The following is a 111,550-nucleotide window of genomic DNA, read 5'->3' as shown; positions in this document are numbered from 1 at the left end:
ATCTCTATCTTCCCGTGCTCCTGCTCGTCCGTACTCAGGTGTGTGGGCTCGCCTTCGCGTCACGCCCGGCGGGGCCGGGGCGCGGGCAGCCGGTCTCCGTGCTGACGGGGAGGGTGTCCGCGGCACAGCCGCACAGGGCGTTGCGCAACGCCAAAGGTCGAGTGTAGTCGCAGCGCGTAGCGCGGCTGCCGTCAAGCCCGTCCGGACCCCGACTCCAGCGCGTCCACAGCGTGCTGTGTCAGTCGCTCATGCTCCTTCAGAGCATGAAGTCGGGCACCCCGGCGGGCAGGATAAATCGGAACCGGGCCCCGCCGCCGGGCGCGCGGTCGACCCGGATGGAACCGCCGTGGGCCTCCACGATGCCCTTGACGATGTAGAGCCCGAGGCCGGTGCCACCGCGCTTGGAGCCCCGCCAGAAGCGGGTGAAGACGCGCGGCATCGACTCCTCGGGGATGCCGCTGCCTTCGTCGCTCACGGTGACCGCTGTGCCTTCCACGATGCGGGGCGGGGTGCCGGAGCGCTCCCAGACGGGCGCCTCGACGACCTCCTTGGCCGGTGCCACCTCGATGGTGACAGTTCCCTCGCCGTGCCGCACCGCGTTTTCCAGCAGGTTGGCGAGCACCTGGTCGACCTTGTCCGGGTCCGCCCACAGCACGGTGAGCGGCTCGGTGATCCGGATGTCGAAGCGCTCCTCGGGGATGCCGGTGGCCACCTTGCGCTCGACGTGCCGGCGCACCGCGGCCGCCAGGTCGACCACCTGCTTGCGCAGCTCCAGCCGTCCGGCGTCGATCCGGGAGATGTCCAGCAGCTCGGCGATCAGCCGGGTGACCCGGTCGGCGTCGGCGTCCACCGTCTCCAGCATCAGCCGCTTCTGCCCGTCGGTGAACCGCTCCCACTTGGCCAGCAGCGTCGCCGTGAAGCCCTTGACGCTGGTCAGCGGGGAGCGCAGCTCGTGCGCGACGGTGGCGATCAGCTCGGCGTGGCTGCGCTCGGTGCGGCGCCGGGCCTCGGTGCCGCGCACGGCGACCACCAGGCGCTCCAGCTGCCCCTGCGGCACCGCCCGGACGTACCGGGCGGAGACCAGCACCTCACGCCCGCCGGGCAGCAGCAGATTGCGCTCGGGCTGGCCGGTGCGGATCGCCAGGCCGCCGTACGGGTCGGTCAGCTGCCACCAGCGGCGGCCGTCCAGGTCCTCCAGCGGCAGGACGTCCTCCAGCGCGAGACCGAGCGCGGCCGCCGGGAGCACGCCGGTGAGCCGGGCCGCGGCCCGGTTGAAGCAGACCACCCGGCCCAGCGCGTCGGCGACCACCAAGCCGTCCGGCAGGTCGTCCGGGTCGAGCTCGGGTCCGCTGCCGACCATGGGTTGCCTCCCCGATTACCCACCGTGCCGTTCCCCCCACCGAGGCAGACCCTAGCGCCTCGCAGGCCCCCGCAGTAGGGCTTGCAGCGTGAGAACGCGGCGCGCCCGGGGCGTGTCCTGCGGGTTCTCGCCGGATCAGGGCCCCGGCGTCAGCCGTTCGAGCGGCAGCCGCCGGGCGAACGCTGGGCCCGGGCGGAGGCGTACAGGCAGACGGCCGCGGCGGTGGCCAGGTTGAGGCTCTCCGCGTGGCCGTGGATCGGTACCCGCACGACCTCGTCGGTGAGCGCGCGGGTCTCCTCCGGGAGCCCCCAGGCCTCGTTGCCGAACAGCCATGCGCCGGGCGCACCGAGGGTGCCCTCGTCGAGCTCCCGGTCCAGGTCGCGCTCCCCCGCCCCGTCCGCGGCGAGCACCCGGATGCCGGCCGCGCGCAGCTGACCGACCGCCTCCTCGACCGGCACGCCGACCGCCACCGGCAGGTGGAACAGGCTGCCCACGGAGGCCCGGACGGCCTTCGGGTTGTACAGGTCCACCGAGGCGTCGGTGAGCACCACGGCGTCCGCGCCGGCGGCGTCGGCGGTGCGCAGCACGGTGCCGGCGTTGCCGGGGTCGCGCACGTGGGCGAGGATCGCCACCAGCTTGGGCCGGGCCGCGAGCACCTCGGCGAACGGGGTGTCGATGAAGCGGCAGAGCGCCACGATGCCCTGCGGGGTCACGGTGTCGCAGATGTCGGCGATCACCTCGTCGGTGGCGGTCAGCACCGGCAGCCCCTCGGCCAGGGCGGCCTCGACGATGTCCGCGTGCCGCTCGGCGGCCTCCAGGCCCACGTACACCTCGACCACGGCGTGCTCGGCCGTCCCCGGCAGCTTGCCGAACCCGATGGCCTCCCGGACGGCCTGCGGGCCCTCGGCCAGGAAGCGGCGCTCCTTGGTGCGCTGGTTCCGCTTGGCGAGCCGGCGGGCGGCGACGACGCGCGGCGAGCGCAGGGAGGTGAGCAGGGGGGTCTCGGTGCTCGGCATGGTCTCGTTCTCTGGAGGCACTGGGAGGGCACGGGGGACGGAAAGCAGAACCGGACCCGCAGGAGAGCCTGCGGGTCCGGTCAGAGCTCAACCGATCTCGGAAGATCAGGCGGCGTCGGCGGCGGCCTTCGGGGCGTTCACGTCGGCCGGCAGCGCCTTCTGGGCCACCTCGACCAGGGAGGCGAACGCACCCGGGTCGTTGACGGCCAGGTCGGCCAGCATCTTGCGGTCGATCTCGACGCTGGCGGCCTTCAGGCCCTGCACGAAGCGGTTGTAGGTGATGCCGTTGGCACGGGCCGCAGCGTTGATGCGCTGGATCCACAGCTGACGGAAGTCGCCCTTGCGCTTCTTGCGGTCGTTGAAGTTGTAGACCAGCGAGTGGGTGACCTGCTCCTTGGCCTTGCGGTACAGGCGCGAGCGCTGGCCACGGTAGCCGCTGGCGCGCTCCAGGATGACCCGGCGCTTCTTGTGGGCGTTGACTGCCCGCTTGACGCGTGCCACTTGATTACTCCTTGGGTTGGACCACGGACTACTTCACGTGGTCCGTCATTCGAATGGGTCGGGAAGGATCAGCTGCCCCGCACGGCTCGCGCCGGGCGGGAGGGCGATCACTTGCCGAGAAGCTTCTTGATCTTCTTGGCGTCAGCGGGGGCCAGCTCGACGGTCCCGGCCAGCTTGCGGGTCAGCGTCGAGGGCTTGTGCTCCAGGAGGTGGCGGCGGCCGGCGCGCTCGCGCAGCACCTTGCCAGAGCCACTGATCTTGAAGCGCTTGCTGGCGCCACTGTGCGTCTTCTGCTTCGGCATTTCGCCGTATCTCCTCGTCAGTCCCGTCCACGCCCGCGCGACCTGCGCCGCGCGGGCGTGAACTGGATGGATCTGTGGTGACCGGGCGGGGCGCCCCGTCACCCTGGGGGCCGACCCCCGGACTGCCGTGAGCCTTGCGGCTCAGGCGCCCTGGGAAGCGGCCGGCTGCTCGACCGGGGCCTCGGCCTCGGCGGCCGGCGCCTCGACCGGGGCGTCCTGCGCCTCGGTCTCGGCGTCGTCGGCCACCAGGTCCTCGTCCTCGGTGACCAGGTCCTCGTCCACCGCGTCGTCATCCGCGAGGTCGGCGTCGGAGCCGGGGGTCCGGCCCAGTCGCTCGGCCTTGCGGGCGTCCGCGAGGGCGCGGGCCTCGGCCATCGCCTCGGTCTTCTTCTTGTGCGGGCCAAGAACCATGATCATGTTTCGGCCGTCCTGCTTCGGCGAGGACTCGACGAAGCCCAGGTCCTGGACGTCGTCGGCGAGCCGCTGCAGCAGACGGAAGCCCAGCTCGGGGCGGGACTGCTCACGACCGCGGAACATGATCGTGATCTTGACCTTGTCGCCCTGCTTGAGGAACCGAACGACGTGACCCTTCTTGGTGTCATAGTCGTGCGGGTCGATCTTCGGCCGGAGCTTCATCTCCTTGATGACCGTGTGCGCCTGGTTCTTGCGCGCCTCACGGGCCTTCATGGCCGACTCGTACTTGAACTTGCCGTAGTCCATGAGCTTGCACACCGGCGGCCGGGCGGTCGCCGCGACCTCGACCAGGTCGAGGTCGTACTCCTGTGCGAGCTCCAGCGCCTTGGCAAGCGGCACGATGCCGACCTGCTCGCCGCTGGGACCGACAAGTCGCACCTCAGGGACGCGAATCCGGTCGTTGATGCGGGGCTCGGTGCTGATGGGGCCTCCTCGGTTGCACCTTCTGCGATGCGGCCGTCGGACGGCGGTCGCACGTAGTGGACTCGACCACTGGGCGGGGCTTCATTCGTGCTGCGCTGCCCGATGCCTCTCGGCACCGCGTGCACCGCGACACGAAAAAAGCCCCGCTCGGTACAAGCGGGGCTCCACACAACCGGGGGCGGCATCCGGTGAGGGACGCTGCGGGCGACTCGGCGCCTCGGCGCCCGTCGCGGACCGGGACCCGTCGACCGTGAAGTCGATCAGGTGGGAGACTTTCGCGGTTGCCCTCTCGGGCCTCCTCGCAGTGGAGCCTCCACTTGCTGGCCAGGTGCCCATGAGGGATCCCGGCCGGTCAGTCTCGAAGCTTACAGCGTCGCGCTGTCGAACGCTATTCCGCCCCGGCGCACTGCCTTCCCGGCGGCTTCCGGGCCCCTTGTACGCTCCAACCTGTACCCACACCGCACGACGGAACGAGCCCCTCTTGAGCAGCGAGCCCACCCAGACCCCCGGCACGGACGACGACGCGATCGGCTTCGACGACCTCACCCGCGACATCGCCGAGGTCCCGGCCGTCGAGGTGATCACCACCGTCGCGGTGCACCTGATGAGCGCCGCCGCGGTCAAGTGCGGCCTGGCCGAGGGCGGCGAGAAGGACAAGGACCTGGACGAGGCCCGCAAGCTGATCACCGCGCTCGCCGGACTGGTCACGGCCGGCGCCCCGGAGATCAGCAACTTCCACGCGGCCCCGCTGCGCGACGGGCTGCGCTCACTGCAGCTGGCCTTCCGCGAGGCCTCCCTGGTGCCGGACGCGCCGGGCACCGGGCCGGGCGAGAAGTTCACCGGGCCGGTCTACAGCTGAGACCGATCCGACCGGGGCCCGCAGGTACGAGATTTCGTACCTGCGGGCCCCTTCGTCGTTCCTACCGCCGGTACAGCGGCTCCCCCGGCAGCTGGGCACTCTCCGGCAGCACCGCGAGGTCCAGCCCCCGGTCCAGCCGCACCCGCAGCACCGGGTCCCCGGCCACCGCCCGGCCGACCCGCTGCGCGGCCTCCTGCAGCCCCGACTGGTCCAGCGCCGGGTCGAAGACCACGGCGAGCACCCCGTCCGAGTCCTCCGACGGCGCCAGCAGCCCGCTGAGCACCTGCGGCTCGGCCGCCAGCAGCACCCGGACCGCCTCCCGCACCTCCGGGTCCCGCACCGGCGGCAGGTAGGGGCGGTTCTCCGCCAGGGCCCGCAGCCGGGCGCCGCTCAGCAGGAACGGCACCGGCCCGGCCGGGTCGATCAGCAGCGTGTCGGCGCGCTCGGAGAAGGCGACCATCGCGGCCTGCGGGGCCGCCGTCGGCGCCGGGCGGGCGTCGGCCCGCCAGCGGGTGAGCGCCTCCAGGGACGTGAAGGCCGGCAGCGCGCGGCGCCCGTCCGGGGCCTCCAGCACCGGCACGGCCATGTCGCTGCTCTTGTCGTGCCGGTGCCCGTGCTCGTCCACCTCGACCTCGCCGAGGATCGCCACGATCGGGACCATCAGCCGGGTCGGGGTCAGCGCCGCCAGCACCTCGGGCTCCACCGCACGGTCCTGCGACCAGCGGGCGAGGGCCTCGGCGAGCGCCCGGTCCGCCGTGCCGTCGTCGTCGGAGAAGCCGGGGTTCGGGATGCTCTTGCCGACGAACGCCGGGTTGGGGAAGTCTTCGCGGTCCACCCGGCCGACCCTATGCCACCGGTCGGCGCCGGCCGCATTTCCCCGCACGACTACCCGCACGACCTCTACCCACCGGTAGCGCGCTGTGGCAGCCTGCGCGCATGGTCATCCTCGTTGCGCGCACCCCTGTCACGGACCGGCACCGGTACGACCGGGCCACCGCCCACCTGGACGGGCCGGTGGCCGTCGTGGACCTCGACGCCTTCGACGCCAACGCCGCCGACCTGGTGCGCCGGGCGGGCGGCAAGCCGATCCGGGTGGCCAGCAAGTCGCTGCGCTGCCGGGCCCTGCTGGACCGGGCGCTGGCCATGGACGGCTTCCTCGGGGTGATGAGCTTCACCCTGGACGAGTCGCTCTGGCTGGCCCGTACGGGCGTGCGCGACGTCCTGCTCGCCTACCCCTCCACCGACCGCGCCGGATACGCCGAACTGACCGGGGACCAGGAGCTCGCCGCCCGGGTCACCGTCGTGCTGGACGACCCGGCCCAGCTGGACCTGATCGACAAGGCCCGCACCGGTGACGCCGAGGTGCGGGTCTGCCTGGAACTGGACACCGCGCTGCACCTGTTCGGCGGGAAGGTCCGGGTCGGCGCCCGGCGCTCGCCGCTGCGCACCCCGGAGGAGCTCGGCGCCTTCGCCGAACTCGTCCAGCGCCGCCGGGGCTTCCGGGTGGTCGGCCTGATGGCGTACGAGGGGCACGTCGCCGGGGTGGGCGACCGGGTGCCCGGGCGACCGCTGCGCTCCCAGCTGGTCCGGCTGATGCAGAACAAGGCCCGGACCGAACTGGCCGAGCGACGCGCCGCGGTGGTGCGGCGGCTGCGGCAGGTGGCCGAGCTGGAGTTCGTCAACGGCGGCGGCACCGGCAGCGTGGAGTCCACCGCGGCCGAGCGGGCCGTCACCGAGGTCGCGGCCGGATCCGGGCTGTACCAGCCGCAGCTGTTCGACAACTACCGGGTGTTCCGCGGCCGTCCGGCCGCACTGTTCGGCCAGCCGGTGGTGCGCCGCCCCGGCGTCGGGGTGGTCACCGTGCTCGGCGGCGGCTACCCGGCCTCCGGCCCGGTCGGACCGGACCGCTCGCCGATGCCGTACCTGCCGCCGGGGCTGCAGTACGACCCGATGGAGGGCGCGGGCGAGGTGCAGACCCCGCTGCTCGGCCCGGCCGCCGACGACCTGCTGATCGGCGACCGGGTCTGGTTCCGGCACGCCAAGGCGGGCGAGCTGTGCGAGCGCTTCGCCGAACTGCACCTGATCGAGGGGGACCGGATCGTCCGAACCGTCCCCACCTACCGGGGTGAGGGGAAGACGTTCCTCTGACGATTCGTCCGGCTCTGCCCTACCGTGGTGCCGGGCACGACCAACCACGAGGGGGCGCCATGGAAGCGGAGATCGTACAGCAGATGGTGACGTCGGGGGCCTCGTCGCTGGCCGGGCTGATGGCCACCGCGGCCTGGGAGCAGGTCAGTTCACGCGTCGCCCGGATGTTCGGCCGCGGCGAGGAGGACGAGGCGACGAGCGCCGATCTGGAGGTGATCCGGGCCGAGGTGGTGGAGGCCGGCGACGACGAGGACGCGCTGGCCGACCAGACGGCCGTACTGCGCACCCGTCTGCGCCGACTGTTCCGCGAGCACCCGGAGGCGGCGAACGAACTCCGGGAGATCCTGGCCGAGTTCATGCCGAACGCACCCGCCCAGACGTCCACCGTGATCCGCAACAGCTTCAAGGACAACACAGTCCACGGCAACGTCGTCCAGAGCGGCACGATCACCGGCGACGTGAACTTCTGAGTCCGACCTTTCCGGAGCCTTAAGCGGGCCCGATGGAACACCTAACCACGGTGTCCCGTCGGGCCTTTGCGCTGCTCGGAAGGCTACAGTCCGTCAACAACCGCACCACTCCCGGCTATTGCCTTCTGGTCCAGACCAATCCTACGCTCTGGCCGGGGCCCGCGATCCGGGCCGGCGGCCCCGAACGGGCAGGCGTGTCCGCTCCCCCCACACCCGCCCGGAACGACGGTCAAGGAGTCCCCACCCCATGTCCATCAAGCGAACTGCCCTGTCCGTCGGCGTGGTCGGCGCCGCCGTCCTCGCGATGGCCGCGACCACCGCCGGCACCGCCAGTGCCCACGGCACCATGACCGGCCCGGTCAGCCGGATCGCCGCCTGCTACGCCGAGGGCCCCGAGCACCCGGTGTCCCAGGTGTGCAAGGACCTCGTCGCCGCGAGCGGCACCCAGCCGCTGTACGACTGGAACGAGGTCAACATCGCCAACGCCAACGGCAACCACCAGGCGCTGATCCCGGACGGCAAGCTCTGCTCGGCCAACCGCGACAAGTACGCGGCCCTGGACTGGCCGCGCACCGACTGGCCGGCCACCCCGGTCAGCGCGGGCAGCTTCACCTTCCAGTTCCGCACCACCGCGCCGCACGTCGGCACCCAGACCGTCTACATCACCAAGCCGAGCTACGACCCCACCAAGCCGCTGAAGTGGTCGGACCTCGACCCGACCCCGGTCGCCCAGGTGCAGGTCGACCGCACCGCCGTCAACGGGTACTACACCTACCCGGGCACCCTGCCGCAGCGCACCGGCCGCCAGCTGCTCTACATGATCTGGCAGCGCAGCGACAGCCCGGAGGCGTTCTACAGCTGCTCCGACGTCGACTTCGGCAAGGCCACCACGGCCGGCGCCCCGGCGGTCTCCTCGCTCGCCGCCCCGGCCGCGCCCAGCGACGCCCAGATCGCGGCCGACGCCCCCAGGTCCACGGTCGCCCACCACGGGCACGGCGGGGATCCGAACGCCCCGGCCGGCCAGCCGATCCCGACCACCTCCGCCGCCGTGGCCGGCACCTCCGCCACCGGTCCGCTGCTGCTCGCCGGCGCCGCCGCGCTCGGCGTCGGCTGGGCGGGCATGGTGCTCCGGCGCCGTCGTGTCGAGGCTGTTCGACGCGACTCCTGACGCCGGACGACGCGGGGCCGGGCCGGCCCACCCCCGTCCGGTCCGGTTCCGCGCCTCCCGGGGCCCGGGACGGACCCGGGCCCTGACGGCGACGGCCCACCCGGGAGGATTTCCTCCCGGGTGGGCCGTCCTGCTGTGAGGAGCGCGGGGCTCAGGTGGTGGCCGTACCGGAGCCGTCGGGGCCGCCGGAGGAGCCGCTGCCGGAGCCGCCGGATCCACCGCCGGAGCCGGAGCTGCCGGAGTCACCGCCGGAGCCCGGCAGGCCGGGCATCCCGGGCAGGCCCGGGATCTTGCCCTTGAAGTCGGCGATGCCCTTCACGATGGTGTCCATCACCGAGACGTCCGGCGCCTTGTCCGCGATGTCGAAGCCGAAGTGCACCGAGACCAGCGCCTTGCCGTCGGCGGTCGGGAAGACCACCGTCTGCACGTAGCCGCTGTTGCCCTTGGCCGCGTCCACCTTCCAGCGGACCAGGTAGCCGTCCTGGCCGTTGACCTTCACGGCCTCGGACTTGAGCTCCTGGTGCCCGGTGACGTCGTTGTAGGAGTCCTTGACCGCCTTGTCGATGTCGGCCTTCGCCGCCGCCTGGGCGTCCGTGCCGCCGCCGGTGATCCGGCCGGTGTTCACGCCGCCGAGGGTGCAGCTGTCGGTGCCGTCCGGGCACGTGTAGGCGCCGATGGTCAGTGCGGCGTAGCCGTCTTTGGTGGTGCCGGCCTGCCAGCCGGAGGGGGTGGGCAGGGTGAGCCCGTTCACCAGGTCGATCGCCTTGTTGGCGCCCGGCTTGGACTTCCCGCTGCCGTTGCCGTTCCCGCCACCCTTGCCGTTGCCGCTGCCGCCACCGCTGCCGTTGCCGCCACCGCCGTTGCCACCGTTGCCGTCACCGAGGCCGGGGAAGCCGAACAGCCCCCCGTCGCCGTTCGGGGCCGGCTGGGCGCGGGCGGCGCTGCGCTGCGCCCGGTTGTCGCCGTGGCCGTCCATCGCCAGATAGGTGATCCCCGAGCCCGCGCCCAGGCCGAGCACGGCGGCGACCACGGTGGCCACGACCAGCTTGGACGGCTTGCGCCGGGCCTTGCCGGGCGGCTCGGCGGGGGCGCCGTAGGCGGTGCCGAAGGGCGGCGGCTCCGGGTAGCGGACCGTCGGCCCGCTCTCCAGCACCTCGCCCTCCAGCACGGTGGGCCGGTCCGCCGCTCCCGGCCCCGGAGCCGCGGCGGCCGGGGACTCCGGCTGCGGGGCGTCCGAGGGTGCGGGCCGGGTGTCGGCCGTCCAGCCCTTGCCGTCCCACCAGCGCTGCGGTCTCGGGTCGCTGGTGGTGTCCTTCGGGTCCGGGTACCACCCGGCGGGAATCTGCTCACTCACAGCAAAGAATCTAAAGGTAGCCGGATAAACGCGAAATCAGCGCAGCCGGGAATTCCGGAGGTTTTCGATGAGATTACGGTGAGAAGCCCCGGCGGACCGGGCTCCGGGCCCCACGGACCGGTGCTCCGGACCCCACGGACCGGGCCCCGGGCCCTACAGCGGGGTGACGTACGCCCCGGAGATGCCGCCGTCCACCAGGAACTCGCTCGCGGTGATGAACGAGGAGTCGTCACTGGCCAGGAAGGCCACCGCGGCGGCGATCTCCTCGGCCCGGGCGAACCGGCCGAGCGGGATGTGCACCAGCCGGCGGGCCGCCCGCTCCGGGTCCGCGGCGAACAGCTCGCGCAGCAGCGGGGTGTCCACCGGCCCGGGCGACAGCGCGTTCACCCGGATCCCCTCCCGGGCGAACTGCACGCCCAGCTCCCGGGACATCGCCAGCACCCCGCCCTTGGAGGCGGTGTACGAGATCTGCGAGGTGGCGGCGCCCATCCGGGCCACGAAGCTGGCGGTGTTGATGATCGAGCCGCGCCCGTGCCGGCGCATGTACGGCAGCGCGGCCTTGCAGCACAGGTAGACCGAGGTCAGGTTGACCTCCTGGACCTTGCGCCAGGCGTCCAGCCCGGTGGTCAGGATGGAGTCGTCCTCCGGCGGCGAGATGCCGGCGTTGTTGAAGGCGACGTCCACGCTGCCGTAGGTCTCGTACGCCTCGTCGAACAGCGCCTCGACCATGTACGGGTCGGTGACGTCGGTGTGCACGAACAGCCCGCCGACCTCCTTGGCGGCCGCCCGCCCGGTCCGCTCGTCCAGGTCCGCGCAGACCACCTCGGCGCCCTCGGAGGCGAGCCGGCGGGCGGCGGCCAGGCCGATCCCGCTGCCCGCGCCGGTGACCACGGCGGTACGGCCGACCAGCCGGCGGCAGACGGTGGCGTCCTGCTCGGTCATGGACTGTCACTCCTCGCTGTGGATGAAGACGTTCTTGGTCTCGGTGAAGTGGCGCAGCGCGTCCGGCCCCAGCTCGCGGCCCACCCCCGACTCGCCGAAGCCGCCGAACGGCGTCCAGTAGCGCACCGAGGAGTGCGAGTTGACGGACAGGCTGCCCGCCCGCACGCCCCGGGCCAGGCGCAGCGCGTCGGTCTCGTCGGTGAACGGCAGGACGGCGGCGACCGGGCCGAAGATCTCCTCGGTGACCGCCGGGACCTCCGGGTCGGCGGGCGCCAGCGCCGCCCAGCCCGACTGGGCCTTCAGCGCCCGCTGGACCGCCGCGTCCAACTGCTCGGCGGTGGTGTCCGGGACGGTGGCGAGCAGCTCGCCGGTGGCGGGGTTGCGGACGGTGCTCGTACTGGGCTCGGTCACGGCTCACATCCGTTCGAAGGATCGGTAGCGCTCCCAGTCGGTGACGGCGCCGTCGTAGGCGGCCTGCTCGACCCGGGCCATGTTCAGGTAGTGCTCGACCACGTCGTCCCCGAAGGCCGTCCGGGCCAGTTCGCTCTCCGCCCACAACCCGGCCGCCTCGCGCAGCGATCCGGGCACCCGGGCGTACTCCTCCACCGCGTAGGCGTTGCCCAGACAGGGCGTCGGCAGGTCCAGCTTGCGCTGGATCCCGTGCAGGCCGGCCGCGATCATCCCGGCCACCGCGAGGTACGGGTTGACGTCCCCGCCGGGCACCCGGTTCTCCATCCGCAGCCCCGGGCCGTGGCCCACCACCCGGTAGGCGCAGGTGCGGTTGTCCCGGCCCCAGGCGACGGCCGTCGGGGCGAAGGAGCCCGGGCGGTAGCGCTTGTAGGAGTTGATGTTCGGCGCGTACAGCACGCTGAACTCGCGCAGCGCGACGAGCTGCCCGGCCAGGAAGTGCCGCATGGTGTCGGTCATCCGGCCGTCCCGGTCGGCGAAGGCGGGCGCGCCGACCGCGTCGCGCAGCGACAGGTGGATGTGGCAGCTGTTGCCCTCGCGCTCGTCGTACTTGGCCATGAAGGTGAGCGCGCAGCCCTGTTGGGCGGCGATCTCCTTGGCGCCGGTCTTGTAGACGCTGTGCTGGTCGCAGGTGGTGAGGGCGTCCGCGTAGCGGAACGCGATCTCGTGCTGGCCCAGGTTGCACTCGCCCTTGGCGGACTCCACGGTCAGCCCGGCGCCCGCCATCTCGTTGCGGATCCGGGAGAGCAGCGGCTCGACCCGGGCGGTGCCCAGCATCGAGTAGTCCACGTTGTAGAGGTTCGCCGGGGTCAGCCCGCGGTAACCGCCCAGCCAGGCCTGCTCGTAGGTGTCGCGGAAGACCAGGAACTCCAGCTCGGTGCCGATGTCCGCGGTCAGCCCGTACTCGGCGAGCCGGGCGATCTGGCGGCGCAGCAACTGGCGCGGGGCCGCGTCCACCGGGTGGCCGCCGTGCCGGGCCAGGTCGGCGGTGACCTGGGCGGTGCCGGGCTGCCAGGGGGTGAGCCGCAGGGTGGCGAGGTCGGGGCACATCGCGAAGTCGCCGTAGCCGGTGGCCCAGGAGGAGAAGGCGTAGCCGTCCACCGTGTTCAGGTCGACGTCCACGGCCAGCAGGTAGTCGCAGGCCTCGGCGCCGTGCTCCGCCACCTCGTCGAGGAAGAAGCGGGCGGCGAACCGTTTGCCCTGCAGCCTGCCCTGCATGTCGGTGAAGGAGAGCGCGACGGTGTGCACCTCGCCCGCGTCCACCAGGACGCGCAGCTCGTCCAGGGTCAGTGGCGGCCGGGGCCGCGAACCCGCCGGGGCGTTCTCGGGCCTGGTGTTCTCGGGCCTGGTGTTCTCGGGCCTGGTGTTCTCGGGCCTGGTGTTCTCGGGCCTGGCGTTCTCGGGCATGGCGTTCTCGGGCATGGCGTTCTCGGGCATGCCGGAACCCTTCTCCTCGATCACTCTTCGATCACTCTTCGAGATCGAGCGGTCACAGCGAACCGTACGGCCTGCGGCTCACGGCGCGGAAGAGGGCGGGCGCGTGTGGCGCGCCGGGACGCGTGGTTGACGAGGTACCGGACGGTACGGGAGGAGAATGCCCGCCATGGATCGCAGGCCTTTCATCGGCGTCAGCACCTACCTGGTGGACGCGAGTTGGAGCGACTGGCGCGGCCGCCGCGTCGCCCTGGTGCCGGAGCGGTACACCGCGTACGTGCAGAACTCCGGCGGCATCGCCGTCCTCCTGCCGCCCGACGCCCCCGACCGCGCACCCGAGGTGCTCGCCCGGCTCGACGCCCTCGTCATCGCCGGCGGCCCGGACATCGACCCGGCCTACTACGGGGAGCCCGCCCACCCGTTGACGGACGTCGACTCCCCGGAACGCGACGCCTGGGAAGTCGCCCTGCTGCGCGGCGCCCTGGCGGCCGGCATGCCGGTGCTGGGGATCTGCCGGGGGATGCAGGTGCTGAACGTGGTGTGCGGCGGGACGCTCATCCAACACCTCCCGGACGTGGTGGAGGTGGACGTCCACGCGGGCTCGCCGGGGTGCTACGGCGCCCATGTCGTCCGGCCGGTGCCGGGCACCCTGGTCGGCGGCCTGCTCCCGGAGAGCGAGTTGGAGGTGCCGACCTTCCACCACCAGGCCGTCGACCGCCTCGGCACCGGCCTGCGCGTCAGCGCCCTCGCCCCGGACGGGACGGTGGAGGCGGTCGAGGGCCCCGGCTTCATGGTCGGCGTCCAGTGGCACCCCGAACAGGGCACCGACCTCCGCCTCATGCAGGCCCTCGTCCGCGCGGCCACGGCGGCTTCGCTGGACGCGGTCGCCCTGGGCTGAGGTCCGGCACCAGGAGCACAGACCTCCCGTTCCCTCGACCTCGCTCGGACCGGACGAGAAAGGCCCTTTCCGTGCCCGCCCCTCGTTGCGTCGAGGGGCGGGGCTTGTGCGCAGGAAGTCGGCCCCGCCGACTTCCTGCGCAGAGTGCACCCATCGGCCCGCGCCCCAGATGTACTGGGGCGCGGGCCGTCGTTCTGAGGTCCATGAGCAGAACGAACTGGGGTCGGGCCTGCGCAGAGAGCGCAGGCCCGACCCCTTTTGCGCAGAACGCCCTTTCGTGCATGGGAAGTCGGCGGGGCTGACTTCCCATGCACGTAAGGGGATGCCGTCGGCGACGGGCTGGAGGAAGGGGTTGGGGCGGGGAGCTGATGCTCAGGGGGCGGCCGGGGCCGGGAGCGGGAGGGGGAGGTGGGCGGCGGCGGTGAGGAGGGTGGGGAGCATGCGGGTGGCGTGGGTGGCATAGCCGTGCGGGGAGGGGTGGATGCCGTCGGGGCCGAGGAGGTGGGTGGCCCGGTCGCGGAACTCGGGGCCGGAGGTGGGGGCGAGGTGGGCGCCGGTGCGGGTGGCGGTGCGGGTGTGGAGGCGGGCGAGGCGGCGGGAGCGGTGGTGGCCGATCCAGCGGGCCGGGGCGCGGAAGCCGGGCCCGTAGCCGGGGTTGGGGCAAGGGACGACGACGAGTTGCCAGCCGGCTTCGCGGAGGGACTGGGCGAGGTGGGCGTGCCGGCGGGCGGCGCGGCCGAGCGGGGTGGGCAGCAGGACGTCGTTGCCGCCGACGATCAGTACGGCGATGCCGGGCCGCAGCCGGGCGGCGCGGGCGAGTTGGCGGCCGACGGCGGCCGTGGTGGCGCCGACCCGGGCGTGCACCCGTAGGTCGACGGGCCGGCCGGTGCCCTCGGCGAGGCCGGTGGCGAGCAGGGCGCCGAGGGTCTGGCCGGGGTGGTGGGCGCCGAAGCTCTGGGCGAGGGAGTCGCCGAGCATCAGCAGGGTGAGCGGGTAGTCCTCGATGCCGGGAGCGGACGGACCGTACCGGCCGTCGGCGACCGGGACGGTCCAGTCGGTGGGCGGCCGGTGGGCGAGCAGGTGCAGGTAGAGCCGGGCGAGCCGGAGGGCGAGGCGGCGCATGACGGGTGTTCTCCGGGGTCAGGCGGTGAGGACGACGGCGGCGTTCTGCCCGCCGAAGCCGCAGGAGACGGACAGGGCGGCGGGGGTGTCGACCGGCCGCGGCGCCTTGGTGACCACGTCGAGGTCGATGGCGTCGTCGAGCCGGTCGAGGTTGGCGGTGGGCGGGACCAGCCGGTGTTGCAGCGCGAGCACGGTGAGCGCCGCTTCGATGGCTCCGGCGGCGCCCATGGTGTGGCCGATCACGCTCTTGTTGGCGGTGACCGGCGGCGGCCGGTGGAAGACCTGCCGCAGGGCGGCCGCCTCGGCGGGGTCGTTGAGCGCGGTGCCGGTGCCGTGCGCGTTGACGTGCCCGATCTCCTCGGGCGCCAGCCCGGCGTCGGCGAGCGCCGCCCGTACCGCCCGGGCCAGCCCGTCGCCGCCGGGGTGGGGGGCGGTGAAGTGGTGGGCATCGGCGGCGGCGCCGTGACCGGCGAGGTGCGCCCGGGGGCGGGCACCGCGGGCGCGGGCGTGGTCGGGGTGTTCGAGCAGCAGCACGCCCGCGCCCTCGCCGAGGACGAAGCCGTCCCGGTCGGCGTCGAAGGGGCGGGAGGCGCCGGCCGGATCGTGCCGGCGGCGGGAGAGCGCGCCGAGGCGGTCGAAGGCGACGCAGGTCATCGGGGTGCGGGGGCTGTCGGTGCCGCCGGCCAGGACGAGGTCGCAGCTGCCGGAGCGGATCAGGTCGCAGCCGAGGGCGAGCGCGCTGGTGCCGGAGGCGCAGGCGGTGCTGACGACCAGGCTGGGGCCGAGGGCGCCGAGGTCGAGGCTGACCTCTCCCGCGGCCATGTTGGGGATGGAGCGCGGCAGCATCAGCGGGGAGACCCGGTCGGCCCGGCCCTCGGCGAGCCGGGCGTACTCGACCTCGTACGTCTGGACGCTGTTGGCGCTGACGCCGAGGACGACGCCGACCCGGGTGCCGTCCCAGTCGGCCGGGACGAGCCCGGCGTCGGCGACGGCCTGGCGGGCGGCGACCACCGCCATCTGGCTGAACCGGTCGAGCCGGCGGGAGAGCCGGCCGCCGAGCCGGGCGGGCGGGTCGAAGTCGGCGAGCCGGCAGGAGAAGTCGACGTTCAGGCCCGCGAGTTGGGGATCACGCCGGGCGGTGGGCTCGGCGCCGAGGAAGTGTTCCCAGACGGCGTCCGCGCCGTTGCCGGCCGGGGTGACCAGGCCGAGCCCGGTGACGGCGACCGCTCGCTGCCGCCGCACGCTCAGCGGGCTCAACTGACCGATTCCCGGGCCAGGGTGGCGTCCGCGTGGGCGGCGAGCTCGCCGAGGGTGCGGTCAGGGGTGATGTCGACGACGGTGACGCCGATCTTCTCCTCGACCACGAGGGAGAGTTCGACCAGCGCCAGGCTGTCGAGGGCGAGCGAGGCCAGGGTGGCGTCGGGGGTGACCACGGCCGGGGAGACGTCGAACTCGTCGACCAGGCAGGAGCGGATCGTCTCGTAGCTGCTGGGCATGGTGAAGTTTCCTTTCAGCTGGGGCTGTTGGTGGCGTCGATGACGACGGCGGCGGACCGCCCGGGCAGCCGGGTCCAGGCCAGGACGGCGCCGAGCAGCGCGACCGCGCCGCCGACGACGGCCGCTGCCGCCAGTCCGTCCGTGAAGGCGGTCGGGTCGCCGGGCGCGGAGCCGGTGAGCGAGGTGGCGAGGACGGAGCCGAGCACCGCCACGCCGAGGGTCGAACCGACCTGCCGGGTCGCGTCGTTGAGCGCCGAACCGACCCCGGCGGCAACGACCGGGACGGCGCTCATCACCACCTCGGTGGCGACCGGGGCGAGCAGTCCGGCCCCGAGACCGGACAGCGCCTCGAAGAGCAGCACCGGAGCGTCCCCCGAGTCGGCTGCCAGCCGCCCGAGTTGGACGAATCCGGCGGCGATCAGCAGCAGCCCGCCCGCCGAGGGAACCCGGGCGCCCGCCGGCCGCGCCAGCAGTGGCCCGAGGAGCGCGCCAACGGCGAGCCCGAGGGACAGCGGGACCATCCGCACCCCGGCCTGCCAGGCGCTCAGGCCGCGCACCTGCTGGAGGTAGAGGGTGAGCAGGAACAGCGCGCCGAACATCGCGAAGGACATCAGCGCGAGCGAGACCGTGGCCGGCCAGACCGGCCCGCCGCGCAGCAGCCGGACCGGCACCATCGGTGCGGCACAGCGGAGTTGGCGCCGCACGAAGGCCGTCAGCAGCAGCGCGGCGAGAGCGAAGGAGGCGAGCACCGCGGGGCTGGTCCAGCCCCGCCCGGGTGCCTCGATCACGCCCCACACCAGGGCGAGCAGCCCGGCGCAGGACAGCAGTGCGCCGGGCCGGTCCAGCGGCCGGGCCTCGGGCGCGCGGGACTCGGGGACGGTGACCAGGGCCGCCGCGCCGATCGCCGCGATGACCGGGACATTGAGCCAGAACGCCGCCTGCCAGCCGTACCGGTCGACCAGCAGGCCGCCGGCCACCGGGCCGAACACCGCGCCGACCCCGGCCACCGCCGCCCAGATCCCGATCGCCCGCTTCCGGGCGGCCGGTTCGGGCAGCACGTGCACCACGGTGGAGAGGGTGGCGGGCATGAACAGGGCCGCGCCGAGGCCCATCCCGCAGCGCGCGGCGACCAGCCCGGCCGCACCGGTGCCGAGCGCCCCGGCGGCCGAGGCGGCGCCGCACAGCGCCAGCCCGGCGAGGAAGGCGCGCCGCCGCCCGTACCGGTCCCCCAGGGCGCCGCCGGCCAGCACGCAGCCGCCGAGGGCGAGGGCGTAGCCGTCCACGATCCACTGGGTCTCGGCGAGGCTCGGGCCGAGGTCGGCGCGCAGCCCGGGGACGGCCACGTTGAGCACGGTGAAGTCCAGGCCGAGCAGGAACAGCGCGGCGCAGACCACCGCTACGGCCGCCCACGCCTTCCGGCTGGCAGCCGCGCCGGCCGTCGGCGCGGAGGCCGCACCGGCCGACGCCGTGGAGGCCACACCGGCCGACGACGTGGAGGCCGCTCCGGCCTTCCGGGTGGAAGTCACCCCGGCCTCAGACCGGCAGCCGCAGCGGCTCGTCGCGCCGCCGGAAGCCGATCCGGTACAGCGTGGCGGCGCCGCGCAGGAAGGTCACTTCGCTGGCCCGCAGGTAGCGCCGGTACCGCCGGTACCCCTCGGGGCCGATCAGCCGCTCGGCCTGTTCGCGGGCCCGCAGCAGCCGGCCCGACCAGGAGGCGAGGGTGCGGGCGTAGTCCTCGGCGGAGGCGGTGAGGGCGACCACCGAGAAGTACGGGTCGCAGGCGGCGGCGATCTCGCTCAGCCGGGGCAGCCTGGCGCTCGGGAAGATGTCGGCGCCGACGAAGTCGCCGATCGGGCCGGTGCCGTCGGCGGCGCCGTCGTAGGCGATGGTCTGCAGCGACATCCGGCCGCTGGGGCGCAGCCAGCGGTGGCAGGCGGCGAAGTAGCGGGCGTAGCCGTCGAGCCGCTCGGCCCGGCTCATCCCGGCGGTGGCGAAGTGCTCGAAGGCGCCCATCGAGACGATGGCGTCGTACGGCCGCTCGGGGGCGTGCGCCTCCCAGCTCTCCAGCCGGGGTTCGGCGCCGGGCAGGGCGCGGGCGGTCAGGAAGTCGTACTGGGCGCGCGAGATGGTCAGTCCGACGGCCTCGCGGACGCGGTCGTCGCGGCCGGCGTGCTCCAGCATGGCGCCCCAGCCGCAGCCGATGTCGAGCAGTCGCAGGGCGTCGCCGGGGCGGGCGCCGACCAGGTCCAGGTGGTGGTCGAGCTTGGCCCGCTGGGCGCGCGGCAGGGCGGTGGCGTCGGGTTCGTCGCGCGGGATGCCGTCCCACTTGGCGGCGGTGTAGGCGAGGGTCTCGTCCAGCCAGAGGGCGTAGAAGTCGTTGCCCAGGTCGTAGTGGTACTCGATGTCGGCGGCGGTGGTGCCGGCCGTGGTGATGGTCATCCGGGTCCTGTCCGTGTCCTGTGTGGTGAGGTCTCGGGCCGTACCGGCCGGGGCCGCGGCTCGGCTTCTACCGGCCGGGCCGCGCGGAGGCTCGGCCCCTGCCGGCCCGGCCGTGCGAACGCTCAGCGGGAGGTCCGGCCGCCGATGGTCCAGTGGTAGCCCGGCAGGTTGTCCTCGGTCAGCAGGTTGACGACCAGGGCGGAGCGTACGGCGGGCGGGAGCGCGGACTGCTCGGGCCGCCAGGGCTCGCCGCCCCGCGGGCCGTCGAAGTCCCGGCCGAGGCTCCAGGGGACGTACTGGTGCGGGAACCACTCGCGCGCCACCGCCAGGTGACGTCTCATCAACTCATCGGCGGTGGATTCGAGTTCGGAGAGCCAGTGGAGGGAATCCGCGGTAGCGATCTTCACGGGCCATGATCGTCGCGGACCTGCGTGAGGCGGCGCAAGCCGGCTTCACCCGGTCGGGTGACAGACCCACCCGGATTGACCAAGGCCTATGCCGGGGGCATCGAAGCGCCTTCCGGAGCACCCTCGAGTGCGCCTTCCGGCACACCCCCGGGCGCCTTCCGGCACGCCCCGGACACCCCTCCCGCCACCCATCCGGACCACCTCCGGACGGCAACGACAACGGTCACCAGTTCAGCCTTTGGATCTTTGTCGATTCTGCGGTTCACTTCGAGTGCGGGCGATCGCACCCCGTCACCACCCACCCGTGCGTCCAGAGAGGACTTCGATGGCCGGGCACGAGCATTCCCAGGATGATCATGCGCATGACCACCAGAACTCGCAGGACCACGGCCATGGAGGTCACGGCGGCCACGCGCACGGCCACGGGGGCCACGGCGGGCACTCCCACAGCGTCGCCGCCGACGCCGACCGCCGCTGGTTGGTCAGCGCCCTCACCCTGATCGTCGTCTTCATGGCCGGCGAGGTCGTGGTCGGCTTCGCCGCCCAGTCGCTGGCCCTGATCTCCGACGCGGCGCACATGCTCACCGACGCCGCCTCGATCGTGCTGGCCCTGATCGCCATGCGGCTCTCCGCCCGCCCGGCCCGCGGCGGCTACACCTACGGACTCAAGCGCGCCGAGATCCTCTCCGCACAGGCCAACGGCGTCACCCTGCTCGTCCTGTCCGCCTGGCTGGGCTACGAGGCGGTCATCCGGCTGATCACGCCGCCCGAGGTCACCGGCTCGCTGGTGCTGATCACCGCGCTGATCGGCATCGTGGTCAACCTGGCCGCCACCTGGTGCATGTCGAAGGCCAACCGCAGCTCGCTGAACGTCGAGGGCGCCTTCCAACACGTGCTCACCGACCTGTACGCGTTCATCGCCACCGCCGTGGCCGGCCTGATCGTGCTGACCACCGGCTTCGTCCGCGCCGACGCGATCGCCTCGCTGATCGTGGTCGCCCTGATGCTCAAGGCGGGCGTCGGCCTGGTCCGGGACTCCGGGCGGATCTTCCTGGAGGCCGCCCCGGCCGGGATCGACCCGGACGCGGTGGCCGACCGGCTGGTCACCGAGCCGCTGGTCGAGGAGATCCACGACCTGCACATCTGGGAGATCACCTCCAACCAGCCCGCCCTGTCGGCGCACATCCTGGTCACCCCCGGCGGCGACTGCCACGCCGTCCGGCGCGAACTCCAGCGCCGGCTCTCGACGGAGTACGGCATCACCCACAGCACCCTCCAGGTCGACCACGTCGGCGAGGACGAGGCGGGCGCCCTGCTGCAGATCGCCGGCCCCGGCGAGTCTCCCGCCGAGCACTGCGCCGACGCCCACGGCCCGGTCCACCGGGCCGGCCCGCACGAGCACTGAGCCCGCTGTTGTCGTCACGGTGCGGCATGATCTGAGTCGTGACCGCACCGCGACTGATGCTCCTCGACTCCGCCAGCCTGTACTTCCGGGCCTACTACGGCGTACCGGACACCCTGCGCTCGCCGCAGGGTGAGCCGGTCAACGCCGTCCGCGGCCTGCTGGACTTCATCGCCCGGCTGGTCCACGACCACCGGCCCGACGAACTCGTCGCCTGCATGGACGCCGACTGGCGCCCCCAGTGGCGGGTGGACCTCATCCCCTCCTACAAGACCCACCGGGTCGCCGAGGAGCCGGCCGCGGCCGAGGCCGGCGAGGAGGAGGTGCCGGACACCCTCGCCCCGCAGGTCCCCGTGATCGAGCAGGTGCTGGACGCCCTCGGCATCGCCCGGATCGGCTCCCCCGGCTACGAGGCCGACGACGTCATCGGCACCCTCACCGCCCGCGCCAAGGGACCGGTACAGATCGTCACCGGCGACCGCGACCTCTTCCAACTCGTCGACGACGCACGGCAGATCACCGTGCTCTACCCGGTCAAGGGCATGGGCAACCTCCAGGTCACCGATGACGCGCTACTGCTGGAGAAGTACGGCGTGCGCGGCGCCCAGTACGCCGACATGGCGGCCCTGCGCGGCGACCCGTCCGACGGCCTGCCCGGCGTCAAGGGCGTCGGTGAGAAGACCGCCGCCCAGCTGATCAACGAGTACGGCGACCTCCCCGCCATCCGCGCCGCCGCCCTCGACCTCGGCTCCGGGCTCACCCCGGCCCGCCGCCGCAACATCGTCGAGGGCGCCGCCTACCTGGACGTCGCCCCCAAGGTCGTCCGCGTCGCCGACGACGCCCCCCTCCCCGCCTTCGATCCGGCCCTCCCCCACGAACCCCTCGACCCGATGACCCTCGAGCACCTCGCCACCCGCTGGGGCCTCGGCACCTCCCTCGACCGCGTCCTGGAAGCCCTCGCCACCCGCTGAACCCCTCCCCTCCGGTCGGCCGCCGGCCCACCGGTGGCCTGTCGGTGGGCGGCCGTATAGTTCGGGAAACTGACGATCAGTTCTGTTCCGAACTCGGGGGTCCCCTTGAACAGCGTCTCCATCAAGCGGCGCGGCGCGTTCCTGCTCGCGACCGCCACCCTGGCCACGGTCGGGGTGGCGGGTACGGCCCAGGCCGTGCCCAACTCCGGCTCGCTGTGGGTCGGCTACGGCAAGAGCAACACGTACGCCAGCGTCAAGTGTGTTCAGGAGATATCCAACAGCCTGCACTTCCAGACCGGTTACCACGTGGTCGACGAGGACGGCGCGTTCGGCCCGGACACCTACGGGGCGGTCGTCGCCCTCCAGAAGTGGGCGAGCCTGGACCCTGACGGTGTCGTCGGCCCGAGGACGGGTGACGTCATGATCGAGTCGACCAAGGACTACTACGGCTGCTACTCCTACCTGCCCACGCTCAAGTAGGGGCCGGCGCACAGCACGACCGGGGCCCGCACGTTCGCCGTCGAACGTGCGGGCCCCTTCGGGTATCCGGCTCAACCCACCGAGGAGCTCAGCCCACCGAGGAGTAGGCGATGATGCCGCGGCGCAGGAAAGTAGTCACGCCGGCCCCACCGTGTACCACGGCGGGGCCGGACGGTACGACCCGCCCACCGAGCCGGGTACCTTCGCCGTACTGCGACGCACCGAGAAGGGGAACTCATCATGGCGCAAACGACTGTGCCCGGCACGCCCCCGTCCACATACCGAGGTTTGATCCTCGACTTCGCCGGCGTTCTCACCATGGATGCTCTCGCCGTGCACCGCGAGTGGTGCGTAGGGCAGGGACTCGACCCCGAGGCCTGGCGCCGCACGCTGAACACGCACCCGGTCGTCCGGCAGCTCTACGCGGACCTTGAACGCGGCACCCTCAGCCAAGCGGACTGGAACCGGCAGACCGCTCCGCACCTCGGACTGACCGACCACGAGAACCTGATGGGCCGAGCGTGGGCCGGCGTCCGGCCCGCGGCCGACATGGTGGCCCTCGCCAAAGCCGCCCGGGCCGCCGGGTACATGGTCGCCATGCTGTCCAACAGTTTCGGCCTGGACCCCTACGACCCGTACGCGGCCTGCGGCGTGTGGGACCTCTTCGACGTCACGGTGGTCTCCGAGCGCGAAGGAATCGCCAAGCCGGACCCGGCGATCTACCAGCTGGCACTGGACCGCATGGGCCTGCCGGGCGAGGCATGCGTGTTCGTCGACGACCATCCGGTGAACCTGCCGCCCGCCGAATCGCTCGGCATCACCACGGTGCTCGCCGACGGCCAACCCGGCACCGCAGCCCGGGTGGCATCACTGCTCGGCATCGGCGCCCGCGTCTGACCGTGCAGGGTCCAGTTGAGGCCCAGCGCGTCAGCTCACACACTGGGCCTCCTCAACTACTCTGCCGCACCCCGCCCTACCGGGTACCGTCGCACGAGAGCCACAATCTGAGACGGAGTCAGCCATGACCCTGTGGGCAGAGCGCACCACGGCAGAGCGCGTCAAGATCCTGCGCGGCCGAGACGTGACGCAGGAAGGCTTGGCGGAGAAGTCGGGAGTATCCGTCGGCACGATCCGCAAACTGGAACAGGGTGGAAACCTCTCACTGCCGTCACTGCTCAAGGTAGCCGTCGGCCTCGGCACGGACGTGTCGGTGATCCTCGGCCAGCAGTCCCCGCGCCGGGGCATGGAGTTGGACGAACGCGCGGCCCTGCGGGCGGTATCGGCTGCTGTGCACGACACCGGCCTCGGCATCGGCACCGACGTGGAGCCCGGCAGCCTGGAGGACCTGCGGGACGCCACGCGGCGAGCCGATGCCGCATTCTGGAGCGGCCGCTACGTGGAGCTCGGCGCGATCCTGTCCGTCCTGTTGCCCGAGGCGCGGGCGCTGTTCGACGCCTCCGGGGCGGACCGGCGCGACGCCGCCGGCGGTGTCCTCACGGACGCGTTTCAGACCGCCGCCGTCATGGCCAACATTCTCGGCGCCCGGGACCTCGGGTACACCGCGATCACCCACGCCCGCAACGTCGCCGACCAGGTCGGTGATGACCTCCGGTCCGCCCACCTGATGGCGTCGCTGTCATGGATCTGCCTGCGCGACGGCCATACCTCCAAGGGTGTTCGCGTCGCCGAGCAGGCTGCCGCGAAGGTCGAGCCGCGCATGTCCGACAGCGACCCGGACCGGCTCAGCGTGTACGGGCAGTTGGTCACGAACGCCGCTGTCGCCGCGTCCCGAGGCGGGGCGAGCGCTGACACCGCCCGAGACTTCCTGAGCCAGGCTCGCGCCGTCGCAGCCCGAATCGGGCGCGAGCACGCCCGAGGCGATCAGGGCCAGCCGTTCGGGCCGTCCTACGCCGCCACGCAGGCCATGTCGGTGGCGATGGCGCTCGGCAACACTACCGACGCGCTGCGGCTGATCGAGACGACCCGTCTCGACCCCGACATGCCACTGTCCACGCGAGCCAGGTTTCACCTGGACATCGCACTGACCCGAACCGAGACCCGGCAATGGCAGTCTGCCGCCGCCGAGTTGAAGAAGGCGTGCTGCATCGCCCCGACGTGGGTTCGCCACCAGGCCCTTCCAGCGGTCATCACGGACCGAATCGCGGACGTGTCGGTATCCATGGCCCGAAGCATCGCGCAGGCCGCCGGCGTTCCGCTGGTGATCAGGTAGCACCACATCGGGGCGTAACAGCCACGAGCTGCCGGCGTTAGCCGCTGCCACGCCCCGTGGCGCCCGGCCGCCGACGCGGGCGCGGGTACCACGGAGCATGGCAGGCGGTGGCAGGCAACTTCGACGCCTACCACGACCCATGTATTCACTGAAAGTGATCGTTCGGTGACAGTGGTTCACATGACCAGCGCCACCCCCCAACCTGTCGGCCGCGTGCCCGTCGTCGTCTACATCTGCGCCGGTGACGTACGCCCCGCCGATATCATCACCGCCCACGTCCGAACCTTCGCCGAGGCCCGGCAGTGGACCGTGGCCGTGCTCGCGGTGGACAGGGCCCCCGCGCAGCCCCTGACGAAGCGGCCCGGCTGGCAGGCCGTGACCGACGCCCTATCCGAGCAGACGGTCGTGGGCGTCGTCACCTGGACCCGAGACATGCCCCACGACCACCCCATGGCCGGCCCGAGCCAACACGCGGCCGCCTTAGACCGTCTCGCCACCGCCCTGCGCGAACGCGGCGCATTCCTCGCCGCCGCCCTCCCCGACACCCTCGCGGAACCGCTGCGCCGCTCCCCCGGCGACCACTGGCGCCGACGCGAGCTCGCGTCCTCGGCCGCCGGTCCGTTCACCCCCCACCGCGCGGCCGGGCTCGGCAGCGACCCGAGGGAGACCTCAGGCCGATCCGGCCGCCCTCCGCACGCGCCGCATGGGACCAGCGATGACCGCCACTGTTGAACGGCCCCCACTCGCCGTCCCGCCGGCCCCGGCCACCATCCGGCTGCCGTACGCCCCGCAATCGGCGCGCGACGCCCGCCGCCTGGTCAGTGCCAAACTCACCGAGTGGGGCCTGCCCGACCTGGCCGACGACGCCGAGCTGATCATCTCCGAGCTGGTGGGCAACGCGGTGCGGACCGGCTGCCAGACGCACATGGTCGTCGCCGTACGCCGCCCCACAGCTGGCACCGTCCGCCTACTGGTCTCGGACGGCTCGGCGTCGCCGCCCCTGCGGATCGATGCCGGCCCCACCGCCGAGTCCGGCCGGGGCCTGACCCTGGTTCACCACCTGACGAACGGCAAGTGGGGCGTCCGACTCTGGCCCCGGGGCAAGGTCATCCACGCCGACCTTACCGTGGCGGACGACGGAGCCTGACGGCACCCAAGACTCCGCCCGGTGTCCCGGGCGGACCCGGCGTCGGCCGCGTGCACCCCCCGAGCAGCGCCCGGCACCTCAACCATCCTGATCGCGAACACCACCCGAAGGAGACGGCCGTGTTCCTGCCCTATCCCGTGATCGAGCAGTTGACCGACGCGCAGGTCAAGAGCTGGGAACAGCACTTCGCCGGCGATGGCCACGAGCGCCCCCGCTCCATCGAGGAGGGAATTTGGCGCCGCACGCAGGATGCCGCGAACGCGGCACAGTCCGGCTGGTCGGTGGACAACGCCGGGCGCCGCCGGGTCGTCCACTACCGCTACCAGTACGGGCTCGACTACACGTTCCCCGTCCCGCGCCTGGTCCTGTCGGACCTGTATCTGTTCCACTCCGTCACCGCCCCCGTCGGCGAGATCGCTGCGTACCTGCGGCAGATCGGCGTGTGGCTAGATCAAGGCGGCTGGCGCTCGAAGAGCGATGGCATGTGGGCAAAGGGTGACCTGCGCGTCAGCGTCGCCGATTACGACGACCACCCGCAGGACGAGCGCGCCGGACGTCTCACCCCGGCGGGCTTCCGGTCAGTCGACCTGTGTTTCATCTCGGAGGACTTCAAAGTCCAGCGGACCGTGCGAAATCTGCCGTGGGACGTCCTCGCGGGCGGCATGCGGGTCAAGGATCAGCGCGGAGAACCTACGGTCGCACCCGATCTCACGCCGATCCTGGACTTCCTGCCGTTTCAGGTCGAGGTCGGCTGCGGCACGTCCATCGAAGCCGGTATCCCACCGCTGCACCACCTGCACGAGGTGTATCGGGTCACCGACCGCCACGACAACGCCCTGACGCAGTCGCACGCCTTCACCCTCAGTCCCGCAGCCGACACGCTGGTGCCCGAGATGCTGCTCAGCGCGGGCACCAAGGCGCCCGATCTGGTCAGCATGTTTCGCACGTGCTTCGTCGCCGAGCCGACGGCCGCGCATCGCGCACTCAAAGCCCTGCACACCGCCGGACACCTGGTCGGCCCCGTGATCACGCACAACTTCGACACCCTCTCCGCGCGGGCCGGGCTGCCCGAGGTCTTCGTGCGCCGCTACGACCAGAAGATTCCCCCGGTGCCGCTACTGCCCGAAGCGCGGTCCCTGCTGGTCGTCGGCCTGCACGCCGACCGGCGCGCGGTCCAGCAACGCGCCCGGGGGAAGGGGATGCGCATCTTCTATGTGGACCCCGAAGGGCTGGTGGAGAACGGCACTTTCAAGTCCTACCCGATCGAGGGAGCCCGCACCGGCGATGTGGTCGTGCGGCAAGCCGCGATCCCGGCCCTGCTCAGGCTGTGTGAACTGCTGAACATCGCTATGTGACGGCACGTCATTTTCTCGGCTGGGACGGGGAGTTATTGAGGGTAGCGTCGCGATGGCGCACGCCCGTGCGCCATCGCGACCACTCCACTTCGACAAGGACCATGATGCGCGTCTCCGTGATCGGCTGCGGCCACCTCGGTATCCCCCACGCCGCCGGGATGGCCCACCTCGGGCACGAAGTCCTGGGCGTCGACGTCGACGCCGCCAAGGTCGACCGGCTCAACCAGGGCGAAGCCCCGATCTTCGAAGCCGGGCTGCCCGAACTGCTTATCAAGCACACCACCTCCGGGCAGTTGCGGTTCACGACCGGCATCGCCGAGGCCGCCGCGTTCGCCGACGTGCACTTCCTCGCTGTCGGAACCCCGATCGACGCCGACGGCCGCTCCTACGACCCCGGGCAGGTCTTCGGAGTCGCCCGCGCGCTCGCGCCGCACCTGACGCGGCCGTGCACGATCATCGGGAAGTCCACCGTCACCGTCGGCACCACCGCCCGCCTGACCCGGCTCGTGCAGCGCCTCGCCCCCGTCGGTGAAGCCGTCCACGTCGTGTGGAACCCGGAGTTCCTGCGCGAAGGCCACGCCGTCGACGACACCCTGCGCCCGGACCGGCTTGTAGCCGGCCTCACCAGCCCGAGCGCCGAGGCCGTCGTCCGCGAGGTGTTCGCCCCGATCCTCGCCGACGGCTGCCCGCTGTTCGTCACCACTCCTGAGACGGCCGAGCTGATCAAGGGAGCCGCGAACACCTTCCTCGGTCTCAAGGTCTCGTTCATCAACGCCGTCGCGGACATGTGCACCGCCGCCGGCGCGGACGTGATCACCCTGGTGCAGGCCCTCGGCATGGACCCCCGCATCGGCGCCGGCGGCATGCAGCCGGGGATCGGCTACGGCGGCGGGTGCCTGCCGAAGGACGTGCGCGCGTTCACCGCCTCCGCCGCCCACCTCGGCGCCGACGATGCCGCCGAACTGCTGCGCGCGGCCGAGCGGATCAACGAGAACCGGCCGCGCTCCGCCGCCGACCTGATCGAAGAACACCTGCAGCGGCCCTTGTACGGCGCGCGGGTCGCCATGTGGGGCGCCTCCTTCAAGGCCGGCACCAACGACGTCCGGGAGTCCCCGGCGCTCGCGCTGGCGTCACTGCTGCACACCCGAGGCGCACAGGTCACGGTTCACGACCCGCACGCGAACGACACGGCGATCGTTCGGCACCCGGAACTCGACTACGCCGACACCATCGCCGATGCCTGTCGGCAGGCGGACGCGGTCGTGATCGGAACGGAGTGGCCGCAGTTCCGCGACGCCGACCCCGCCGAGCTCCGGCCGCTGATGAACAACCCGCTGGTCATCGACCTGCGAAACATCCTGGACGCCGACCAGTGGCGCACCAACGGATGGGCCGTCCACCAGCTCGGCCGGCCGCAACCCACCAGGTAGACCCGAGAGGAACACCACGATGGAAGATCTCTTCGCCGCGATCGAGAACCTGTCGGCCGTGTGCCGTGCCGCCGGCTCCGGCCTGCCGCCGGAGGAACTGAAGGCCTTGCAGGTCGGCAAGGTCGGCGAGGAAGCGGGCGAGGCCATGCACGCCCTGCACGGCCTCAAGGGACTCACCACCTGCGCTGACGACCACACTTGGGCCGAGGTGCAGAACGACCTGACCGGCGCTGTCATCGCCGCCATGATCGCCATGCACTACATCGACCCCGACGGCTGGCACCGGACCTTCGCCGAGATCTTCCACCGCCGGACCCGTCGGGGCCGCGAGGCGGCACCCGCCGCGTGACTCTTCCACCCAGAGCGTCTAAAAGCAGGCGACCTGGAGATGTGACAGAGGAGTTGCGATCGGCGGCCTCGCTCGGGTCGAGCGAGGCCGCCGAAGGTCAAACGTCGCAGTCCAACTCCCCGCCCTGGAACGTGCAGCCGAAGGACAGAAACCACAGCGGCACGGCCTGATGCCGGTCTTCGAGGCCCTCGAAGACCGGCATCACTCGTCAAGATCACCCGCCCCTAACCGTTCTGCGCAGGAAGTCGGTTCCCTCTACTTTTGCACAGGACGTCGGCCCGGCCGACGTCCTGTGCATCGCCGGTCGATACACAGGGGGGGTGGGGGGGTGGGGGGGTGGGGGGGGGGGGGTGGGGGGTGGGGGGGGGGGGGTGGGGGGTGGGGGGGGACGACACCCAAAACCCCCCCCCCCCCCCCCCCCCCCCCCTCCCCCCCCTCTCCTGCGAGCCGCCAACGCCGAAGGCTTGGCGGCTCCCACCCCAATCATCGCCAGGAAGCTCAGCCCACCGAGGAGTAGGCGATGATGCCGCGGCGCAGGCCGTCGACGGCCTTGCGGGCGGTCTTGCGGAGTTCGGCGTCCCCGCCGGCCGCGTCCTGGATCTGGCCGAGGACGTCGATCAGCTGCTTGGTCCAGCGGACGAAGTCGCCGGCCGGCATGTCGGCGTCGCGCAGGACCTGGTCGAGGCTGTGGCCGAGGGCCCAGCGGTAGGCGGCCCAGGCGAAGCCGAGGTCGGGTTCGCGCTGGCCGACGCCCTCGGCGGTGTTGATCCGGTGCTGCTCCTCCAGGGCGTCCAGATGGCCCCAGATCCGGACCATCTTGCCGAGCGCGTCCTTGGCCGCGCCCTCCGGCACCCGGGGGGCGCCGGCGTCGTCGGACTGGCGCGACTCGTAGACCAACGCCGAAGCACAGGCTGCGAGTTCGGCGGCGGCGAGGCCGCTCCAGACGCCCTCGCGGATGCACTCGGAGGCGAGCAGGTCGAGTTCGCCGTAGAGCCGGCCGAGGCGCTTGCCGTCGTCGGTGACGGTGTCGCCCTGGAGGTAGCCGAGGTCGGTGAGCAGGCCGCAGACCCGGTCGAAGGTGCGGGCGATGGTGTGGGTGCGGGAGCGCATCCGGCGTTCGAGCAGTTCGGTGTCGCGGTGCAGCCGGTGGTAGCGCTCGGCCCAGCGGGCGTGGTCCTCGCGGTCGGAGCAGCCGTGGCACGGGTGCTGGCGCAGTTCGGTGCGCAGCCGGGTGATCTCCGGGTCGTCGGCGGCGGCCGCGCGGCCGCGCCGGAACCGCTCGGGTTCGAGGTGGCCGGCCTTGGTGCGCAGGGCGGAGGCGAGGTCGCGGCGGGACTGGGGGCTGCGCGGGTTGAAGGACTTGGGGATGCGCACCCGCTCGACGGCGACGACGGGGTACGGGAAGTCGATCATCGCGAGCCGCTTGACCTGCCGTTCGGCGGTGAGCACCACCGGGCGCGGGCCGTCCTGGTAGTCGGGGTGGCGCGGGCCGCCCCGGCCGGAGCGGCTGACCGGCGGCAGGCCCGGGTCGAGGACCAGGGCGAGGCCGGCGAACTTGCCGGTGGGGACGTGGATGACGTCGCCCGGCTTGAGCTGCTCGATGGACTCGACGGCGGCGGCGCGGCGCTGGCTGGTGCCCTCGCGGGCCAGTTCGTTCTCGCGGTCCTTGAGCCGGCGGCGCAGCTCCATGTACTCGTCGAAGTCGCCGAGGTGGCAGGTCATCGACTCGCGGTAGCCGTCCAGCCCCTCCTCGTTGCGCTGCACCTGGCGGGCGATGCCGACGACCGAGCGGTCCGCCTGGAACTGGGCGAAGGAGGTCTCCAGCAGTTCGCGGGAGCGGTGCCGGCCGAACTGGGAGACCAGGTTGACGGCCATGTTGTACGAGGGCCGGAACGAGGACTTCAGCGGGTACGTACGGGTGCCGGCCAGGCCGGCCAGCGCCTCCGGGTCGAGACCGCGCTGCCAGAGCACCACGGCGTGGCCCTCGACGTCGATGCCGCGCCGCCCGGCCCGGCCGGTGAGCTGGGTGTACTCGCCGGGGGTGATGTCGGCGTGGGTCTCGCCGTTCCACTTGACCAGCTTCTCCATGACCACCGAGCGGGCGGGCATGTTGATGCCGAGCGCCAGGGTCTCGGTCGCGAAGACGGCCTTGACCAGGCCCTTCACGAAGAGCTCCTCGACGACCTCCTTGAACCGGGGCAGCATCCCGGCGTGGTGGGCGGCGATGCCGCGCTCCAGCCCGTCCAGCCACTCGAAGTAGCCGAGGACGTGCAGGTCCTCGTCGGGGATGTCGGCGCAGCGCTCCTCGACGATGGCCCGGACCAGGGCGCGGTCGGAGTCCTTGTTGAGCCGCAGCCCGGAGCTGAGGCACTGCTGGACGGCGGCCTCGCAGCCGGCCCGGCTGAAGATGAAGGTGATCGCGGGCAGCAGCCCCTCGGCGTCGAGCCGGTCGATGACGTCGACCCGGCCCGGGGTCCAGACCCGCCCGGGGCGGCCGTTGGGCATGGAGCGGCCCCGGCCGCGGCCGAAGCGGTCGCGCGGGTTGCGGTCGAGTTCGGAGCGGGCGAGCCGGACGAGTTCGGGGTTGACCAGCTTGCCGGGGTGGCGCGGGCCCGCCTTGGGGCGGCCGTCCCGGTCGGGGTCGGCGAACAGGTCGTACATCCGGTTGCCGGCCATCACGTGCTGCCACAGCGGCACCGGGCGGGTCTCGGAGACGATGACCTTGGTACCGCCGCGGACGGTGTCCAGCCAGTCGCCGAACTCCTCGGCGTTGGAGACGGTCGCGGAGAGCGAGACGAGGGTGACCGACTCGGGGAGGTGGATGATGACCTCCTCCCAGACGGCGCCGCGGAAGCGGTCGGCGAGGTAGTGCACCTCGTCCATGACGACGTAGCCGAGGCCGTCGAGGGTGCTGGAGCCCGCGTAGAGCATGTTGCGCAGCACCTCGGTGGTCATGACCACCACGGGGGCGTCACCGTTGACGGTGTTGTCGCCGGTGAGCAGGCCGACCTTGGCGGCGCCGTAGCGCTTGACCAGGTCTCCGTACTTCTGGTTGGAGAGCGCCTTGATCGGCGTGGTGTAGAAGCACTTGCGGCCGGCCTGGAGGGCCAGGTGCACGGCGAACTCGCCGACGATGGTCTTCCCGGAGCCGGTGGGCGCGGCGACCAGGACCCCTGAGCCGGCCTCCAGCGTCTCGCAGGCCTCCAGCTGGAAGTCGTCCAGCGGGAAGTCGTAGAGCTGCTGGAAGCCGTACAGGGCGGTGGCCTGCTCCTGGGCCCGGCGACGGCTGGCCGCGTACGCCTCGGCGGGGCTGAGCTCCTGGTCGTCCTGGGGCTCTGGATCGGGGGTGTTCATCGCCGTCCGGGTGTGGTTGGTGTGATCTCGCATCTCAGCGAGAGGTTACCCGGGTGGAGTGACATCGATAGCACCGTTTTCCGCGCGAGGAGATCACTCCTCTCCCACATCCATAGTTGCAAATGTCTTCAAGTGATCAGGAGTGGATCAGATCCGGACGTCTGCGGTCATCTGCGGTGGAGTGCGGGAGTTGCTGCCTACCTTCGGGAGCCACAGCCACCAACTCACGGGAGGACCGCCACGATGGCGAACCTGGAGACGTCCCTCAAGGACGCCATGTCGATCGACGGCGCGATCGGCGTCGCCCTGGTCGACTACGGCAGCGGCATGGCCCTCGGCACCCTCGGCGACGGCGGCGAGCTGGACCTCAACGTCGCCGCGGCCGGGAACACCGACGTGGTCCGCGCCAAGATGCGGGCGATGGAGGCGCTCAACCTGCTCGACAACGAGATCGAGGACATCCTGATCACGCTGACCCACCAGTACCACATGGTCCGGCCGATCACGACGCCCAGCGGGCGCGGGCTGTTCCTCTTCCTGGTGCTCCACCGCAACCGGTCCAACCTGGCGATGGCCCGCCACCGGCTCAAGCAGATCGAGCTCTCGCTGGAGATCTGAGCCCGCCGCCACGGGGGACGACACGGGGACCGACACGGGGACGACACAGGAAAGGGGGGCCGCGTGACGGTAGCCGTCTACCAGGCCAAGGCCGAGTTCTTCCGGATGCTCGGCCATCCCGTCCGGATCCGGGTGCTGGAGCTGCTCCAGGCCGGACCGAAACCCGTCCGCTGCCTGCTCGCCGAGCTGGAGGTCGAACCCTCCAGCCTGTCCCAGCAGCTCGCGGTGCTGCGCCGGTCCGGCATCGTCACCGCCACCCGGGACGGCAGCACGGTGGTCTACGCGCTGGCCGGCGGCGACGTCGCCGACCTGCTGCGAGCAGCCCGGCGGATCCTCACCGGGCTGCTCGCCGACCGGGACGGGCTGCTCGCCGAGCTGCGCGCGGCGGGCGACACAGGTCCGGCGGACGGGCCTTGAGGCGCCGCTACTCCTTCAGCAGCTCCACCAGCCCCTCGGCCAGCCGCTCGTAGTCCGCCGCCCGGTTGTACAGCTGGCCGCTGACCCGCAGCACCCCGCCGTCGGGCCCCGGCCGGACCGCGACCCGGACGCGGTGCCGCCGCCACAGCTCGGCCACCAGCGCGCGGGACGACGTGTCGGAGTCGGCCCGGCCCTCCGGCAGCCGTACGGTGCGCATCCACACCCCGGGCGTCGCGGGCAGCGGCCGCAGGCCCACCCGCTCCACCAGCACCCGCTGGCCGTACGCGGCGAGCGCGGCGTTGTGCGCGGCGACCGCCCGGTGGCCCAGCTCGCGCAGCAGCTCGAAGCCGGCCGGGGCGGCCAGCCACGGGGTGTAGTCGCCGGTGCCACGCCACTCGACGTTGGCCGGGAAGCCCCGGTGGTGCTCCCAGGACAGCGCGAGCGGGCGCACCCGGGCCGTCCACTCGGGGCGGACGGACAGCACGCCGGTGGCGCGCGGGGCGAAGGCCCACTTGTGCAGGTTGCCGAACCAGAAGTCGGCGTCGGGGTCGACCGGTTCGGCCAGCATGCCGGGCGCGTGGGCGCCGTCCACCAGGGTGGTCACCCCGCGCCCGCGCAGCTCGGCGACCAGCTCCGGGGAGGCCACGGTCCGGGCGGTGAGCGAGGTGATCCGGTCCAGGACGGCGACGGTGGTGCGCCCGTCCACGGCCGCGAGCACCGCCTCCCGGACGGCCCGCTCGTCCGGGGCGTCCACCGGCACCTCGGCCACCACCAGTTCGGCGCCGGTCTCGGCGGCCCGGCGGGCCACGGCCTCGGTGACGGCGCCGTAGCCGTGGTCGGTGACCAGGATCCGGTCACCGGGGGCGAACGGGATGCTGTCCAGGGCGATCGCCACCGCCTCGGTCACGTTGGCGACCAGCGCCAGCCGGTCCGGGTCGGTGGCCAGCTCGGCTGCGATCCGTTCCCGGGCCCCGGCGATCCGGGCGGGCAGGTCGGCGAAGAAGAGGTCCGGATCCAGCTCCTGTTCGGTCCGCAGCGCCTCCTGCACCCGCTGCACCGGCAGCGGCACGGCGCCGTACGAGCCGTGGTTGAGGTGCGCGGCCTGCGGCGAGACGCTGAACAGGCCCTCGGCGGCGGGCAGCGGGGCCGGGGGTTCGGCGGTGCTCAGGTCATCGACCACGGCGGTACTCCCTCTGGTGATGGTGACGGGACTGGTGATGTGTGACATTTCATGGTCAGGCTACGGTCCGGCCCCCGTCCCGTACACGGCTTCGGGCCGATCCGTTGAGTTCCCGCGCGCCGGACTGGGAAACTCCGCGTGACCGCCGCCCGGCCCCGGGCGGCACCGCGAACGGGGAGAGCACGGAATGAAGATCGCAAGACCGGAACCGGTCGGCCGGCGACAGTGGACCCCGCTGACCGCGACCAACGCGGGGCTGGCCTTCGGGCTGGAGCTCGCCCTGCTGGCCTCGCTCTGCTACTGGGGGTTCAAGACCGGCTCCAGCCTGGCCACCCGGCTGCTGCTGGGCCTCGGCGCCCCGGCCCTGGCGGCCACCTTCTGGGGCCTGTTCCTGGCCGCCGGCGGGCCGACGTTCCGCCAACCGCTCGGCGTGGAGATCGTGCTCAAGCTGCTCGCCCTGCTCACCGGGGCGCTCGCGCTGCATGCCAGCGGGCGGACCACCCTGGCAGTGGTCTACGCGGTGCTGGTCGTGATCAGCGTGACGGTGGAGTACACCGTGCACTGACCCCGGACGGAGCGAAGGCCCCGGATCCCCCCGACGAAAGGGATCCGGGGCCGGCTTGCGCCACCCGCCCGAGGCCCCCGCGATCGGCGGCTGCGGTGAGCAACTTGGCTGACCGGCAACGGTCCTGGCGGTCTCGACGGCAGAGGATCCGGTCACGTCCGATAAGCTGGAACTTCAACAGAGCTTGAAGCCCAGGAGTGGTGACCATGGCCGGAACCGCACCCGTCGACCTGCTCAGCGTCGGCGAGGTGGCCCGGCGCGCCGGGATCGCCACCTCCGCCGTGCGCTTCTACGAGGAGCAGGGCCTGATCTCCTCCGAGCGCTCGGCGGGCAACCAGCGCCGCTACCGGCGGCACGTGCTGCGCCGGATCTCGCTCATCCTGGTCGCCAAACGGCTCGGCATCCCGCTCTCCGAGGTCGCCGAGGTGTTCACCGGCCTGCCCGAGGACCGGATGCCGGGCAAGCACGACTGGGAGCGGATCTCCCGCCGCTGGGCCGAGCAACTACGCGCCCGCCGGACGGAGTTGGAGCACCTGGAGGACGAACTCACCGGCTGCATCGGCTGCGGCTGCGTGTCGCTGCGCCGCTGCCGGGTGCTCAACCCGGGCGACGAACTCGCCACCGAGGGGCCCGGGCCCCGGCTGCTGCTGCCCGCCGAGGAGCAGTAGCGGAGCAGCAGGAGCGGAGCAGCGGCGGCGGTGGTGGTACCCGGTCGGACGCGGCCCTCGTGAGGTTCCCCGCCGCGCCCGACCGGGGGCTCATGGTGCGACCGGCGGGATCAGCCGGAGGACTCCTGGCCCGGGAAGTGGCAGGCCGCCTGCCGCCCGCCGGTACCGACCACCTCCAGCAGCGGCCGCTCCGTCCGGCAGCGCGCCTGCGCCTTGGGGCAGCGCGGGTGGAAGCCGCAGCCGGTGGGCGGGTCGGCCGGGCTCGGCGGGTCGCCGAGCAGCACGATCCGCTCCCGGGCCCGCTCGGCCGCCGGGTCCGGCAGCGGGACGGCGGACAGCAGCGCCCGGGTGTACGGGTGCGCCGGGCTGCCGTACACCTCGGCCTTGTCGCCGATCTCCACGATCCGGCCCAGGTACATCACCGCGACCCGGTCGCAGACCCGCTTGACCACCGAGAGGTCGTGCGCGATGAACACGTACGCCAGGCCCAGCTCCCGCTGCAACTGCTCCATCAGGTTGACCACTTGGGCCTGGACGGAGACGTCGAGCGCGGAGACCGGCTCGTCCGCGATCACCAGCTTCGGCGAGGTGGCCAGCGACCGGGCGATCCCGATGCGCTGCGCCTGGCCGCCGGAGAACTCGTGCGGGTAGCGGTCGAGGTGCTCGGGGATCAGCCCGACCAGCTCCATCAGCTCGGCCGCCCGGCCGCGCGCCGCCGCGGCGGACGCGCCCTGCACCAGCAGCGGCTCGGAGATGATCCGGGCCACCGTCTGCCGGGGGTTGAGCGAGGAGTACGGGTCCTGGAAGACCATCTGCAGGTGCCGCCGGTGCGGCCGCAGCCGGGCCTGGGAGAGGCCGCCGATCTCGGTGCCGTCGAAGGTGACGGTGCCCGAGGTGGGGTCGAGCAGCCGGACGATCATCCGTCCGGTGGTGGACTTGCCGCAGCCGGACTCGCCGACCAGGCCCAGGGTCTCGCCCGCGCCGAGGTCGAAGCTCACCCCGTCCACCGCCCGCACCGGCGCCCCGGGCCGGCCGGTACGGCTGCGCCGCCCGGCGAAGGTCTTCACCAAGTCCCGTACGGACAGCAGTGGTTCCGCCATCAGACGGCTCCTTCCGGCACCAGTGGCAGGTGGCAGGCGGCCCGGTGGCCGGCCGTGGCCGGACCGAGCGGGCCGAGCGAGGGGCGCTCGGCCAGGCAGCGGGCGTGCTCCTCGGCCGGCGCGGTGCCGGTGCGGGCGCAGCGCGGGGCGAAGGAACAGCCGGGGGCTGGGGCGAGCAGCGACGGCGGGCTGCCGGGGATGGCCCGCAGCGGGGCGTCGTCGGTGTCGTCCAGGCGCGGCAGCGAGTCCAGCAGGCCGCGGGTGTACGGGTGCGCCGGTGCGGCGAACAGCCTTTCCACCGGGGCCTGTTCGGCCGCCCGGCCGCCGTACATGACCAGCACCTCGTGGGCGACCCGGGCGACCACCCCCAGGTCGTGGGTGATCAGCACGACGCCGAGGCCGCGCTCCTGCTGGATCCGGGCGATCAGGTCGAGGATCTGCGCCTGGACGGTGACGTCCAGGGCGGTGGTGGGCTCGTCGGCGATCAGCAGGTCGGGTTCGCAGGCGAGCGCCATGGCGATCATGACGCGCTGGCGCATGCCGCCGGAGAACTGGTGCGGGTACTCGTCGACCCGGCGGGCCGGTTCCGGGATGCCGACCTCGGCGAGCATCTCGACGGCCCTGGCCCGGCCGGCCTTGCGGCCCGCCCGGAAGTGCACCCGGTAGTGCTCGGCGATCTGTTCGCCGACGGTGTAGAAGGGGTGCAGGCTGGACAGCGGGTCCTGGAAGACCATCGCGATCCGCCGTCCCCGGACGGTGCCCAACTCCCGCTCCCCCAGGCCGTTCAGCTCCTGCCCGTCGAGCCGGATCGAGCCGGTGACGGCGGCGCCCCGGTGCAGGCCCATGACGGCCAGCGAGGTGACGGACTTGCCGCTGCCGGACTCGCCGACCAGCCCGAGGGTGCGCCCGGCCTCGACGGTGAAGGAGATGCCGTCCACGGCCCGGACGGTGCCGCGCGGGGTGTCGAAGGAGACCCCGAGGTCCTCGACCTCCAGCAGTCCGGTCATCAGTACCTCACTCTCGGGTCGACGTACGCGTAGAGCAGGTCGACCAGCAGGTTGGCCGCGACGATGAAGAAGGCCGCGAGCAGGGTGACGCCGAGGATCACGGGCTGGTCGGAGCGGGCCAGTCCGTCGTAGAACAGCCGGCCGACGCCGGGCAGGCCGAAGATCGACTCGGTGATGACGGCGCCGGCCAGCAGCCCGCCGAGGTCCATCCCCAAGATGGTCAGGATCGGCGTCGTCGCGGAGCGCAGCCCGTGCTTGACGGTCACCGTGCGGGCCGGCAGCCCCTTGGCGCGGGCGGTGCGGATGTACGGCTCGGCCATCGCCTCGATCATCGAGTTGCGGCTCTGCCGGGCGTACATGGCCGCGTACAGCAGGGCCAGCGCGATCCACGGCAGCAGCAGGTTGGACGCCCAGGCCACGGGGTTCTCGGTGAACGCGTGGTACGAGGGGTAGGGCAGCAGTCCGGCCGTCCTGACCACGCCCCAGATCAGCATGATCGAGGTGAAGTAGACCGGCAGCGAGGCGGCCCCGACCGAGAGCACCATCAGGGTCCGGTCGGTGAGGCCGCCCTTGCGCAGCGCCGAGGTGACGCCCGCGCCGAGGCCCAGGAGCAGCCAGAGCACGGCCGCGCCGATGGCCAGCGAGATCGACACCGGCAGCCGGTCGGTGAGGAGGTCCCAGACCGGCAGCCCGTACTCGTAGGAGTAGCCGAGGCAGGGGAAGCCGCAGTGCACGGCGCTGGGGCCGGTGCCGTAGTCGCGGCCGGCGAAGATCCCGCTCAGGTAGGCGGTGAACTGCTCCCAGACCGGCTTGTCCAGGCCCATCGCCGCCTTGACGTCGGCGAGCCGCTCGGGGCTGCAGGTCTTGCCGCAGGCGGCCGCGGCCGGGTCGTTGGGCAGCAGGTAGAAGATGGTGAAGGTGATGGCGCAGATGGCGAGCAGGATGCCCGCCACGCCGAGCAGTCGGCGGCCGAGGTAGAGGATCACGACCGGGCTCCCCGAGGGTCGAGGTAGAGGATCACGACCGGGCTCCCCGGGGGTCGAGGATGTCGCGCAGGGCGTCCCCGAGCAGGGTGAACGCGAGCACGGCGAGGAACAGGAAGGCCGTCGGGATGAGGAAGTACGTCGGGTCGGTCTCGTAGTGGACGATGCTCTCGGCGATCATCTGCCCCCAGGACGGGGTCGGCGGGCGGACGCCCACGCCGAGGTAGCTGAGCGCGGCCTCGGTGGCGATCATGCCGGGGATCAGCAGCGTGGTGTACGCGATGACCGGGCCGGAGACGTTCGGCAGGATCTCCCGGGTGAGGATGCGCCAGGAGCGGGCGCCGCCGACCCGGGCGGCCTCGACGTACTCGCGGTGCTTGAGCGAGAGGGTCTGGCCGCGCACCACCCGGGCGATGCCGGGCCAGGTGAACAGGCCGATGACCAGGGTGATCAGCAGGATCCGGTTGACGTCCTTGGCCACCGACATCATCGCGATCATGAAGATCAGCGAGGGGAAGGACATCGTGAGGTCCATCAGCCGGGACAGCACGGCGTCCGTCCGGCCGCCGAAGTAGCCCGCCGCGACGCCGGCCAGCGTGCCGGTGACCACGACGACCGCGGTCGCGCTGAACGCGATCAGCAGCGACACCTGGCCGCCGTGCAGCACCCGGGCGAACAGGTCGCGGCCGGTGATCGGCTCGACGCCCAGCCAGTGCCGGGTGCTGATGCCGCCGAAGTCGCCCCTGGGCATGCCGCCGAGGTAGGCGTCCACGGCGCGCTTGTCGAACTCCTCGGGGGACCAGCCGCCGAGCGAGCTGAGCGGGCCGGCCAGCGCGGCCGCCAGGACCAGCACGCCGACCGTGATCAGGCCGAACCGGGCCGAACCGCGGGCCCACAGCTGCTGCCCCACCCGGCGCCAGGGCCCGCCCCCGGCGGCTTCCGCGGGGCCCGCCGCCACGGCGACGGGTTCAGTGGTGACGGTCATCCTCAGCCCTTGCCCTTGGCCGGGTCCTTGAGGCCGACCACGGCCAGGTCGATCATCCCGGCGTAGCCCGAACTGCCGAACGCGCCCGCCACGTTGGTGCCGACCATCAGCGGGCGGCGCTGCCACATCAGCGGGACGGCCGGGGCCTTCTTCAGCAGCTCCTCGTCCAGCTGCTGCCAGGCCTTGTTGGCCTGGTCGACGTCCGACATGGCCGCGATCCGGTCCATCTCGTCCATCGTGGCCTGGTCCCGGAACTGGCTGAAGTTGCCCTGGTTGCCCTTCTCCTTGATGGTGCGTCCGTCGAACAGGAACGGCAGGAAGGTCGCGGCGGACGGGTAGTCCGGGCACCAGCCGTTGATGGTCAGCTCGGGGGCGTTCTTGGTGTCGCCGAGGGTGTCGGTGAAGGCGGACGGGTCCACGGTGTTGACGGTGACCTGGACCCCGACCTTGCCCAGCGACTGCTGGATCGCCTCGGCCCGGGTCTTGTCGCCGAGCGAGACGGTCAGCCCGACCTTGAGGTCGGTCTTGCCCGCGTCCTTGAGCAGGGCCTTGGCCTTCTCCGGGTCGCCGGCCGCCGGGATCTTCAGCGGGTCCGCCTTGGCCCCGCCGGTCAGCGAGGGCGGGAGGTAGGAGGTCGCCACGTCGGCCATCGCCGGACCGCCGAAGGCCGTCACCTGGGCCTCGCGGTCGACCGCCCACATCATCGCCTCGCGCACCTTCGGGTCGTCGAAGGGCGCCTTGGCGGTGTTCAGGTACAGCATGTCGGTGCAGCCGGTCTGTTCGGCCGCCATCCGGGCCTTGACGTCCGCCTTGGGCAGCACCTTGGCGACCGACTCGTGCTGCATCCAGGGCATGTTGATGGCGTTGGCGTCGGCGTCCTCGCTGGCGATGATCCGGTCGTCCGCCTGGCCGCCCTTGATGCCCTCGGTGACCACGATCCGGTCCGGGTAGGCCTTGCGGACGGTGTCGGTGGCCTGGTCCCAGCTGGTGTTGCGGACCAGCACCAGCTGCTTGCCCCGGTCGTAGCTCTCGATCTTGTACGGGCCGGAGGAGAACGGCCGGGAGTCGTACTGGGTGCCCTTCTCCTGGGACTGCGGCACCGGGGAGAAGGTCGGCAGGGTGACGGTGTCGGAGAACTCGGCGACCGGGCGCTTGAGGTGGAAGACGATCGTCTTCGCGTCCGGGGTCTCGATGCTCGCCAGGTGCTCGCCGGTGAGCGGGCCCTTGTACTTCTCGCCGCCGGCCAGGTACTGGATCGCGTAGTCCGGTCCGCCGGTGAGGTCCGGGGAGAAGGAGCGCTCCACGTTGTACTTGATGTCGGCGGCCAGGATCGGGCTGCCGTCCTCGTACTTGAGGCCGTCCTTGAGGGTGAAGGTCCAGGTCTTGCCGCCGTCCGAGGACTTGCCCAGGTCGGTGGCGAGGTCCGGGACGATCTCGCTGCCGGCCGCGCCCGGCTCGGCCTTGAAGGTGGTCAGGGTGCGGTAGAGCAGCCGGGTGCCGAAGTCCATGTGCGGGACGGTCCAGTTGCGGGCCGGGTCGAGGTGGGCGAAGTCCTGGTTGGTCAGGACGGTGAGCGTGCCGCCCTTGACCGGGGTGCCGCCGATGACCGAGCCGCTCGCGGCGCCCGGCCCCTTGGTGCTGCCGGGGGCCGCGTCGGCGCCGCTGTCGCTCTTGTCGTTCTTGCAGGCCCCGAGGCCGAGGGTGAGGGTCGCCGCGAGGGCGGCGGCGAGAAGGGCATGGGTGCGCCTGGTCATGTGGCAACTCCGCTGTGGGGGGCCTGCTTTGGTCCGCGGGGCCGGCTCTGGCCGCACCGCCGTGTGACCCGTAACATAGTAATGTGAAATTGCACTGCACAAGAGGTGGCGCCCTCCGTTACCCAGCTGTGTCCCACCACCCCCAGCAGCCCACCCCCGCCTAGGAGTTCACCGGTGACCCACCCGCAGCCCGGCCCCGCCACCGGGAGCCACGACCTCCCGGTCTCCCCCGCCCTGGACGCCTTCATGGCCACCGCCTGGGCCGCCACCCCGCTCCCCGCCGACCGACGCGTCCCCGGCTACGACCGGTTCGTCGGCCGCCGCGCCCGGCTCTCCGCCGCCTTCCCCGGCGAACGGCTGATCGTCCCCGCCGGGCGGCTCAAGGTCCGCTGCAACGACCTCGACCACCGCTTCCGCCCGCACAGCGCCTACGCCTGGCTCACCGGCCTCACCGGCGAGGACCAGGCCGACCACGTCCTCGTCCTCGAACCGACCGGCCCCGAAGGCCACGAACCGGTCCTCCACGTCCGCCCCCGGTCCCCGCGCAGCGGCGGCGAGTTCTACCGCGACCGCCGCTACGGCGAGTTCTGGGTCGGCCGCCGCCCCGACCTCGACGAGACCACCCGGCTCACCGGCGTACGCGCCGAACACCTCGACGACCTCGGCAAGTCGCTCGCCGGACCACAGCCGCCCACCCGGGTGGTGGCCGGCACCGACCCGGTCGTCGACCAGGCCACCGGGCGCCGTACGGCATCCGCCGCCGACCACGAACTCGCCGCCGTGCTCTCCGAGTTGCGCCTGATCAAGGACGACTGGGAGGTCCAGCAGCTGCAACTCGCCGTCGACCACACCGTCAGCGGCTTCGAGGACGTCGTCCGCGCCCTGCCCACCGCCCTGCGCCACCACCGCGGCGAACGCTGGATCGAAGGCGTCTTCGACCTGCGCGCCCGCGCCGAGGGCAACGGCCCCAGCTACACCACCATCGCCGCCTCCGGCGCCCACGCCTGCGTACTCCACTGGATCCGCAACGACGGCGCCCTCGACCCCAACGCCCTGCTGCTGCTCGACGCCGGCGTCGAGACAGACACCCTCTACGCCGCCGACATCACCCGCACCCTCCCGCTCAGCGGCACCTTCACCCCGGTCCAGCGGCAGGCCTACGAACTCGTCCTCGCCGCCCAGAGCGCCGGCATCGCCGCCCTGCGCCCCGGCGCCCGCTTCCGCGACTTCCACCACGCCGCCATGCGGGTCATCGCCGAAGGCCTCGCCGACTGGGGCGTCCTGCGCGTCCCCGCCGACCAGGCCCTTGCCGAGGACAACGGCCTCCACCGCCGCTACACCCTCTGCGGCAGCGGCCACATGCTCGGCCTCGACTACCACGACTGCGCCAAGGCCCGCGCCGACCGCTACGTCGACGGCACCCTGGAAGCCGGCATGGTCCTCACCGTCGAACCCGGCCTCTACCTCCAGCCCGACGACGAAACCCTCCCCCTCGAACTCCGCGGCCTCGGCATCCGCATCGAGGACGACCTCGTCATCACCGCGGACGGCGCCCACCTGATGTCCGGCGCCCTCCCCCGCACCGTCCCCGCCATCGAGTCCTGGATGGCCCAGCTCCTGAGCTGAGTCAGACCCCCCGCGCGCTCCGCCACAGGTCCGCCACGATCTGCTCCGCCGGGCCCGTACCGGCCAGCCGGTGGGCGGTGCCCGCCCAGAGGTGCATGGCGTCGGTGTCGGCCCGGCGGGTGGCGGCGGCGCGCAGCGGGGCGGTGAGGTGGTGGACCTCGGGGTAGGCGGGCGGGGCGTACGGGCCGTAGCGGTCGATGAAGGCGTTGCGCAGGCCGCGCGCGGGGCGGCCGGTGAAGGCGCGGGTGACGACGGTCTCCGGCAGTTCGGTGAGCGCGGCCCGGTGGGCGGCGGAGGCGCCGGACTCGTCGGCGCGCAGCAGCGCCGTCCCCAGCTGCACCGCGGCGGCCCCGGCCCGCAGCGCCGCCGCGATCGCCGGGCCGTCGCCCAGGCCGCCCGCCGCGATCAGCGGCAGCGCGGTCACCGCCCGTACGGCGGGCAGCAGTTCGAGCAGCGGCAGCTCCCCGGGCCGGTCCGTCACCCGGTGGGTGCCGCGGTGCCCGCCGGCCTCCGGGCCCTGCACGCACAGGGCGTCCATCCCGGTCTCCTGCGCCGCCCTGGCCTCCGCCGGCGTGGTGACGGTGGCGACCTGCCGCGTCCCCACCGCCCGCAGCGCCGCCGCCTCCTCGGCCGTCGGCAGCCCGAAGGTGTACGAGACGACCGGCACCGGGTCGGCGAGCAGCGCGGCGAGTTTGGCCTCCCAGTCGTCCCGGTCCGGCCCGATCGCCTCCGGCAGCTCCACCGCCCACCGCTCGGCCTCCGGCCGCAGCCGGTCCCGGTAGGCGGCGACGGCGGCCGGATCCGCGGGCGGGGCCGGCACGAAGAGGTTCACCCCGTACGGCCGGTCGGTCGACTTCCGTACCGCGGCGATCTGTTCGCCCATCGCGGCGGCGCTCTTGTACCCCGCGGCCAGGAACCCCAGCCCGCCGGCCCGGTTCACCGCGGCCACCAGCTCCGGCGTCGAGGCGCCGCCCGCCATCGGGGCACCGATCACCGGAACGGCGAGTTCGGCGAAGTCGGCGAAGTCGGTGAGTTCGGCGAGGTCGGTGAGGTCGGCGAGGTCGGCGAGGTCGGTGAGGTCGGTGAGACGCGCGGCCATCGGGGGCTCCTCACTCCGCTACGGGCACGGAACACTGCTACGGGTACGGAACTCCCTCACCCTACGCTCAGCGGATCAGCCCGCGCCCGCGCGCCTCCCGCACCGCCGCCGTCCGCGAGTCGACCCCCAACTTGGTGTAGATGTGCACCAGATGGGACTTCACCGTGGCCTGGCTCAGGTGCAGCCGCTGGCTGACCTGCTGGTTGGTCAGCCCGTCCGCGACCAGCCCCAGCACCTCGGTCTCCCGGGCACTGAGCGCCGCCGCGGGCGTCCGCATCCGCTCCAGCAGCCGGTCGGCGACGCTCGGCGCCAGCGCGCTGCGCCCCGCCGCGGCGGCCCGGACGGCCTGGGCGAGTTCCTCCGGCGGCGCGTCCTTCAGCAGGTACCCGGTGGCACCGGCCTCCAGGGCCGGGAGGGTGTCCGCGTCGCTGTCGTAGGTGGTGACCACCAGCACCCGCGGCGCGCCCGCCCGGGCGGTGATGGCGGCGGTGGCCTGGGCCCCGTTCATGGCCGAGCCGGGCCCGAACTGGAGGTCCATCAGCACCACGTCCACGCCCGGTTCCGCCGCCAGCTCGACGGCCCGCTCGGCGGTCGCCGCCTCGGCCACGATGGCGAAGTCGGGTTCGCTCTCCAGCACCGCCCGCAGCCCGGCCCGCACCACCGGGTGGTCGTCGGCGATCAGCAGCCTGATCACGGGCCGGCCTCCGGGGCGATGGGCAGTTGCACCGCCAGGGCCGTCCCCTCGCCGGGTGCGGACTCCACCGTGAAGCTGCCGCCGAGCGCACGGGCCCGGGCCCGCATCGAGGGCAGTCCGAAGCCGCCGTCCGCGCCGCTGCGGCCGGCCACCGCCGCCGGGTCGAACCCGGCCCCGTCGTCGAACACGTCCAACGCCACCTCGCCCTCCATGTAGCTGAGTGTCACCTCGGCGCGCGAGGCCTTCGCGTGCCGCACGGTGTTGCCGAGCGCCGACTGGGCGATCCGCAGCAGCGCCACCTCCTGGGCGGCCGGCAGCCGGAGGGGGTCCCCGGAGAGGTGCAGGTGGACGGGCAGTCCGCTGTGCGCGGTGGTGGTCGCGCAGAGCCGCTCCAGCGCGACCGGCAGCGAATCGCCGTCCAGCGCGGGCGGGGTGAGCGCGCGGACGAACCGCCGGGCCTCGTCCAGGTTGTCCTGGGCGGCCCGGCGCGCCTGCTCCACGTACCCGGCGGCGGCCTCGGTGCGCTCGGGCAGCGCCCGCTGGGCCGCGCGCAGCAGCAGTTGGATGGAGCTGAGGCTCTGGGCGAGGGTGTCGTGGATCTCCCGGGCGAGCCGCTCCCGCTCGGCGAGGACGCCGGCCGCGTGGTGGGCGGCGGCGAGGTCCGCGCGGGCGGCGGTCAGTTCGTCGATCAGCCGGCGCCGTTCCTCGCTCTCCCGGTACAGCGCCTGGTAGCCGAGCACGGTGGCGGTGGCGACGGCCGCGCCGAGCGCGGGCCCGATCGAGGCGGCGAGGTTGAAGGAGTGCTGGTGCCAGGACCACGCGGCGATCGCCCCGAGCGCGGTGAGGGCGACGGCCGTCAGCCCGCCGCGCCGCCCGAGCAGGTGCAGTTCCAGGAAGTACAGCGGGAAGGCCAGCCACACCCCGTCCTGGGTGGCGACCAGCACGCCCGCCCAGGTGACGCCGAGCAGCGCCAGCCAGAGCGCCGCGCCCCGGCGGGAGCGGTGGACGGCGGCCAGCTTCGGCCCGACGGCGTACACGGCGGCCATCGCGGTGGCCGCGGCGGCGACGGCCGCCGGGTCCCCGCCCCGGTCGACGAAGGCGGCCCGGGCCACCGCGAGGGCGAGCAGGCCCGCCACGAGCAGGTGCAGGCAGAGCCGGAGGACGCGGGCGACGGGGGTGGTTCTGGATCGTTCGGTCGCCATCCCTCCAGCCTAAGTTCCGCGTCCCGAGCCCGGCATCAATCAAAAGGTTGAACTCCGCTTCTGCCCTTTGATGCCCAGGATGCAATCCCGGGCGCGATGCCCCGGCCACCCCGTTTCGGGGAGCGTGGCAACGTCACCGGCCCCGCTGCCGGCGGCAACGTCACCGGCCCCGCTGCCGGTGGCAACGTCATCAGTCCCGCTGCCGCAGGAAGGCCCACCGTGTTCGTCGCCTGGAGGGATCTCAGGTTCGCCAAGGGGCGGTTCGCCCTGATGGGAACCGTCATCGTGCTGATCACCGTCCTGGTCGGCCTGCTGTCCGGACTGACCGCCGGCCTCGGCCGGCAGAACATCTCCGCGATCACCGGCCTGCCCGCCGACCACCTGGTGTTCTCCAAGCCCGCCGACGGGCAGGAGCTGAACTTCACCGACTCCCAGCTCACCCCCGACCAGTGGCAGGCCTGGACGCGCGAGCCCGGCGTCACCTCCGCCCAGCCGCTCGGCATCACCACCACCAAGGCCGCCGCCGGCACCCGCACCGCCGCACTCTCCGCCTTCGGCGTCCCGGACGGCTCCGACCTGGCCCCGCAGGGCGACCGGATCGCCCCCAGCCGGGCCGTGCTGTCCACCACCGCCGCCGAGAAGCTCGGCAACCTCACCCCCGGCGCCGACTTCACCATGGCCGGGCACCGGCTCACCGTCGCCGCCGTCGCCGGCGACGCCGCGTACAGCCACACCCCGGTGATCTGGACCAGCCTCGGCGACTGGCAGCAGTTCGCCCCCGGCGGCGCCGGCCACGCCACCGTCATCGCCCTGCGCACCGGCCAGGGCGCCGACCTCGCCGCCGCCGACACCCGCCACGGCACCGTGACCCGCACCCGCGACGACGCCCTCGCCGCGATCGGCTCCTACACCTCCGAGAACGGCTCGCTCCAGCTGATGCGCGGCTTCCTGTTCGCCATCTCCGCCCTGGTGATCGGCGCCTTCTTCACCGTCTGGACGATCCAACGCAGTGGCGACATCGCGGTGTTGAAGGCCCTCGGCGCCTCCACCCGCTACCTGCTGCGGGACGCCCTCGGCCAGGCCGTACTGCTGCTGGTGCTCGGTACGGCCGTCGGCACCGCGATCGCCTCCGGCTTCGGCGCGCTGCTCGGCTCCGCCGTCCCCTTCGTCCTGGACGCCCCGACCGTCCTGCTGCCCGCCGTCGTCATGATCGCCCTCGGCGCGATCGGCGCGGCCCTGTCCATCCGCCGGATCACCTCCGTCGACCCGCTGACCGCCCTGGGGAGCGCCCGATGAACGAGCGAAGCGAAGTGACCATCAAAAGGTGCGCGTGGGCGAATGCCCCCGCCGAGCGAAGCGAGGTGGGCGCATGAGTCTTGACCTCGACCACATCACCTTGACCTACCCGGACGGTGACGGCCGGCTGACCGCCCTGGACGACGTCTCGCTGACCGTCCCCAAGGGCTCCATCACCGCCGTGGTCGGCCCCTCCGGCTCCGGCAAGTCCAGCCTGCTGGCGGTGGCCGCCACCCTGATCAGCCCGGACTCCGGCCGGGTCGTCGTCGACGGCACCGACACCGCCGGCCTCGGCCGCGCCGAACTCACCGCCCTGCGCCGCACCAGGATCGGCATCGTCTTCCAGCAGCCCAACCTGCTGCCCTCGCTCACCGCCGCCGAACAGCTCCAGGTGATGGCCCACCTGGACGGCCGCTCCCCCCGCGAGGCCCACACCCGCGCCCTGGAACTCCTCGCCGCCGTCGGCCTCCGCGACCAGGCCGCCCGCCGCCCCCACCAGCTCTCCGGCGGCCAGCGCCAACGCGTCAACATCGCCCGCGCCCTGATGAACGACCCCACAGTCCTGCTCGTCGACGAGCCCACCAGCGCCCTCGACCACGAACGCGGCGCAGCGGTCCTGGAGTTGATCACCGAGCTCACCCACCGCCGGGCCACGGCCACCGTCCTGGTCACCCACGACCGCACCCATCTGACGGCCGTCGACCAGGTCGCCGAAGTCCACGACGGCCGCCTGACCCTGCCGGCGGCGGTGGCCTGAACTAGTTCTTCGCCGTGAGCACGTCGTCCACCGAAAGCGTCACCGACGCCCCGATCGACTCGGGCAGGGTGAACGACTGCCCGGGATGGTGGACGGCGTGCACTCGGTACTCTCCGTCCTTGGGGTCGGTCAGCACCATCACCCGCTGGTTCGTCCGGTCCACGATGACGTAGACCGGCGCACCGGCCTCGGCGTACAGCGGCGGCTTCACCTTCAGATCAGTCGTGAAGTTCGACGACGTCACTTCCAGTACAAGACGGAAGACCGCTGGGTCATAGCAGTTTCGCTCGATCAGGTGTTCTCGGTAGTCGGCGTCGACAACACACAGGTCCGGAATCGCGTAGTCGGACGGTCCGCCCGGCAACCACAGGCCCATCCCTTGAACCACTCGGGACGTATCGCCATGGAGCCCCGCCGCCAACAACGGGATCATCAGGTCCGTGAGCGTCTCTCCATGCGGCCCGTCCGGAGGTGGCGTCACCGTGATCTGACCTCCAAGAATCTCGACCCGGTGTCCCACGAGTCGATCGGAGATCAGCTCTGCGGCCTCGAGCAACGTCATCTGCCCGAAGGGTTCTTCCACTGCGGCGGCGGACATGGAGTTCCTCCTGACTGCCGATGTCGAGATCATCATCGTAGGACGCGAGCACCTTCCGGTACCCGATCCCCATCCTTCACCCGAACGGGTGGTTTAGCCCTACCGGGCCCGCAGACGCAGCCCCGGACGCTCCGCCTCCGCCGCCTCGTCCTGGCCCGCCCACAGCGAGCGGACGTGGCTGAGGTGCCGGGTCATGCAGGCCTCCGCCGCCTCGGCGTCGCCGGAGAGCATCAGGTCCAGCAACTCCACGTGCTCCTCCGCCGAGGAGACCAGCTGCCCCTGCTCGTCCAGCCGGGTCAGCCCGTACAGCCGGGAGCGCTTGCGCAGGTCCCCGACCACGTCGACCAGCCGCGCGTTGCCGGCCAGCCCCAGCAGGTCGAGGTGGAACTGCCGGTCCGCCTCCAGGTAGCCGATGAGGTCGTGCTTGCGGGCGGCCGCGACGATCGCCTCGGCCTGCGGGCGCAGCCGTTCCAGCTGGTCCTTGGTGGCCGTGCGGGTGACCCGGCCGACGGTCGGGACCTCGATCAGGGCGCGGATCTCGGTGTAGTCGTCGAGGTCGCGCTCGGTGAGTTCGGTGACCCGGAAGCCCTTGTTGCGGACCGCCTCGACCAGTCCCTCCCGGGCGAGGTCGAGCATGGCCTCGCGCACCGGGGTCGCGGAGACGCCGAAGTCGGCGGCGAGGGCGGGTGCGGAGTAGACGACGCCGGGGCGCAGTTCGCCGGAGATCAGGGCCGCCCGGAGCGCGTGGGCGACCTGGTCGCGGAGCCGCTCCTGCACGGAGATCAGGGTGCGGGACGTGAGCTCGGCCATGGTGTTCCTCCGGGTGGGTGCAGAACACCAGCGTACAATGTCACGTTACGTTGAGCGTGCAACAGTCCGCGATCCAAACACCCCGACGCTCATGGTGACAGCGGCCGTCGACCGTGACAACGGCCGCCGGCGCACGATTCCACGGCCCACCACCACTGGCTAGGCCCCCTAGGGCCGCGAGGCCCGGTACACCTCCGCCGCCACTGCCAGGTCCTCCCAGCCCATCCCGACGCTCTTGAAGAACCGCGGCCGCCCGTCCGGCACCAGCGCGTCACCGCGCACCAGCTCGGCCAGGTTCCACACCTGCCGCCGCCCGAGCGCGCCCGCCACCAGCAGGTCGCCGGCCTCCCGGGCCGCCACCGAGCGTGCCTCCACGTACAGTTCGGCCCGCCCGACCAGCACCTCGTCCACTTCCCGCGCGTCCGGCTCGTGCGAGCCGACCGCCGCGACGGCCGCGTGATCGGGTACCAGCGCGCCGTCGAACAGCGGGGTGCGCGCGGTGGTGCAGCAGACCACCAGATCGGCCTCGGCCACCGCCTCCGGCTCCCCCACCGTGCCCGCCAGCCCGAGCCCGCGCCCGTACGCCGCCAGCGCGGCGGCCCGCCCGGCGTCTCGCGCCACCACCGTGACCCGCCGGAGGGACTTCAGCGTCGGGACGGCCAGCAGCGCGTCCAGGTGCCCGTAGGCCTGCGGGCCGGAGCCGAACACCACCAGGTGCTCGGCCTCCGGCGCCGCGAGCCGCGCCAGCGCCGCCGCCGTCACGGCGGGCGTGCGCAGAGCGGTGAGGGCCGCGCCGTCCAGCAGCGCCAGTGGCTGGAGCGTCGGCCCGTCCAGCAGCAGGTAGCTGCCGGTGATCCGGGGCAGTCCGTGCGCCGGGTTGGCCGGCGCCACCCCGGCGATCTTGACGCCCGCGAAGGTCCCGGTGGCGGCCGGCATCAGCAGCAGTTCCCCCGCCGGTACCGGTACGGCCGACCGGGCGGGCGCCGCCTCCGGGTCGAACCCGTCCAGCAGCACCCGCTCGATCGCCCGCACCGCGTCGGCGGGCCCGACTCCGCCGACTCCCGGCACGGCGTACTGGAGCGGCTCAACCGCCGCGCCGGGGAGCTCATCACCGCTCACAGCAGGAACCCCGTCCCCAGCCCGTCGCCCGGTTCCAGCAGGAACCGGTGCTCCCCGGTGCGGTACGCCGTGCCGCTGACCTCGGTGACCACGCCCGCGCCCAGCGGGTCGCCGCCCGCGAGCACCTGCCCGGTGAACCGGGTGCCGATGACCGACTCGTGCCGCAGCGGCTCCCCGGGGGCGAGCCGCCCCTCGGCGGCGAGTACGGCGAGCCGGGCGGAGGTGCCGGAGCCGCAGGGCGAGCGGTCGATCTGCCCGTCCGCGAACACCACCACGTTCCGCTGGCTCAACACGCCGTCCGGGGAGGGCAGTTCGTCGTACAGCACGACCCCGTACACCCCGGACAGCCGCGGGTCGGTGGGGTGCGCGACCGCCTCCGAGTCGGCCAGCAGCTCCCTGATCTCCCGCCCCGCGGCGACGAGTTCGGGCAACTGCCCGGTCTCGACCGCGAGCCCGAGCGCGGCGGCGGGCACCGAGGCGTAGCAGGCCCCGGAGTGCGCCACGGCGACCTCGACCACTCCGCGCGAGGTGTTCAGCGGCAGCTTCAGCGCGCTGACCCGGCTGGGCACATTGCGGAAGGTGACGCCGGTGGTGCGCCCGCCGGCCCGGTGCACCAGCGCGGTGACCCGCCCGGAGGGCACGTCGATCCGCACCCGCGCCACGCCGTCCGAGGGCGCCGGTACCAGCCCGGAGTCCACCGCCCAGGCGCCGAGCGCGATGGTGCCGTGCCCGCAGGCGGTCGAGTAGCCGTCCTTGTGCCAGAACAGCACGCCCAGGTGGGCCTCGTCGTCGTCCGGCGGCACCAGGAACCCGCCGTACATCCCGGCGTGCCCGCGCGGCTCCCGGGCGAGCAGCCGCCGGACGTCGTCCAGCGCGCCGGGCCGGGGCGCGGTGGCGGTGCCGCCCGCGCCGATCGCGATGGCCCGCCGCTCGGCGACGCTGTCGCCGGGGATCGGGGGCGCCCCGCCGAGCACGATCCGGAACGGCTCGCCGGCCGTGTGGTAGTCGACGGCGTCGACGGTACGGAGGTCCATCAGGCACCGCCGCCCGGCAGCACGCTGATGGTCCGGCTCGCGGTGTAGAACTCCAGTGCGGCGCGGCCCTGTTCGCGCTCGCCGTGGCTCGCACCCTTGGTCCCGCCGAAGGGCAGGTGGAAGTCGACGCCGCTGGAGGGCGCGTTGACCCGGATCATGCCCGCGTCGAGGCGCTCGGCGGCGGCCAGGGCCGCGTCCAGGCTGCGGGTGTGCACCGAGGTGGCGAGGCTGTGCGGGGTGTCGTTGGCGAGCGCGATGGCCTCGTCCAGGTCGGCCGCCGCGTGCAGCACCGCGATCGGGCCGAAGAACTCCTCACTGGCCAGCGGGTGTTCGGCCGGTACGTCGGTGAGCAGGGTCGGCTCGACGTACCAGCCGGTCCGCTCGGGGGCCCGTCCGCCGGTGAGCACCGTCGCCCCGGCCGCCACCGCCGAGTCGACGGCGAGGGTGAGCCGCTGCCGCGCGGCAGCGTTGACCACCGGCCCGCAGACCGAATCGTCCATCCCCGCAAGGGCCTTGACCAGCGCCTCGCGCAGCGGCTGGTACGCCGCACCCACCGCGATCACCCGGCTGGTGGCGGTGCACTTCTGCCCGGCGTATCCGGCGATCGCGGCCGCGAGGTGCCCGGCGGCCAGGTCGATGTCCGCGTCCGGGAGCACCAACGCCGCGTTCAGTCCGCCGAGTTCGGCCTGCACCGGCACCCCGCGCCCGGTGGCGGCCCGCACCACGGCCCGGCCGACCCCGGTCGAGCCGGTGAAGGACACCACGTCGGCCGCGTCGACCAGCGCCTGCCCCTCCTCGGCCCCGCCGGGCAGCACGGTGAACACGTCGGCGGGCAGGCCCGCCAGCTCGGCCAGCCGCAGCGCACACGCCGTCGCCTCGGGCGCGGGCTTGAGCACGGCCGTGTTGCCGACCGCCAGCGCCGGCGCCGCCTTCCAACTCGGGATCGCCAGCGGGAAGTTCCACGGCGCGATCAGCCCGGCGACCCCGTACGGGCGGCGCCGGGTGAGCAGCAGTCCCGGTCCGGCGGCGGTCTCGTGCACCGCGCCGGACGGCTCGTACGGCGCCTGCGCGTAGTAGCGCCAGATCGCCGCCGTCCGGGCGACCTCCCCCCGCGCCTCGGCGAGCGGCTTGCCGACCTCCCGCACGATCAGCGCGGCCAGTTCCTCCGCGTGCGCCTCGACCGCCTCGGCGATCCGGCCCAGCGCGGCCGACCGGGCGCCCGCCCCCGCCGCGAGCCAGCCGCCCTGGGCGGCCCGGGCCCGCCCGACGGCGGCCCGCACGGCCTCGGCGCCGGGCTCCTCGACGGCGACCACCAGGTCGGCCGGGTCGGCGGGGTTGTACGAGGTGATGGTCACGGCTGGCAGCCCTTCGAAAGCAGGTTGGACACGGTGCGTCGGAGCAGGAAGCGACGCGTCAGTGCAGGAAACGACGCGTCAGCGCAGGAAACGACGCGTCGAAGAGCAGGACACGACGCATCAGAGCAGGAAGCCCGCCGGGAACGGGTCGTCCGGGTCGAGGAAGTACTGGGCGGTGCCGGTGACCCAGGCCCGCCCGGTGACGGTGGGCACCACCGCGGGCCGCCCGGCGACCTCGGTCTCCTCGACCAGCCGCCCGGTGAAGGTGGTCCCGATGAAGGAGTCGTTGCGGAAGTCCCGCCCGATCGGCAGCTCGCCGCGCGCGTGCAGCTGCGCCATCCGGGCCGAGGTGCCGGTGCCGCAGGGCGAGCGGTCGAACCAGCCGGGGTGGATGGCCATCGCGTGCCGGGAGTGCTCGGCGGTGGAGCCGGGGGCGAGCAGCTGGACGTGGTGGCAGCTGTGGATGGACGGATCCTCCAGGTGCACCGGCCGGTCGGGGCCCGCGTTGACGGCGTCCATCAGGGCCAGGCCGGCGTCCAGGATCTCCTGCTTGCGCTCGCGCTCGAACGGCAGCCCGAACTCGGCGAGCGGCAGGATGGCGTAGAAGTTGCCGCCGTACGCGAGGTCGTAGCCGATGGTGCCGTACCCGGGCACCTCGATCTTGCGGTCCAGCGCGACGGAGTACGAGGCCACGTTGCGGATGGTGACGGCCTTGGCGGCGCCGCCCTCGACCCGCACCTCGGCGACCACCAGGCCGGCGGGGGTGTCCAGCCGGACCGTCGTCACCGGCTCGACCACCGGCACCATCCCGGTCTCGACCAGGACGGTGGCGACGCCGATGGTCCCGTGCCCGCACATCGGCAGCAGCCCGGAGACCTCGATGTAGAGCACGCCGAAGTCGGCGTCCGGCCGAGTGGGCGGCTGCAGGACGGCGCCGCTCATCGCGGCGTGCCCGCGGGGCTCGTACATCAGCAGGGTGCGGAAGTGGTCGAGGTGCTGCTGGAAGTGCACCCGGCGTTCGGCCATGGTGGCGCCGGGGATGACGCCGAAGCCCCCGGTGATCACTCGGGTGGGCATGCCCTCGGTGTGCGAGTCGACGGCGTGGAACACGTGACGGCTCCGCATGACCTCACAACTCCCTCTGAGAAACGGTCGGTTGAGACCGGCTGACCCCACAGCCGGCCGACTGGACACGCCCTGGGCGAGGCCCTGGGTCCGGGCAGGGCCTAGGCGAGGCCCTCGGCCAGCGCCTTCTCGGTGGCCGCGCGCACCGCCGCCTCGATCTCCGGCTCCAGCGGCAGGCGCGGCGCCCGGACCGGCCCGCCGGGGCGCCCGGCGATGTCCATGGAGAGCTTGATGGCCTGGACGAACTCGGTCTTGGAGTCCCAACGCAGCAGCGAGTGCAGCGACTTGTACAGCGGCAGCGCGGTCTCCAGGTCCAGCGAGACGGCCGCGTCGTAGAGCGCCACCGAGGCCTCCGGCAGCGCGTTGGGGTACCCGGCGATCCAGCCGACCGCGCCGGCCAGCGCCAGCTCCAGCAGCACGTCGTCGGCGCCGATCAGCAGGTCCAACCCCGGTGCCAGTTCGGCGAGTTCGTACGCACGCCGGACGTCCCCGCTGAACTCCTTGACCGCCACGATCGAGCCCTCGGCGTGCAGCCGGGCGAGCAGCGCGGGCACCAGGTCGACCTTGGTGTCGATCGGGTTGTTGTACGCGACGATCGGCAGGCCCGCCTTGGCGACCTCCGCGTAGTGCGCCCGCACCGAGTCGTGGTCGGCCCGGTAGGCGTTGGGCGGCAGCAGCAGGACGGAGCCGGCCCCGGCCTCGGCGGCCTGCTCGGCCCAGCGGCGGGACTCGGCACTGCCGTACGCGGCGACCCCGGGCATGACCCGGGAGCCGTCACCGGCCGCCTCGATCGCCACCTCGACGACCCGGGCGCGCTCCTCGGCGGTGAGCGTCTGGTACTCGCCCAGCGAGCCGTTGGGGACGACGCCGTCGCAGCCGGACTCGATCAGCCAGCGGACGTGCTCGGCGTAGGCGTCGTAGTCGACGGAGAGGTCCGGGCGCAGCGGGATCGTGGTGGCGACCATGATGCCGCGCCAGGGACGGGTGGTGTCACGGGGGGTGATGGACACGGTGCACTCCTTGGTGAGGTGTGACATTTTATTAGAGGAAGAGGGTCGGCGACAAGAGTCCCCAGCCCCCACATTCGTCGGTTATCCCTCGGGCGCGGACTCGGCACCGGACGCAGCAGACGCGGCAGACGTACCGGACGCGGCAGACGCGCCGGACGCAGCAGAGGCACCGGGCACAGCGGAGGCGGCGGGGGCGGAGTCAGGGACCCCCGCCGCCAGCTGCGAGAGCGGCACCGGGCAGGCCAACGGCCGCCGGTCCGCCCCCGGCTCCCCCGAGCCGGACAGACAGGCCACGGCCGGACCGCACATCCGCCCCTGGCACCAGCCCATCCCCGCCCGGGTGAGCAGCTTGACGGTGCGCGGGTCGCCCGCGCCGAGCTCCTCCACCGCCTCCCGGATCCGGGCGGCCGGCACCTCCTCGCACCGGCACACGTCGGTGTCCGGCCGCAGCCACCCGGTCCAGCCGGGCCCCGGCCGGTGCGCGGCGGCCATCAGCCCGGCGAAGGCCCGCAGCCGCGCCCGGCGGCGCAGCAGCGCGCGCCCGGGCGGTACCCCGGCGATCGCGTGCGCGGCCAGCTCGCCCTCGGCGAGCGCGAGGTCGGCCCCACCGACGCCGTTGGTCTCCCCCGCGGACCACAGGCCGGGGACGGTGGTGCGCAGCCGGGCGTCGACCCGCAGCGCGACCGCGCCGTCCGGCCCGGCGAGGGTCTCCGCGCCGAGCTCGGTGGCCAGGTCGATCTGCGGCAGCAGTCCGTGGCCGACGGCGAGCGCGTCGCAGGCGATCCGCCGTTCGGTGCCGGGCAGCGGCCGCCAGGAGGCGTCCAGCCGGGCCACGGTGACTCCGGTGACCCGCTCGTCCCCGTGCGCCTCCACGACGGCGCTGCGCGGCCGCAGCCGTACGCCGTGCCGCAGCAGCGCGCCGCCGTGCCCGGCGCCCTCGACCAGCTTGGCGGGGACGGCCGCCAGCACGCCGGGGCGCCGGGCGTACCCGAGGTAGCCGCTCGCCTCGACCACCGCCGGGACGTCCGCCCCGGCGCCGACCAGTGAGGAGGCGGCCGCGAGCAGCAGCGGCCCGCTGCCGGCCACCACGATCCGCCGCCCGGGCAGCACCAGCCCGGCCTTGAGCATGGCCTGGGCGCCGCCCGCGGTGACCACCCCGGGCAGGGTCCAGCCCGGGAACGGCAGCTGCCGCTCGTACGCCCCGGTGGCGAGCAGCACCGTCCGGGCCCGGACGGTGGCCCGGTCGGCGGCCTGCGGCCCGCGGGTGACGTGCACGGCGAAGCCGTCCGCGGTGCGTTCCAGCGCCCACACCTGGTGGCCGCCGCGGAACTCGGCCCGGGGCTGCCGAGCGAGCCGCGCGGCCAGCCCGGTGTACACCGGCCAGTGGTGGTGCAGCCGGTCCGGCCGGGTGGCGCCGAGTCCGGGCGCCGGGTGCCGGTAGTACTGCCCGCCGGTCCGCTCCGCGCCGTCCAGCAGGACGCAGCGCAGCCCGAGGTCGGCGGCGGTGACGGCGGCGGCCAGCCCGGCGGGCCCGGCCCCCACCACGACGAGGTCGTACAGCCCGGACGGCCCCAGAGACCCGCCCGACCCAGCCGGCCCGCGCGACTCGGACGGCCCGTACGGCTCAGACAGCTCAGACAGCTCAGACGACTCAGACGGCAAGGTCGGCACGGCCGTGACCCTCCTGGGTGGTGACGACGGTCCCGGGCTCCGCGGGCAGCAGGCACAGCCGCTGGTTGGCCCGGCCGTCCACGGTGGCCAGGCAGTCGAAGCAAGCGCCGATGCCGCAGAACGCGCCGCGCGGGCGCCCGCCGTCCCGGGTGGTGCGCCAGGCGAGCACGCCGTCGGCCCAGAGCGCGGCGGCGATCGACTGTCCGGGCAGGGCCCGGACGGGCCGCCCGTCGAACTCGATGTGGTGGCCGGGCCCGGGCTCGGCCCCGACCAGCCCGGCGGGGGTGCGGCGACGCGTCACCGGCTTCTCCAATCCAGAGGTCCAGAACAAGGTCTCACCCCGCCGGGAACCGGTCCGCCCGGAACGGCGCGAGGTCCAGCTCCGGCCGTTTCCCGGCCAGTTGCGCGGCGATCAGCAGCCCGGTGCCGGGCGCCAGCCCGATCCCGGCGCCCTCGTGCCCGCAGGCGTGGTACAGCCCCGGCGCCCGGGGGTCCTCCCCGATGGCCGGCAGGTGGTCCGGCAGGTACGGGCGGAAGCCCCGGTAGGTGCGCAGCACGGTGACGTCCGCGAACACCGGGAACAGCTCCGCGGCCTGGACGGCGAGCCGGCGCAGCACCTCCTGGGAGAGGGTTCGGTCGAAGCCGACCCGCTCCCGGCTGGCGCCGATCAGCACCGGCCCGCCCGGGGTGCCCTCGACGACGGCGGAGGTCTGCAGCCCGGCCGAGCCGCTGGCCACGTCGGCCACGTAGTCGGCGGCGTAGACCTTGTGCCGGACGACCCTCGGCAGCGGCTCGGTGACCAGCACGAAGCCGCGCCGGGGCAGCACCGGCAGGTGCACGCCCGCCAGCGCGGCCAGCTCGCCGCCCCAGGTGCCCGCGGCGTTGACCACGGCGGGCGCGGCCAGCCGGCGCCGGGTGGTCCGGACGCCGCGCACCGCGCCGTCCGGGCCGCGGTCGACCGCCGTGACGTCCTCCCCGGTGTACAGCTCGGCGCCCATCCGGCGGGCCTCGCGCAGCAGGTGGGCGGCGGCGAGCGCGGGCTGCACCTGGGCGTCCTGCGGGTAGTGGTAGCCGCCGGCGAGCCCGGGGGCGAGGTGCGGTTCCAGCTCGCGCAGCCGCTCGGCCGGCACCTCCTCGGCGCTCACCCCGGCCGCGGCCTGCCCGGCGGCGAAGGCCCGCAGCGCCTGCTGCCCGGCCTCGGTCGAGGCGACCACCACGCCGCCCTTGGGCTCGTACTCGACGGCCGGCCCGAGGTCCTCGGCGAGTTCGTTCCAGAGCCGGGTGCTGAGCAGGGCGAGGTCGAGTTCGGGCCCGGGTTCCTTGTCGGAGACCAGCAGGTTGCCCTCGCCCGCGCCGGTGGTGCCCCCGGCGACCGGTCCGCGGTCGACCACGGCGACGGCGAGTCCGGCGCGGGCGGCGTAGTACGCGCAGGCGGCGCCGACGACTCCGGCGCCGACCACGACGACGTCCAGTGGAGGTGTCCAGGTCTTCAGCACGTCAGTAATATGTCACATTCCATCAACCCTGCCAAGAGCCCACCAGGGCCGGAGCAGCGCAAAGCCCCGGCCACCGCACACAGCGGCGGCCGGGGCCGGCAGGCTCAACGCGTCAGGCTCAACGCGTCAGGTCTCAACGCGTCAGGCTCAGGTGATGTCGTCCATCTGCTCCCGGCGCGCCGTCGGCACCGGCGCGGCACCGGCCGCCGGGGCCGCCGAGGCGTCGACCGTCTCCGCACCCGCCACCGGCTGCACCGTGAGGTCGACCTGCGAGGCCTCCTCGTCGTCCAGGTCGGCGTCCGGGTTGTTCCGGCGCTTGCGCCGGTCGTTCATGATCGCGATGCCCACCGCGAGGAAGTACAGCGCCCAGATCGGCGCGGCCAGCGTCAGCATGCTCACCGGATCGGCACTCGGGGTCGCGAAGGCCGCGAACACCGTGATGCCCATGACCATGCCCCGCCACCAGCCGAGCAGCCGCTTGCCGGTGACCATCCCGACCTGGTTGAGCATCACCAGCAGCAGCGGGAACTCGAAGGCCAGCCCGAAGACCAGCACCATCCGCGTCGCGATGTCGAGGTAGTCCTCGGGCGGCAGGATCGGCGTGGTCTTGTTCGGGGTGAACGAGATCAGCACGTCGACCGTGGTCGGCAGCACCAGGATCGCCACGGCCACACCGGCCAGGAACAGCGGCGCCCCGCAGAGCATGAAGACGACGGCGTACTTCTTCTCGTGCTTGTGCAGACCGGGCGCCACGAAGGCCCACACCTGGTACAGCCAGATCGGCACGGTCGCGACCACGCCGGCCGTCAGCGAGACCTTCAGCATCCAGGTGAAACCGGCGGTCAATCCGATGTTGGAGACCTGGGCGCACTTGCCGTGGTACTGGTCGGAAGTCGCCTCTGTGCAGCGCGGCAGCGGCTGCAGCAGGAAGTCCTCGATCTGCCTGTGGTAGATCGCCGCGATGATGGTGATCACCACGATCGCCAGGACCGACTTGACCACGCGGTTGCGCAGTTCCCGCAGGTGATCGGCGAGGGCCATCCGCCCCTCAGGATCCTTGGACGCCTTCTGCGGCGCCTTGGAGAGCTTGCTCAACCCCGGTCCTCAACTCGTGCGTCGAGGCCCGCCGGTCGACGGGCCTCCGTGGTCACGCGCGTCACGCGCACCGTGTACGTCGGGTAGGACGCCCGCACCGCACACCACGGGTGCGTCGCGTACGTCACGGCTGCCGCGCTCAGCGCGGGCGCTCGCCCCCGGGCGTCCCCTGCCCCGCGCCGGGCTCGGCCACCGGCCGGGCCGTCGCCGAGGCGCCCGGAGCGGACTGGACGGTCCTGGCCGTCGGCTGCGCCGTGACCTGCGGCTGGGCGGGCGGCGCGCTCCCGTCCGGCTCGTCGTCCGAGCGCATCGCCTTGGCCTCGCTCTTCAGGATCCGCAGCGACTGCCCCAACGAGCGCGCCAGCTCGGGCAGCCGCTTGGCCCCGAACAGCACGATGGCAACCACCACGACCAGCACGATCGCGGTCATCGAGAAGCGCATGCGCCGACCACCTTCAGCATCCGCGGCCCGGCAGGCCGCCCGCCGCGGATGGTAACCGCTGCGGATGACGCCCCGACGAAGGCCGACCGAACAGGACAGCGGCCCCCGGTTCGCCGTTCAAGGAGCCACTTGAGAGCGTAACCCGCCGCTACCTCCACGCAGCAGCCCCCGTACCACCCGGTGCCCCGGCCGTGCCGACGCTCCGACCGGAGCGACCCGCGCGGAAGAGCGGCCCCGGGCCGCGCGGCCCTACCGACCGGGAACGGCCTCGGCCAACTCCCCCGCAGCCTCGGCCAGCGCCCGGGAGGCCGTGTCCACGCCCTTGGCGAGCGCCCGCACGTCCAGCCAGAGCCGGATCGCGAGGACCCCGAGGACCAGCAGGCCCGCGGTGGCGAGCAGGACGGCGGCGACGAGCATCCAGGACATGCGCCCCACCCTATACGGGGGCCACCGAGCTGTACGGGGCCACCGCGGTCAGCCCTCCGCCGGGATGAGCCGCATGGTGCGCACCCCCGCCGCGGTGAGCGCCTCGACGATCTTCTCCCCGGCCTGCTTGCGCACCGCCGCCCCGCACAGCGGGCAGCCGAAGCTGTAGTGCGCCTGCGCCGGGGTCCGACCGAGGGTCAGCCGGAACTCCTCGGCCGGGAGTTCGACCTTCTCCCGGCACTGCGAGCAGTACACCTTGAATCTCGTCCCGGGCTCCACCGCTCAGACCTGCCCCTCCCCGTAGGCGGCCAGCGCCTCCCGCGCGGCCGAGCGCGCCTGCTCCGCCAGCTCGGGCGGCGAGACGATCCGGCCGTCGCGCCCCAGCCGCAGCGCCAGCGGGCGCAGCTGGGAGGGGTCGGCGCTGCGCAGGGTGATCCGCAGCCCGCCGTCCGGCAGCTCCTCGGCCCGGTCGTGGGTGTAGTACTCGGCGACCCAGCGGCCGCCGGAGGAGACCTCCACCACCACCTCCGGGTCGTCCGCCGCCGGGTTGACCAGCCCGCCGCTGAGGTCGCGCGGCTCACGCCGGGGCGGGTCGGCCGGGACGTCCAGGACGCGGATCTCGGCGACCCGGTCCAGCCGGAACATCCGGTGGTCCTCCGAGGTGCGGCACCAGGCTTCCAGGTACGTGTGCCCCTCGGTGAGCAGCCGGATCGGGTCGACCTCGCGCTCGGTCATCCCGCCGCGCCCGTGCGAGTAGTAGCGCAGCCAGAGCCGGCGGCCCTCGCTGAGCGCGCGGTCGATGTCGGCGAACACGTGGCTCTCGGCCTCGAAGGTGACCCCGACCCGGGCGCTGCCCTCGGCGCTCTCCCCCGCCGCGTTCTCGATCTTGGCGACGGCCCGGGTGAGCGCCTCCCGGTCCCCGGCCCGCAGGCCCGGCAGTCCGGCCACCGCCCGGGCGGCGACCAGCAGCGCGGTGGCCTCGTCGGCGGCGAGGCGCAGCGGCTGGGCCACGTCGTCGACGTTGTGCCACCAGATCCGCTCACCGTCGGTGTCGATGTCCAGCAGGTCGCCGCCGCGGAAGCTGGTGCCGCACATCGGCAGCACGTTGAGGTCCCCGATCAGCTCGCGCTCGCTGATCCCGAACGCCCGGGCCACCTCGGCGACCTCGGCGCCGGGCCGCTCGCGCAGGTAGGTGACCAGCGACAGCATCCGCCGGGTCTGGTCGATGGCGTTGCTCATGCGTCCACCTCGCTGCACTCGGCGGGCGCTGCGCACAGGACGCGCCTTCCGATGGTTCGCTCACTCACGCGCCCGCTCCTTCAAGCCCCGCGACCGCCCGCAGCCGGTCGACCACATCCGCCCGCAGCTCCTCCGGCCCGAGCACCACCACGTCCGGCCCGAACTCCGCCAGGTCGGCGCCCAGCCCGTTGCCGTACGGGATCTCCAGCTCGTCCCAGGCCTCGTCGACCCGGGTGCTGCCCAGCGCCTTGGTGCGCAGCGGGAAGCCGGCATCCCGGCGGACCCGGACGGTCGCGGTGGCGGTGGCCCCCTCACCGGCGAACTTGGCCACGGTGGCCCGGACGTCCACGTGCTCGGGCACCGTGCCGAGGAAAGCCCCGCCCTTGGCCCTCACCTTGCCGGTGATCCGGCTGAGCCGGAACACCCGGGCGTCGCCGCGGTCCCGGTCGTACCCGGCCAGGTACCAGTGCCCGCGCCAGCACTCCAGCGCCCACGGCTCGACGCTGCGCTGCTCGACGGCGGCGGCACCGGCCTTGCGGTACTCGAAGGTGACCGGGCGGCGGTCCCGGGCGGCGGTGAGCAGCGGCTCGAACGCGGCCTCCCGGGCGGGAATGCGCGGCTCCAGGGCGGTCCGGCCCTCGGCCTCGGTGAACGGCACCCCGGCCGCGCGCAGCTTCTGCAGCGCGCCGCTGGCCGCGCCGGACATCTTGGCCTGCTGCCAGACCCGGGCGGCCAGGGTCAGCGCGGCGGCCTCCTCGGCGTCCAGCGCGATCTCCGGCAGCCGGTTGCGGTCGGGGCGGGCGAGGTAGCCGAGCTCGCCGTCCAGCGTGCTCTCGTCGACGTCGATCACCAGGCCGAGCTCGCGCAGGTCGTCCTTGTCCCGCTCGAACATCCGGTTGAAGGCGTCCTCGCTGCTGTTCTGCCAGGCTTCCCGGTACGCCTCGATGGATTCCCGCAGCTCCTTCTTGGAGAGCGGACGTCTGGTGTTCATCAGGCACAGGGCGAGATTCATCAGCCGCTCTGCCTTGGCGATCGCCATCGCTGACCCTTCCGGTGTGCCGCGCCGCGCGCGGGGTGCGCCAACCGGGCGATCCCCACCCGGCGGGACCGACCGTACCGGTAGCGGTACGCACTGCAAAAGCCGCGTCCCGCGCCCGCTCCCCACGGGGTGCCGTCCGGGCCCGGAAACGACCTCGGGCCGGGCCCCCGAAGGGGTCCGGCCCGAGGTCGGCGCAGGCACCGAGGTCAGCGCAGGCTCAGACGGCCGGCGCGGGCCCAGACGGCTGGCGCGGGCTCAGACGGCCAGCAGGTCGACCACGAAGATCAGGGTCGAGTGCGGCGGGATCGCCGGGGTCGGCGACTGGGCACCGTACGCCAGGTGCGACGGAATGGTCAGCTCACGGCGGCCGCCGACCTTCATGCCGACGACACCCTTGTCCCAGCCCTTGATGACCCGGCCGCCGCCCAGCGGGAAGCGGAACTCGTTGGGGCTCCGGTTCCAGCTCGCGTCGAACTCCTCGCCGGTCTCGAAGGTCACGCCGACGTAGCGGACGCTGACGTTCTGGCCCGGCTTGGCCTCCTCGCCGTCACCGACGACGATGTCGCGGATCTGCAGCTCGGTCGGGGCGTCGCCGATCGGGAAGTCGATCTCGGGCTTCTCGTTCAGGTTCACAGCCATGGTCCCTCTTCTCACGTTCGCAATTCCACACACGACCAAGCGGCGGGCGCCCGCACCCGGTCCACCCGGGCGAAGAGCCCGGGAGCACCACCGTACGGGCGCCCGCCGCCCGTCGGGACACGGCCACGCGGCCGGTCCCGAAGGTCACACACCCACCATTGTCACCCGAAAGTGGATCAGCCCTGACCGGCGTCCAGGATGTCCACCACGAAGACCAGGGTCGAGCCGGGCGGAATGTCGCCCTGGCCCTTGTCCCCGTAGCCCAGCGAGGCCGGGATCACCAGCTCGACCCGGCTGCCGACGGTCTGGCCCACCAGCCCCTGGTCCCAGCCCTGGATGACCTGGCCGCCGCCGACCGGGAAGGAGAACGCCTGGCCCTTGCTGAGCGAGGAGTCGAAGACCTTGCCGTCCTTGGCGAGCGCGCCGGTGTACTGGACGACGACCTTCTCGCCCTTCTCCACGGCCGGCCCGGTGCCCTTGATCAGCACGTGGGTCTTCAGCTCGGTCGGGTCCTTGGCGCCGGCCACCGGGGTGATGTCGGCCGGCTTCTTGCCGTTGTCCTTGACCTGCGGGAAGTCCGCCGGCGGCGGGGTGACGGTTCCGCTCACCACCGCGTCGGGCGCGTTGGCGTTGCGGATGTCGATCACGAAGATCAGGTTGTCCTTGGGGCCGATCGACATGTCCGGCTTGCCCTGGGAGCCGAAGCCCGCGGCCGGCGGGGCCACCACCAGCAGTCGACTGCCGGCCTTCTTCCCCATCACGGCCTGGTCCAGCGCCGGGATCAGCGCGTCGGTGCCGGCCTGGAAGATCTGCGGCTTGCCCTTGTCGTCGTACGAGCTCGGGATGTCCTTGCCGGTGTTCCAGTCCTTGGCGGTGTAGTCCACCGAGGTCCAGGAGTTCTTGTCCACCTTGGGGCCGGAGCCCTCGGACAGCACCTTCACCACGAAGGAGCCGTCGGAGGCCTCGCCCGGCACCTGGATCTCGGCCTTCTTGCCGAAGTCACCGGTGACGGTCGGCAGCACCTTGGCGCTGTCCTTGATCGGCGGCACCGGCTCGGCGGTCGGCGTGGGCGGCGCGGACTTCGTCGCGTCCGGCTGGGCCGCCGCGGAGGTGTCCTTGGAGGAGTCCTTGTTCACCATGTACAGCGTCACGCCGCTGCCGACCAGCAGCAGGGCGATCACCGTGCCGAGGATCACGCCGAGCTTGCCCACCCCGGGCGGGTTCTCGTCGTACCCGGCCTCCGAGTTGTCGGCCTTGCGCACATTGCTGGCGAAGATCTGCGGGGCGTCGTCGTCGTCCGTCTTGGTCCCCGTCGCGCGCGGCTTCTCGCCGGGCTGCGCCCAGCCGGCCTGCTGCGCGAGGATCGCCGGGGGGACGACGATCGACTCGCGGTCCGACGCGACCGGTCCGCCGGGACGGGAGGCGGTCGGATCACCCGCAGAGTCGTCGTTCGCCGCGGTGCCGGCCCCGCCCGGGCTCGGCGTCTTCTCAGTCATGACTCCCCATCCATCTCGCCACGAGGTCTTCCAGGTCTGCGCCCGGCGTGGTGAGCGCCGGCCTGTCGCCGTACCCGTCCGCCCCGGACCCCGGCGCCGGGCGGCGCCTGCCACAGTGCGAGGGCAGTATGACAGCTCAGGATGAGGGCGGACGCTTCGTTGTACGAGCGTCCGCCCAAGCGTACGGAACTCTCCCGGCGACTTCCTAGAGCGCCCGCTAAACCGCTTCGAGAATGTCGATCACGAAGACCAGCGTGGAGTTCGGCGGCACCGAGCCCTGCGCCTGGTCCTTGTACCCCAGCGCCGGCGGCACCACCAGCAGCACCCGGCTGCCCACGTTCTGCCCGACCAGCCCCTTGTCCCAGCCCTCGATCACGCTGCCGGTGCCGATCTGCACGGCCTGGGCGCCGCCGTGGGTCCAGGAGGCGTCGAACTGCTGGCCGTTGCTCCACAGCACCCCGGTGTACTGCACCACCAGGGTCTGCCCGGTCTTGACCTGCTTGCCCTCGCCCTTGATCAGCACGGCCTGCTGGAGGTCGGTGGGCGCGGCCTGCCCGGCCGGGACGGTGATCCCCACCGGCGCCTTGCCGTTGTCCTTGACCTGCGGCAGGGTCGCGGCCGGCTGGGTCATGGCCCCGGTCAGCGTGGAGTCCTGCGGCAGCGCCTCCACGATGTCCAGCACGAACACCACGGTGTCGCCCTTGTTGACGCCCAGCTGGGTGGAGCCCTGCTCCCCGAAGGCCGCCGCCGGCGGGGCCACCACCAGCAGCCGGGTGCCGACCTTCTTGTCGATCACGGTCTGGTCCAGCGCCGGCACCAGCTGCCCGCTGCCCGCCTGGTAGAGCTGCGGCTTGCCGTTGTCGTCGTACGAGCTGGGCAGGTCCTTGCCGGTGGTCCAGTCCTTCGCCGTGTAGTTGACGGTCACCCAGTCGCCCTTGTTGACCGTCGACCGCTCCCCGTCGGTCACCGTGTTCACCACGAACTGGCCGCTGGGCTGCTGGCCCTCCGGGATGGTGATGGTGGCCTTGCTGCCGAAACCGCCCCCCGAGAGCGTGGGCATCGGGGACGCCTCGCCGACCGGCGCCGGCACGGTCGGAGCGGCACTCGCGGTGGACGGCGTCGCCGGGCCGGCCGCCTTGGGCGAACTGCTGCAGGCGACCGCCAGCAGCAGCGGCAGGGTGAGAAGCAAACCGGCGGTGCGGCGCACGGTGGTCCTAACTGTCGGTCGAAGTCGGCTCCCCCGAATCGACGGACAGCGTATGCCCGGCACGCGTCCGGCCCCGGTAGACACCACCGGGGCCGGCTCCAGCGCATCGATCACGGCGCGTGGCTCACAGCGCACGCGGCACGGTCACATGCCCGCGATCAACTTCTCCACCCGCTCGTCCACCGAACGGAACGGGTCCTTGCACAGGACGGTGCGCTGCGCCTGGTCGTTCAGCTTCAGGTGCACCCAGTCCACCGTGAAGTCCCGGCGCTGCTCCTGCGCCCGGCGGATGAAGTCCCCGCGCAGCCGGGCCCGGGTGGTCTGCGGCGGGATCGACTTGGCCTCGAAGGTCTTGAGGTCGGTGGTCACCCGCTTCGCCTGGCCCTTGCCCTGGAGCAGGTAGAACAGGCCGCGGCGGCGGTGGATGTCGTGGTACGCGAGGTCGATCTGGGCCACCCGCGGGTTGGACATGCTCATCTGGTTCTTCTCGCGGTAGCGCTCGATGAGCTTGTACTTCATGATCCAGTCGATCTCGGTGGCCACCCCGTCCAGCCGCTCGGTGCGGACGGCCTCCAGGGTGCGGCCCCACAGGTCGAGTACCTGGGCGATGGTCCCGGTGTTGATGCCCTTGCGGTCGGCGAACTCCAGGGCCTTGGTGTAGTACTCCTCCTGGATGTCCAGCGCGCTGGCCTCCCGGCCGTTGGCCAGCCGCACCTGGTGGGTGCCGGTCAGGTCGTGGCTGACCTCGCGGATCGCCCGGATCGGGTTCTCCAGGGTGAGGTCGCGCATCACCACGCCGGCCTCGATCAGCCGCAGCACCAGGTCGGTGGAGCCCACCTTGAGCAGGGTGGTGGTCTCGGACATGTTGGAGTCGCCGACGATCACGTGCAGCCGGCGGTAGCGCTCGGCGTCCGCGTGCGGCTCGTCCCGGGTGTTGATGATCGGGCGGGAGCGGGTGGTGGCGGAACTGACGCCCTCCCAGATGTGCTCGGCCCGCTGGCTGACGCAGTACACCGCGCCGCGCGGGGTCTGCAGCACCTTGCCCGCGCCGCAGATCAGCTGGCGGGTCACCAGGAAGGGGATGAGCACGTCGGCCAGCCGGGAGAACTCGCCGTGCCGGGCCACCAGGTAGTTCTCGTGGCAGCCGTAGGAGTTGCCGGCCGAGTCGGTGTTGTTCTTGAAGAGGTAGACGTCCCCCGCGATGCCCTCCTCGTGCAGCCGCCGTTCGGCGTCCACCAGGAGTCCTTCGAGGATCCGCTCGCCCGCCTTGTCGTGCGTGACCAGCTCGGTCACGTCGTCGCATTCGGGGGTGGCGTACTCGGGGTGGGAGCCGACGTCGAGGTAGAGCCGGGCGCCGTTGCGCAGGAAGACGTTGCTGCTGCGGCCCCAGGAGACGACCCGGCGGAACAGGTACCGCGCGACCTCGTCCGGCGACAGCCGCCGCTGCCCGCGGAACGTACAGGTCACGCCGTACTCGTTCTCCAGCCCGAAAATCCGGCGGTCCATGAGCACTCCTTTTCTCGTCGGAGCTGTCCGAAACCGCCTCCACGACGACTGGGCCGCCGCAGGGGCACCGGAGTCCCGTACGCCGGCGGTCCGGCCGCCGTACGGGACTCCGCAGTACTACTCGTCCGACGAACCGCCGCCCGCCGGGTTCTCCTCGTCGTCCGCTTCGGCGGACTGGTCCCCGTCGAGCAGCCGGCTGAGCTGGTTGCCCAGGATCCGCTTGAACTTGCGCTGCTGGAACCGCTGGCGGTCGAGGACCGCGACCTCCAGCTGTTCCGGGGTGAGGGCGCGAGGGCTGCCCCCGTTGGGGTCGCGGGCGAGCGAGTCGACCGCGACCTTCACCGCCTCGGTGAGGCTCAGGCCGACGCGGTGGCGCTGGCCCAGGTAGTTGCCGATCGAGTCGGCGTTGCCGCCGACCACGACGTAGTTCTTCTCGTCGACGACCGAGCCGTCCGGGGTGAGCCGGTAGATCTGGTCGTTGTCCGCGGTGCGGCCGACCTCGGCGACGATCAGTTCGACCTCGTACGGCTTCTCGCCGACCGAGGAGAAGATGGTGCCCAGGGTCTGGGCGTACACATTGGCCAGGCCGCGGGCGGTGACGTCGGCCCGGTCGTACGAGTAGCCGCGCAGGTCGGCGTAGCGGACGCCGCCGATGCGCAGGTTCTCGAACTCGTTGTAGCGGCCGACCGCCGCGAAGGCGATCTTGTCGTAGATCTCGGAGACCTTGTGGAGCGCCCGGGAGGTGTTCTCGGCGACGAAGACGATGCCGTCGGCGTAGGTGAGCACGACCACGCTGCGGCCGCGCGCGATGCCCTTGCGGGCGTACTCCGCGCGGTCCGCCATGGCCTGCTGGGGCGAGACGTAGAACGGTGTCGACACCGGCGGTCGTCCCTTTCCTGTGAGGTGATGGCTAGATCAGCGGGGCCTGCGGGCCGTTGGGCCGGGCCAGGCGCTCGTCCGTGATGGCGACCACGATCTGCGTGACCTCCGCCTCGGTGAGTCGGCGGAAGCCGTCCTCGGTGATCAGCGAGACGATCGGGAAGATCTTGCGGGCCAGGTCCGGTCCGCCGGTGGCGGAGTCGTCGTCCGCCGCGTCGTAGAGCGCCTGGACGACCAGGGTGGCGGCCTGGTCGGCCGTCAGGTCGTCGCGGTAGAGCTTCTTCATCGAGCCGCGGGCGTACACCGAGCCCGAGCCGGTGGCGGCGAAGCCGCGTTCCTCGGAGCGCCCGCCGGTGACGTCGTAGTTGAAGATCCGGCCGCGGCCGAGGTCCAGGTCGTAGCCGGCGAAGATCGGCACCACCGCGAGGCCCTGCATGGCCATGCCGAGGTTGCCCCGGATCATCGTGGTGAGCCGGTTGGCCTTGCCCTCCAGGGAGAGCGTGGCGCCCTCGATCTTCTCGTAGTGCTCCAGCTCCAGCTGGAACAGCCGGACCATCTCGATCGCGAGGCCGGCGGTGCCGGCGATGCCGACCGCGCTGTACTCGTCGGCCGGGAACACCTTCTCCATGTCGCGCTGGGCGATCACGTTGCCCATGGTCGCCCGGCGGTCACCGGCGATCACCACACCGCCGTCGAACACCGCGGCCACGATCGTGGTCCCGTGCGGGGCGTCGACCACGGCCCCCTCGGGCAGCCCCCGGCGGCTGGGGATCAGCTCCGGCTGGTGCTCGGCGAGGAAGTCGAGGAACGAGGACGACCCGGGGGTCAGGAAGGCAGCCGGTAGACGCCCGGTGCCACGAGTGTTGGCTTCCACACGATTCCTTCCAGGTAGCTTGAAGCGCGCATTGCCCGCACCCTACCCGCCGACGATCAACGTCCACGCGTGGAGGGGCCGGTGCCGGGACGGCCGGGCGGCCGCTGCCGCCCGACCGTCCCGGACGGTCGCGACCGTGAATTCCCGATTACCGGGGACGGGCTATTGCCCACCCTTCTGCACGAATCCCCGGACGAAATCCTCGGCGTTCGACTCGAGCACTTCGTCGATTTCGTCCAGCACCGCGTCGACGTCGTCGCTCAGCTTTTCCTGGCGCTCCTTGAGGTCCTCGGAATTCTGGCTTTCCGCGACCTGCTCCTCGACCTCCTCGGAGGAACGGTTTGCCCGCTGCTGGCCGCCGCCGGTGTCCTTGCTCGCCATTTCCCTCACCCCGCTCGAATCGTCTGGCACGGTTTGGTCGGTCGGTCGTTGCCCGTTGGCACCGACCCTATACACAAGGTGCGACTGCCGCTCCCGGTTTGGCGGTGGCGCTTCCTGTCCAACACCCGCTGCCACCCCGGATGATTCCCATTCGGCGGACGTTCACCCGTGGTGATCGAAAAGTTACCCGCCGGACAGGACCCGCAACAGGTCCTCCGCCGTGCGGCAGCGGTCCAGCAGCTCCTTGACGTGGTTGCGGGTGCCGCGCAGCGGCTCCAGCGTGGGCACCCGCTGCAACGAGTCCCGGCCCGGCAGGTCGAAGATGACCGAGTCCCAGGAGGCCGCCGCGACGTGCTCCGCGTACTGCTCCAGGCAGCGCCCGCGGAAGTACGCCCGGGTGTCCTCCGGGGGCTTGGTGACGGCCCGCTCGACCTCCTCCTCGGTCAGCAGCCGCTCGAACCTGCCGCGAGCCACCAGGCGGTTGTAGAGGCCCTTCTCGGCCCGTACGTCGCTGTACTGGAGGTCGACCAGGTGCAGCCGCGGGTTGGCCCAGTCCAGGGCGTCCCGGCTGCGGTAGCCCTCCAGGATCTCCCGCTTGGCGATCCAGTCCAGCTGCTTGGAGAGCGACATCGGGTCGCGCTCCAGCCGCCCCAGCACGTCCTCCCAGCGGGCCAGCACGTCCACGGTCTGCTCGTCGGCGTCGGTGCCGAAGCGGTCCTCGACGTACTTGTGGGCCAGTTCGAAGTACTCCAGCTGCAGTTGGACGGCGGTGAGCTTGCGCCCGTTGCGCAGGGTGATCAGGTGCTTGAGGGTCGGGTCGTGGGAGACCCGGTGCAGGGTGCGCACCGGCTGGTCGACGGCGAGGTCGGAGGCGATGAAGGAGTCCTCGATCATCGACAGGACCAGTGCGGTGGTGCCCAGCTTGAGGTAGGTGGAGATCTCGGAGAGGTTGGCGTCCCCGATGATCACGTGCAGCCGGCGGTACTTCTCGGCGTCGGCGTGCGGTTCGTCCCGGGTGTTGATGATCGGGCGCTTGAGGGTGGTCTCCAGGCCGACCTCGACCTCGAAGTAGTCCGCCCGCTGGCTGATCTGGAAGCCGTTCGCCGAGCCGTCCTGGCCGATGCCGACCCGGCCGGCGCCGGTGACCACCTGGCGGGAGACGAAGAACGGGGTGAGGTGGCGGACGATGTCGGCGAACGGCGTCGCCCGCTTCATCAGGTAGTTCTCGTGGGTGCCGTAGGAGGCGCCCTTGTTGTCGGTGTTGTTCTTGTACAGGTGGATGTTCTGCCCGTTGGGCAGCTCCAGCGCCCGTTGCGCGGCGGCGGCCATGATCCGCTCGCCGGCCTTGTCCCAGAGCACGGCGTCGCGCGGGTTGGTCACCTCGGGCGAGCTGTACTCGGGGTGCGCGTGGTCCACGTAGAACCGGGCCCCGTTGGTCAGGATGACGTTGGCGAGACCGATGTCCTCGTCGGTCAGCTGGCTGGCGTCCGCCACCTCGCGCGCGAGGTCGAAGCCCCGCGCGTCGCGCAGCGGGTTCTCCTCCTCGAAGTCCCAGCGGGCCCGCCGTGCCCGGTGCATCGCCGCCGCGTAGGCGTTGACGATCTGGGACGAGGTGAGCATGGCGTTGGCGTTGGGGTGCCCGGGCACGGAGATCCCGTACTCGGTCTCGATTCCCATCACGCGCCGTACGGTCATGCGGCCCTCCTTGCCCGGTGCGCCGCCCCCGACGGGCGGAACACTCTGACGTACCGCTGAACAACACCGGCGCCGGACAGCTGCCCGCGGACGGTGGGTCGAGCCTATTTCCGTGCCGACCGGCGGGCCCCCCGAGACGCGCCGTCCGGCTGCGGGGCCGCGAGGCGCCACAGCCGGACGGGGTGCGTACAGCTCCGGGGACCGCTGGCGGCCCGGACAACCGCGTGCTTACAGGTACTGCCCCGTGTTGGCGACAGTGTCGATCGAGCGGCCGGACTCGGCGCCCTGCTTGCCGGTGACCAGCGTGCGGATGAAGACGATCCGCTCGCCCTTCTTGCCGGAGATGCGGGCCCAGTCGTCCGGGTTGGTGGTGTTCGGCAGGTCCTCGTTCTCCTTGAACTCGTCCACGCAGGCGGCGAGCAGGTGGGAGACGCGCAGACCGCGCTGACCGTGGTCGAGGAAGTCCTTGATGGCCATCTTCTTCGCGCGGTCGACGATGTTCTGGATCATGGCGCCGGAGTTGAAGTCCTTGAAGAACAGGACCTCCTTGTCACCGTTGGCGTAGGTGACCTCCAGGAAGCGGTTCTCCTCGGTCTCCGAGTACATCCGCTCCACGACCGACTGGATCATCGCCGCCACCGTGGCCCCGACGGAGCCGTCGTGCTCCTTGAGGTCGTCCGGGTGGAACGGCAGCGAGTCCTTGAGGTACTTGGAGAAGATGTCCTTCGCGGCCTCGGCGTCCGGGCGCTCGATCTTGATCTTGACGTCCAGCCGGCCGGGCCGCAGGATCGCCGGGTCGATCATGTCCTCGCGGTTCGAGGCGCCGATGACGATGACGTTCTCCAGGCCCTCCACGCCGTCGATCTCGGCGAGCAGCTGCGGGACGATGGTGTTCTCCACGTCCGAGCTGACACCGGAACCGCGGGTGCGGAACAGCGACTCCATCTCGTCGAAGAAGACGATGACGGGCGTGCCCTCGCTCGCCTTCTCCCGGGCCCGCTGGAAGACCAGGCGGATCTGCCGCTCGGTCTCGCCCACGTACTTGTTGAGCAGCTCGGGGCCCTTGATGTTGAGGAAGTAGCTCTTCCCCTGGGGGCGGCCGGTGACCTCGGCGACCTTCTTGGCCAGCGAGTTGGCGACCGCCTTGGCGATCAGCGTCTTGCCGCAGCCGGGCGGGCCGTAGAGCAGCACGCCCTTGGGCGGGCGCAGCTCGTACTCCTTGAAGAGGTCGGCGTGCAGGTACGGCAGTTCGACCGCGTCGCGGATCAGCTCGATCTGGTTGCTCAGACCGCCGATCTGCCGGTAGTCGATGTCCGGGACCTCCTCGAGGACCAGCTCCTCGACCTCGGACTTCGGCACCACCTCGTACACGTAGCCGGAGCGGGGCTCCAGCAGCAGGGCGTCCCCCGCCCGGATGTTGACCTCGCGCAGCGGTTCGGCGAGGCGCACCACGCGCTCCTCGTCGGTGTGGCCGACGACCAGGGCGCGTTCGCCGTCCTCGAGGATCTCCTTGAGGGTGACGATCTCGCCGATGCGCTCGAAGGCCATCGCGTCCACGATGTTGAGGGCCTCGTTGAGCATCACCTCCTGGCCGCGCCGCAGTTCGTCGAGGGCGACGTTCGGGCTGACGTTCACACGGAGCTTGCGACCGCCGGTGAAGATGTCGGCGGTACCGTCCTCGTTCGCCACGAGGAAGGTGCCGAAACCGGCCGGGGGCTGTGCCAGCCGGTCCACTTCCTCCTTGAGGGCCACGATCTGGTCGCGGGCCTCGCGCAGGGTGGAGGCGAGTCGTTCGTTCTGGGCGGTCACGCCGGCCAGGTTGGTCTGGAGCTCGACGATCCGCTCTTCGAGGATTCTCGAATTGCGCGGCGAGTCGGCGAGCTTGCGGCGCAGTACGGCGATTTCCTGCTCAAGGTACGAGACCTGAGCGGCCTCGTCGGAACCACGAGCGGGCCTGCCGGTGCTGCGGTTGTAGTCGTCATCGTGGGCTGCCACGGTCCTCACCTCCTCCGGGGAGCTGGACGCTTCCAGACCCTACCTGGGACCAGGGGTCCGTAAACCCCTAGATCAAGAAAGATGGAACGGGCGTGTCCGATCTTCGCCCCAGCGTGCTTCCCCTCTGCTAAGGGGATACCCACCGCTCACCACCCAAAGCGGGCCAGATGTATCGTCGAGCGAAGCGATATCCGATCGCGACCGCGGTGCTGGGTCCGATCGTTGTACGAATGGCGGGATTGCTCCAGGAATAGGGGCGACCCGGGACAGAAACGGCAGGGGACATGTCGGTGACGGAGCAGACCGCGGCAGCGACCGAGGAGCTGGAGGTGTGGATCGACCAGGATCTGTGCACCGGCGACGGCATCTGCGTCCAGTACGCGCCAGAGGTCTTCGAGCTGGACATCGACGGACTCGCGTACGTGAAGGGCGACGACGACGAACTGCGCCAGCAGCCCGGGGAGACCGCCCCGGTGCCGCTGACGCTCCTTCAGGACGTGGTGGACTCGGCCAAGGAGTGCCCCGGCGACTGCATCCACGTGCGCCGGGTCGCCGACCACGTCGAGGTGTACGGGCCGGACGCCGACTAGGGCCTGTCTTCAAACTCCCGTCGTCGGCCCGGAGGGCGGGCGGGGCGGCGTTGGGGTGCGTGCATCGCAAGGCGGAGGTGGGGGCACCTCCCGGCCGAAGGCTGGGGGCGGAGCCCAATGCAGCGCATTGGCGACCGACGACAACGCGGCGAGGTGCGTGCCCCGGCGGCGGCCCGCAGACGGGAGTTCGAAGACAGGCCCTAACGGTTCAGCTCCGGCCGACCGGGGCGGCGGACTGGGAACGCACCCAGCCGCCGCCCTTGCGCGTCCAGGTGAGGTCCAGTGAGACGTCGGGCCGGAAGCGCGGCACGTCGTCGCTCGAATACCCCTGCGCGTGGCCGGTGATGGCGCCGTCGGAGCGCACCGCGAGCCGGTTCAGGGTGAGGTTCTCGCGGTCGGCGAGCAGGGTGGCGACCACCGCCGGGTGCCCGTCCGGGCCGAAGCCGAGCAGGTAGACGGAGTCCGGCGGGGTGCCGGTGTCGGTGTCGCAGTGCGCGGCGACGACCGTACCGGGGTGGCCCTCGCCCAGTTCGGCGGGCACGCTGAGCACCGTCTTGACCGGGAACGGGCCGCAGTCCATGGGCGGTTGGGCCTTGGCCGGATCGGGGGCGGCGCTCGCGGCCAGCGCCTTGGGGGTACCGCCGCGGGCCGGCAGCGGGGTGCCGGTCGCCGGGGAGGCGGCGAGTGCGGCGGCCACCACCGCGCCGCAGCCGGCCAGGGCGAGGGCCCAGTGCCAGGGGGCGGTGCGTGCGTGGCCGGGCCGGGTGGGGCCCTGCGGTGTCTGCTGTCCAGCCGTCGCCGTCGTCCCGACCGCGGTCTCCACCAGGCGTCCCCTCCAGAGCTCCAGGAGCTGGTCTGCGTGTGAGCGAGCATCGTCCCACACCCGTGGGAGGCGGCGAACGGCCGGGGAGCCGTACCTGGAGGCGAGCCTGCGGCGAACAGCAAAGGGGCGGCGCGAGCTGTTCGCTCGCACCACCCCTTCGGTACGGGTCCGGGCTCAGCCCAGGTCGGGCTGGTCCGCGTCGGTGTCACGGGCGGCCTTGCGGGCCGCGGCGCGCTCCTGCAGCGACGGCTCGGGCGCCCCGCTGTCGTAGTCCTCGCCGTAGGCGCCCTTGGCCGGGCGGCGGCGGCGCAGCGGCGGCTCGACGCCGTCCGCCAGGCGGCGGGCGGTGAGCAGGAAGCCGGTGTGGCCGATCATCCGGTGGTCCGGGCGGACGGCCAGGCCCTCCAGGTGCCAGGTGCGGACCATGGTCTCCCAGGCCTGCGGCTCGGTGAAGGTGCCGTGGTCGCGCAGCGCCTCGACGGTCTTGGACATCTGCGTGGTGGTGGCCACGTAGCAGCAGATGAGGCCGCCGGGGACGAGCGCCTCGGAGGCGACGTCCAGACACTCCCAGGGCGCCAGCATGTCGAGGATGACGCGGTCGACGTCGGTCTCGACCAGGTTGTCCTGGAGGTCGCCGACGGTCAGCTTCCACGCCGGGTGCGAGCCGCCGAAGTAGCGCTCGACATTGCCCTGGGCGATGTCCGCGAAGTCCTGCCGGCGCTCGTAGGAGGCCAGCATGCCCTGCTCTCCGACGGCGCGCAGCAGGTACATGCTGAGCGCGCCCGAGCCCACACCCGCCTCGATCACCCGGGCACCGGCGAAGATGTCGGCCATGGCCAGGATCTGCCCCGCGTCCTTGGGGTAGATCACGGCCGCGCCACGCGGCATGGAGAGGACGTAGTCGGGGAGCAGGGGGCGCAGCGCGAGGTACGGGACGTTCCCCGTGGTGCGCACGACCGTGCCTTCAGGAGCGCCGATCAGCTCGTCGTGCGGGAACGCACCCTTGTGGGTGTGGAACTGGTTCCCGGCCTGGAGCGTGAACGTGTAGTGGCGACCCTTGGGGTCGGTCAGCTGGACCTGGTCCCCGACCTGGAAGGGCCCGCGTCGGCGGGCGGCACCGGTCGGTTCGGACATGCGGCCAATCCTAAGGTAAGCGGGGCGCCCCGCCTCACCAGGCCCTGGTCACCGGCCCGACACCGCGGCGGTGAGGCGCTGTTCGATGTCGGTGAGGGCGGCCACGCCGTACACCCGGCCGTCCGCCTCGACCACCAGGTACTCCCCCGCCGGGGTGGCCTGGATGGCCCGCAGCAGGGCCTCGCCGCCGAGGTCGGCGTCCAGCCGCAGCCCGGGTTCGAGGTCGCGGGCGAGCGGGCCGACGGCCACCCAGGGGCGGCGGTGCTCCGGTACGGCCCGTACCGCCGACTCCCGGACGATGCCGATCGGGTCCCCCCGGCCGTCCACCACCACGACCGCGCCGGCCTGGGCCTCGTGGGCCCGGCGCATCGCCTCGCCGAGCGGGGTGTCGGCGGTGACCTCGACGGTGCGGCGGGCGAGGTCGCGCAGCCGCAGCTCGGGCAGCGCCGCCTTGAGCCGGGCGTTGCGCAGGCTCCCGGTGGCGCCGTTCCAGATGATCGCCGCCAGCACGGCGGCCAGCACCGCGTCCACCAGGGTGTCGGTGGTGCTGAGTTCGGCGCCGCGCGAGGCGCTGAGCAGCGGCAGGCCGAACAGCACCACGACCGCCAGCGCCCGGCCGATCCAGGCCGCCGCCACCGTGCCGGTCATCGCCCTGCCGGTGACGGCCCAGACCACGGCGCGCAGCATCCGCCCGCCGTCCAGCGGCAGGCCGGGCAGCAGGTTGAAGGCGGCGACCACCAGGTTGGAGACCATCAGGCCGGTCAGCAGCACCCCGGGCACGCTGGACAGTTCGACGGCGCGCAGCGCGAGGTAGAAGACCCCGCCGAGCACCAGCGACAGCAGCGGGCCGACGAAGGCCAGCCAGAACTCCCGCCAGGGGCTGTCGGCCTCGTTCTCGATCTCGGAGACGCCGCCGAAGAACTGCAGCTGGATCCGCCGCACCCCCAGCTTGTAACGCAGCGCGACCAGGGTGTGGGCGAGTTCGTGCACCAGCACGGAGGCGTAGAAGGCCACCGCGAAGCAGAAGGCCAGCAGGTAGCGCACGCCACTGCCGAGTTCGGGCAGGACGTCGGCGAGCTGCCCGCCGAACACCCAGGTGATCAGGGCGGCGATGACGAACCAGGACGGGGTGACGTAGACGGGCACGCCGAAGGGGCGCCCCATCAGGAGACCGCCGCCGCGCTCCGGCGGCTGCCCGCCCGGGCGGTCGCCGTCCTGCGGTGGCTGGTCGGAGGTCTGCTGCCCCCTGGTGTCGCTCACCGTGATCCCTCCGGTCGTCCGCCCGTCGTGCCCCCGGGGCGCCCACGCTACGTGATCGCGGCCACTCGGTGCCGCGCGCCCCTCTGTCAGCCTTCATACCCACTGCACCGGCCGCGGACCGGCCCCGGACCCCGGACCGGCCCCGGCCCGGGAAAGGCCTGGGCCCGGGAAAGGCCTGGGCCCGGGAAAGGCCCGGGCCCGGGAAAGGCCCGGGCCCGGGAAAGGCCCGGGCGGCAGCACCGTGGCAGCGGGATGACAGCAAAGGGCAATAGGGTCGTAGCCATGCAGCAGACCGACACCACCAGCGCCGCCGTGGCCCCGGCGCGCCCGGCGGCGCCCCCGACCGGGCTGTCCCCGTCCCGCGCGGGGGACTTCCTGACCTGTCCCCTGCTGTACCGGCTGCGGGTGATCGACCGGCTGCCCGAGCCGCCGAGCCAGGCGGCGACCCGGGGCACGCTGGTGCACGCGGTGCTGGAGCGGCTGTTCGACAGCCCGGCGGCCGAGCGGACGCCGGAGCGGGCGCTGGGCCTGCTGCGCCCGCAGTGGGAGCGGCTGCTGGGCGAGCGCCCGGAGCTGGGCTCGCTGTTCCCGGACGACCCGGACGGCGCGGCGCTGACCCGCTGGCTGGCGGACGCCGAGAAGCTGGTCGGCCAGTGGTTCCGGCTGGAGGACCCGACCCGGCTGCACCCGGTGGAGCGCGAGCTGTACGTGGAGACGGCCCTGGAGTCGGGGCTGCTGCTGCGCGGCTACATCGACCGGGTCGACGTCGCCCCCACCGGCGAGGTGCGGCTGGTGGACTACAAGACCGGCCGGGCGCCCTCGCGGGACTTCGAGGGCAAGGCGATGTTCCAGATGAAGTTCTACGCGCTGGTGGTGTGGCGGTGGAAGGGCGTGATCCCCAAGCGCCTCCAGCTGGTCTACCTGGGCGGCGGCGGGGACGTGGTCAGTTACGACCCGGACGAGGCCGACCTGCTCGCGGTGGAGCGCAAGCTGCAGGCGCTGTGGGAGCGGATCGCCCAGGCGGTGGCCACCGGGGACTTCCCGGCGACCCGCAACCGGCTCTGCGACTGGTGCGACCACCAGGCCAGCTGCCCGGAGTTCGGCGGCACCCCGCCGCCGTACCCGCTGCCGCTGCCGCCGAGCCGTACGTCGGATGAGAGAGATCCCACGGGGGATCCGATGAGCAAGGAGTCCTAGTGACGATCCGAGTGCTGCTGGTCGACGACCAGCCGCTGCTGCGCACCGGTTTCCGGATGATCCTGGAGGCCGAGTCCGACCTGGTGGTGGTCGGCGAGGCCGGCGACGGCCAGCAGGCGCTGGACCAGGTGCGGGCGCTGCAGCCCGACGTGGTGCTGATGGACATCCGGATGCCGCGGATGGACGGCGTCGAGGCGACCCGCCGGATCGCCGGTCCGGGCCGCGACGGGCCGGCCAAGGTCCTGGTGCTGACCACCTTCGACCTGGACGAGTACGTGGTGGAGGCGCTGCGCGCGGGCGCCAGCGGCTTCCTGCTGAAGGACGTCCCGGCGGAGGAGCTGGTGCAGGCGATCCGGGTGGTCGCGGACGGCGCGGCGATGCTGGCGCCGAGCATCACCCGCCGGCTGCTGGACATGTACGCCACCAAGCTGCCCTCCGGCGAGGAGGCGCCGCCGCAGGCGCTGAGCGCGCTGACCGAGCGGGAGTTGGAGGTGCTGAAGCTGGTGGCGCGCGGGTTGTCGAACGCGGAGATCGCGGCCGAGCTGTTCGTCAGCGAGACGACCGTGAAGACCCACGTCGGCCATGTGCTGACCAAGCTCCAGCTGCGCGACCGGGTGCAGGCGGCGGTGTACGCCTACGAGAGCGGGCTGGTGCGGCCGGGCACCCTGTAGCCGGCCGGAACGTGACGGCGGCCCGCCCGCTCCCCGGTGCTTCGGGGGAGCGGGCGGGCCGCCGTGCGTGGCGCGCTACTTGCCGTTGCGGCCGATCTCCCAGAAGCGGAAGAAGCCGGTGGTGTCGACGGTGGACTCGACGCCGGTGATGTCCGCGCGGGCCGCGTAGAAGGACTTGTTCTGGTACAGCGGGAGCAGCGGCACGGAGTCCGCGACGATCTGCTGGATCTGCCCGTAGCCGGCCGAGGCGGCGCTGCGGTCGGCCTGCTTGAGGCCGTCCGGAATCAGCTTCTGGCTGATCCTCGGGTCGTCCCAGCCGGTGTGGAAGATGCCGCCGTCGACCAGCAGCGGGGCGATGTAGTTGTCCGGGTCCGGGTAGTCGGCGAACCAACCGACGATGTACGCCTGGTACTTGCCCGCGGTCCAGCCCTTCTTGTAGGCGTCCCAGTCCGGCTCCTGCTGGACCGTCACCTGGAACAGGCCGCCGGTCTCCAGCTGCTTCTTGATCGTGTCGGCCTCGCCGTTGCCGGCCCGCGAGCGGGACCAGGTGAGGGTGAGCTTGACCGGGGTCTGGACCTTGTTGTCGGCCAGGGCCTTCTTGGCCTTGGCCACGTCCTGGTCGCCCCAGCGGTCGAAGAAGGCGGTGGTGTGGCCGGTGACGCCGGCCGGGACCATCGCGTACAGCGGCTGGACGGTGCGGGCGAAGACGTCGCGGGCGAGCGCCTTGCGGTCGAGCAGCGCGGCGGCGGCCTGGCGGACGCCGACGTTGCTCAGCACCGGGTCCTTGGTGTTGAAGGCCAGCGAGCGGGTGTCGTTGCTGTCGCCCTCGACCACCTGGAGGTCGGTCTTGCCGCCCTGCTGGTCGGAGCGGATCTGGGCGGCGGTGTTGGGCTCCAGGCTGTTGTCGGTGACGTCGACGTCGCCCTTGTCCAGCGCGGCCTTGAGGTCGGCGGGCTTGTCGAAGTACCGGACGGTGAACTTGTTGTTCCGCAGCTTGGCGTCGCCGCTGTACTTGTCGTTGGGCACCAGCACGACCTTGCCCAGCTGCTTGCCGCCGGCCATCTCCTCGACCGAGTCGAAGCGGTACGGGCCGGAGCCGACCACCTTGTCGTTGGGGAGCGCCTTGTCGGCCGGGAAGACCTGGTGGTCGACGATGGCGCCGGCCGGGGAGGCCAGCTTGGCCGGCAGGGTGGCGTCGGGGGCCGACAGGTGGAAGACCACCTCGCTGTCGCCCTTGGCCTCCACGCTCTTGATCGAGGAGAGCAGGCCGGCCGGGCCGTTGGGGTCGTCGATCTTCTTGGTCCGCTGGATCGAGAACACCACGTCCTCGGCGGTCAGCGGGTGGCCGTTGGAGAACTTCAGGCCGGGCCGCAGGGTGCAGTGGTACTCGGTGGCCTCGCCGCCGGAGAAGTCGCAGGACTGCGCGGCGTCCGGGGAGGGCGTGCTGGCGGCGGCCGGGAAGGTCAGCAGCGACTGGAAGGTGTTGCGCAGCACCAGCCAGGAGCCGGAGTCGTAGACGATCGCCGGGTCCAGGGTGCCGGTCAGCTGGGCGGTGCCCATGGTGATCGACTTGCCGCCGCTGTCCCCCTTGACGGCGTCGGTGACCGATCCGCACCCGGCCACCGTCACGGCGACCAGACCGGCGCAGCCGAGTGCTGCCAGGCGTTCAGCTGAAGTCTTCACGGGAGCGTCCTTCGGGGGTGTCGCGAACCCGAGTAGCGTGCCATATCGAACACGCACGACCGATACCCGTGCAGATGACGTTTGGGACACGGTGGTTGAGGGCATCACGGCGCACCCGACGAGTTGTCAGCCAATGCCCGTTTTCTCCCCCGGACTCCTCGGAGCGAGGCGCTTACCGGTGAGTAGACCCCGGCCACAATGAGATGACAATCACACCCGCGAGACGACCAGCGAGCGCAGCAGGTCGAGATCGACCTGCTCCAGCGACGGCAGCACCAGCCGCCCGGGAGCCGGCTCGATCGGCGCCACCGAGGGGACCGCGATCACCGGGCAGCCGGCCGCCTCGCCCGCCCGCACCCCGGTCGGGGTGTCCTCGACGACCACGCAGCGGGCCGGCTCCGCACCCAGCCGACGGGCCGCCTCCAGGTACGGGTCCGGGAACGGCTTGGTACGCGGCACCTCGTCCCCGCCGATGGTGAAGGCGAAGCGCTCGGCACCCAGCGACCGCAGCACGATGTCGATCACGTGCCGGTGCGAGGCGGACACCAGCGCGGCCGGGACGCCGTGCGCGGCAAGGGTGTTGAGCAGCCGCTCGGCGCCCGGCATCAGCGGCACCCCGCCGGCCAGCAGGTCGACGAAGCGCTGGTTGACCAGCACCCCCAGGTCGGCCGGGGCGATGTCCACCCCGGTGCGGGCGACCAGGTAGTCCATCACCCTGGTCATCGGGCCGCCGACCACGTGGGCCCGGTCCTGCTCGTCCAGCTGGTGGCCCAGCTCGGCGAAGAGCGTGACCTCGGCCTGCCACCAGAAGTCCTCGGTGTCCACCAGCGTGCCGTCCATGTCCAGCAGCACCGCCTGCAGGCCGCGGTGGTCCCCGTGGTCGAGTGCCAGGGCGGCGGTGGAGCTGGTGGTCATGGTGGGTCCTTCCGTCCGATCCCAGCGGTTCCTGGGGATGGCACAGGCCGGCCCGCTGGTGAGCGGACCGGCCCGTTCAGGATCATCCAGGATACGCCCGCTTCGTCCGGAAAGAGCGAACGGAGCAGGGCATCGGGATTACCGGGCGTTGAAGTACTTCGCCTCGGGGTGGTGGATCACGATCGCGTCGGTGGACTGCTCCGGGTGCAGCTGGAACTCCTCCGACAGCACCACGCCGATCCGCTCCGGCCGCAGCAGGTCGGCGATCTTGGCGCGGTCCTCCAGCTCGGGGCAGGCCCCGTAGCCGAGCGAGAACCGGGCGCCCCGGTACTTGAGCGCGAACATGTCCTTGACGTCCTGCGGGTCCTCGCCGGAGAAGCCCAGCTCATAGCGGACCCGGGCGTGCCAGAACTCGGCCAGGGCCTCGGCCAGTTGGACCGAGAGCCCGTGCAGCTCCAGGTAGTCCCGGTAGGAGTTCCCGGCGAACAGCTCGTTGGCCGCCTCCGAGATCCGGTTGCCCATGGTGACCACCTGCAGCCCGACCACGTCCCGCTCGCCGGACTCCTCCGGGCGGAAGAAGTCGGCCAGGCAGAGCCGGCGGCCGCGCCGCTGGCGGGGGAAGGTGAAGCGGGTCCGCTCGGTGCCGTCCTCGTGGAAGACGATCAGGTCGTCGCCCTTGGAGTTGGCCGGGTAGTAGCCGTAGACCACGGCCGCCTCCAGCCAGCCCTCGGTCTGCAGCCGGTCCAGCCAGGCCCGCAGCCGGGGCCGGCCCTCGGTCTCCACCAGCTCCTCGTAGGACGGGCCGTCGCCGTTACGGGCCGCCTTGAGGCCCCACTGGCCCTTGAACAGCGCGTCCTCGTCCAGCCAGGAGGCGTAGTCGGCGAAGGGGATGCCCTTGACGATCCGGTCGCCCCAGAACGGCGGGGTGGGCAGGGCGTTGTCCAGCACCACGTCGGAGCGGATCTGGCCGAGGTTGACCTCGGGCTCCGGCTCCGCCACCTCGACCCGGGCGTGCCGGCGCTGCTTGAGCTCCGGCAGGGTCGCACCGGGCACCCCGCGCTTGACCGCGATCAGCGCGTCCATCAGCCGCAGGCCCTCGAAGGCGTCCCGGGCGTAGCGGACCTCGCCCTCGTAGATCTCGTGCAGGTCCTGCTCGACGTAGGCGCGGGTCAGGGCGGCGCCGCCGAGGATCACCGGGAAGCTGGCGGCCAGCTTGCGCTGGTTCAGCTCCTCCAGGTTCTCCTTCATGATCACGGTGGACTTCACCAGCAGGCCGGACATCCCGATGACGTCCGCCTTGTGCTCCTGCGCGGCGTCCAGGATCGCCGAGACCGGCTGCTTGATGCCCAGGTTGACCACGTTGTAGCCGTTGTTGGACAGGATGATGTCGACCAGGTTCTTGCCGATGTCGTGGACGTCGCCCTTGACGGTGGCCAGCACGATGGTGCCCTTGCCCTCGCTGTCGGACTTCTCCATGTGCGGCTCCAGGTGGGCCACCGCGGTCTTCATCACCTCGGCGGACTGGAGCACGAACGGCAGCTGCATCTGGCCGGAGCCGAACAGCTCGCCGACCACCTTCATCCCGGCCAGCAGGGTCTCGTTGATGATCTCCAGCGCCGGACGCACGGTCAGCGCCTCGTCCAGGTCGGCCTCCAGGCCGTTGCGCTCGCCGTCGATGATCCGGCGCTGCAGCCGCTCCTCCAGCGGGAGCGCGGCCAGCTCCTCGGCCTTGGAGGCCTTGACCGAGGCGGTGGAGACGCCCTCGAACAGCTCCAGCAGGCGCTGCAGCGGGTCGTAGCCGTCCCGGCGGCGGTCGTAGACGAGGTCCAGGGCGGCCTCGCGCTGGTCCTCGGGGATCCGGGAGATCGGCAGGATCTTGGAGGCGTGCACGATCGCCGAGTCCAGGCCGGCCTCCACGCACTCGTGCAGGAAGACCGAGTTGAGCACCACCCGGGCGGCCGGGTTGAGGCCGAAGGAGATGTTCGACAGGCCGAGGGTGGTCTGCACCTTCGGGTGGCGGCGCTTGAGCTCGCGGATCGCCTCGATGGTCTCGATGCCGTCCCGGCGGGACTCCTCCTGGCCGGTGGCCAGGGTGAAGGTCAGGCAGTCGACCAGGATCGAGCCCTCGTCGATGCCGTAGTCGGTGGTGAGTTCGGCGATCAGCCGCTCGGCGATCTCGACCTTCAGCTCGGCGGTGCGGGCCTGGCCCTGCTCGTCGATGGTCAGCGCGATCAGGCCGGCGCCGTGCTCGCGGGCCAGCGAGGCGATCTGCCCGAAGCGCGAGTCGGGGGCGTTGCCGTCCTCGTAGTTGACCGAGTTGAGCACCGCGCGGCCGCCGAGCGCCTCCAGACCGGCCCGCAGCACCGGCGGCTCGGTGGAGTCCAGCACGATCGGCAGGGTGGAGGCGGTGGCCAGCCGACCGGCGATCTCCTTCATGTCGGCGACGCCGTCGCGACCGACGTAGTCGACGCAGAGGTCCAGCAGGTGGGAGCCGTCCCGGATCTGGTCCCGGGCGATCTCCACGCAGGCCTGCCAGTCGCCGGCCAGCATCGACTCGCGGAACTTCTTCGAGCCGTTGGCGTTGGTGCGCTCGCCGATCGCCAGGTACGAGGTGTCCTGGCGGAACGGCACCGCCTGGTAGAGCGAGGAGGCCGAGGGCTCCGGCTGCGGCTCGCGCCGGGCGATCGGGCGGCCCTGGACCCGCTCGACCACCTGGCGCAGGTGCTCGGGGGTGGTGCCGCAGCAGCCGCCGACCAGCGAGAGGCCGTACTCGCGGGTGAACACGTCGTGCGCCTCGGCCAGTTCGGCCGGGGAGAGCGGGTAGTGGGCGCCGTCCTTGCCGAGCACCGGCAGGCCCGCGTTCGGCATGCAGGACAGGCCGATCCGCGCGTTCTTGGCGAGGTAGCGCAGGTGCTCGCTCATCTCGGCCGGGCCGGTGGCGCAGTTGAGGCCGATGTAGTCGACGCCGAGCGGCTCCAGCGCGGTGAGCGCGGCGCCGATCTCGGAGCCGAGCAGCATGGTGCCGGTGGTCTCCACCGTCACCTGCACCAGCACCGGGAGGTCCAGCCCGGCCTCGGCCAGGGCGCGCTTGGAGCCGAGGATCGCGGCCTTGGTCTGCAGCAGGTCCTGGCTGGTCTCCACCAGCAGGGCGTCGGCGCCGCCGGCGATCAGGCCGGCCGCGTTCTGCTGGAAGCCGTCGCGCAGCGTCTCGTACGGGGCGTGGCCGAGGGTCGGCAGCTTGGTGCCGGGGCCGATCGAGCCGAGCACCCAGCGGGTGCGGCCGTCGGCGGCGTGGGCGTCGGCCACCTCGCGGGCGATCCGGGCACCGGCCTCGGACAGCTCGAAGATGCGCTCGGGGATCTCGTACTCGCCCAGGGCGGAGAAGTTGGCGCCGAAGGTGTTGGTCTCGACGCAGTCCACGCCCACCGCGAAGTAGGCCTCGTGGACGGAGCGGACGATGTCGGGCCGGGTGCTGTTGAGGACCTCGTTGCAGCCCTCGAGGTTCTGGAAGTCCTCCAGCGTCGGGTCCTGTGCCTGGAGCATGGTGCCCATCGCACCGTCGGCCACCACCACCCGGGTGGCGAGTGCCTCGCGCAGCGCGTTCGCGCGGCTCTGCTGAGTGATGGACGGATCGGCTGCAGTGGCCATGGGGCGTCTCCCTGTGCGACGGCTGTCGGCTTTGCGCGCCCGCTTGCTCGGGCACGCACGTGGCCAGGGTATCCGGCGCACGGCCCCGGCTGCCGGTGCATTCCGTATCCTGGGCGCTCGACCGCAAGGGGGGGAGCAACCGCGTGGCCCGATTCGGGACCGTTGCGCGGCGCGCCGGTCGGGCCCTGGGGGCCCCGCTGCGCCGGTGGAGAGGCCTGTCGTGGTGGGGCCGCGCCCTGGTCGCGCTGGGGCTGGCGGCCGCCGTACCGGTCGCCGCGCTGGGCTCGGCGTTCATCGCGTTCCGGCTGCACTACACGGGTGAACCGGCCGCCGAGGCCCGCTCCCGGGGGCGGGACGCCTTCTGGCTCGGGCACGCCTGGGTGGACGGCCGCAAGACCGACGCCGACGTCGCGGCACTGGCCCGGCAGCTGGCCGGCACCGGCGTGCGCGACCTGTACGTCCACACCGGGCCGCTGGAGCACGACGGCTCGCTGCCGGACTCCGTCCACCCGAAGGCCCGCTGGTTCACCGAGGCCGCCCACCGGGCGCTGCCGGGGGTGCGGCTGCAGGGCTGGCTGGGCGACGAGGTCAAGCCCGAGCGGGACGCCCTGGACCTGGACGACGCACCCACCCGGGACCGGGTCACCGCCTCCGCGGCCCAGGTGCTGGACCAGGGCTTCGACGGCGTGCACCTCGACATGGAGCCGATCCGCCCCGGCACGGCGGGCTGGCTCGCCCTGCTCGACGAGGTCCACCCGGTGACGGCGGCCCGCGGCGCGAAGCTGTCGGTGGCGGCCCCGCAGATCGACCCGGTGCCCGGCCTGCACACGGCCGGCATCCTGCTCACCGACCACGGCAAGTGGTGGGACCAGGCGTACTTCCGGGAGACCGCCCGCCGGGTCGACCAGGTCGCGGTGATGGCCTACGACACCTCGATGCCGACCGAGCCGCTGTTCGGCGGCTACGTCGCCCAGCAGACCGAGCTGGCGCTGGAGGCCACCCCGCCGGAGGTCGACCTTCTGATCGGCCTGCCGTTCTTCCGGGACGACAAATGGGGGCACTGGGGCGACGCGGAGACCGTCCCGGCGGCCGTCCGGGGCGTCCGGCTCGGCCTGGGCCGGCAGGACCCGCGGCGGGCGAACTTCGGGGTCGCGCTGTACGTGGACTTCGCCGCGACGCCGGAGAACTGGGCGGCGGACCGGGACGGCTGGGTGAATCCCGCCTGACCCGCTTCCGACCCGACCCGCTTCCGGCCCGACCCGCTCAGGCCGCCATCCGGTGCGCCAGGGCGCCCAGGTAGCGGTGGACGGTGGCGTCCTCGCCGACCAGGTAGTGCGCGACGGCCCGGTCCAGCGGCCTGCGGACCTCGCCGCGCTCGGTGACGGTGAGCGAGCAGCCGGGCCCGGCCGGGGAGAGCAGGTACGTCCAGGTGCCGCCGTAGGGCAGGTCCGGGTCGGCGATGCCGGTCACCAGCCGGTGCGGGGCCTCGCTGGCCACCACCTCGTAGGTGGTGTGCCCGTGCCGGTCGTACTCGCGCCAGCGCGGGCGGCCGCCGGCCCCGGCGGGCAGCCGCTCGACGTGGGTCAGGCCCGGGCGCCAGGCGGGGTAGAGGTCGATGTCGGTCAGCACGTCCCAGACCGCGCCGGGCGGCTGGGCGAGCTCCAGCCCGCCCTCGGTGACGTGCTCGACCGGCAGCCGGCGCCCGGCCCGGTCCGCCGCCAGCAGCGCGGCCCCGGCCAGCGCCGCCGTGCCCGCGCCCGCGCCGATCCACAGCCATCGGTTCATCGGTCGGCCCCTTCCGCCCGGACCCTGCCTCCCCATCATCGCGCCGCCGCGCCCGGCGGGCGATCCGTACCCCTGCGTCGCCGCCCGGGCGCCGTGCGTCCCCGCCGGGCGACCTGACGCAGCGTCAGCCACGACGGGCCGGATATCCGCTGGATCACGGCGGCCCGCTCCCCCAGACTGTCCCGGTGCCCGACCGCCATGCGCATCAAAGCCCGTAGGCTGGGCAGGTAGGGACCATGGAGCGAGCCGTTCCATGGGAGACGAGAGGTTCGACTGGCGGGAGCCGGCCCGCCCCGGCAATCCAGCCGAGGCGGTGCGGGTCCGACCGCCGACCGGAGGGAGACGCTGGGTGATCGAGCTGGAAGATGTTCCCGAGTTGATCGACCCGGTGATGGTCTGCGCCTTCGAGGGGTGGAACGACGCGGGCGACGCCGCCTCCGCGGCCCTGGCGCATCTGGACGAGACCTGGAGCGGCAAGGTGATCGCCGCCCTGGACGCGGAGGACTACTACGACTTCCAGGTCAACCGTCCGACGATCTGGCTGGACGGCGGCATCCGCCGGATCACCTGGCCGACCACCAGGCTCTCGGTGGTCCGGGTGACGGAGCCGGTGACCAGGGACGTGGTGCTGGTGCGCGGCATCGAGCCGAGCATGCGCTGGCGCTCGTTCTGCAACGAGCTGCTGGGCTTCGCCCACGAGCTGGGCATCGAGCTGGTGGTGATCCTGGGCGCACTGCTCGGCGACACCCCGCACAGCCGCCCGGTGCCGGTCAGCGGGGTCACCTCCGACCCGGAGCTGGCCCGCCGGCTGGACCTGGAGGAGAGCCGCTACGAGGGGCCGACCGGGATCGTCGGGGTGCTCCAGGAGGCGTGCACCCACGCCGGGGTGCCGGCCGTGACGCTGTGGGCCGCGGTGCCGCACTACGTCGCCCAGCCGCCCAACCCCAAGGCCACGCTGGCGCTGCTCAACAAGCTGGAGGACCTGCTGGACCTGCGGGTCCCGCCGGGCGAGCTCGGCGAGGACGCCCGGGCCTGGCAGCTGGGCGTGGACCAGCTGGCCGCCGAGGACAGCGAGGTGGCCGAGTACGTCCAGCAGCTGGAGGAGGCGCAGGACACCGCGGAGCTGCCGGAGGCCTCCGGGGACGCGATCGCGCGCGAGTTCGAGCGCTATCTGCGCCGCCGGGAGAACGTCGGCCCGACCGGCGAGAAGCCGGTGTCGGGGCACGCGACGGCCGAGCGGCCGGCCGAGCCGGAGGGGCCGGGCACCACCCGGGAGAGCCAGGACGGGGCCGAGGACGAGTAGGGCCTGACCGGCCCGTCACCACACGCCGAAGGGGCGCCAGGACCTCGGTCCCGGCGCCCCTTCGGCGTGTGGTGACGGGGTTACAGCGCGACGCCGAGCAGGGCGTCCACCGTCCGGGAGACCAGACCGGGCGCGCCGATGTCGGAGCCGCCCTGGTTCTCCTGCTGCGCGGCCCAGCGGTCGACCGCGGCCAGCGCGGCGGGCGCGTCCAGGTCGTCCGCCAGCGCCGTGCGGACCTCGGCGAGCAGCTGCTCGGCCGCCGGGCCGTCCGGCCGGGAGACCGCGGCCCGCCAGCGGGCGAGGCGCTCGACGGCCTCGTCCAGGACGCCCTTGGTCCACTCCCAGTCGGCGCGGTAGTGGCGCGAGAGCAGCGCCAGGCGGATCGCCGCCGGGTCGACGCCCTCGCGGCGCAGGGCCGAGACGAAGACCAGGTTGCCGCGGGACTTGGACATCTTGTGCCCGTCCAGCGCGACCATGCCGGCGTGCACGTACGCCTTGGCGTACGGGTGCGAGCCGGTGGCGACCTGGGCGTGCGAGGCGCCCATCTCGTGGTGCGGGAAGGAGAGGTCGCTGCCGCCGCCCTGGAGGTCGAAGGTCATGCCCAGGTACTGCAGCGCGATGGCGACGCACTCGATGTGCCAGCCGGGGCGGCCGTGGCCGAGCTCGGTGTCCCAGGCGGGCTCGCCCGGGCGGGCGGCCAGCCAGAGCAGGGCGTCCAGCGGGTTGCGCTTGCCGGGGCGGTCCGGGTCGCCGCCGCGCTCGGCGAAGACCGGGCGCATGGCCTCGCGGCTGAGGCCGGAGACCTCGCCGAAGTGCGGGTCGGCGTCGACCGAGTAGTAGATGTCCTCGTCGACCTTGTAGGCGGCACCGGAGGCCAGCAGCTTCTGCACGATCGGGACGATCCACGGGATCGACTCGACGGCGCCGACGTAGTGGGCCGGCGGGAGCAGCCGCAGGGCGGTCATGTCCTCGCGGAAGAGGGCCGTCTCGCGCTCGGCGAGGGCCACCCAGTCCTGGCCGGTCTCGACGGCGCGCTGCAGCAGCGGGTCGTCGACGTCGGTCACGTTCTGGATGTAGAGGACGTCGTGACCGGCGTCCTTCCAGACCCGCTGCACCAGGTCGAAGGCGTTGTAGGTGGCGGCGTGGCCCATGTGGGTCGCGTCGTAGGGCGTGATGCCGCAGACGTAGATCCGGGCGGTGCCGTCCTGCGGCACGACCTCGCGGACCTTGCCCGCTGCGGTGTCGTAGATACGGAGGGGGAGCCCCTGACCAGGCAGGGCGGGAACCTCGGAGGCGGGCCAGGCATGCATGGGATCGACCTTAACCTTGAGAACATTTGAAAGCCTAACCAGTAACGAAGATCGACTGGATTCGCTTCCTGTCGTTGCCTGGTCACCTTGCGACTGATAGAGCATGTTCCGTTTCGGGCGTATGACTCGATCCGTTCGGTTACGGACATGGGTGTTCGATTACGGAGATGGGTGAGCGCCCGGTCGGCCCTGCCGCCGACCGGGCGCCCGGCTCCTCAGGAGCAGCGGCCGGAGCCGCTACGACCGCTGCCAGAGGGCCGGCACGTTCGGCGGCTCCCAGCCGGCCATGGCGGTGTGCGCCTGGAGGCAGACGTAGGAGGCGCCGGAGTAGGTGACGCGGTCGCCCGCGCTGTACGCCCTGCCCAGGGTCCAGCTGCCGCCCGGCGGCGTGGTGGGCCCGCCGGTCGGGGTGCCGGTCGGGGTGGCGGTGGCCGTCGGGCTGGGGGTGCCCGGGGTCTGCGGCACGTCCAGGACGAAGTCGAAGGTGGCGGTCTCGCCGGAGCCGTTCTGCTGGACGTTCATCAGCAGCCGGGCGTCGTAGATGGTGTCGGTGTTGTTGCGCGGCTCGCCCGGGAAGTAGAGCTGGGTGGTCAGGATCGGGCGGCCGGGGGCCTGGACCTTGACGTGCAGGTGCCGGGTACGGCCCGGGTAGAGGCCGGGGACGATGGTGTCCAGGTGGTAGGCGCCGTTGGCGTCGGTGAACTGGTGGCCGCGGAAGGTGTAGCCGACGTTGTCGTAGTTGCCGCCGTCGTCGGCCTGCCAGAAGTCCAGCAGCACGCCGGAGACGGGCCGGCAGGCGCGGCCGAAGACGTAGCCGCTGACGGTCAGCCGGGTGCCCGGGCCGTCGTTCACCATCGAGCCGCGCAGCGGGGAGTCCGGCTTGAAGTACGGTCCCTCGATCTGCTCGATGGTGGGGTCGTCGCCGTCGTGGCACTCGGGGGTCAGGCCGGGGGTGCGGCCGGTGCCGGCCTGGTCCCGGGCCAGCGCGACCCCGCCGCCGATCAGCAGCGGCGCGGCCCCGAGCGCGGCGGCGGCCTTCAGGACGGTCTTGCGGCTGATCATGCCGTCGGACGGGGGCATGCGCCGTCTCCTTCCGGTGGATTCCTCATGGGGGTGGGGGCGGCCCTTGCCATGGTGGGGGCATGACAAGGGCCGAAACCGACCGCCGTCCGCGCGCTGGACCGGCCGCCGGTGGCCAGTAGGAACGCTACGGACCGTCCGGCGCGACGGCGATGGACATGATCCGGGGATCATGGTGATTTCCGTCGACCCGGGCGCGGAACTCCCCCGGGGTCATCCCGGTCTCCCGCCGGAAGAACCGGCAGAAGTACGCCGGGTCCACGAAGCCCGCCTCCTTGGCGACCTGGCGGATCGTCAAGTCCGTGCAGGCGAGCAGGCGTTTGGCCTCCAGGGTCTGCTGCCGGCGGATCAGCCCGCCCGGGGTGCGGCCGGTGGCCTGCTTGACCAGGGTCTGCAAGTGCCCCGGGGAGACGCCGAGTTCCTGGGCGGTGGAGGCCACCGAGTGCCGCACCCCGCCCGGCTTGGCGATCAACCGGGTGAAGGCGGCGGCCAGTTCGGCCGGCCGGGTGGGCACCGCGGGCCGGTCGTCCGGGGTTCGGGCGCGCAGCGCCCGGACGATCAGGATGTGCAGGCTGGCGCGCAGCACACCCTGGTAGCCGGGCGCCCTGGTCAGGTACTCCTGCTCCATGTCGGCGAGCAACCCGTCGACGGCACCGGCCTGTTCACCGAGCGCGATGCCGGGGCGGGTGGCTAGGGCGCGCAGCGCGGCGAGGTCCTGCGGGTGCCCCAGCAGGAAGTCCTCGTTGAACAGGACGACCCGGCCGGCCAGCCCTTCGGCCTCCGCCCAGTGGTGCACCTGGCCGGGCGTGATCACGCACAACTGCGGTGGCGCCAGCGGCCGGTGGACCAGGTCCAGGACGTGGGCGCCGTGGCCGCCGGTGACCTGGACGATCTCGTAGAACGAGTGGCGGTGGGGGAAGTTGGCACGGGAGAGCGGGCCGATCGCGTCGAAACTTCCGATGGCGAAGGGCAGTACGTGGGGCAGCGGGACCTGCAGGCGGTGCAACGGCAGGTCCGGCGCGACTCGGGGGGTGGGGGTGGTCCGTCGCACGTCCATCGGAGCAGTGTGCGACCTGTTCCGGTGACAGGTCCAGACCACCGGCCGGTAGGGTTCACCGGACGGACCCGGCCCCGGCGCGGTGCCCCGGTGGGGTCAGAACGGCGGATCAGACCGGCGGCCAGGGGATCGCGGGCCAGTCCGCGGACGGCAGCGGGTGCCGGCCGGAGTCCCGCAGCCCGGCCACCCGGGCGCGGGTGGCGTCCAGTTCGGCACCGGTCAGGTGCGGGGCGAGGCGCTCGGCCAGCTCCCCGTCCAACTGCCCGGCCAGCCGGGCCAGCACCTCCAGCGCCTCGGCGGGCAGCGGGTCGCCCGCCCAGCCCCAGAGCAGGGTGCGCAGCTTGCCCTCGGTGTTGAAGGTGACGCCGTGGTCGATGCCGTACACCCGGCCGTCGGCGGCGGGGATCAGGTGGCCGCCCTTGCGGTCGGCGTTGTTGAGCACCGCGTCCAGCACCGCGAGCCGCCGCAGCCGCCGGTCGTCGTGGTGCACCAGCAGCGCGGTGCGCCCGTCCTCCACCTCGGCCCGGACGATCGGCAGCCAGCCCGCCTCCGGGCCCGCCGGATCCTGCAGCGCCAGCAGCGGCTCGGCGTGCGGATCCGGCTCGACCCACAGCTGCACCATGCCGGGCCCGTGCGGACCCTCGCGCAGCACGGTGGGCGGGATCAGCTCCCAGCCGGTCGCCGCGGACAGCTCGTACGCGGCGACCTCGCGGCCGGCCAGCGTGCCGTCCGGGAAGTCCCACAGCGGGCGTTCGCCGGCCACCGGCTTGTAGACCGCCTGGGCGCTCAGCGAGCCGTGCTCGACGGTGCAGTACAGCGCGGCGTTGGAGGCCTCGGTGAGGCGTCCGTGCACGGTCAGCGCGCCCTGGCGCAGCAGCGCGAGGGCGGTGGGCACGTCGGCGGCGAGGGCGGCGGCGACCGCCGGGTCGGCCTGCGGCGGGGTCTCGGTGTTCAGCGCCGGTAGCCGTTCGCGCGCGGGCACAGGTGGCCCTCCGGGTCCAGCGGCAGGTTGCAGAACGGGCAGGGCTTGCGGCCGGCCGCGACCAGGTCCAGGGCGCGCTTGGCGAACACCCGGGCCATCGCGCCGGACAGCCGCACCCGCAGCATGTCGGGGCCGTTCTCGTCGTCCTGGAAGACCGCCTCCTCGGCGTCCTCCTCCTCGTCCTCCACCAGCGCCTGGGCCTCGACCACCAGGCAGGCGTCCACGCTGTCCCAGGCCAGCGCCATGGTGCCGACCCGGAACTCCTGCTCCAGCGGGAGGTCCAGCGGGGCGGTGTCCAGCAGGTTCTTGGGGGCGGCGGCCGGGATGGCGGCGTCGCCGCCGCTGCGCCGCAGCGCCTCGTCCAGGACCTCCTCGATCCGCTCGGCCAGCGCGGCCACCTGGTTCTTCTCCAGCAGCACGCTGGTGATCCGGCCCCGGGCACTGGCCTGCAGGTAGAACGCCCGGGCGCCGGGCTGGCCGACGGTGCCGGCCACGAAGCGTTCGGGCTGGTCGTAGAAGAAGACCTGACGGGGCACGCTCTAGCTCCGGATCGGGTTGTCCAACTGGGCAGGTGGTCGAACTGCGGGGCACTCAGGTGGGGCACTCATCAGCCACCCTACGACCTCCGGGCCCCGGCGGGGGAGCCGAGCCGGGGCCGCCGGGCGGGGGTGGCACCCGCGGGCCCGGGGTGTGCCGCCGGACCGGACCCGTCAGGCCGGACCCGTCAGGCCGTACCCCTCGGGCGGTAGTGCTCGGGCGGTAGTGCTCAGGCCGTGCCGCCGACCACCGCGTCGCCGACCGGGGTGGCCGGGGCGGCGGAGGGCCGGGGCGCCAGCGAGGAGAGGTCGCCGGTGTCGCCCATCCTGAGCACGAAGGGCCGCTGCGGGGTGTAGCGGATCGCGGTGACGGAGCAGGGCTCGACGCTGATCCGCTGGAAGTGGTCCAGGTGCAGGCCGAGGGCGTCGGCCACCACCGCCTTGATCACGTCCCCGTGCGAACAGGCCACCCAGACCGCGTCCTCACCGTGCTCGGCGGCGATCTTGGCGTTCCACTCCCGGACGGCGCCGACCGTACGGTGGCTGAGCTCGCGCAGCGACTCCCCGCCCGGGAAGGCCGCGGCGGCGGCGTGGTCCTGCACCGTGCGCCAGAGCGGCTCCTTGGCCAGCTCGGCCAGCGGACGGCCGGTCCACTCGCCGTAGTGGCACTCCCCCAGCCGTTCGTCCTCGGCCGGCCCGCCCAGCTCCGGGCGGACGGCGAACAGCGGCTCCAGGGTCTGCCGACAGCGCTCCAGCGGGCTGCTGACGGCCTGCACCAGCGGGATCCCGGCCAGCCGGCCGGCCAGCGCGGCGGCCTGCGCGCGCCCGGTGTCGTCCAGGTCCACGCCGGGGGTCCAACCGGCCAGGATTCCGGCGGTGTTCGCGGTCGAGCGGCCGTGGCGGACGAGCAACAGGGTGGGCATGGGGCTCAGCCTACGGCCTCCTGGCTCGGCCGTGGGGCCGGTCGGGACAGCGGGCGGGAGCCTCGGCGTGCCGATCGGCTGGCCTCGGAGTGCCGGTCCGGGGCGGCTCCGGCCGCCGGTGGCCCCACCGGCGCCCCGGCTCCCGACTACCCGGGCGCGTCCGGGGAACAATGGCCCGCATGATCGTCCACTGCGCCGCGTACCAGGACGGCCGCCGGCTGGGGGCCTCCGAGGACCTGACCGACTCGCTCACCGCCGCCCGCGAGGCCGGCCCGGGAGCCTTCGTCTGGATAGGCCTCTTCGAACCCACCACCGAGGAACTCGACCGGGTCGGCAAGGAGTTCGCGCTCCACCCACTGGCCGTCGAGGACGCCGTCAGCGCCCACCAGCGCCCCAAGGTCGAGGCCTACCAGGGCTCGCTGTTCGTCACCCTCAAGACCCTCGGCCATCACGCCGACACCCACGCCGTCACCAGCGGCGAGGTGATGGTCTTCCTCGGCCCGGACTTCGTGATGACCGTCCGGCACGGCGCGGACGCCCCGCTCAGCGGCCTGCGGGCCCGGCTGGAGCAGCAGCCCGGACTGCTGCGCTACGGGCCCAGTTCGGTGCTGCACTCGGTCTGCGACACCGTGGTGGACGGCTACGTCGAGGTGGCCGCCGCCCTGCAGGCGGACCTGGACGAGCTGGAGGCGGACGTCTTCGCCCCCGGCCGGATCGGCCGCGACACCGCCGGACGGATCTACGGCTACAAGCGCCAGGTGATGACCGTCCGCCGCGCCACCGTCCCGCTGCTGGAACCGATGCTGCGGCTGGAGCGCGGCGCCCCCTTCGTCCAGCCCGAGACCGCCCCCTACCTACGGGACGTCGCCGACCACCTGGCCCGGGTGAACGACCAGGTGGACGGCATGGACCGGCTGCTCTCCGACATCCTCGGCGCCAACCTGGCGCAGGTGAGCGTCCAGCAGAACAACGACATGCGGAAGATCTCGGCCTGGGCGGCGCTGGCCGCCGTACCGACCATGATCGCGGGCGTGTACGGGATGAACTTCGACGTGATGCCCGAGCTGCACGAGCCCTGGGGGTACCCGGCGGTGCTGTCGCTGATGGCGCTGGTCTGCGTGGTGCTGCACCGGGTGTTCAAGCGGCACGACTGGCTGTAGTGCCGCCCACTCCGGTTCCGCGCACGGGCTGCGCCGGGCCCATCGGCCAGGCCAGGCCAGGCCAGGCGTTACGGGCTACGCCAGGCCGGCCCGCTCCAGCGCGTCGACGCCGGTGCGCAGCGCCTGGATCCGCTCGTCCAGGGTGAAGCCGGACGGGGCCAGGGTGAGCGTGGTGACGCCCGCGTCGGCGTAGGCCTGCATCCGGTCGGCGATCCGGGCGGTGTCGCCGATCAGCGAGGTGGCGTCGATCAGGTCGTGCGGGACGGCGGCCGCGGCGCCGGCGTAGTCCTTGGCCAGGTACTTCTCCTGGATCTCGTCGGCCGCCTGCTCGTAACCCATGCGCCGGGTCAGCTGGTTGTAGAAGTTCTTCTCCTTGCTGCCCATGCCGCCGATGTACAGCGCGGCGTAGGAGCGCAGGCCGTCGACCGCGGCCTTGATGTCCTCGCCGACCGCGATGTTCACGGTGGGGCAGAGGTCGAAGCCGTCCAGCGTCTTCCCGGCCTTGGCGCGGCCGGCCGTCAGGGCGTCCAGGGAGAGCGCGGAGTGCTCGGGCGAGAAGAAGATGCCCAGCCAGCCGTCGGCGATCTCGCCGGTCAGCTCCAGGTTCTTCGGGCCGATCGCGGCGATGTACAGCGGGATCTGCTCGCGCACCGGGTGCACGGTCAGCTTGATCGGCTTGCCCGGGCCGCCGGGCAGCGGCAGGGTCCAGTGGGCGCCCTCGTGCACCAGGCGCTCGCGGGACATCGCCTTGCGGATGATCTCCACGTACTCGCGGGTGCGGGCCAGTGGCTTGTCGAACTTCACGCCGTACCAGCCCTCGGAGACCTGCGGGCCGGAGACGCCGAGGCCGAGCCGGAAGCGGCCGCCGGAGAGGGTGTCCAGGGTCGCGGCGGTCATCGCGGTCATCGCCGGGGTGCGGGCCGGGATCTGGAAGATGGCCGAACCGACGTCGATCCGCTCGGTCTTGGCGGCGACGAAGCTCAGCACGGTCGCGGCGTCGGAGCCGTACGCCTCCGCCGCCCAGCAGACCGAGTAGCCGAGCCGGTCCGCCTCCTGGGCCACCGCGATGTTGTCGGCGTCCATGCCGAGTCCCCAGTAGCCGAGGTTGATGCCGAGTCGCATGTGCCGAACCTTCCAGTCGGGTGGGCTTGGTGGCGAGGGTAGCCGCGCACGCGCGGTCATGCTACTGACGGGTACCGGTGGCTCGGGTCACACCGGGCGCATTGATCGTTCTGCGGGTCTGCGCCCCTGCCCGGGTACCGGCCGCTACGCTCAGCCGACGTGGGGAGCGCTCTCCCCACCTGCGCGTTTACAGGGGCTACCGGGCCACCGGTACCACCGGCCAGTGGAGGGCCCGTCCGATGGAAAAGCGTCACCTCGGCCGCACCGGCCTGCAGGTCTCCCGCCTCGGTCTCGGCACCATGACCTGGGGCCGCGACACCGACGAACACGAAGCCGCCGAGCAGCTCAAGGAGTTCGTCGACGCCGGCGGCAACCTGGTCGACACCGCCGACGTGTACGCCGACGGCGGCGCCGAGTACCTGATCTCCCGCCTCACCGACAGCCTCATCCCCCGCTCCGAACTCGTCATCGCCACCAAGGCGGGCAGCGTCCCCGAGTCCCACCGCCGCTTCGACGGCTCCCGCGGCCACCTGCTCGCCGCCCTGGACGCCTCGCTGCGCCGGCTCGGCACCGACTACGTCGACCTGTGGCAGGTCCACGCCTTCGACCCGACCACCCCGGTCGAGGAGACCCTCAGCGCCCTCGACATCGCCGTCACCTCCGGCCGCGCCCGCTACACCGCGGTCTGCGACTTCAGCGGCTGGCAGCTCGCCAAGGCCGCCACCTGGCAGCGCGCCCACCACGACCGGATGCCGCTGGCCGGGGCGCAGCTGGAGTACTCACTGCTGCAGCGCGGCATCGAACGCGAGGCGCTGCCCGCCGCGCTGGACGCCGGGGTCGGGATCCTGGCGGGCTCGCCGCTCGGCCGCGGGGTGCTCACCGGCAAGTACCGGCACGGCGTCCCGCAGGACTCGCGCGGCGCCTCGCCCCACCTGACCGGATTCGTCCAGCCCTACCTCGGCGAGCGCTCCCGGCGGATCGTGGACGCCGTCGGCACCGCCGCCGACGGGCTCGCCAGCAGCCCGCTCGCGGTCGCGCTCGCCTGGGTCCGGGACCGCCCGGGAGTGGCGAGCGCGCTGGTCGGGGCACGTACGGTGGCACAGCTGCAGGCGGCACTGTCAGTGGAGGCGCTTACGCTTCCGGGTGAGATCCGCGGCGCGCTGGACGACATCTCGTCGCCGGTGCACCGCTACCCGGACCAGGGGTGGACCGAGCTGTAGGCCCCTGGACCGGGTTGTCGAGCAGAACGTGCAGTGGAGTGACCTTTGGAGCGGACGACGATGAGTGACACGGGAAACGGCGCTCCGGAGGAGACCGCGGCCCCGACCGCGGCCCCGCCTGCGGACCAGGCCGCGATCGCGGACATCGTGGCGCGGATCCGCCAGATCGAGCGGCAGGAAGCGAGCCCGGGGGCTCATCGGCTCGGGCCCGCCGGGGCGAAGGCCGCCGAGCCGGAGGGTTCCGAGGCGCGGGGATCCGAGGCGCAGGGCTCCCAGGCGCAGGGTTCCGAGGCGCGGGGTTCCGAGGCCGGTCCCGCTGAGGTGTCGGCCGCTCCTCCGGTGCCCGCCCAGGCTGCCCCGGCTGCCCAAGCCGCCCCGGCCGGGCGGCCCGAGGAGCCGAGCGGTGACGTGCTCCAGCAGACCGTCGCGGTGCTGACCGCCGGTGGTGCCCCGGCCGAGCTGGCCGCCGCCGCGGTGGCCGAGTTCGGCGAGGACGCGGCCGAACGGCTGCGTGAGGACCCGTGGGCCGTCCTCGGCCTGCCCGGCGTACGCCCCGAGCACGCGGACCACTTCGCCCGCGGACTGCTCGGCTCCTCGGCCGCCCCGGACGACCCGCGCCGGGCCCAGGCCCTGGTGGTCTGGCTGCTGGAGCAGGCGGCGCTGCGCGGGCACTCGGCCCAGGACCTGACCGAGGTGGCCGAGGGGCTCGAACGACTCCGGATGCCGGAACCGGCCGCCGCGATCCAGCACGCCGTCGCGGACGGGCGGGTGCTGCCGTTCCAGGAGGAGCTGAGCGGCCCCGAGGCGCAGGCCTCCGGCGATGACGAGGACGAGGCGCCGACCCGGACGCTGCTCGCGCTGGAGGGGCTGGCGATGGCGGAGGACAGCCTCGCCGAGAAGCTGCTCCAGCTGATGGCCACCTTCGTCCCGGGTGAGGACGCCGAGCCGGAGGCCGCCGAGCTCGCGGAATCGGAAGGGGAGCCGGAGCCGGAACCGGCGTCGGAGTCGGCGTCAGAGCCGGAATCGGCGTCGGAGTCGGAGTCGTCGGAGGAGGCTGCCGAGGCCGCTCCCGCCGAGGCCGCGCCCGTCTCCCCCGGCCCCGCCGCCTGGGAGGCCGCCGCCGCGACCGCGCCGTCCTCCTCCGCGGCCGCCCTGGTCCGGGCCGTCGCCGACAACGCGCTGGTGCTGCACACCGGCGGTGAGGCGGCCCGCGCCGAGCCGGCCGTGCTGCTCGCCGCCGCCCGCGGGCTCGGGCTGCGGGCCTGGGCCGCCACCTGGACCGACCAGGGCAAGGAGTCCTTCGACGCGCTCAGCGAGGCCGAGACCCCGGTGGTCACCCTCGCCGAGCTGCTGTCCGGTACGGCGGGCCCCGGCCACGCGGCCGACGGCTCGCTCGCCCTGGACCTCCTGGTCGTGCTCGACGCGCCGCTGCTGGACGTCGAACTGGCCGCCACCGTCCTGGAGTCGCTCGCCGACGGCACCCGGCTGGTGCTCAGCGGGGACCCCGGTCAGCTCTGGTCGGCCGCCCCCGGCCGGTTCTTCGCGGACCTGTTGGCCGCCAAGGTCTGCCCGGCCGTCGCCTCCCGCACCCCGGACTTCGGCCCGATCGGCGAGCTGGTGTCCGGGGTCGGCATCGGCGAGCTGCAGCCGGTCGAGGCGCCGGACAAGGAGGTGGTCATCCTGACCGCCAGGGACAGCGGCGAGGCCGTCCACCGCGCCGTGCAGCTGCTCACCGACTCCATCCCGCGCGCGCTCGGCATCCCGGCCGAGCAGGTGGTGCTGCTCACTCCGGGCCACGGCGGCCCGGCCGGCACCCGGGCACTGAACGCCGCCGCCAAGGCCCGGCTGAACCCCGGCCCCGGCCGCTTCGGCGGTTTCGACCCGGGCGACCGGGTGGTGGAGTCCCCCGCGCCCGGGATCACCCGCCCGGCCCGGGTGCTGGACGGCGACGCCACCGGCCTGCACCTGGAGTACCCGGACGGCTCGCGCCGGACCGTCCCGCCGGCCGAGGCCGGCCGGCTGCGGCACGGCTGGGCGCTGACCGTCCACCAGGCGCTGGGCCGCCGCTGGCCCGCCGCCGTGGTCGTGCTGCCGGAGGACGCCGGGCCGGCGCTCACCCGGCAGTGGGTCTACACCGCCTTCGGGCGGGGCGAGCGGCACCTGTCCGTGGTCCACGCGGCGGGCCCGGCGCTCGCCCAGGCCGTCGCCGAGCGCCCGGCGCAGCCGCGCACCACCCGGCTGCGGGCGGTCCTCGCGGAGAACGCGGCCTCCGCGTACTGATCCGTCGACCGGTCCGCACGCCGACCGGCTGACGCGCGAAGGGCGGGCCCGGAGTCCCGGGCCCGCCCTTCGCGTTCGTCCGATGTCAGTCGTCGGGGTCCTCGTCGTCGTAGACCTCGCTCACGTCGAACCGGCAGATCAGCAGCTGCGGGTCGGCGTGCTCGAAGGGCTCCGGCAGCCACTCCCCCGGTTCGGTCGGCTCGGCCGCCGCGACCCAGAGCGTCGAGTCCGCCTCCTCCAGGCCGAACTCCTCGCTGCGGGCGGCGATCTCGTCCGGCTCGTACTCGCCGAACAGCACGCCGAGCGCCGTGTTGACGCCGCCGGCGCCGCCCGGGGTCAGCGTGTCGTCGAGCCGTTCGGCCTGCGCGCGCAACCGCTTGGGGTCGACCACGTGGTAGTCGCGGCGGATCAGCACGCTGATCGCCTCGGGCTGTTCCGGGCCGTGGTAGCCGCCCGGTCCCTCGTCGCCGGGGATCTCGAACGGGGTGACCTCGTCGTAGACCTCGTAGAGGAGTTGGTCGTACGCGATGGCCGCCGTCGCGAGCTGCTCGTAGGCAGCGGTCACGGCGGGATCATCGGCTGCGTTGGGGCTTGACACCGCTTCCAGATGACGGTCGATGGCGGCCTTGACCGCCTCAGCGGCGGCGCGTACCTCGGCAATGGTGGGCTGCGCGGCATCAGACATGGTGCAGACGCTATCTCCCCGCGGCGCCGGTACGCACAGCGGTTGTCACCTACACCCGCGATTTCACCGCAACTTCCCCCCTGATGTCCGATTCGGTGCGTTCTGTCCACCGGCAGAACCGGCGTGGGGCGGGCGCAGAGGGCGCACGGCCGGTCCGGCGGGGCCGTCCGGGTGCCGCTTCGCGCGCCGGTACCGGGGTATCCCCTCCACATCAGCAACAGAACTGATGCACTGTCAGCCGAGCGCCCGGGTCATGAGCCGCCGAACCGCCGCACCGGGACGGGAGGTCGGCCGGAAATACCCGGGCCGACTGTCCGGAGCAGGCCGTAGGCTTGCGTGCAGGTGATCCTCAGGAGGAGCGTTTTGACCCCACCGAAGCCGGTCCGGCAGCCGGAGTACGAGTACCAGTCGCTGCGCATGCCGCGCGGCACCACGCGCAACGCGGCACGCCAACTGCTCACCGAGCACGCCGAGTACGGGCACTGGGAGCTCGACCGGCTGAGGCTGTTCCCCGACGGCAGCCGGACGGTCCGGCTGAAGCGGCGGATCATCCGGCAGGTCCGGAGCTGGTGACGGGCGGGGGCGCCGCGCCCTGAGCGGGATGCGCGCGCCGGGCCTTCACGCGCCTACGGCCGCCCCGTAGAACGGGGGCGGCCGTAGGCGTGTCGTTCCGTCGGCGGGTGTGCGCGCCTCGCCGGCGGGGGCCACGGAGCGGTCGGGGGGCTCAGCCGGCCGGAGGGCTCAGCGGGCGCCGGCGCGGGCCCGGCGGTAGAGCACACCGCCACCGATCAGCAACGCGAGCCCGGCGGCTCCGAACACCTCGACGCCACCGGCGCCGGTGTGGGCGAGCTCACCGCCCGCGGCGACGCTCTGCGCGGCGGGGGCGGCCGGGGCGCTGGTGCGGGCGGCGGCCGGAACGGCCTGGGTGCCGGTGGTGGTGCCCGGCGCGTGGGCGGCCGGGGTGCTCGGGGTGACGCCGGTGGACGGTCCGCCGTTGCGCGAGCCACCCGGGCCGGTGTCGCCGCCGGTCGCCGGCGGGGTGGTGTGGCCCTCGGGGCAGTCGTCGGTCGGCTTCGGGGCGGGCCGGGCCACGTTGGCGCAGTCGTTGCCGAAGGCCGGGTTTCCGACGCCGACCACGTCCACGGAGTTGCCGCAGGCGTTCACCGGGACGTGCACGGGGGCCTGGACGCTGTTGCCGGAGATCACCCCGGCCGAGTTGGCCGCGGTACCGCCGGCGGAGGCCCCCGAGGCGGAGGAGCCCCGGCTCGCGCCGGTGCCGGAGGCGGCACTGCCGCCGGGCTGACCGCCCTGGCCGGGCCGCGGGGCGGCGTGGCGGCCGCCGCCGCCGCTGACATTGGCGCAGTGGTTGCCGTACGCCGGGTTCAGCACACCGATCACGTCGACCGTGTTGCCACAGGCGTTGATCGGCACCTCGACCGGTACCTGTACCGAGTTCCCGGAGGCGACACCCGGTGATCCCGCCGCACCTCCCCGCGCCTCGGCGGCCGCGTAGGCGTAGCCGGCGGTCGAGGCCAGCACGCTGCCGGTGGCCACGGCAGTGAGGATCCCCTTCTTGGCGACATTCCTCATGATTTCCCCTGACGTTTCGAGACGGCATGTTCGACCTTGACGTGAACCTGTATGAAAGTCGGAATTTCCGTATATCCGGAAATCACGCAAGGCCTTCGACTGCACACGAGTTAACGAGGGGCAAACGGGGAGGTTGAGCCGAACGAAGCAGCTTCACCCGATCGAGCGATCGGGGCGTTCGAACCTTGCCGGCCCGGCGCCGGGGGCCGGGTCGGCCTCCGGGGTCGGGCCGTCCTCCGGGACCGGACCGTCCTCCGGGACCGGACCGTCCTCCGGGACCGGGAGCCGAGCAGCACAAAGGCCCCCGGTGCGGCGCGTCCGCCGCCCGGGGGCCGTGCTGAGCCGGTCTCAAGGAACCTCGACGATCCTCAACGGGTCTCAACGAGAACAGGCCTCAACGAGCCTCAACGGCCCGGAGGTCGGCTCAGAAGTTGGCGCAGTGGTTGCCGAACGCCGGGTTCAGCACGCCGATCACGCTGACGGTGTTGCCGCACAGGTTCACCGGGACGTGGACCGGAACCTGGACCTGGTTGCCCGCGACGACACCCGGGGAGCTCACGGCCGCACCCTCGGCGCCGGCACCGCCGTGAGCGGACGCCACACCGGCGGCGGCGAGCACCAGGCCACCGGTGGCGGCGGCAACAGCGGCGATCTTCTTGACCTTCATCATTCCTCCTGTATGGACAACGCAACCCGTTCGGCGGGCTGCACAGGGATGAACGACGCTGCGGCAAACGGGGTACGGAACAGATTTGCCATTCACCCGCAACGGTGATGCCTCGCACAAATACTCGGCGAGCAATTGCGGGCAGAATCGTTTCTGTTGATCTCCCTCGACCCATCCCACAATCATGCGCTCGGACAATGCGCTCGGCCCGCCCCCGGCACTCCGGGAACGGGCCGACCCAGTCGCCTGATCAGCAGCTCGGGGCTTCAGCAGACCTCGGGGCTTCAGCAGGCGTCGAGGAAGCGGTCCAGCACCCGGACGCCGAACTTCAGCCCGTCCACCGGCACCCGCTCGTCCACGCCGTGGAACATCCCGGCGAAGTCCAGCTCCGGCGGCAGCTGCAGCGGCGCGAAGCCGAAGCAGCGGATGCCGAGGTCCTGGAAGGACTTGGCGTCCGTCCCGCCCGAGAGGCAGTACGGCACGGCGCGGGCGATCGGGTCCTCCGCGCGCAGCGCGGTCTGCATCGCCTCCACCAGCGCGCCGTCGAAGCTGGTCTCGATCGCCCGGTCCGAGTGCAGGCTCTCCCGCTTCACGCGCGGGCCGAGCACGCTGTCCAGCTCGGCCAGGAACTCCTCCTCGTAGCCGGGCAGGAAGCGCCCGTCCACGTGCGCGGTCGCCTGACCGGGGATCACGTTCACCTTGTAGCCGGCGCCCAGCATGGTCGGCTGCGCGGTGTTGCGCAGCGTGGTGCCGATCATCTTGGCGATGCCGCCGAGGACGCGCAGGGTCTCGTCCATGTTCTCCGGGTCCAGCTCGACCCCGAGCGCGTCGGACAGCTCGTCCAGGAAGGCCCGGACGGTCTTGGTGATCCGCAGCGGGAACTTGTGCCGACCGAGCCGGGCGACCGCCTCGCACAGCTCGGTGATCGCGTTGTCGTCGTTCTCCATCGAGCCGTGGCCGGCCCGGCCCTCGACCGTCAGGCGCATCCAGTGCATGCCCTTCTCGGCCGTCTCCACCAGATAGAGCCGCACCTGGTCGTTGACGGTGAAGGAGAAGCCGCCGACCTCGCCGATGCCCTCGGTGACGCCCTCGAACAGCTCCGGGTGCTTGTCCACCAGGAAGCGCGCGCCGTAGGTGCCGCCCGCCTCCTCGTCGGCGACGAAGGCCAGCACCAGGTCGCGCGGGGGCTTGCGGCCGGTGCGCAGCCGGTCGCGCACCACCGCGAGGGTCATCGCGTCCATGTCCTTCATGTCGACCGCGCCGCGCCCCCAGACGCAGCCGTCGGCGATCTCGCCGCCGAAGGGGTCGTACGTCCAGTCCGCGGCGTTGGCCGGCACCACGTCGGTGTGGCCGTGGATCAGCAGGCCCGGACGGGAGCGGTCCTCGCCCTCGATCCGCACCACGGTCGAGGCCCGCCCCTTGGCCGACTCGAAGATCTGCGGCTCGACCCCGAACTCGGCGAGCTGCTCGGCCACGTACTCGGCCGCCTCGCGCTCGCCCGGACCGGAGCCGTCCCCGTAGTTGCTGGTGTCGATCCGGATCAGATCGCGACAGATCTCGGCGACCTCCGACTCAGCCGTCACCCTCGGCGTCGCCGACTCGCTCCGCTCGCTCACGGTCACTCCTCGTCTTGGGCCCGCACCGACGCGCCAGCGCGCCACCCCCAGGACCTGCACCCGGGCCGTACGAGCACGTCCGCCCATCCTCCCCCAGCCCTCGATCCCGATCCACCCCCCGCACACCCCCGAAACCCGCTGGTCACGCCCCCGCCACAAGCCGCCCCTTGCCCCCGCCACCAGCACCGCACCCCGCTCCGGAGCCGTTTTGGGACCCCAAGCCGATCTTTGCTACAGTTACATCTGTCAGCGCGACGGCCGAGAGATCGGAAGCCGCGAGGGCGACACCTAGTCCGGGTGGCGGAATGGCAGACGCGCTAGCTTGAGGTGCTAGTGCCCTTTATCGGGCGTGGGGGTTCAAGTCCCCCCTCGGACACCGACGAGAGAACCCCAGTTGATCTGGGGTTCTCTTTGTTTTCCGGGGCTTCGTGGGTCGGTCCGGTCCGGGGGCGGGTTCGTGTGGTGGTCCGAACGTACCGTGGGGCCGGGCGAGTTGGCCAGGGTGGCCATCGGGCGGTGGGTGAACTCGGCCGGTGGGGGCGCGGGTTCGGGTGTGTGAGTGCGGAGCGGACTCGGTTGCACACGGTGGCCCGGCGGGGGTCAGGCGCTGAGGGCGCCGGGGGCGGGTTGGGTGGTCTCCACGAGGCGGGCGAACTCGCGCCAGGCGGCGGCGCATTCGAGGGCGAGCTGGGAGATCCGTTCGGCGCAGTGCGGGGGGACGCTGCGGACCAGTTGGTCGCGTTGGGCGGCGGGGGGCAGGCTGCTGGTGAGCATGCGCAGCAGGTGGCGGCCGCTTTCGTTGAGGCGCAGGGCGGGGTCGGTCATCAGGCGTTCCATGGTGCGGACCGGGTCCTGGGCGGTGGGTGGTGTGGTGGTGCGGCGGATGGGGCGGGGATCGGCCCCCACGGGCCCCACGGGCCCCCCGGGTTCTGCGGGTTGGGCGGGTCGGGCGGGCTCGGGTGTTGGTGTGGGGGTGGGGGTGGTGCGGTGGCGGGCGGGCAGGGGGTGCTCGCCGCGGCGCAGGCGGTCGCGGACGTCGCGCACGGTGCCGGGTGAGATGCCGGCCTCCTCGGCGATGGCGCGCAGGGAGGCCAGCGGGTTGGCGGCGATCAGTTCGCCGGCGCGCAGCCGGCCGCTGGTGCTGTCCAGGGGGCGGGTGCGGCCGTCGCGGCCGATCCGGGCCGCCGCCGGGGGTATCGCGGCGGCGCTGTCGTGTCTGAGGGTGCGCACGGTGCGGGCGGACAGGCCGGTGACGGCGGCGACCATCCGGTCCGACCACTGGGGGTGGGTGGTGAGGATCCGCCCGGCCGCGGACAGCCGCTCCGCCCGCGACAGCGGCAGGCCGTGACGGGTGTTGCTCTGCACCGCCAGGACGAAGGCGTCCCGGCGCGGCCCGTCGAAGTAGCGCACCGGAATGACGAGCGCGCCGTCGGCGGCCGCCGCCCGCAGCCGGTGCATCCCGTCGATCACCCGCATGCTCGGCCGGTGGACGATGATCGGCGGCAACGCCGGACCGACCTCCGACAGCGTGCGCACATGCTCCGGATCCTCTCCCCCCTCCCGCGGGGAGTCCCCCGGCAACAGCGCCGCCACCGGCACCGCCACCACCTCCGACAACACCGGCACCCACTCCCCGGACAACCGGGACACCGGGCGCTCCTGGGCACGGACGGCTGCGCTCTCAGGCTTCACGACGAGTCCTCCGACAAGTGACACGGACCGAAGGGGGCATGCATCGCAGCGATGCTAAGAGATCCACATACCTTTGGGAAGGTATTTTAATGTGCCCGCAACGTACCGCAGCAGAATCGCCACGTGGAGGAAGCACGGAGCCGGGGATCAGTGCTCCGCGGCACCGGTGAACAGCGCTCCGCCGGAGCGCGCGCCGGACTGGAGCGCCCCGCCGGCGGGCAGCAGCCGGGCCCCGGGGATCCGGTCGGCCAGGCCGCGGTCGCCGACCACCACCGGGTGGCCCACCACGGTCAGCATCGGCAGGTCGGACACGTGGTCGCCGTAGCCGTAGCAGTCCGCCGGGTCGACGTGCGGGTACGCCCGGAGCAGGGCGCGCACGGCCCGGCGCTTCTCCTCGCCGATCACCGGCTCGCCGACCAGCTCGCCGGTGAGGACTCCCCCGCGCACCGCCGGCCGGCTGCACACCACGTGGGCCGCGCCGATGTCCCGCGCGACGGGCTCGACCAGCGCCGGGAAGGAGCCGGAGACCAGCACCACCGGATCGCCCGCCGCCCGGTGCCGCGTCAGGGCCTCGCGGGTGGCGGCGAGGTAGAAGCCGGCGCTCCGGGAGCGAAGGGCGAACCACTCCCGGCCGGCCGCGACGACCGATTCCTCGGACACCCCGGCCCACACCCGGTAGTAGGCCCGGTTCGCCTGCTCGCGCGACGCCCCGGCCGCCACCAGCGCGCTCAGCTCCGCCCGCACCCGGGCGGCCCGCTCGGCACCCGACGGCCCGTACCGACCGCCGAGGTAGAAGTCGAGGAAGTCGAACATGCTCTTGCAGTTGATCAGCGTCTCGTCGACGTCACTGAAGGCCAGCCGGTCGGACGGGGTCGGCCGGTCGGACGCGGTCAGCCGGTCGGACAGGGGCATGGCGGGGCTCCTCGGGGGCCGGGGTCACCTCGGGGTGACGTGGCGGTCGGGGTCGGCCGCGGACCCCGGGAGGGCGCGCAGCGCGGGGAAGAGGGTGTCGCGCACCTCGCGCCAGCGTTCGGCGAAGTCGGCACGGCCGTGCAGGTTGTCGGAGATGTGCTGGGCGCCGAAGAAGGCCGCGACGGCGACCCGGGCGGCCACGTCCGGGTCGACGTGCCGGGCCAACTGACCCTGGCCGTGGGCCTCGTGCATCAGCGTCGAGATCAGGTTGGTCCAGTCGACGTAGGGCAGCGGCAGTTCGACGTCGACGGCGTCGCGCTCGTTCTGCAGCCGGGTGCCGGCCTGCATGATCGGGTCCTCCAGGAACGCGGCGGTGGCCGCGTTGAACATCTCGATCACGGTGTCCAGCGGCGACAGGCCCTTCCCGCGCACCGCCTCCAGCGTCACCGGCCAGCGTGAGTACAACTCGTCGACCACCGCGACGGCAAGGGCCTGCTTGTTGGGGAAGTGGAAGTACACGGCGCCCTTGGTCATCGCGACCTCGTCCGCCACGTCCTTGATGCTGGTCTGCTGGTAGCCGCGCTCGGCGAAGATCCGCGCGGCGCAGTGCAGGATCTGATCCCGCGTCCGCTCCGCCCGTTCCTGACGGAGCATCGGACCGGCCGAGCCCGCGGGCCGGATCGTCGGAGCAGGCCACAGCGGTTCCACAGCAACACCCTTGTTCTGACTCACAGTTCGCCAATCCTCTCTCGCGCCCCAGCGCTTCTGGCTTTATACCTTCGCCCAGGTATATTTTCGGGCCGGGATCAACGGTCACCCGACGTGACCCTCGCCCGCAGATGGGGTGGCACCACCTTAGGGAACGGCACACCAACGGGGAGACGCACTCGCATGTCCATCTTCACCGCATCGCCAAGGTACCCGTCGTCCGACCAGGCAGCACCGCTCGCGCCCGGCCGCGGACTCTCGTTCCGGCACCGCCTTCCGGCCGGCGCCGTCCACAAGACCTCCCCGGCGGAGGTCCTGCTCACCGATGCCGTCCGCGACGACGACGGCCATTTCACCGTCGGTGCCCTGTGGCACCGGGACCGCTTCCTGCACGGATTCCTCCACGACGGCGGGGCCGGCCGCGCGCCGGATCCGCTGCTGCTGGCCGAGACCGTCCGGCAGACCCTGATACACCTCTCGCACCGCTTCCACGGCGTGCCCCAGGGGCACCCCTTCGTCCTCGACCGGCTCGACCTCGACCTGACCGGCGGCACGGTCACGGTCCGGCCGGACCGTCCGGCCCGGGTCATCCTGGACGTCGTCTGCACCCGGCGGCTGACCACGCCGCGCCGGGCCGGTTTCGCGCTCCAGGCGGCGATCTCCGTCGAGGGCGTCCGGATCGGCCTGGCCGACGTCCGCTGGGAGGTCCTGCACCCGAACTTCTACCAACTGATCCGCCACCGCGACGTCCGTGCCAAGGAGGCCCCGCCGGCCGGCGCGGTATTGCCGCCCGCGGCGCCCGTCGGCGGGCTGCAACGGCTCGGCCAGCGGGAGGTCGGCTACCCGGAGGGCCGGCACGTCCTGCTGGCCCGGGACGAACGGGGCGCCCCCGGCCAGTTCTGGTTCGACGACGACCCCGACCACCCGGTGCTCCACGACCACCCGTCCGACCACATCGCCGGCATGGCCCTGCTGGAGGCCTTCCGGCAGGCCGGCCGCGCCCTGGGCGCCCCGCTGCACCCCGCCGCCGTGCGCTCGGTCTTCACCGCCTTCGCCGAACCGGACGCGCCGGTGGCGATCACCGTGACGCCCGGGCCGGGGTGGCGGGCCGGACCGCGCACGGCCGAGGTCACCGCCGCCCAGCACGGCACCGTCCTCGCCAGCGCCCGGCTCGCCTACCGCGACCCGCGGCAGAAGTTGACGCACCGTCAGGAGGCGTCGTGAGCAAGGACGGTGCGAGCCTCTCCGGGCCGGACGTCGAGCAGGTGGTGGGCGCGGCCCGGCGCGACCTGTCCGCGGTGGAGGAGCGGCGCCGACTCAGCGCGGAGACGGTGGCCGCCGTGGTGGCCGCCGGGTTCCCCCGGCACTTCGTCCCCCGCGAGTACGGCGGCGCGGCGGGCGGCTTCGCCGAACTGCTGGCCGCCTCGGTGGCGGTGGCGCGCACCTGCCCCTCCACCTCCTGGTGCGCCACGCTGTTCGCGGCGCACGGCCGACTCGCCTCCTACCTGCCGGAGGAGGGCCGGAAGGAGCTGTGGGCCCACTCGCCGGACGCGGTGATCGCCGCCTCGATCATGCCGCCGCAGGGCGAGGCGTTCCGGGACCGGGACGGCTGGCGGATCCGGGGCCGCTGGGAGACCGCCAGCGGGGTCGACCACGCGGACTGGCTGCTGCTGGCCTCCCGGACCGGCACCCCGGACCGGCCCGAGCACCGGATCTTCGCCCTCCCCCGGGCGGACTGGAGCGTCCTGGACACCTGGCGCAGCCTGGGCGTGCGCGGGACGGGCAGCAACGCGGTGGAGGTGGCCGAGGCCTTCGTCCCCGACCGGCTGTCCTGCACCCTGGAGGACGTCCAGCGGCCGCTCGGCGGGGACGCGGCCCGGTGCCACCGGGTCCCGATCCACCTGACCGGCGCGCTGATGTTCGCGGCCCCGGTGCTCGGCGCGGCCGAGGGGGCGCTGGACGCCTGGCGACCCGCCGTCGCGGCGCGGCTGCGCGCGCTCTCCCCCGGCCGGCGGGCGGCGGCCGAGCTGGCGCTCGCCGAGGGATCGGCGCAGGTCACGGCGGCCCGGCTGGTGCTGGAGCGGGCCGCGGAGCGGGCCGACCGGGCCGAGGTGACGCCGCTGCTGGTGGCGGAGAACCGGCGGGACGCCGCGCTGGCGGCGGCCTGGTGCGCCGCCGCGGTCGACCGGCTCTTCCACGCCGCGGGGTCGCAGGCGCTGCGCGCGGACTCCGCCTTCCAGCGGTACTGGCGGGACGTCACCACCGCGGCCGCGCACGGTGTGCTCGGGGCGGAGGCGGCCGCCGCCGACTACGCGGCCGTGGTGCTCGGCCCCCGGGGCTGAACCGCACGCCGCACGCCGCACCGACCGTCCAGGCGCCGGGGGCCGGCCACCCTTCGAAGGGTGGCCGGCCCCCGGCGTTCGAGCGGGTTCCGGTGCGCCGGGACGCCGGCGCGGGGCCGTCACCGGTCGCTGTGCAACTGCGGCACCGGCCCCGGTCGCACGGGCACGGGCCGCGGTCAGACCCGGCGGGACTCGCCGATGGCGCTCTCGATGCCCTGGACCATCCGCCACAGCGGGGCCCGGCGGCTGGCGACCAGCACCACCACGTCGTCGGACCCGCCCTCGCCGTCCGGGGCGGGCTCGGCGGGGCGGTCGCTCCAGGTGGAGGTGACGAAGGCCATCGCCGCGTCCACCTCGGCCACCCAGTCGCTCTCGCCGCCCGAGCGCAGCCAGGTGCGCAGGGCGTGGTTGTGCGCGGCGACCACGGCGGCGGCGATCACGGTGGCGCGCAGCGGGCCTTCCGGGCGGTCGGCGAAGCGGGCGCGCAGGTAGGCGGCGAGGGTGTGCTCGTAGCGCCAGACCACCGACAGCTCGTACGCCCGCAGTCCGGGGACCTTGCGGGTGAGGCGGTAGCGCTGGACGGAGAAGGAGGGCTGCTCGGCGTACATCCGCAGGACCAGGCGGGCGGCGTCGCAGGCGTGCTTGACCGGGTCCTCCTCGCCGGTGCCGGAGTCCAGGAACTCCGTCATCTCGGCGAGGCTGCGCTCGTGGTCGGGGAAGACCACGTCCTCCTTCGCCGGGAAGTAGCGGAAGAAGGAGCGCCGGCCGACGCCGGCGAGCGAGACGATGTCGTCGATCGTCGTCTGCTCGAAGCCGCGCTCCAGGAAGAGCTCGAAAGCCGCGGCCACCAGCGCCTCGCGCATCGCCGGCTTCGAGGGCCCGTCGTTCATGGGCTGGTCCTGCTCTTCCTTCTCGCTCATTCTCCGGAACTTAGCATCGGCGCCACGGGGCGGCCCCCGACAGCCGGTCGGCGGACCGGACCGGCCGTCGGGGCCCGTCGGGCGGTCGTTACGGCAGGTTGCGGGCCATCACGATGCGCTGGACCTGGTTGGTGCCCTCGTAGATCTGGGTGATCTTCGCGTCCCGCATCATCCGCTCCACCGGGTAGTCCCGCGTGTAGCCGTAACCACCCAGCAACTGCACCGCGTCCGTGGTCACCTCCATCGCCACGTCCGACGCGAAGCACTTCGCCGCCGCACCGAAGAACGTCAGATCCCCGTCCCCACGCTGCGACTTCGCCGCCGCCACATACGTCATCTGCCGCGCGGCCTCCAGCTTCATCGCCATGTCCGCCAGCATGAACTGCACACCCTGGAACTCCGCGATCGCCTTCCCGAACTGCTTGCGCTCCTGGACATAGCCCTTCGCGTAGTCCAACGCCCCCTGCGCGATACCCACCGCCTGCGCCGCGATCGTCACCCGCGTGTGGTCCAGCGTCCGCATCGCCGTCGCGAAACCCGTACCCTCCGCACCGATCATCCGATCCGCCGGAATCCGCACATTGTCGAAGTACACCTCACGCGTCGGCGAACCCTTGATCCCCAGCTTCCTCTCCGGCGCACCGAACGACACCCCCTC

General features: G+C 72.8%; 108 protein-coding genes and 1 tRNA gene (1 of these 109 cut by a window edge). 34 read left to right on the top strand and 75 right to left on the bottom strand.

The window, feature by feature from the left end; all coding sequences use genetic code 11:
* From pheS to infC, 6 genes are all read right to left on the bottom strand, one after another.
* A protein-coding gene (gene pheS / locus ACZ47G_RS20580) for a phenylalanine--tRNA ligase subunit alpha (protein WP_465744595.1) crosses the window boundary here: on the bottom strand, positions 1-2 show a 2-nt sliver of it. 1,120 nt of this gene lie to the left of the window's left edge; just 2 of its 1,122 coding nucleotides fall inside the window; only part of the start codon is in view: it crosses the left edge, with 2 bases visible at positions 1-2; the stop codon falls past the left edge of the window.
* A 254-nt stretch (positions 3-256) separates the two neighbouring features.
* A complete protein-coding gene (locus tag ACZ47G_RS20575) occupies positions 257-1,360 on the bottom strand; it encodes a sensor histidine kinase (protein WP_465744593.1) in 1,104 nt (367 codons plus the stop codon).
* A gap of 149 nt (positions 1,361-1,509) precedes the next feature.
* Complete coding sequence (locus ACZ47G_RS20570) at positions 1,510-2,376, bottom strand: TrmH family RNA methyltransferase (protein WP_465744591.1); 867 nt, start codon at positions 2,374-2,376, stop codon at positions 1,510-1,512.
* 105 nt (positions 2,377-2,481) lie between these two features.
* Positions 2,482-2,877, bottom strand: a complete 396-nt coding sequence (gene rplT, locus ACZ47G_RS20565) for a 50S ribosomal protein L20 (protein WP_030055649.1) — start codon at positions 2,875-2,877, stop codon at positions 2,482-2,484.
* A gap of 107 nt (positions 2,878-2,984) precedes the next feature.
* A complete protein-coding gene (gene rpmI / locus ACZ47G_RS20560; RefSeq protein WP_030055648.1) occupies positions 2,985-3,179 on the bottom strand; it encodes a 50S ribosomal protein L35 in 195 nt (64 codons plus the stop codon).
* Between the two features lie 141 nt (positions 3,180-3,320).
* Positions 3,321-4,076, bottom strand: coding sequence for a translation initiation factor IF-3 (gene infC, locus ACZ47G_RS20555; RefSeq protein WP_465744831.1), 756 nt, complete (start codon positions 4,074-4,076; stop codon positions 3,321-3,323).
* A 481-nt stretch (positions 4,077-4,557) separates the two neighbouring features.
* Here infC and ACZ47G_RS20550 point away from each other — a divergent pair, with 481 nt between their 5' ends.
* Positions 4,558-4,935 carry a DUF1844 domain-containing protein gene (locus ACZ47G_RS20550; protein ID WP_360230223.1) on the top strand — a complete coding sequence of 126 codons (378 nt, stop codon included), beginning with the start codon at positions 4,558-4,560 and terminating at the stop codon, positions 4,933-4,935.
* Between the two features lie 61 nt (positions 4,936-4,996).
* On the opposite strand, the gene ACZ47G_RS20545 is transcribed toward ACZ47G_RS20550, so the two are convergent.
* On the bottom strand, positions 4,997-5,770 hold the full coding sequence (locus ACZ47G_RS20545) for an SseB family protein (RefSeq protein WP_465744589.1): 774 nt from the start codon (positions 5,768-5,770) through the stop codon (positions 4,997-4,999).
* A gap of 101 nt (positions 5,771-5,871) precedes the next feature.
* Between ACZ47G_RS20545 and ACZ47G_RS20540 the strand changes: the two genes are divergently transcribed.
* The 3 genes from ACZ47G_RS20540 (at position 5,872) to ACZ47G_RS20530 (ending at position 8,721) form a co-directional block, all read left to right on the top strand.
* Positions 5,872-7,083, top strand: a complete 1,212-nt coding sequence (locus tag ACZ47G_RS20540) for an alanine racemase (RefSeq protein WP_465744587.1) — start codon at positions 5,872-5,874, stop codon at positions 7,081-7,083.
* 59 nt (positions 7,084-7,142) lie between these two features.
* Positions 7,143-7,553, top strand: coding sequence for a hypothetical protein (locus ACZ47G_RS20535; RefSeq protein WP_465744585.1), 411 nt, complete (start codon positions 7,143-7,145; stop codon positions 7,551-7,553).
* 247 nt (positions 7,554-7,800) lie between these two features.
* Positions 7,801-8,721, top strand: coding sequence for a lytic polysaccharide monooxygenase auxiliary activity family 9 protein (locus ACZ47G_RS20530; protein WP_465744583.1), 921 nt, complete (start codon positions 7,801-7,803; stop codon positions 8,719-8,721).
* A gap of 151 nt (positions 8,722-8,872) precedes the next feature.
* On the opposite strand, the gene ACZ47G_RS20525 is transcribed toward ACZ47G_RS20530, so the two are convergent.
* From ACZ47G_RS20525 to ACZ47G_RS20510, 4 genes are all read right to left on the bottom strand, one after another.
* On the bottom strand, positions 8,873-10,075 hold the full coding sequence (locus ACZ47G_RS20525) for a DUF2510 domain-containing protein (protein ID WP_465744581.1): 1,203 nt from the start codon (positions 10,073-10,075) through the stop codon (positions 8,873-8,875).
* A 153-nt stretch (positions 10,076-10,228) separates the two neighbouring features.
* Positions 10,229-11,017 (bottom strand): 3-oxoacyl-ACP reductase, encoded by a 789-nt coding sequence (locus ACZ47G_RS20520; protein ID WP_465744579.1) that lies wholly within the window; start codon positions 11,015-11,017, stop codon positions 10,229-10,231.
* 6 nt (positions 11,018-11,023) lie between these two features.
* Positions 11,024-11,428 carry an aldehyde dehydrogenase family protein gene (locus ACZ47G_RS20515; RefSeq protein WP_465744577.1) on the bottom strand — a complete coding sequence of 135 codons (405 nt, stop codon included), beginning with the start codon at positions 11,426-11,428 and terminating at the stop codon, positions 11,024-11,026.
* Between the two features lie 3 nt (positions 11,429-11,431).
* A complete protein-coding gene (locus ACZ47G_RS20510) occupies positions 11,432-12,922 on the bottom strand; it encodes a glutamine synthetase family protein (protein ID WP_465744575.1) in 1,491 nt (496 codons plus the stop codon).
* A 166-nt stretch (positions 12,923-13,088) separates the two neighbouring features.
* Between ACZ47G_RS20510 and ACZ47G_RS20505 the strand changes: the two genes are divergently transcribed.
* Positions 13,089-13,817: a gamma-glutamyl-gamma-aminobutyrate hydrolase family protein gene (locus tag ACZ47G_RS20505; protein WP_465744573.1), complete on the top strand. Its 729-nt coding sequence runs from the start codon at positions 13,089-13,091 to the stop codon at positions 13,815-13,817.
* Between the two features lie 372 nt (positions 13,818-14,189).
* Here the strand turns inward: ACZ47G_RS20505 and ACZ47G_RS20500 are convergent, their stop codons facing one another.
* The 6 genes from ACZ47G_RS20500 to ACZ47G_RS20475 form a co-directional block, all read right to left on the bottom strand.
* Positions 14,190-14,939 carry an SGNH/GDSL hydrolase family protein gene (locus tag ACZ47G_RS20500; protein WP_465744571.1) on the bottom strand — a complete coding sequence of 250 codons (750 nt, stop codon included), beginning with the start codon at positions 14,937-14,939 and terminating at the stop codon, positions 14,190-14,192.
* An 18-nt stretch (positions 14,940-14,957) separates the two neighbouring features.
* Positions 14,958-16,196 (bottom strand): beta-ketoacyl-[acyl-carrier-protein] synthase family protein, encoded by a 1,239-nt coding sequence (locus ACZ47G_RS20495; RefSeq protein WP_465744569.1) that lies wholly within the window; start codon positions 16,194-16,196, stop codon positions 14,958-14,960.
* Positions 16,193-16,435 (bottom strand): acyl carrier protein, encoded by a 243-nt coding sequence (locus ACZ47G_RS20490; RefSeq protein WP_465744567.1) that lies wholly within the window; start codon positions 16,433-16,435, stop codon positions 16,193-16,195. Before ACZ47G_RS20490 ends, ACZ47G_RS20495 begins: the two co-directional genes overlap by 4 nt.
* Before the next feature lie 14 nt (positions 16,436-16,449).
* Positions 16,450-17,961, bottom strand: a complete 1,512-nt coding sequence (locus ACZ47G_RS20485; RefSeq protein ID WP_465744565.1) for an MFS transporter — start codon at positions 17,959-17,961, stop codon at positions 16,450-16,452.
* A gap of 7 nt (positions 17,962-17,968) precedes the next feature.
* Positions 17,969-18,874: a class I SAM-dependent methyltransferase gene (locus ACZ47G_RS20480; protein ID WP_465744563.1), complete on the bottom strand. Its 906-nt coding sequence runs from the start codon at positions 18,872-18,874 to the stop codon at positions 17,969-17,971.
* A 122-nt stretch (positions 18,875-18,996) separates the two neighbouring features.
* The gene (locus ACZ47G_RS20475; protein ID WP_465744561.1) at positions 18,997-19,281 is read right to left on the bottom strand and encodes an acyl-ACP desaturase; all 285 of its coding nucleotides are present in this window, start codon (positions 19,279-19,281) and stop codon (positions 18,997-18,999) included.
* A gap of 325 nt (positions 19,282-19,606) precedes the next feature.
* Here ACZ47G_RS20475 and ACZ47G_RS20470 point away from each other — a divergent pair, with 325 nt between their 5' ends.
* From ACZ47G_RS20470 to ACZ47G_RS20425, 10 genes are all read left to right on the top strand, one after another.
* Positions 19,607-20,686 carry a cation diffusion facilitator family transporter gene (locus tag ACZ47G_RS20470; protein WP_465744559.1) on the top strand — a complete coding sequence of 360 codons (1,080 nt, stop codon included), beginning with the start codon at positions 19,607-19,609 and terminating at the stop codon, positions 20,684-20,686.
* Positions 20,687-20,742: 56 nt separating this feature from the next.
* Positions 20,743-21,654, top strand: coding sequence for a 5'-3' exonuclease (locus ACZ47G_RS20465; RefSeq protein ID WP_465744829.1), 912 nt, complete (start codon positions 20,743-20,745; stop codon positions 21,652-21,654).
* 105 nt (positions 21,655-21,759) lie between these two features.
* On the top strand, positions 21,760-22,134 hold the full coding sequence (locus tag ACZ47G_RS20460) for a peptidoglycan-binding domain-containing protein (protein ID WP_465744557.1): 375 nt from the start codon (positions 21,760-21,762) through the stop codon (positions 22,132-22,134).
* 240 nt (positions 22,135-22,374) lie between these two features.
* Positions 22,375-23,031 carry an HAD-IA family hydrolase gene (locus tag ACZ47G_RS20455; protein ID WP_465744555.1) on the top strand — a complete coding sequence of 219 codons (657 nt, stop codon included), beginning with the start codon at positions 22,375-22,377 and terminating at the stop codon, positions 23,029-23,031.
* Between the two features lie 124 nt (positions 23,032-23,155).
* Positions 23,156-24,364 carry a helix-turn-helix domain-containing protein gene (locus tag ACZ47G_RS20450; protein WP_465744553.1) on the top strand — a complete coding sequence of 403 codons (1,209 nt, stop codon included), beginning with the start codon at positions 23,156-23,158 and terminating at the stop codon, positions 24,362-24,364.
* Between the two features lie 180 nt (positions 24,365-24,544).
* Positions 24,545-25,096, top strand: a complete 552-nt coding sequence (locus tag ACZ47G_RS20445) for a hypothetical protein (RefSeq protein WP_465744551.1) — start codon at positions 24,545-24,547, stop codon at positions 25,094-25,096.
* Positions 25,080-25,511: an ATP-binding protein gene (locus ACZ47G_RS20440; RefSeq protein WP_465744549.1), complete on the top strand. Its 432-nt coding sequence runs from the start codon at positions 25,080-25,082 to the stop codon at positions 25,509-25,511. Before ACZ47G_RS20445 ends, ACZ47G_RS20440 begins: the two co-directional genes overlap by 17 nt.
* A 119-nt stretch (positions 25,512-25,630) precedes the next feature.
* Complete coding sequence (locus ACZ47G_RS20435; RefSeq protein ID WP_465744547.1) at positions 25,631-26,866, top strand: SIR2 family protein; 1,236 nt, start codon at positions 25,631-25,633, stop codon at positions 26,864-26,866.
* A 104-nt stretch (positions 26,867-26,970) separates the two neighbouring features.
* Positions 26,971-28,296: a UDP-glucose dehydrogenase family protein gene (locus ACZ47G_RS20430; protein WP_465744545.1), complete on the top strand. Its 1,326-nt coding sequence runs from the start codon at positions 26,971-26,973 to the stop codon at positions 28,294-28,296.
* Positions 28,297-28,315: 19 nt separating this feature from the next.
* Positions 28,316-28,645 carry a MazG-like family protein gene (locus ACZ47G_RS20425; RefSeq protein WP_465744543.1) on the top strand — a complete coding sequence of 110 codons (330 nt, stop codon included), beginning with the start codon at positions 28,316-28,318 and terminating at the stop codon, positions 28,643-28,645.
* A 498-nt stretch (positions 28,646-29,143) separates the two neighbouring features.
* Here ACZ47G_RS20425 and ACZ47G_RS20420 read toward each other — a convergent pair whose 3' ends face one another.
* Positions 29,144-31,999 (bottom strand): DEAD/DEAH box helicase, encoded by a 2,856-nt coding sequence (locus ACZ47G_RS20420; RefSeq protein WP_465744827.1) that lies wholly within the window; start codon positions 31,997-31,999, stop codon positions 29,144-29,146.
* A gap of 243 nt (positions 32,000-32,242) precedes the next feature.
* Here ACZ47G_RS20420 and ACZ47G_RS20415 point away from each other — a divergent pair, with 243 nt between their 5' ends.
* Both ACZ47G_RS20415 and ACZ47G_RS20410 read left to right on the top strand, forming a co-directional pair.
* Positions 32,243-32,617 carry a hypothetical protein gene (locus tag ACZ47G_RS20415; RefSeq protein WP_188309638.1) on the top strand — a complete coding sequence of 125 codons (375 nt, stop codon included), beginning with the start codon at positions 32,243-32,245 and terminating at the stop codon, positions 32,615-32,617.
* A 63-nt stretch (positions 32,618-32,680) separates the two neighbouring features.
* On the top strand, positions 32,681-33,034 hold the full coding sequence (locus ACZ47G_RS20410; RefSeq protein WP_465744541.1) for an ArsR/SmtB family transcription factor: 354 nt from the start codon (positions 32,681-32,683) through the stop codon (positions 33,032-33,034).
* A gap of 7 nt (positions 33,035-33,041) precedes the next feature.
* On the opposite strand, the gene ACZ47G_RS20405 is transcribed toward ACZ47G_RS20410, so the two are convergent.
* Positions 33,042-34,214 carry an aminotransferase class V-fold PLP-dependent enzyme gene (locus ACZ47G_RS20405; protein ID WP_465744539.1) on the bottom strand — a complete coding sequence of 391 codons (1,173 nt, stop codon included), beginning with the start codon at positions 34,212-34,214 and terminating at the stop codon, positions 33,042-33,044.
* Between the two features lie 187 nt (positions 34,215-34,401).
* Between ACZ47G_RS20405 and ACZ47G_RS20400 the strand changes: the two genes are divergently transcribed.
* Together ACZ47G_RS20400 and soxR are read left to right on the top strand one after the other, a co-directional pair.
* Entirely contained in the window at positions 34,402-34,779 is a 378-nt protein-coding gene (locus ACZ47G_RS20400) for a YrdB family protein (RefSeq protein ID WP_465744537.1), read from the top strand.
* A 206-nt stretch (positions 34,780-34,985) separates the two neighbouring features.
* Positions 34,986-35,447 carry a redox-sensitive transcriptional activator SoxR gene (gene soxR / locus ACZ47G_RS20395; protein WP_465744535.1) on the top strand — a complete coding sequence of 154 codons (462 nt, stop codon included), beginning with the start codon at positions 34,986-34,988 and terminating at the stop codon, positions 35,445-35,447.
* Positions 35,448-35,557: 110 nt separating this feature from the next.
* Here soxR and ACZ47G_RS20390 read toward each other — a convergent pair whose 3' ends face one another.
* From ACZ47G_RS20390 to ACZ47G_RS20370, 5 genes are read right to left on the bottom strand one after another with little or no spacing between them, the layout of a single operon-like run.
* Positions 35,558-36,547 (bottom strand): ABC transporter ATP-binding protein, encoded by a 990-nt coding sequence (locus ACZ47G_RS20390; RefSeq protein ID WP_465744533.1) that lies wholly within the window; start codon positions 36,545-36,547, stop codon positions 35,558-35,560.
* Positions 36,547-37,554 carry an ABC transporter ATP-binding protein gene (locus tag ACZ47G_RS20385; protein ID WP_465744531.1) on the bottom strand — a complete coding sequence of 336 codons (1,008 nt, stop codon included), beginning with the start codon at positions 37,552-37,554 and terminating at the stop codon, positions 36,547-36,549. The genes ACZ47G_RS20390 and ACZ47G_RS20385 overlap by 1 nt, the downstream gene beginning before the upstream one ends.
* Positions 37,554-38,540: an ABC transporter permease gene (locus ACZ47G_RS20380; RefSeq protein ID WP_465744529.1), complete on the bottom strand. Its 987-nt coding sequence runs from the start codon at positions 38,538-38,540 to the stop codon at positions 37,554-37,556. The genes ACZ47G_RS20385 and ACZ47G_RS20380 overlap by 1 nt, the downstream gene beginning before the upstream one ends.
* A gap of 31 nt (positions 38,541-38,571) precedes the next feature.
* The gene (locus ACZ47G_RS20375) at positions 38,572-39,522 is read right to left on the bottom strand and encodes an ABC transporter permease (RefSeq protein WP_465744527.1); all 951 of its coding nucleotides are present in this window, start codon (positions 39,520-39,522) and stop codon (positions 38,572-38,574) included.
* A gap of 2 nt (positions 39,523-39,524) precedes the next feature.
* The gene (locus ACZ47G_RS20370) at positions 39,525-41,276 is read right to left on the bottom strand and encodes an ABC transporter substrate-binding protein (protein ID WP_465744525.1); all 1,752 of its coding nucleotides are present in this window, start codon (positions 41,274-41,276) and stop codon (positions 39,525-39,527) included.
* Between the two features lie 174 nt (positions 41,277-41,450).
* Here ACZ47G_RS20370 and ACZ47G_RS20365 point away from each other — a divergent pair, with 174 nt between their 5' ends.
* On the top strand, positions 41,451-42,902 hold the full coding sequence (locus ACZ47G_RS20365; RefSeq protein WP_465744523.1) for an aminopeptidase P family protein: 1,452 nt from the start codon (positions 41,451-41,453) through the stop codon (positions 42,900-42,902).
* 1 nt (position 42,903) lies between these two features.
* On the opposite strand, the gene ACZ47G_RS20360 is transcribed toward ACZ47G_RS20365, so the two are convergent.
* The 3 genes from ACZ47G_RS20360 to ACZ47G_RS20350 form a co-directional block, all read right to left on the bottom strand.
* Complete coding sequence (locus ACZ47G_RS20360; protein WP_465744521.1) at positions 42,904-44,001, bottom strand: nitronate monooxygenase; 1,098 nt, start codon at positions 43,999-44,001, stop codon at positions 42,904-42,906.
* Positions 44,002-44,068: 67 nt separating this feature from the next.
* Positions 44,069-44,695 (bottom strand): response regulator transcription factor, encoded by a 627-nt coding sequence (locus tag ACZ47G_RS20355; protein WP_350507111.1) that lies wholly within the window; start codon positions 44,693-44,695, stop codon positions 44,069-44,071.
* Complete coding sequence (locus ACZ47G_RS20350) at positions 44,692-45,897, bottom strand: sensor histidine kinase (RefSeq protein ID WP_465744519.1); 1,206 nt, start codon at positions 45,895-45,897, stop codon at positions 44,692-44,694. Before ACZ47G_RS20350 ends, ACZ47G_RS20355 begins: the two co-directional genes overlap by 4 nt.
* A gap of 219 nt (positions 45,898-46,116) precedes the next feature.
* Between ACZ47G_RS20350 and ACZ47G_RS20345 the strand changes: the two genes are divergently transcribed.
* Positions 46,117-47,193, top strand: coding sequence for an ABC transporter permease (locus tag ACZ47G_RS20345; protein ID WP_465744517.1), 1,077 nt, complete (start codon positions 46,117-46,119; stop codon positions 47,191-47,193).
* A 73-nt stretch (positions 47,194-47,266) separates the two neighbouring features.
* The gene (locus ACZ47G_RS20340) at positions 47,267-47,950 is read left to right on the top strand and encodes an ABC transporter ATP-binding protein (RefSeq protein ID WP_465744515.1); all 684 of its coding nucleotides are present in this window, start codon (positions 47,267-47,269) and stop codon (positions 47,948-47,950) included.
* A 1-nt stretch (position 47,951) separates the two neighbouring features.
* Here ACZ47G_RS20340 and ACZ47G_RS20335 read toward each other — a convergent pair whose 3' ends face one another.
* From ACZ47G_RS20335 to arc, 25 genes are all read right to left on the bottom strand, one after another.
* Complete coding sequence (locus ACZ47G_RS20335; protein ID WP_465744513.1) at positions 47,952-48,548, bottom strand: Uma2 family endonuclease; 597 nt, start codon at positions 48,546-48,548, stop codon at positions 47,952-47,954.
* A gap of 99 nt (positions 48,549-48,647) precedes the next feature.
* Positions 48,648-49,358 carry a GntR family transcriptional regulator gene (locus ACZ47G_RS20330; RefSeq protein ID WP_465744511.1) on the bottom strand — a complete coding sequence of 237 codons (711 nt, stop codon included), beginning with the start codon at positions 49,356-49,358 and terminating at the stop codon, positions 48,648-48,650.
* Positions 49,359-49,526: 168 nt separating this feature from the next.
* The gene (locus tag ACZ47G_RS20325; protein WP_465744509.1) at positions 49,527-50,477 is read right to left on the bottom strand and encodes an ornithine cyclodeaminase family protein; all 951 of its coding nucleotides are present in this window, start codon (positions 50,475-50,477) and stop codon (positions 49,527-49,529) included.
* Entirely contained in the window at positions 50,474-51,511 is a 1,038-nt protein-coding gene (locus ACZ47G_RS20320; protein WP_465744507.1) for a proline racemase family protein, read from the bottom strand. Before ACZ47G_RS20320 ends, ACZ47G_RS20325 begins: the two co-directional genes overlap by 4 nt.
* Positions 51,511-52,875 (bottom strand): aldehyde dehydrogenase family protein, encoded by a 1,365-nt coding sequence (locus tag ACZ47G_RS20315; protein ID WP_465744825.1) that lies wholly within the window; start codon positions 52,873-52,875, stop codon positions 51,511-51,513. Before ACZ47G_RS20315 ends, ACZ47G_RS20320 begins: the two co-directional genes overlap by 1 nt.
* A 111-nt stretch (positions 52,876-52,986) precedes the next feature.
* The gene (locus ACZ47G_RS20310; protein WP_465744505.1) at positions 52,987-53,991 is read right to left on the bottom strand and encodes a proline racemase family protein; all 1,005 of its coding nucleotides are present in this window, start codon (positions 53,989-53,991) and stop codon (positions 52,987-52,989) included.
* Between the two features lie 101 nt (positions 53,992-54,092).
* Positions 54,093-55,028, bottom strand: coding sequence for a dihydrodipicolinate synthase family protein (locus ACZ47G_RS20305; RefSeq protein ID WP_465744503.1), 936 nt, complete (start codon positions 55,026-55,028; stop codon positions 54,093-54,095).
* Between the two features lie 54 nt (positions 55,029-55,082).
* Complete coding sequence (locus tag ACZ47G_RS20300; protein WP_465744501.1) at positions 55,083-56,546, bottom strand: FAD/NAD(P)-dependent oxidoreductase; 1,464 nt, start codon at positions 56,544-56,546, stop codon at positions 55,083-55,085.
* 106 nt (positions 56,547-56,652) lie between these two features.
* Positions 56,653-56,973: a (2Fe-2S)-binding protein gene (locus ACZ47G_RS20295; RefSeq protein ID WP_465744499.1), complete on the bottom strand. Its 321-nt coding sequence runs from the start codon at positions 56,971-56,973 to the stop codon at positions 56,653-56,655.
* Between the two features lie 34 nt (positions 56,974-57,007).
* A complete protein-coding gene (locus tag ACZ47G_RS20290) occupies positions 57,008-58,165 on the bottom strand; it encodes an NAD(P)/FAD-dependent oxidoreductase (RefSeq protein WP_465744823.1) in 1,158 nt (385 codons plus the stop codon).
* A gap of 150 nt (positions 58,166-58,315) precedes the next feature.
* On the bottom strand, positions 58,316-59,209 hold the full coding sequence (tatC, locus tag ACZ47G_RS20285) for a twin-arginine translocase subunit TatC (RefSeq protein ID WP_465744821.1): 894 nt from the start codon (positions 59,207-59,209) through the stop codon (positions 58,316-58,318).
* Between the two features lie 193 nt (positions 59,210-59,402).
* Entirely contained in the window at positions 59,403-59,705 is a 303-nt protein-coding gene (gene tatA, locus ACZ47G_RS20280) for a Sec-independent protein translocase subunit TatA (protein ID WP_465744497.1), read from the bottom strand.
* 249 nt (positions 59,706-59,954) lie between these two features.
* Positions 59,955-60,131 (bottom strand): hypothetical protein, encoded by a 177-nt coding sequence (locus ACZ47G_RS20275; protein WP_465744495.1) that lies wholly within the window; start codon positions 60,129-60,131, stop codon positions 59,955-59,957.
* Between the two features lie 48 nt (positions 60,132-60,179).
* Complete coding sequence (locus tag ACZ47G_RS20270) at positions 60,180-60,386, bottom strand: hypothetical protein (protein ID WP_380456574.1); 207 nt, start codon at positions 60,384-60,386, stop codon at positions 60,180-60,182.
* Positions 60,387-60,413: 27 nt separating this feature from the next.
* Complete coding sequence (locus tag ACZ47G_RS20265; RefSeq protein ID WP_316520336.1) at positions 60,414-61,370, bottom strand: helix-turn-helix transcriptional regulator; 957 nt, start codon at positions 61,368-61,370, stop codon at positions 60,414-60,416.
* Positions 61,371-61,434: 64 nt separating this feature from the next.
* The gene (locus ACZ47G_RS20260; RefSeq protein ID WP_465744492.1) at positions 61,435-62,409 is read right to left on the bottom strand and encodes a helix-turn-helix transcriptional regulator; all 975 of its coding nucleotides are present in this window, start codon (positions 62,407-62,409) and stop codon (positions 61,435-61,437) included.
* 255 nt (positions 62,410-62,664) lie between these two features.
* On the bottom strand, positions 62,665-63,048 hold the full coding sequence (locus tag ACZ47G_RS20255) for an FKBP-type peptidyl-prolyl cis-trans isomerase (protein ID WP_380456578.1): 384 nt from the start codon (positions 63,046-63,048) through the stop codon (positions 62,665-62,667).
* 176 nt (positions 63,049-63,224) lie between these two features.
* Positions 63,225-64,544 (bottom strand): FKBP-type peptidyl-prolyl cis-trans isomerase, encoded by a 1,320-nt coding sequence (locus ACZ47G_RS20250; protein ID WP_465744489.1) that lies wholly within the window; start codon positions 64,542-64,544, stop codon positions 63,225-63,227.
* 217 nt (positions 64,545-64,761) lie between these two features.
* On the bottom strand, positions 64,762-65,751 hold the full coding sequence (locus tag ACZ47G_RS20245) for an FKBP-type peptidyl-prolyl cis-trans isomerase (RefSeq protein WP_465744487.1): 990 nt from the start codon (positions 65,749-65,751) through the stop codon (positions 64,762-64,764).
* Between the two features lie 144 nt (positions 65,752-65,895).
* On the bottom strand, positions 65,896-67,257 hold the full coding sequence (gene pafA, locus ACZ47G_RS20240) for a Pup--protein ligase (RefSeq protein ID WP_380456583.1): 1,362 nt from the start codon (positions 67,255-67,257) through the stop codon (positions 65,896-65,898).
* A gap of 117 nt (positions 67,258-67,374) precedes the next feature.
* Positions 67,375-68,136: a proteasome subunit alpha gene (gene prcA / locus ACZ47G_RS20235; protein WP_380456585.1), complete on the bottom strand. Its 762-nt coding sequence runs from the start codon at positions 68,134-68,136 to the stop codon at positions 67,375-67,377.
* A gap of 31 nt (positions 68,137-68,167) precedes the next feature.
* The gene (prcB, locus tag ACZ47G_RS20230; RefSeq protein ID WP_465744484.1) at positions 68,168-69,010 is read right to left on the bottom strand and encodes a proteasome subunit beta; all 843 of its coding nucleotides are present in this window, start codon (positions 69,008-69,010) and stop codon (positions 68,168-68,170) included.
* A gap of 162 nt (positions 69,011-69,172) precedes the next feature.
* Positions 69,173-69,391, bottom strand: a complete 219-nt coding sequence (locus tag ACZ47G_RS20225) for a ubiquitin-like protein Pup (protein WP_350507086.1) — start codon at positions 69,389-69,391, stop codon at positions 69,173-69,175.
* A gap of 183 nt (positions 69,392-69,574) precedes the next feature.
* Positions 69,575-71,086, bottom strand: a complete 1,512-nt coding sequence (gene dop, locus ACZ47G_RS20220; RefSeq protein WP_465744481.1) for a depupylase/deamidase Dop — start codon at positions 71,084-71,086, stop codon at positions 69,575-69,577.
* A gap of 228 nt (positions 71,087-71,314) precedes the next feature.
* Positions 71,315-73,081 carry a proteasome ATPase gene (gene arc, locus ACZ47G_RS20215; RefSeq protein ID WP_465744479.1) on the bottom strand — a complete coding sequence of 589 codons (1,767 nt, stop codon included), beginning with the start codon at positions 73,079-73,081 and terminating at the stop codon, positions 71,315-71,317.
* A gap of 284 nt (positions 73,082-73,365) precedes the next feature.
* On the opposite strand from arc, the gene ACZ47G_RS20210 reads away from it, so the two are divergent.
* Positions 73,366-73,671: a ferredoxin gene (locus tag ACZ47G_RS20210; RefSeq protein WP_465744477.1), complete on the top strand. Its 306-nt coding sequence runs from the start codon at positions 73,366-73,368 to the stop codon at positions 73,669-73,671.
* Positions 73,672-73,879: 208 nt separating this feature from the next.
* On the opposite strand, the gene ACZ47G_RS20205 is transcribed toward ACZ47G_RS20210, so the two are convergent.
* From ACZ47G_RS20205 to ACZ47G_RS20195, 3 genes are all read right to left on the bottom strand, one after another.
* A complete protein-coding gene (locus tag ACZ47G_RS20205) occupies positions 73,880-74,494 on the bottom strand; it encodes a hypothetical protein (RefSeq protein ID WP_465744475.1) in 615 nt (204 codons plus the stop codon).
* A 174-nt stretch (positions 74,495-74,668) separates the two neighbouring features.
* The gene (locus ACZ47G_RS20200) at positions 74,669-75,628 is read right to left on the bottom strand and encodes a tRNA (adenine-N1)-methyltransferase (RefSeq protein ID WP_465744473.1); all 960 of its coding nucleotides are present in this window, start codon (positions 75,626-75,628) and stop codon (positions 74,669-74,671) included.
* A 48-nt stretch (positions 75,629-75,676) separates the two neighbouring features.
* Positions 75,677-76,888, bottom strand: coding sequence for a site-2 protease family protein (locus tag ACZ47G_RS20195; protein WP_465744471.1), 1,212 nt, complete (start codon positions 76,886-76,888; stop codon positions 75,677-75,679).
* Positions 76,889-77,170: 282 nt separating this feature from the next.
* Here ACZ47G_RS20195 and ACZ47G_RS20190 point away from each other — a divergent pair, with 282 nt between their 5' ends.
* Together ACZ47G_RS20190 and ACZ47G_RS20185 are read left to right on the top strand one after the other, a co-directional pair.
* Entirely contained in the window at positions 77,171-78,085 is a 915-nt protein-coding gene (locus tag ACZ47G_RS20190) for a RecB family exonuclease (RefSeq protein WP_465744469.1), read from the top strand.
* Positions 78,085-78,756, top strand: coding sequence for a response regulator (locus ACZ47G_RS20185; RefSeq protein WP_030286109.1), 672 nt, complete (start codon positions 78,085-78,087; stop codon positions 78,754-78,756). Before ACZ47G_RS20190 ends, ACZ47G_RS20185 begins: the two co-directional genes overlap by 1 nt.
* A 75-nt stretch (positions 78,757-78,831) precedes the next feature.
* On the opposite strand, the gene ACZ47G_RS20180 is transcribed toward ACZ47G_RS20185, so the two are convergent.
* The 3 genes from ACZ47G_RS20180 to metH all read right to left on the bottom strand — a co-directional run bounded on the left by ACZ47G_RS20180 (position 78,832) and on the right by metH (position 85,002).
* The gene (locus ACZ47G_RS20180; protein WP_465744466.1) at positions 78,832-80,439 is read right to left on the bottom strand and encodes an ABC transporter substrate-binding protein; all 1,608 of its coding nucleotides are present in this window, start codon (positions 80,437-80,439) and stop codon (positions 78,832-78,834) included.
* Positions 80,440-80,649: 210 nt separating this feature from the next.
* Positions 80,650-81,354, bottom strand: a complete 705-nt coding sequence (locus ACZ47G_RS20175; RefSeq protein WP_465744464.1) for an HAD family hydrolase — start codon at positions 81,352-81,354, stop codon at positions 80,650-80,652.
* 138 nt (positions 81,355-81,492) lie between these two features.
* The gene (gene metH, locus ACZ47G_RS20170) at positions 81,493-85,002 is read right to left on the bottom strand and encodes a methionine synthase (protein ID WP_465744462.1); all 3,510 of its coding nucleotides are present in this window, start codon (positions 85,000-85,002) and stop codon (positions 81,493-81,495) included.
* A gap of 143 nt (positions 85,003-85,145) precedes the next feature.
* Between metH and ACZ47G_RS20165 the strand changes: the two genes are divergently transcribed.
* Positions 85,146-86,228: a glycoside hydrolase family 18 protein gene (locus tag ACZ47G_RS20165; RefSeq protein WP_465744460.1), complete on the top strand. Its 1,083-nt coding sequence runs from the start codon at positions 85,146-85,148 to the stop codon at positions 86,226-86,228.
* A 37-nt stretch (positions 86,229-86,265) separates the two neighbouring features.
* On the opposite strand, the gene ACZ47G_RS20160 is transcribed toward ACZ47G_RS20165, so the two are convergent.
* Positions 86,266-86,787, bottom strand: a complete 522-nt coding sequence (locus ACZ47G_RS20160) for an SRPBCC family protein (RefSeq protein WP_465744458.1) — start codon at positions 86,785-86,787, stop codon at positions 86,266-86,268.
* 349 nt (positions 86,788-87,136) lie between these two features.
* On the opposite strand from ACZ47G_RS20160, the gene ACZ47G_RS20155 reads away from it, so the two are divergent.
* Positions 87,137-88,090: a PAC2 family protein gene (locus ACZ47G_RS20155; protein ID WP_465744456.1), complete on the top strand. Its 954-nt coding sequence runs from the start codon at positions 87,137-87,139 to the stop codon at positions 88,088-88,090.
* A gap of 80 nt (positions 88,091-88,170) precedes the next feature.
* Here ACZ47G_RS20155 and mshC read toward each other — a convergent pair whose 3' ends face one another.
* The 6 genes from mshC to ACZ47G_RS20125 all read right to left on the bottom strand — a co-directional run bounded on the left by mshC (position 88,171) and on the right by ACZ47G_RS20125 (position 93,978).
* Positions 88,171-89,400, bottom strand: a complete 1,230-nt coding sequence (mshC, locus tag ACZ47G_RS20150; RefSeq protein ID WP_465744454.1) for a cysteine--1-D-myo-inosityl 2-amino-2-deoxy-alpha-D-glucopyranoside ligase — start codon at positions 89,398-89,400, stop codon at positions 88,171-88,173.
* Between the two features lie 237 nt (positions 89,401-89,637).
* Complete coding sequence (locus tag ACZ47G_RS20145) at positions 89,638-90,480, bottom strand: dioxygenase family protein (protein WP_465744452.1); 843 nt, start codon at positions 90,478-90,480, stop codon at positions 89,638-89,640.
* Between the two features lie 127 nt (positions 90,481-90,607).
* A complete protein-coding gene (locus ACZ47G_RS20140) occupies positions 90,608-91,537 on the bottom strand; it encodes a helix-turn-helix transcriptional regulator (RefSeq protein ID WP_465744450.1) in 930 nt (309 codons plus the stop codon).
* A 109-nt stretch (positions 91,538-91,646) separates the two neighbouring features.
* Entirely contained in the window at positions 91,647-92,432 is a 786-nt protein-coding gene (locus tag ACZ47G_RS20135) for an SCO1664 family protein (protein ID WP_465744819.1), read from the bottom strand.
* Positions 92,433-92,488: 56 nt separating this feature from the next.
* Entirely contained in the window at positions 92,489-93,055 is a 567-nt protein-coding gene (locus ACZ47G_RS20130; protein ID WP_380462658.1) for a DUF3090 domain-containing protein, read from the bottom strand.
* A gap of 230 nt (positions 93,056-93,285) precedes the next feature.
* Positions 93,286-93,978, bottom strand: a complete 693-nt coding sequence (locus ACZ47G_RS20125; protein ID WP_465744448.1) for an MSMEG_4193 family putative phosphomutase — start codon at positions 93,976-93,978, stop codon at positions 93,286-93,288.
* 179 nt (positions 93,979-94,157) lie between these two features.
* Between ACZ47G_RS20125 and ACZ47G_RS20120 the strand changes: the two genes are divergently transcribed.
* Positions 94,158-95,138, top strand: coding sequence for a magnesium and cobalt transport protein CorA (locus ACZ47G_RS20120; protein ID WP_465744446.1), 981 nt, complete (start codon positions 94,158-94,160; stop codon positions 95,136-95,138).
* A 75-nt stretch (positions 95,139-95,213) separates the two neighbouring features.
* On the opposite strand, the gene ACZ47G_RS20115 is transcribed toward ACZ47G_RS20120, so the two are convergent.
* Positions 95,214-96,260: an LLM class F420-dependent oxidoreductase gene (locus ACZ47G_RS20115; RefSeq protein WP_465744444.1), complete on the bottom strand. Its 1,047-nt coding sequence runs from the start codon at positions 96,258-96,260 to the stop codon at positions 95,214-95,216.
* Positions 96,261-96,499: 239 nt separating this feature from the next.
* Here ACZ47G_RS20115 and ACZ47G_RS20110 point away from each other — a divergent pair, with 239 nt between their 5' ends.
* A complete protein-coding gene (locus ACZ47G_RS20110) occupies positions 96,500-97,480 on the top strand; it encodes an aldo/keto reductase (RefSeq protein WP_380462666.1) in 981 nt (326 codons plus the stop codon).
* Positions 97,481-97,540: 60 nt separating this feature from the next.
* Entirely contained in the window at positions 97,541-99,760 is a 2,220-nt protein-coding gene (locus ACZ47G_RS20105) for a helix-hairpin-helix domain-containing protein (RefSeq protein WP_465744442.1), read from the top strand.
* An 85-nt stretch (positions 99,761-99,845) separates the two neighbouring features.
* On the opposite strand, the gene ACZ47G_RS20100 is transcribed toward ACZ47G_RS20105, so the two are convergent.
* Positions 99,846-100,445 (bottom strand): hypothetical protein, encoded by a 600-nt coding sequence (locus tag ACZ47G_RS20100; protein WP_380462670.1) that lies wholly within the window; start codon positions 100,443-100,445, stop codon positions 99,846-99,848.
* 363 nt (positions 100,446-100,808) lie between these two features.
* Between ACZ47G_RS20100 and ACZ47G_RS20095 the strand changes: the two genes are divergently transcribed.
* Entirely contained in the window at positions 100,809-101,018 is a 210-nt protein-coding gene (locus ACZ47G_RS20095; protein ID WP_033350848.1) for a DUF5703 family protein, read from the top strand.
* A gap of 168 nt (positions 101,019-101,186) precedes the next feature.
* Here ACZ47G_RS20095 and ACZ47G_RS20090 read toward each other — a convergent pair whose 3' ends face one another.
* From ACZ47G_RS20090 to ACZ47G_RS20080, 3 genes are all read right to left on the bottom strand, one after another.
* Positions 101,187-102,035, bottom strand: coding sequence for a chaplin (locus ACZ47G_RS20090; RefSeq protein ID WP_465744439.1), 849 nt, complete (start codon positions 102,033-102,035; stop codon positions 101,187-101,189).
* 424 nt (positions 102,036-102,459) lie between these two features.
* A complete protein-coding gene (locus ACZ47G_RS20085) occupies positions 102,460-102,702 on the bottom strand; it encodes a chaplin (protein ID WP_380462674.1) in 243 nt (80 codons plus the stop codon).
* A 284-nt stretch (positions 102,703-102,986) separates the two neighbouring features.
* Entirely contained in the window at positions 102,987-104,318 is a 1,332-nt protein-coding gene (locus ACZ47G_RS20080) for a M20/M25/M40 family metallo-hydrolase (RefSeq protein WP_465744436.1), read from the bottom strand.
* Between the two features lie 291 nt (positions 104,319-104,609).
* Here ACZ47G_RS20080 and ACZ47G_RS20075 point away from each other — a divergent pair.
* A tRNA-Leu gene (locus ACZ47G_RS20075) sits at positions 104,610-104,694 on the top strand.
* Between the two features lie 224 nt (positions 104,695-104,918).
* Here the strand turns inward: ACZ47G_RS20075 and ACZ47G_RS20070 are convergent.
* The 3 genes from ACZ47G_RS20070 to ACZ47G_RS20060 form a co-directional block, all read right to left on the bottom strand.
* A complete protein-coding gene (locus ACZ47G_RS20070; RefSeq protein ID WP_465744434.1) occupies positions 104,919-106,010 on the bottom strand; it encodes a ParB/RepB/Spo0J family partition protein in 1,092 nt (363 codons plus the stop codon).
* A gap of 147 nt (positions 106,011-106,157) precedes the next feature.
* The gene (locus ACZ47G_RS20065) at positions 106,158-106,922 is read right to left on the bottom strand and encodes an HAD family hydrolase (RefSeq protein WP_465744432.1); all 765 of its coding nucleotides are present in this window, start codon (positions 106,920-106,922) and stop codon (positions 106,158-106,160) included.
* A 24-nt stretch (positions 106,923-106,946) separates the two neighbouring features.
* Positions 106,947-107,576, bottom strand: a complete 630-nt coding sequence (locus tag ACZ47G_RS20060) for a ScbR family autoregulator-binding transcription factor (RefSeq protein ID WP_465744430.1) — start codon at positions 107,574-107,576, stop codon at positions 106,947-106,949.
* A 237-nt stretch (positions 107,577-107,813) separates the two neighbouring features.
* On the opposite strand from ACZ47G_RS20060, the gene ACZ47G_RS20055 reads away from it, so the two are divergent.
* Both ACZ47G_RS20055 and ACZ47G_RS20050 read left to right on the top strand, forming a co-directional pair.
* Entirely contained in the window at positions 107,814-108,854 is a 1,041-nt protein-coding gene (locus ACZ47G_RS20055) for a ScbA/BarX family gamma-butyrolactone biosynthesis protein (RefSeq protein ID WP_465744428.1), read from the top strand.
* Positions 108,851-109,972 (top strand): acyl-CoA dehydrogenase family protein, encoded by a 1,122-nt coding sequence (locus ACZ47G_RS20050; RefSeq protein WP_465744426.1) that lies wholly within the window; start codon positions 108,851-108,853, stop codon positions 109,970-109,972. Before ACZ47G_RS20055 ends, ACZ47G_RS20050 begins: the two co-directional genes overlap by 4 nt.
* A gap of 176 nt (positions 109,973-110,148) precedes the next feature.
* On the opposite strand, the gene ACZ47G_RS20045 is transcribed toward ACZ47G_RS20050, so the two are convergent.
* Together ACZ47G_RS20045 and ACZ47G_RS20040 are read right to left on the bottom strand one after the other, a co-directional pair.
* Positions 110,149-110,835 (bottom strand): TetR family transcriptional regulator, encoded by a 687-nt coding sequence (locus ACZ47G_RS20045; RefSeq protein ID WP_465744817.1) that lies wholly within the window; start codon positions 110,833-110,835, stop codon positions 110,149-110,151.
* A 145-nt stretch (positions 110,836-110,980) separates the two neighbouring features.
* The coding region (locus ACZ47G_RS20040; protein ID WP_465744424.1) for an acyl-CoA dehydrogenase family protein at positions 110,981-111,550 on the bottom strand (570 nt) is incomplete at its 5' end.

This window comes from Kitasatospora sp. NPDC030952, from assembly GCF_055571335.1.
This window is presented reverse-complemented; position numbering and strand designations above follow the sequence as displayed.

Excerpts from the sequence above, each read along its gene's own strand:
- ACZ47G_RS20575 (WP_465744593.1), bottom strand. The coding sequence starts at position 1,360 with ATGGTCGGCAGCGGACCCGAGCTCGACCCGGACGACCTGCCGGACGGC.
- ACZ47G_RS20570 (WP_465744591.1), bottom strand. The coding sequence starts at position 2,376 with ATGCCGAGCACCGAGACCCCCCTGCTCACCTCCCTGCGCTCGCCGCGC.
- rpmI (WP_030055648.1), bottom strand. The coding sequence starts at position 3,179 with ATGCCGAAGCAGAAGACGCACAGTGGCGCCAGCAAGCGCTTCAAGATC.
- ACZ47G_RS20540 (WP_465744587.1), top strand. The coding sequence starts at position 5,872 with ATGGTCATCCTCGTTGCGCGCACCCCTGTCACGGACCGGCACCGGTAC.
- ACZ47G_RS20535 (WP_465744585.1), top strand. The coding sequence starts at position 7,143 with ATGGAAGCGGAGATCGTACAGCAGATGGTGACGTCGGGGGCCTCGTCG.
- ACZ47G_RS20530 (WP_465744583.1), top strand. The coding sequence starts at position 7,801 with ATGTCCATCAAGCGAACTGCCCTGTCCGTCGGCGTGGTCGGCGCCGCC.
- ACZ47G_RS20520 (WP_465744579.1), bottom strand. The coding sequence starts at position 11,017 with ATGACCGAGCAGGACGCCACCGTCTGCCGCCGGCTGGTCGGCCGTACC.
- ACZ47G_RS20510 (WP_465744575.1), bottom strand. The coding sequence starts at position 12,922 with ATGCCCGAGAACGCCATGCCCGAGAACGCCATGCCCGAGAACGCCAGG.
- ACZ47G_RS20505 (WP_465744573.1), top strand. The coding sequence starts at position 13,089 with ATGGATCGCAGGCCTTTCATCGGCGTCAGCACCTACCTGGTGGACGCG.
- ACZ47G_RS20500 (WP_465744571.1), bottom strand. The coding sequence starts at position 14,939 with ATGCGCCGCCTCGCCCTCCGGCTCGCCCGGCTCTACCTGCACCTGCTC.
- ACZ47G_RS20490 (WP_465744567.1), bottom strand. The coding sequence starts at position 16,435 with ATGCCCAGCAGCTACGAGACGATCCGCTCCTGCCTGGTCGACGAGTTC.
- ACZ47G_RS20480 (WP_465744563.1), bottom strand. The coding sequence starts at position 18,874 with ATGACCATCACCACGGCCGGCACCACCGCCGCCGACATCGAGTACCAC.
- ACZ47G_RS20470 (WP_465744559.1), top strand. The coding sequence starts at position 19,607 with ATGGCCGGGCACGAGCATTCCCAGGATGATCATGCGCATGACCACCAG.
- ACZ47G_RS20465 (WP_465744829.1), top strand. The coding sequence starts at position 20,743 with ATGCTCCTCGACTCCGCCAGCCTGTACTTCCGGGCCTACTACGGCGTA.
- ACZ47G_RS20455 (WP_465744555.1), top strand. The coding sequence starts at position 22,375 with ATGGCGCAAACGACTGTGCCCGGCACGCCCCCGTCCACATACCGAGGT.
- ACZ47G_RS20450 (WP_465744553.1), top strand. The coding sequence starts at position 23,156 with ATGACCCTGTGGGCAGAGCGCACCACGGCAGAGCGCGTCAAGATCCTG.
- ACZ47G_RS20445 (WP_465744551.1), top strand. The coding sequence starts at position 24,545 with ATGACCAGCGCCACCCCCCAACCTGTCGGCCGCGTGCCCGTCGTCGTC.
- ACZ47G_RS20440 (WP_465744549.1), top strand. The coding sequence starts at position 25,080 with ATGACCGCCACTGTTGAACGGCCCCCACTCGCCGTCCCGCCGGCCCCG.
- ACZ47G_RS20430 (WP_465744545.1), top strand. The coding sequence starts at position 26,971 with ATGCGCGTCTCCGTGATCGGCTGCGGCCACCTCGGTATCCCCCACGCC.
- ACZ47G_RS20425 (WP_465744543.1), top strand. The coding sequence starts at position 28,316 with ATGGAAGATCTCTTCGCCGCGATCGAGAACCTGTCGGCCGTGTGCCGT.
- ACZ47G_RS20420 (WP_465744827.1), bottom strand. The coding sequence starts at position 31,999 with ATGAACACCCCCGATCCAGAGCCCCAGGACGACCAGGAGCTCAGCCCC.
- ACZ47G_RS20415 (WP_188309638.1), top strand. The coding sequence starts at position 32,243 with ATGGCGAACCTGGAGACGTCCCTCAAGGACGCCATGTCGATCGACGGC.
- ACZ47G_RS20400 (WP_465744537.1), top strand. The coding sequence starts at position 34,402 with ATGAAGATCGCAAGACCGGAACCGGTCGGCCGGCGACAGTGGACCCCG.
- soxR (WP_465744535.1), top strand. The coding sequence starts at position 34,986 with ATGGCCGGAACCGCACCCGTCGACCTGCTCAGCGTCGGCGAGGTGGCC.
- ACZ47G_RS20390 (WP_465744533.1), bottom strand. The coding sequence starts at position 36,547 with ATGGCGGAACCACTGCTGTCCGTACGGGACTTGGTGAAGACCTTCGCC.
- ACZ47G_RS20385 (WP_465744531.1), bottom strand. The coding sequence starts at position 37,554 with ATGACCGGACTGCTGGAGGTCGAGGACCTCGGGGTCTCCTTCGACACC.
- ACZ47G_RS20375 (WP_465744527.1), bottom strand. The coding sequence starts at position 39,522 with ATGACCGTCACCACTGAACCCGTCGCCGTGGCGGCGGGCCCCGCGGAA.
- ACZ47G_RS20370 (WP_465744525.1), bottom strand. The coding sequence starts at position 41,276 with ATGACCAGGCGCACCCATGCCCTTCTCGCCGCCGCCCTCGCGGCGACC.
- ACZ47G_RS20360 (WP_465744521.1), bottom strand. The coding sequence starts at position 44,001 with ATGGCCGCGCGTCTCACCGACCTCACCGACCTCGCCGACCTCGCCGAC.
- ACZ47G_RS20350 (WP_465744519.1), bottom strand. The coding sequence starts at position 45,897 with ATGGCGACCGAACGATCCAGAACCACCCCCGTCGCCCGCGTCCTCCGG.
- ACZ47G_RS20340 (WP_465744515.1), top strand. The coding sequence starts at position 47,267 with ATGAGTCTTGACCTCGACCACATCACCTTGACCTACCCGGACGGTGAC.
- ACZ47G_RS20335 (WP_465744513.1), bottom strand. The coding sequence starts at position 48,548 with ATGTCCGCCGCCGCAGTGGAAGAACCCTTCGGGCAGATGACGTTGCTC.
- ACZ47G_RS20330 (WP_465744511.1), bottom strand. The coding sequence starts at position 49,358 with ATGGCCGAGCTCACGTCCCGCACCCTGATCTCCGTGCAGGAGCGGCTC.
- ACZ47G_RS20320 (WP_465744507.1), bottom strand. The coding sequence starts at position 51,511 with ATGGACCTCCGTACCGTCGACGCCGTCGACTACCACACGGCCGGCGAG.
- ACZ47G_RS20310 (WP_465744505.1), bottom strand. The coding sequence starts at position 53,991 with ATGCGGAGCCGTCACGTGTTCCACGCCGTCGACTCGCACACCGAGGGC.
- ACZ47G_RS20305 (WP_465744503.1), bottom strand. The coding sequence starts at position 55,028 with ATGTCACACCTCACCAAGGAGTGCACCGTGTCCATCACCCCCCGTGAC.
- tatC (WP_465744821.1), bottom strand. The coding sequence starts at position 59,209 with ATGGCCCTCGCCGATCACCTGCGGGAACTGCGCAACCGCGTGGTCAAG.
- tatA (WP_465744497.1), bottom strand. The coding sequence starts at position 59,705 with ATGCGCTTCTCGATGACCGCGATCGTGCTGGTCGTGGTGGTTGCCATC.
- ACZ47G_RS20275 (WP_465744495.1), bottom strand. The coding sequence starts at position 60,131 with ATGTCCTGGATGCTCGTCGCCGCCGTCCTGCTCGCCACCGCGGGCCTG.
- ACZ47G_RS20265 (WP_316520336.1), bottom strand. The coding sequence starts at position 61,370 with ATGAGCAACGCCATCGACCAGACCCGGCGGATGCTGTCGCTGGTCACC.
- ACZ47G_RS20260 (WP_465744492.1), bottom strand. The coding sequence starts at position 62,409 with ATGGCGATCGCCAAGGCAGAGCGGCTGATGAATCTCGCCCTGTGCCTG.
- ACZ47G_RS20255 (WP_380456578.1), bottom strand. The coding sequence starts at position 63,048 with ATGGCTGTGAACCTGAACGAGAAGCCCGAGATCGACTTCCCGATCGGC.
- ACZ47G_RS20250 (WP_465744489.1), bottom strand. The coding sequence starts at position 64,544 with ATGACTGAGAAGACGCCGAGCCCGGGCGGGGCCGGCACCGCGGCGAAC.
- pafA (WP_380456583.1), bottom strand. The coding sequence starts at position 67,257 with ATGGACCGCCGGATTTTCGGGCTGGAGAACGAGTACGGCGTGACCTGT.
- ACZ47G_RS20225 (WP_350507086.1), bottom strand. The coding sequence starts at position 69,391 with ATGGCGAGCAAGGACACCGGCGGCGGCCAGCAGCGGGCAAACCGTTCC.
- dop (WP_465744481.1), bottom strand. The coding sequence starts at position 71,086 with ATGACCGTACGGCGCGTGATGGGAATCGAGACCGAGTACGGGATCTCC.
- ACZ47G_RS20210 (WP_465744477.1), top strand. The coding sequence starts at position 73,366 with ATGTCGGTGACGGAGCAGACCGCGGCAGCGACCGAGGAGCTGGAGGTG.
- ACZ47G_RS20200 (WP_465744473.1), bottom strand. The coding sequence starts at position 75,628 with ATGTCCGAACCGACCGGTGCCGCCCGCCGACGCGGGCCCTTCCAGGTC.
- ACZ47G_RS20190 (WP_465744469.1), top strand. The coding sequence starts at position 77,171 with ATGCAGCAGACCGACACCACCAGCGCCGCCGTGGCCCCGGCGCGCCCG.
- ACZ47G_RS20175 (WP_465744464.1), bottom strand. The coding sequence starts at position 81,354 with ATGACCACCAGCTCCACCGCCGCCCTGGCACTCGACCACGGGGACCAC.
- metH (WP_465744462.1), bottom strand. The coding sequence starts at position 85,002 with ATGGCCACTGCAGCCGATCCGTCCATCACTCAGCAGAGCCGCGCGAAC.
- ACZ47G_RS20160 (WP_465744458.1), bottom strand. The coding sequence starts at position 86,787 with ATGAACCGATGGCTGTGGATCGGCGCGGGCGCGGGCACGGCGGCGCTG.
- mshC (WP_465744454.1), bottom strand. The coding sequence starts at position 89,400 with ATGCATGCCTGGCCCGCCTCCGAGGTTCCCGCCCTGCCTGGTCAGGGG.
- ACZ47G_RS20145 (WP_465744452.1), bottom strand. The coding sequence starts at position 90,480 with ATGCCCCCGTCCGACGGCATGATCAGCCGCAAGACCGTCCTGAAGGCC.
- ACZ47G_RS20140 (WP_465744450.1), bottom strand. The coding sequence starts at position 91,537 with ATGGACGTGCGACGGACCACCCCCACCCCCCGAGTCGCGCCGGACCTG.
- ACZ47G_RS20125 (WP_465744448.1), bottom strand. The coding sequence starts at position 93,978 with ATGCCCACCCTGTTGCTCGTCCGCCACGGCCGCTCGACCGCGAACACC.
- ACZ47G_RS20120 (WP_465744446.1), top strand. The coding sequence starts at position 94,158 with ATGATCGTCCACTGCGCCGCGTACCAGGACGGCCGCCGGCTGGGGGCC.
- ACZ47G_RS20115 (WP_465744444.1), bottom strand. The coding sequence starts at position 96,260 with ATGCGACTCGGCATCAACCTCGGCTACTGGGGACTCGGCATGGACGCC.
- ACZ47G_RS20110 (WP_380462666.1), top strand. The coding sequence starts at position 96,500 with ATGGAAAAGCGTCACCTCGGCCGCACCGGCCTGCAGGTCTCCCGCCTC.
- ACZ47G_RS20105 (WP_465744442.1), top strand. The coding sequence starts at position 97,541 with ATGAGTGACACGGGAAACGGCGCTCCGGAGGAGACCGCGGCCCCGACC.
- ACZ47G_RS20100 (WP_380462670.1), bottom strand. The coding sequence starts at position 100,445 with ATGTCTGATGCCGCGCAGCCCACCATTGCCGAGGTACGCGCCGCCGCT.
- ACZ47G_RS20090 (WP_465744439.1), bottom strand. The coding sequence starts at position 102,035 with ATGAGGAATGTCGCCAAGAAGGGGATCCTCACTGCCGTGGCCACCGGC.
- ACZ47G_RS20085 (WP_380462674.1), bottom strand. The coding sequence starts at position 102,702 with ATGAAGGTCAAGAAGATCGCCGCTGTTGCCGCCGCCACCGGTGGCCTG.
- ACZ47G_RS20065 (WP_465744432.1), bottom strand. The coding sequence starts at position 106,922 with ATGCCCCTGTCCGACCGGCTGACCGCGTCCGACCGGCCGACCCCGTCC.
- ACZ47G_RS20060 (WP_465744430.1), bottom strand. The coding sequence starts at position 107,576 with ATGCTCCGTCAGGAACGGGCGGAGCGGACGCGGGATCAGATCCTGCAC.
- ACZ47G_RS20055 (WP_465744428.1), top strand. The coding sequence starts at position 107,814 with ATGTCCATCTTCACCGCATCGCCAAGGTACCCGTCGTCCGACCAGGCA.
- ACZ47G_RS20045 (WP_465744817.1), bottom strand. The coding sequence starts at position 110,835 with ATGCGCGAGGCGCTGGTGGCCGCGGCTTTCGAGCTCTTCCTGGAGCGC.